This window comes from Streptomyces sp. NBC_00988, from assembly GCF_045162645.1.
Classification (GTDB): Bacteria; Actinomycetota; Actinomycetes; order Streptomycetales; family Streptomycetaceae; genus Streptomyces.
Map to the genome: position 1 here is coordinate 4,585,560 of NZ_CP108730.1, position 112,807 is coordinate 4,698,366.

Below are 112,807 nucleotides of genomic sequence, written 5' to 3' on the forward strand. Positions count from 1 at the left end.
CGAGTTCAAGACCGGCCTCGCGAACACCAAGACCAAGGTGTTCATCACCACGCACGCCGCCTTCGGCTACCTCGCCGAGCGCTACGGCCTCACCGAGGAGGCCATCAACGGTCTCGACCCCGAGTCGGAGCCGAGTGCCGAGCGCGTGAAGGACCTTGAGAAGATGGCGAAGGCCGACGGCGTCACCACGGTGTTCTACGAGACGCTCGTCAGCGACAAGACCGCGAAGACCATCGCCGCGGACGCGAACCTGAAGACCGACGTCCTCGACCCGATCGAGGGCATCACCAAGAAGTCCCGCGGCAAGGACTACTTCTCGGTCCAGCAGGCCAACCTCAAGGCCCTGCAGACGGCCCTGGGAAGTAAATGACCAGCACGGAGGACGAGTTGATGAGCGACTTGATGAGCGAGCCCGTCATATCGCTGCGCGGAGTCCGCGCCGAGCTGGGCTCGCGCCCCGTCCTGCGCGGCATCGACCTCACCGTGCGCCGCGGTGAGGTGGTCGCGCTGCTCGGCGCCAACGGCTCCGGCAAGTCGACCGCGATCCGCACGATCATCGGCCAAGTCCCTCTGTCCGCAGGTGAGATCGAGCTGTTCGGCACCCCGCGCCGCGCGTTCCGTGACTGGCGGCGCGTGGGCTACGTACCGCAGCGCACGACGGCCGGGGGCGGGGTGCCCGCCACCGTCACCGAGATCGTCGCGTCCGGCCGCCTCTCCCGCACCCGCTTCGGCCTGCTGCGCAAGGCGGACCACGAGGCCGTACGGCACGCCCTGGAACTGGTCGGGATGGCGGACCGCGCCAAGGACTCCGTCGACGCGCTCTCCGGCGGCCAGCACCAGCGCGTGCTGATCGCCCGCGCACTCGCCGCCGAACCCGAACTCCTCATCATGGACGAGCCGATGGCGGGCGTGGACCTGGCCAGCCAGAAGGTGCTGGCGGACACCCTGACCCGTCAAGTCGCCGAAGGCACAACGGTGTTGCTCGTCCTGCACGAACTCGGCCCGCTGGAACCGCTGATCGACCGCGCGGTCGTCCTGCGCGACGGCTGCGTCCAGCACGACGGCCCGCCGCCGCGCGCCCTGGGCCAGCACGCACTGCCCGGCCACGACCACGTACACCCGCACTCGGCGGACGCCGAACCGATCCGCACGGGACTGCTGAGCTGATGGACCTCCTCGACTACGCCTTCATGCAGCGGGCGCTCATCGCCGCCGTCCTGGTCGGCATCACCGCCCCCGCGATCGGCATCTACCTCGTCCAGCGCCGCCAGCCCCTCATGGGCGACGGCATCGGCCACGTCGCGATGACCGGCGTGGGCCTCGGCTTCCTGCTGAACGCCTCCCCGGTCTGGATGGCCACCGCCGTCTCCGTGCTCGGCTCGGTCCTCATGGAACTGATCCGCTGGTACGGCAAGACCCGCGGCGACATCGCCCTCGCGATGCTCTTCTACGGCGGTATGGCGGGCGGCGTGATGTTCGTCAACCTCGCGCCGGGCGGCTCGAACGCCAACCTGAGCTCGTACCTCTTCGGCTCCCTCTCGACGGTCTCGCAGTCCGACGTGACGGCGATCGGCATCCTCGCCGCCTTCGTGATCGTGGTCACGCTGGGGCTGCGGCGGCAGCTGTTCGCCGTGAACCACGACGAGGAGTTCGCGCGGGTCACCGGCCTGCCCGTGCGGGCCCTGAACCTGCTGACGGCGGTCACCGCGGCCGTCACGGTCACCGTCGCGATGCGGGTCGTGGGCCTGATCCTGGTGTCCGCGCTGATGGTGGTGCCGGTCGCCGCCGCGCAGCAGCTCACCCGCAGTTTCGGGGCGACGCTGACGATCGCGGGCGTGATCGGCGTGACCGTGTCGGTCAGCGGCACCGTCACCTCGTACTACCAGGACGTGCCGCCCGGCGCGACGATCGTGCTCCTGACGATCGCCGCGTTCATCGCGCTGACCGCGCTGGCGACCCCGCTGGCAAGGCGCCGGGCCCGGGCCGCGGCCGCCGCGCGACCCGCCGGGGACCCGGTGGAGTGCGCGATTCCAGCCACCCGGGGGGCCGCCGACGAGGTCGGCGTCTGACCATGCACAGCCCGGGCTGGCACAATGGCTCGGCAAAGTGCAGACGTGAGGAGGCAACGGTGACGACGGCCGGCCCGCCCGTAAAGGGACGATCCACCCGCCAGCGTGCCGCGGTGTCGGCGGCGCTCAACGAGGTCGACGAGTTCCGCAGCGCCCAGGAACTCCACGACATGCTCAAGCACAAGGGTGACTCGGTGGGCCTGACCACGGTCTACCGCACCCTCCAGAACCTCGCCGACGCCGGCGAGGTCGACGTCCTGCGCACGGACGAGGGCGAGTCCGTCTACCGCCGCTGCTCCACCGGCGACCATCACCACCACCTCGTGTGCCGCGTCTGCGGCAAGGCGGTTGAGGTGGAGGGCCCGGCTGTGGAGAAGTGGGCGGAGGCGATCGCGGCGGAGCACGGGTACGTGAACGTGGCGCACACGGTGGAGATCTTCGGCACGTGCGCGGAGTGCGCGGCGGCGGCCGGCTGAGGCCCTAGACCCGGCTCAGGTGGGCGTCGAGGATCGCCCGCAGCCGGTCCACGTCGGCGGGGTCCCGCAGGCCTCGCTTGGGCAGCAGCGTGAAGTTGAGGGCGTTCTTCTCGGGGCTGAACATGTAGAAGCCGTCCGCCGTCTCCCGGTAGCGGGGCTGCACGGTCCAGTTGAGCGAGGTGAACGAGTCGTCGGTGGCCACAGTCACCCCGGCGTCCGTCACGGTCACCCGGATCACCCCCCGCCGCTCCGCGAGGCGCTGGAACTGGCGCGCCTGGATCCGCGGCAGGAACACCAGGGACACCACCACGGCGCACACACCGATGATCAGCGGGATCGGTACCGACCTGCCCTTGGCCAGCGAGCTCGCGATCGCCATCACGGCGAAGAAGGCCCCGATCCCCAGCAGCCAGAGTTGTCTTCGCGTCGAGGGGATGAGGCCCCTGCGCGCTCTCAGCGCCGCCGCGAAGTCCTCGACGACCGGCCGGTACTCCAGCTCGACCACTCGCCCCGTCACATCATCCCGCCCCATGTCCATGAGGCGGGATGCTAGCCGTCAGTGGTCAGCCCTCCTCGGGCCGCCCCCGCATCGCCTGCTCCATCGCGAGCAGCTTCTCGTTCGGCACCGCGCCGCCGAACCGCCGGTCCCGCTGGGCGAATTCGACGCACGCGCGCCACAGGTCACGCCGGTCGAAGTCCGGCCACAGCACGTCCTGGAAGACCATCTCGGCGTAAGCGCTCTGCCAGATCAGGTAGTTGGAGGTGCGCTGTTCGCCGCTGGGGCGCAGGAAGAGGTCGACCTCGGGCATGTCCGGGTAGTACATGTACTTGGCGAGGGTCTTCTCGTCGACCTTGGCCGGGTCGAGCCGGCCCGCCTGGACGTCCTCGGCCAACGCCCTTGCCGCGTCGGCGATTTCGGCCCGCCCGCCGTAGTTCATGCAGAAGTACAGCGTGAGCGCGTCGTTGTCCTTGGTCTGCTCCTGCGCGATCTGGAGCTCCTTGGCGACCGACCGCCACAGCTTGGGCATACGGCCCACCCACCGCACCCGGATGCCGAGTTCGTCGAGGGTGTCGCGGGACTTGCGGATGAAGTCGCGGTTGAAGTTCATGAGGAAGCGCACCTCGTCGGGCGACCGCTTCCAGTTCTCGGTGGAGAAGGCGTACAGCGAGATCGCGCCGACACCCATCTCGACGCCGCCCTGCAGCACGTCCAGCACCCGCTCGGCGCCGACCTTGTGGCCCTCGGTGCGCGGCAGCCCGCGCTGCTTCGCCCACCGCCCGTTCCCGTCCATGACGATCGCCACGTGCTTCGGGATCAGCTCACCGGGCAGCTTCGGTGCGGTGGCCCCCGACGGGTGCGGCTCCGGCGTCTTGTACTCGCGCCGCTGGCGCCCCAGGATCCCGCGTACGGCCATGTGCTTCTCGTCTCCTCTGTCTACGACCTACGACCTACGACAACTTGCCACGGCCTGCTACGACTTCTCCACGTACCGCAGTGAACGGAGCCCGCGCTCAAGGTGCCAGTGCAGATAGGCGGACACCAGCCCGCTGCCCTCCCGCACATGCCGCGCCTCGCACGCGTCCGCCGTCTCCCAGTCCCCTGTGAGCAGCGCACCGAGGAGTTCCAGGGCCTGCGGTGAGGGTACGACGCTCCCGGCCACCCGGCAGTCGGCGCAGACGACCCCGCCGGACGCCACGGAGAAGAACCGGTTCGGTCCCGGCATCCCGCACCTCGCGCAGTCACCGAAGCTTGGCGCATAGCCGTTGACGGCGAGGGAACGCAGCAGGAACGCGTCGAGGATGAGATGCGGAGCATGCTCCCCGCCGGCCAGCGTCCGCAGCCCGCCCACCAGCAGCAGATACTGCTGCACGGCGGGCTCGCCCTCGTGATCGGCGAACCGCTCGGCCGTCTCCAGCATCGCCGTACCGGCGGTGTACCGCGCGTAGTCGGCGACGATCCCGCCACCGTACGGAGCGATGGTCTCACTCTGGGTGCACAACGGCAGCCCGCGGCCGATCAGTTCACTGCCCCGCGCGAAGAACTGCACGTCCACATGGGAGAAGGGTTCCAGCCGGGCACCGAACTTCGACTTGGTCCGCCGCACCCCGCGCGCCACCGCGCGTACCCGCCCGTGACTCCGGGTGAGCAGCGTGATGATCCGGTCCGCCTCACCCAGCTTCTGGGTGCGCAGCACGATGCCGTCGTCGCGGAACAGACTCATGCCGCCCATTGTCCCCTACGGCCCTGTGGCGCCACGACGCATCGAGGCATCCAGGCATCGACGCTTCAGGGCACCTCACCGCGGCTGCGGGCGTTCGCGTACGCGGTCGCCGCGCTCAGCCGCTCGGCCGGGGTCGCGTCCCGCACGGCGGCCGGCTCGACGTCCCACTCCCGCCCGCCGCCGTACGGGCGCAGCTGAACATAAGGCCCCTCATGCCCCATGACGATGCCCACTCTCCCGTTACGGGTATCCACGGCGACCGATCCGACAGGCGGCTTCATCGCTCTCCTCGCACCCGAATCCGGAATTCCATCAAGGTGTCCTTCGCCTCCCAGCAGTGTGCCCACACCTGGTTCCCCTCCCTTTTCGACTTTCACGCTTCCCATCTCCAGAGTGGCCCTCCTCCCCCTACACTCGGCAGGAGTCTGTCGACAACAACTGCGGTGCAGACCAAGGGGGTTGGCTATGGCCAACGGTTCACGGCTGGCGGCCTGGGAGTTTTTCGGAGCCGAGCTGAGACGGCGCCGGGAGGATATGGGGCTCTCGCAGGCGCAGCTGGGGGCGCTCGTTTTCGTCTCCGGAACTTACATCGGCCAATTCGAACAGGCGATTCGCAAACCGCAGATGGATCTGGCCATCCGGTTTGACGAGATCCTGAAAACCGACGGCATTTTCAAGCGCCTGTGCATGGGCCTGATCAATGACAGGCGGTACGCCGAATACTTCGCCAAGGCGGCGGAGTTGGAGGCGCTGGCGACGAAGATCTGCGACTTCGCGCATGCGCTGATCCCAGGCCTGCTCCAGACCGAGGAGTACGCGCGCGCTATCACCGTCGCGACGAACCCGCTCGCGACGGAGGAGTACATCGCGGACAAGGTGGACGGCCGAATGGAGCGGTCGAGCATCCTCAAGGACGCAACAAGGCCGGTGTACTGGGCGATCCTGCACGAGAACGTGCTGCGGATTCCGGTCGGCGGGCATGCGGGCATGGCCAGGCAGCTGGATCACATCGCTGCACTCGCACGCGGGCGAACGGTGCTGGTCCAGGTACTGCCGTACTCGGCCGGGGCGTACTCCATCATGACGGGGTCACTGAAGCTCATGGAGTTCGACGACGCCCCGCCAACTGCCTATACAGAGGCGGTGTATTCGGGGAACCTGCTGGACGATCCAGCTGTGGTGAAGCACGCATACGCGGCATACGATCTGCTCAGGGCTGCCGCGCTGTCGCCGGAGGCGTCCCTGACTCTGATCGAATCGGCGGCGGAGGACCACAGACGATGCGCAAGTACGACCTGAGCAAGGCCAGTTGGCGCAAAAGCAGCTTCAGCGACGGCAACGGCGGGGACTGTGTCGAGGTAGCCGACGGAGTCCCCGGCATCGTCCCCGTCCGCGACAGCAAGGTGTCTGCTGCCGGGCCGGTGATCATGGTGGGAGCCGGTGCCTGGACGGAGTTCGTCGGCTCGCTGCTCTCCTAGGTCCCCGTGTCAGAGCGGGTTGATGCAGGCCTTGAGCAGGCAGAACTCATTGCCTTCGGGGTCTTCCAGGACATGCCACTGCTCCTCGCCCGTCTGACCGATGTCGGCCGGGCGTGCGCCGAGTTTCAGCAGGCGTTCGAGTTCGGCGGCCTGGTCGCGGTCGGTGGCGTTGATGTCGATGTGCAGCCGGGACTTCCCGGGTTCCGGCTCGTCCCTGCGGCTGAAGAAGAGCGTGGGATGCGGGCCGCCGAACCCTTCGGGCGTCCCGATCTCCACCCATTGGCCTTCCTCACGTTCGAGCACGACGAAGTCCAGGACCTCGCACCAGAACCGCGCCAGCAGCTCGGGGTCACGACAACCGAGCACCAGCTCACCGATACGACTCGCCACAACGGCCTCCCAGCAGTGAAAACAACCTCGCGACCGTACCCGACGGGACGAGCACGGGCGAAGCGATTTCAGGGCCCGGCCGCTATCCCACCGAGACCAGCCCCGCCTCGTAGGCGAGGATCACCAGCTGGACCCGGTCCCTCGCGTCCAGCTTGGTGAAGAGGCGGGTCAGGTAGGTCTTCGCCGTGGCCACGCTGATGTGCAGCTCGGCCGCGATCTCCGTGTTGGACAGCCCCGAACCGACCAGCGTCAGCACTTCGCGTTCCCGCTCGGTGATGCCCGTCAACTCCCGTCGCACGCGGGCCGGTTCGGGGCGGGACGACGCGAAGTCGTGGATCAGGCGCCGGGTCACGCTCGGGGCGATCAGGGCGTCCCCGGCGGCCACGATCCGTACCGCGCCGATGATGTCGTCCAGGGCCATGTCCTTGACCAGGAACCCGGACGCGCCCGCGCGCAGCGCACCGTAGACGTAATCGTCGTCGTCGAAGGTGGTGAGGACGACGACCCGGGCCGACGCCGAACTCGCTGACGGATCCTCCGTGATCCTGCGCGTGGCCTCGATGCCGTCCATCCCGGGCATGCGGATGTCCATCACCACGACGTCCGGAGCGAGTTGGGCCGTCATCCGCACTGCCTCCGCCCCGGTGCTCGCCTCCCCGACGACCTCCAGGTCATCGATGTCGGCCATCACCATCCGCAGCGCGGTACGGATGAGTTGCTGGTCGTCGGCGAGGAGCACGCGAACGGGCCCGCTCATCGAGCCACCACCGTCGCCGGTACCGGCAACCGCGCCGCGACCCGGAAGCCGCCCTCGGGACGTGGTGCGGCCGTGAACTCCCCGTGCAGCAGGGCGACTCGCTCTCTCATGCCCGCCAGCCCGAACCCGGTGTCGGTCACCGTGCCGTGACCACGCCCGTCGTCGGTGACCTCCAGGGCGAGTTCGTCCTCGCGGTAGTCGAGGGTGACCCGGCAGGTCCGCGTGCCCGCGTGCCGTACGACGTTGGTGACGGACTCCTGGACGATGCGGAACGCCGACAGGTCGATGTCGGGCGGGAGTTGACGGGGCTCGCCGAGCCGCCGCACGTCGACCCGTACCCCGGCGGCCGTGGTCGTGGCGGCGAGCCGCTCGACGTCACCCAGGCCGACGGGCAGGACGGGTGCCGCGTCGGCCGCCCGCAGCGCGACCAGCATGCGGCGCAGCCCCGCCAGCGTCTCCCGGCCCTCGTGCTCCACCGCCCGCATCGCCTCCCGCGCGGCCTCCGGCTGGGTCGTCGTGACCCGGGCCGCCGCGCCCGCCTGGAGGGCGATGATGCCGATGCTGTGGGCCACGGTGTCGTGCATCTCCCGTGCGATACGCAGGCGTTCGGCGGTGACGGCCTGCGTCGCGGCCTGTGTGGTGAGCCGCTCGGCGTAATCGCGGTTCTGCCTGACGGAGTTGCCGATCAGCCAGGCGACTACGGCCGAGAGGGCCAGCGCCGACCAGCTCTGCCAGTCGCCGCGGCCGGTGTTGTAGAGGGCGACGAGGGGGCGGCCGAGGCCGGTCCGGGTGAGTTCGTAGAAGGGCAGGACGGCGATGGCCAGGGCGAGGGCGGTGAGGCTTCGACGACGAGTGAGGGTCGCGGCGATCCAGCCCAAGGCGATGTCGATCGCCACGTAGTGGATCAGGCCCAGGGTCAGCGCGTTCAGCCCCAACGTCACGGCGTATGTCCCCGCCAACAGCAGCCCGAACCCCGGCAGCGAACGAGGACGCAGCACCACGCAACCGAACAGGGCGAGGACACTGCCCGACGCGATCAGCACCCAGCCGTCGAACGCGGGCGGGAAGGGATCGGTCGGCATGTACGGGAGGTGGAAGAAGGCGCGGATCGCGAGCAGCGTGCCATAGGTCCAGGGCACGCCCGTCCAGGCGCCCGGCGGCACGCGCTTGAGCAGGGGCAGCGGCGGGGTGGCGGGCATACAGCGATCGTAGGAGCGCGGGGCGGGTGCGGTCATCGGCCCGGAGACGTACAACCAGGGTCGACATCGACGCCGGACGAATGTCAGCGCCCGGCCGATGCCGGGGACCGGCCGGCCGCGAAACCGTGGTCCCGTGATTGAAGTCGACGAACTCACGAAGCGGTACGGCCCCACCACCGCCGTACGCGAACTGTCCTTCACGGTCCGGCCCGGACACGTCACCGGTTTCCTCGGTCCGAACGGCGCCGGCAAGACGACAACTCTGCGGATGCTGCTGGGACTTGTGGCGCCGACCGGCGGGAGCGCCACGATCAGCGGGCACACCTTCCGCCGTCATGCGCGCGGGCTGCGCCACGTCGGTGCGCTGCTGGACGCGAACGACGTGCACGGCGGGCGGTCCGCGCGGGCGCACCTGCGGACGCTGGCCCGCAGCAACCGCATCCCGGCGAGCCGGGTGGAGGAGGTACTCGCCGAAGTCGGGCTCACCGGGGCGGCGGCCCGGCGCCGGGTCGGCGGCTACTCCCTCGGCATGAAACAGCGGCTCGGCATCGCGACCGCCCTGCTCGGCGACCCGCCCGTCCTCCTCTTCGACGAGCCGCTCAACGGCCTTGATCCGGAAGGGGTGTTGTGGGTGCGGGGCCTGTTCCGGAAGCTGGCGGCGGAGGGCCGTACGGTCTTCGTCTCCAGCCATCTGATGTCCGAGATGGAGAACACGGCCGACCAGCTCATCGTCATCGGCAGGGGCAAACTGATCGCCGCCGAGAGCCTCGAAGACTTCGCCGCACGCGGTACCGCGCCGACGGTGACCGTACGGACACCGGACGCGGGCGCGCTGGCTGCCGTACTGGCATCGGAGGGGGCGGTGGTGACGCCGTACGACGAGGAGACGCTGAAGGTCACCGGGGTCCGCGCCGGCCGCATCGGCGAACTCGCCCACGAACATCACTTCCTCCTGAGGGAGTTGACGACCGAGCACGCCTCTCTGGAGGCGGCCTTCATGGAACTGACCGCCGACAGCGTCGAATACCTGGCCGGAGACTCCCGATGACGACCGTTCCCCTGCCCATGCCCGTCTCGCGCTTCACCGATCTCCTGGCCACCGAGTGGCTCAAACTCCGTTCCCTGCGCTCCACTTACTGGGCGCTCGGCGTCAGCACCCTCGTCGTGATCGCCGTCAACGCGAACGCGGCGCGCGCCGACTATGTCAACTATCCGCACTACAACCATGTGATGCGCAACCAGTTCGCCAACACCGCGCTGTTCGACGCCTTCACCAACGGCGCCGCGATGATCCTGGTCCTGACGGCGGCGAGCGTCGGCGCGGTCACGGTCGTCGGCGAGTACTCGACGGGGCTTGTCCGCACGACCTTCGCGGCCGTGCCGGATCGCCGGGCCCTGATGTCGGCGAAGGCGGCCGTGGTGACCACGGTCATGACGGTGTACGGCGCGGTCGTCGCGTCCGCCTCCTTCGCGGTGAGCCAGGCGATCTTGTCCGGCCGCGGCGTGGGCCTGTCGATCAGCTACCCCGGCGCCCTGCGGGTGGTCGTCGCGTCGGCGCTGCTCGCCCCGGTGTCCGCGCTGGTCGGCATGGCGATGGGCGCGCTGATCCGGCACAGCGCCACGACGATGGTCCTCGCGACCGGCCTCCTGCTCCTCCTGCCCATCTTCGTCACCGAGCGCTACCACTGGACGGCCTGCGTCCGCAACGCCCTGCCCTTCAACGCCTGGGACCGACTCGTCCAGGTCAACTACGGCCGCATGCCCTACACGTTGGCCGAGCGGTATCCCACGTCCGTCGGGGGTGCCTGGACCGTGTTCGCGGTGTGGGGGGTGGTCGCCATGCTGGTCACGGTTGTTGCCGTTGACCGGCGGGATGTGTGACCGCCCTTCCCTCGTCCGGCTCCGGGGCGGGTTCCGGGGCCGGTTCCGTTCTCGTCGCCTCCCACAGGACGTTGAAGCGGTTGACGCGCTCCTCCACGTGCTCGCGCGTCATCTTCAGCGTCGTCTTGGCCGGCATGACCCGGATGTCGGGCTCGGTCTCGTAGGAGAGTTCTCCGTCGAAGACGATGAAGTCGTTCAACGAGTTCATCTGGGCCGTCGGTTCCAGCTGGGCGCGGACCGCGATACGCGCGTCGATCCCGGACCTGCAGTGTCTTGTGCAGAGCAGGCGGAGGCCGGGGGTGATCTCTTCCTCCTTGTCGACGAGGAACACGCGCCGGATCTTCACGCCCCGCGTCTTGATCGCCGTCTCCTGAGCGGCGAGATACCGTCCCGCCGGCTCGCTCGACCAGAAGTCGCGGTCGACGGACGTGCTGGTGGCGTAGAGCGTCCGCTTGACGCACTTGGTGAGGTCGATCAGCCACTCGTGGTTCTCGCCTGGGCAGTCCGCCGTGCCGTTGCCGAGGTTCTCCATCAGGAGCGCGAGGCGGCCCAACTCCTCCTCGGCGAAGGCCTTGACGATGTCCGCGCCCTGCTCGCCGACTTTCGTGTAGCCCAGCACCAGCCGGGTCACCTCGTCGGAGCGCAGCACCGAGCCGTCGACCTTGCTGTACAGCTCGGTCGCGGCGTTGATCTTCGCGAAGCTCTCGTCGACCGCCGCGCGCATCTCGGTGTGGTGGCTGGACAGGCTGTCCTTCATGTCCCGGATGCGCCGCTTCTGGCTGTCCTGGACGGCCTCCAGCCGCTCGCCGAAGTCCACGAGCAGTTGCACGATCAGGGTCGCGCTGCCGAGGACGATGGACATCGTCCACTGCCACAGGTCGCCGTCGTTCTCGTTGAGGACGTTGGTCACGAAGAAGGCGGCGCCTCCCGCTAAGATCGCGAAGAGCGTCTTGAGGAACAGCTTTGATCTGCGCTGCGCCTGGTCCTGCGGCGGTACGGACCGTAGGCCGCCTGCCCCTGTTGTCGTCACTCCGTTCATGTGAGCCTCTCCCCCGTCGGACATTCGGTTCGTGCCGCCCCGTCAGCGCGTGCTCAGCGCCTGGTGCAGCAACGGGATGGCCTGTATGGCCAGTTGGTCCCGGATACGCTGGCGAAGGTTCTCCCATTGGCGGCTGAAGCCCGGTTCCCGCTCCAGTACGTCCCACAGGTGTCCCAGCGCGCGGTCCACGTGCGCGCGCGGCATCCACAGATGCAGCAGGTGATCCACGGCCGGACGCAGCGCCAGGACCGCCGCGGGCCCGTCCGCCGCACCGAGCCGGCTGTTCTCCAGCATGTGCACCACCGTCGTCAAAAGCCAGTCGTGCAACGCGAGGTCTTCGCAGAGCCCCGCGACCGCGGCCGCCTCAGTGCCGTCCGGCACCCTCAACTCCACTGTCCGCAGGCCGTCTTCGGCCAGCGTGAAGCGGTCCAGTGACGGCCCTTCGCCCTCCGGTGCCTGCCGTGCGGCCCAACGCAGGTGGGTGCGGCGGGACTTGAAGGGGGCCTTGTGGTCGAGGAGGGGGTGGCGCACCAGCTGCGCCAGCAGTCCCTCGGCGATCATCCCCAGGTCCAGTTCGCCGCGCCCGCCACCGCGCAACACGCCCTCCGCGGTGGCCTGTTCGGGCAGTTTCCCGAACGGCTCGACGACCCCTGGGCGGACCAGGTAGTGCCCCCAGGGCCGGCGTACGTCGGGTCCGGCGGCCGGGGCGCTGAAGTAGGCGGTGGACTGGAGGACGCGGCCCTCGGTGAGTGCCGCGCGGGCGGCCACCGTACCGACGGCCCTGACCTTGGCGCCGTTCGAGGTGGGCAGCCGGCAGTCCACACCCGTGAGGACCTCGGGCGAGAGGGCGTAGAGATTGGGCCGCTCGGAGACCCGGACGTGTTCGTCGGCGCGCAGCCGCAGGAGTTGGGCGGCGGTGCGGCCGTCCAGTGCCTGGAAGGAGGGCAGCAGACCGGTGCGCACCTCGCCGCAGGCGAGGACCGAGCGCGTCTGCTGTCCGGGCGTCGTCATGTCAAGTCCCGTCGGTTGACACCGAGTTGGCGGGCTCCTCGTAGAACACATAGGTGGCGCGCTGGGCCACCGCCTCCGGTACCGCGACGCCTTCGCCCGCGGACCGTTTGGCGACCTGTTCGAGTGCGACGGAGTCCACGTCCACCTGGTCGAGGATGAGCCGTACGGCGTCCTCCACGGCAACGAAGCGGTTCGCCATCAGCGTGCAGGTGCGGTACGCGCTGAACGGGACCCGGGTGTCGCTGAGTTGGAGCAGCGGCGGCAGCCGGTCCCAGTCGCGCGGGAAGTCCCCGCCGGTCCAGGGCTGCGGGACCAGAACCGGCTCGCCCAGGTGCCGTAGCAGACCGAGGCGGGCCAACTGCCATACGGCGGCCAGGAACGGGCAGGACCACAGGCGGCCCTTGTCCGTCTCCGACCACAGCTCGATGTCCATGAAGACCGAGTGGTTGCGGGCCGCGGTCTCGTGCGGCGGCTGCCAGGTGACGATCTCCGCAAGCGCGCTGCGAGTTGGGGTGGTGCGCTCGCCGTTCGCGAGCCAGCCCGTCTGGCTGACCGGTGGGCGGGAGCCGTGGCTGCCGGGCGGCGGCGACTCGACGAGGCGGTGCATGACGGACTCGGCCAGTTCGATCCGGTCGGCGACCGCACAGCCCGACTCACGGGCGAGGTAGTCGATGACGAGCCCGGCCTTCTCGGCCTCTTCGAGGACCAGCGGGACGAGTTCGGCCGGGGTGGAGAAGCGGGTGAAGTAGTCGTCGATCAGGAAGCACGTGCTGATGCGGGGGCGTTTGCCGCCGGTGCGGCGGGCGGCGGAGGCGCGGGCCGCGTCCACCCAGATCCGGACCTCGGCGAAGTGCTCGCGCAACCGCTCGGGGCCCGCCTCGAAGTCCTCCATGTAGAGGTGGCCCAGCTCCAGCGAGAGATGGGCCAGCGGCACGGACTGGGTGCGCGGGTCCGCGGTGGTCTCCCGGAAGACGGCCTCCGTCATGCCTCCTCCCAGTACTTGTCGTCGGTCAGCCGCGCCGCCAGGTCGCTCAGCGCCTGCCAGGTCTCCATGGTGGCGATCTGGCTGTCCAACACGTCCTCGTCGGTGATGAGTTGCTCCCGCCACTGCAGCACCGGCTCCAGCGGCACCGAGCCCAGCACCTGGCTGTAGCCGATGCCGTGGTGCGAGGCCAGATGCTTCAGCTCGGTGTCGCACTGCTCCATCCACGCCGACTGGGTGGGCGTCGCCTGCGACCACAGCGCCGAGTCGGGATCGGGTACGGCGGCCCGTACGAAACGGATCGCGCCGCGCAGCGCGTCCTCGTCGTGGCCGCGGGCGACGCCGCCGGCGATGATGCCGCGCTTGCCGTAGACCAGGCTGGCCGCGGCCTCCACGTGCTGGCGGGTCCAGCGGTGGAAGACCAGCCAGCGGGCCAGGACGCCGCTCATCGCGCGCTGCGAGGTGGCCGCGAGGACCATGTCGACGGCGTAGCTGCGGCCGGCGCTGAGGTCGACGACGATCAGGTCGAACTCGCCGTTGAGGCGCAGGAGCAGGTCCACGCAGCGGCGCAGGTTGTCGCCGGAGGTGGCGAACTCGCCGCCGCTGAGGTCACCCGGCATGAGGATCAACCGGCCTGCTCCGGGTGGCTGGTTGCGCAGGACGCGGTGTTCGGTGTCCGCCCAGACGTCGATGCGGACCGGTTCGCTGATCTCGCCTATCAGGTACGAGTGCAGTCCGCGGTCCTCGGCGGCCTGGCGGGCGTCGGGCACGTCGAAGACGGCCGAGGCGGTGGGCGAGCCGAAGTCGAAGTCCAGGTAGCAGACGTCGTCCCCCGTCAGTGCGCGCTGGTAGGCGAGGTTGGCGCTGGTGACGGAGCGGCCCGTGCCTCCCTTGTCGGAGGCCGCGAAGATCAGCACGGGTCACACTCCCTGGACCGCGGCGGCTTCGCGGGCCCGGGCGAGTGCGTCGAGCTGGCCCAGCACGTCGAGGGTCAACGAGTAGGCGGTGCCCGGCTGTTCGTCGACGAGCGCGCGGGCGCGGCGCAACTTGACCTCGATTCCCCTGAGTTGCATGCCACGTTTTCCGTCGGCGTTGGGCGCGGGCGCCATCTGCTCGTTGCCCAGGAGGTGGGTGGACTCGCTGAGCAACGCCCGTGCCAGCTCGGTGAGTTCGAGGCTGCGGATCGGGGGCTGCGCGTACATGTTGTGGACCTGGACCATCACCTCGGTGACCCGCTCGGTGATGCTCCAGGACACCGGCCCCTCGGTGAGGGCGGTCTCCGGGTAGATGGCGTGCACGTTGTCCCACAGGCCGACGCCCTCGCCGTCGCCCATCCGGCGCCGCCACACATGGCCGAAGATGTCCTCGGCCAGCCTGAGCAGCCGGTCGTGCGCGGAGAGGTTGCGGGAGAGCGTGCACAACTGGACGGTGCGTTTGAGGAGTTGGGCGGAGAAGTCGCTCATCGTCCAGTCCATCGGCGGGCCGATGGTGCCGCCGCCCTGGAGGGGCAGGGTGACGCCGGGGTTGTGCAGCTGGATCATCGGGTCGTCGCGCGTCATCCGGCTGGTGATACGGCCGCGTTCGGCCAGCCGCTCCATGACGCGGACGGTGCGGGTCAGGTCGTCGTCGGTGGCCCGGCGGCGCATCAGGTCGTGCACGAGGATCGCGGCGACCGAGAGCGAGAAGTACTCGGACTCCAGCCGCTGTCCCGTCGTACGCCAGGGGATGTCCTCCAGGGGCCAGCGGTCGCCGTCGAAGCGGGCGATGCGCGACCAGTACTGCTGCGTGATCTCCCAGCGCAGTCGTAACGCCTCGGCGAGCTTCTGCTGTTCGGCGTTGAGCAGGCCCAGGGTCAGGGTGCGGTCCGAGAACAGGTCCTGGATGCCGTCGAGCGCGACCACCGTGAAGTAGAGGTACGGCACCGGGTTGGCGACGCCGACGGGCTGCACCCCGATGGACTCCTCGGTCTCCACCTCGGGCGCGTCCCGCACAAGGCTCCAGGCCCAGCCGCACTCGAAGAGCTGACTCTCGTCCTTGAGGGCCTCCTGGACGTCGAGGCCGAGGATGAAGCTCTCGATGATGGCGGCGCGCAGCGGCCGGAACCGGCGCTGGAACTGCTCCAGCACCTGACGCTGCGACAACTGCCCCTGGCCGAGGAGTTCGCAGAGCGTCTGGCCCTGGGAGGAGTCGGTGTCGTAGACGTTGACCGTGAACGACCGCAGCAGACTCACCATGGCGGCGGTGAGCCGGTTGCTGGTCGCGACCTTCAGTTCTTTGATCGTCTCCTGCATGTCGCCGCGGCGGGTCTTGGACTCGTAGACCTTGAGGAAGCCGAGCAGGGCGAGACAGAGGGTGATCGACATGGAGAACGAGTCGGTGACGCCGAGTTGGCGCTGCTCCTCGGTGAGGTCCTGCTCCTTGTCCCGCGACTGGAAGTAGTAACCGCCCGCGAACGTGGGCCTCTTGTCGTCGGTGTGGGTGCGCATGAACTCGACCGCGGCCGTGACGAGGTTGGCCGGGATCTCCAGCCGTCCGCCGGCCCGCTTCAGCGTCTGCTGTACGTCGGTCAGCGTGGTGTCGGGGTCGTCCAGCCGGAACGACGGCAGCTCGGTCGCCGGATACAGCAGGCAGAGCAGCCGCTCGGCGTCGGCGACGCTGCTCTCACCGCCCCATTTTCCCCATGCCCACTCCCCTCCGTCGAAGGAGTGGCGGGCGATCGCCTGCCAGATGTCCAGCAGGTGCTGCCGCGGCTTGATCTCCATTCCATGCCCCTCACACAGACCGCACTGCCCTCAGCCGAGGAATATCCCTCTTCTGTTGTTCACCGATCACCCCGGTCAGCGAATCGGAACAGCTACGTCCGAATTCCCGCGCCAGCCACAGGAGAGGATCATTCCGGAATATCCGGAGCGCAGCTTGGGCTCGGTTTTCAGCCGGTACACGTCGAGATCGCTCGCGAATGGCTCAAGACTCGCACGCACCTCGGATTCTCCCACGTCGCACGCCGGAAAGAACTTCTTTCCTGTGTAATAACCCTTTGAATGTTCCATGAAAGCCGCCGCGAAGGGGGCCCCCGGGGCCAGGGCCCGCATGAACCGCTTCACACCCAGGGTGAACTCCCGGTAGGAGGAGGTCATCGACTCGGCGACGAAGAACATCGTCCCCACCGACCACCGGCCGCCGAACTGATCAAGATCGAAGATATTGCCCTGCTGGACGTCCGCGACCTTGCGGAACCGCTGACGCGGGTCGACGGCGAAGGAGCCGTACGCCTCGTTCTCCCGCAGGACGTCCCAGAACTGGTCCCAGTTGTCGTCGTAGGAGTCGAGTTGACCTTTGAGGTACTCCACGTTCGTGGGCGAGCGCTCGAAGAGCGTGACCTCGTCACACCACGGCATCATGGAGAGTGCGGGGTAGAGGTTGGCACCCGCACCTACGTCGATACCCGAAACCGGGCCGTCGTCCTGCTTCCGGAAATGATCGCCGAAATGATCCCGGAGGATAGGAAGGATCTCCGCGTCCTCCGGCTGTAAGTCGCGATAATTGTGATCAACGTAGGCGATCGGGTCGAATGCACCCCAGGCGACGTCTGCATTCTTCACCTGGTTGCCCCCCGGAGATCTCACGGTCATTTCCTCACGATACCAACATCGCAGGCAAGGAGGATACCCTTCCGTCAATGAGCCGAAACCATTGGGCCACGGCGGATCCGGGTCCGTGATGCACGGGGGGCGCATCGTCGCGAATACATTCATGCGACCTGATTCGGCCTTGAACTGCCGGATTGCCCCACCCAAGATGTTCGGAACCCTGTCGAACAAACCAAAAAGGAAGATCGTTCGCGTCTCACCCGTACCACCCGTACGAGTGGCAACACGCACTTGGCCCTCTTCCAGCAGGAGGCAGTATGACGGTTTTTCCGGAGGAACGTTTCCCCTCTAACGGCCGCCGCAATGACCAGGCATTCTTGGCCGACCGCACCGACCGGCACCTGACCCTGAGGGGCATCACCGAGGCCGACCTGCCCGAGCTCCTGCGCGTGGACAGGGAGGCCTTCCCCGAGGAGCCGTACCCCGCCTTCGTGCTCCGGCAGTTCTGCGACATCCACGGCGACCGCATCCTCGTCCTCGACGACGGCGAGGGCCTTCTCGGCTACATCCTCTTCGTCAACACCTCGGACGGCTACGTGAGTTGGATCATGAGCCTGGCCGTCACACCCCACCAGCAGGGCCACGGGCTGGGCCGACGCCTGATGGTCGAGGCCCTGCGCCGGCTGCGCACGGAGAGCGTCCACCAGGTCCGCCTGACCGTGGAACCGACGAACGCCGCCGCGATCATGCTGTACCGCTCACTGGGGTTCTCGTCCGAGCAGGGAGTGCTCAAGGACTACTTCGGGCCGGGCGAGCACCGCCTCCTCATGACACTCGCCCTCTGACGGTACTGCCGCGCCAGCGCGTGGAACGCCTCCTTCGGTTCCCAGTGCCAGGGTGAACTCGGGTCGTACGGGCGGTCCTTGATGGTCTTGGTGATGGAGTAGCTCGCCATGTCGAGGTCGTGTCGGGGGTCGTGGACGCGGTGCGGGGCGTCCGGGGTGACGAACTCGAAGGCCATCGCGCCGTAGAGGTTCATCGACTCGAAGACCTCCAACAGGTCGACCACGTACGCCGCTTGGGTGTGCTCGCTGCGGACGAGGTGGCCCTTGATCTCCTCCGGATCCTTGCCGTAGTCGACGACGTTCCAGCCCATGCCTGCGGTCTTCTCGGCACCCTTGTACGCGCAGGTGCCGAACTCGGTGATGGTCACGGGCTTGCCCCAGCGTTGGTACTGGCTCAACTCCCGTACATAGTCGGCTGGTTGGCGGAAGTAGGAGTAGTAGTCGATGCCCACGATGTCGAAGAGGTCCCAGTCGACCTCGTCGTCCTGGGCGGCGGCGTAGCTGAGGTTGCCGTGGAAGACGGAACGGCCCGTCGCCGCAGCCCTCTTGGTGAACGCGTTCAGCCTGCGCTGCATCTTCGCCGGGTCGAACGTGCCGTTCAGGATGTTCTGGACGCGGTCCAGGACGGTGGCCCCCGGCACGATCCCGGGTACGAAGAGCCAGAACTCGCAGCCGACACTGAGGTCGACGCTCGCACCCTGCCGCCGGAGGCGTTCCGCGAACCGGCCGGTCTCCGCGAGGTGTTCGAGGATGTCCCGCTCCGGGACGTCGGCGAGGGTGGGCTGGAGCCAGATGTGCAGGCCGAGTTCGGCGGCCTCGGCGGCCGTCGCGGTGAGGCGGTCGACGCCGTCGCCGGTGACGTCGACCGTGTCGGCGTGCAACTCGTCGCGGATCGCGCGGAGGTCGGCGCGCATCCGGCGCGGGTTCCAGGCGGTGGCGGGGGTCTCGCCCTCGCCGACCGTGTAGACGACCCCGTGGTGGCGCAGGCCGGGGCGGCGGCCACGTGTCGCGTGCGGTTGCGGCTGTGCCGTCGCCTGTCCTGACGGCAGCAACGCGCCCGCCGCTCCGAGGGCCAGCGCCCCCGTCAGGAAGTGGCCCCGAGTGATCCCCTGTGAGTTCGCCATGCGCCCACTGTGCCGAGCGCGGGCCCGTCGCGGTGTCCGCCGATGGTCTAAGACGGCGCAACCAAGGAATGACACCCTGCGTCGGTCACTGGAGAGATCGTTGACGGAGATCGACCGTTCGTCGACGGAGACCGAACAAAGGAGAGCACGATCTCAGGCTCCGAACAGTCCCCTACGACCCCTACGACCACCCGTACGACCCCTGCGACCACCCGCCGCACGCTCCTCACCGCCAGTGCCGCCACCGCCGCGACCCTCCTCGCCGCCAGTGCCGCCACCGCCGCGACCCTCCTCGCCGGTGCCTCCCCGGCCCAGGCATCAGTCAGCACCGGCACCAACACCGACGTCACGGCGGGCCTGCGCGCCCTTGAGGATCAACACACCGCCCGTGTGGGCGTGTTCGCGCATCACCTCGGTACGAAGAAGACCGTCGTGCACCGTGCCGACGAACTCTTCCCGATGTGCTCGGTGTTCAAGACACTCGCCGCCGCGGCCGTCCTGCGGGACCTGGACCGGCACGGCGAAGTTCTCTACAAGGTCGTGCACTACACGGAGGCCGATCTGGTCGACGGTTCCGACCAGACCCGGGCGCATCTGGCCGACGGCATGACGGTCGAGCAGCTCGCCGACGTGGCGATCCGCTACAGCGACAACGGCGCGGGCAACCTGATCCTGCGTGAACTCGGCGGCCCCACCGCCGTCACCCGCTTCGCCCGTTCCCTCGGCGACCGGGTCACCCGGCTCGACCGCTGGGAGACCGAGCTGAACTCGGCCGAGCCGGACCGGATCACCGACACCACCAGCCCGCGCGCGATCGCCGGCCTGTACCGCAAGCTCGTCCTCGGCGACGCCCTGCGCCGCCCCGACCGCGACCGGCTCACCGCCTGGCTGCTCAACAACACGACGAGCGCCACCCGTTTCCGCGCCGGACTCCCCGCGACCTGGACGATCGCCGACAAGACGGGCAGCGGCGACTACGGCACCGCCAACGACGTCGGCATCGCCTGGACGGAGGCCGGTGACCCGGTCGTCCTCGCGGTCCTGACGACGAAGCCGACCCTGCCCGACGCCCCGTACGACAACCAACTGGTCGCGGACACGGCCAAGTTGGTGGCGGAAGCGATCAGCTAGTACGGCACATACCGCCGCCAACGCGGCAAGTACCGTCTCTAACGCAGGAAGTACTGCCTCGGCGTCACCCCGACCACCCGGTGGAACGCCGCCGTGAAGGAGCTCGCCGAGGCGTACCCCACCCGCCGCGCCACGGACTCCACCGGCAACCCCTCGGCGAGGAACGGCAACGCGGCCTGCATCCGCAGCCGTTCCCGCCACTGGCCGAAGCCGAGGCCCGTCTCCGCGACGAAGAGTCGGGCCAACGTCCTTGCGCTGGCGCCGACTTGACCGCCGTACTCCGCGAGGGTCCGCCCGTCCGCCGGGTGGGCCCGGAGTACCTCGGCCACCGCCCGCGCCCGGGGATCGCGTAGTTCGGGCACGGACACGCTGGTCACCGGCACCGGCCGCAGCTCGTCGAGGAGCACCAGCTCGGCACGCGCGCGGGCATCCGGTGTCAGGTCCGTGCGGTCCAAGTGCTCGACGAGCGCGTGCAGAAGAGGGGTGACCGCGACAACCGTGGGGTCCCGCCAGCCGATGTGCGGGCAGCTCACCGGGGCGACGAACGCGCGCGCATGACGGCGTCACCCTCGGACTCCGTGGCGTGCGGGACGTACGCGGGGATCCACAGGGCCAGCGACGGCGGCAGCAACCACGTCCCGTGCTCGCTGCGGATTCGGAGCAACCCCCGTTCAGCACAAAGGAGTTGGTGGTCGGGATGCCGGTGCGTGGCGAAGGCGGTGCCGCGCGGCATGAGGAACTGGCCGACGAGGATGGCCGTGTCGGACCGGCGCCCCCGCTCCTGTCCGTTCCGCGACATGACACGGCAGCCTAGCCCGTGGCGGACAACCGCCCGCCCCGCCTAGCGTCGACGTATGCCGATGAACCGAGCCCACCGCAAGCTGTGCAGCTCCGAGGGATGGGCGCAGACGACGAAGGACCGCATCCTGCCCTGGGCCCTGGAGCACGTCGAACTCGGCGCGGACGTACTGGAGATCGGCCCCGGCTACGGCGCCAACCTCCGCGTCCTCGTCGAGCAGGTCGACCACCTCACCGCCGCCGAGATCGACGCCGACACCGCACGGCTGTTGCAGTCCCAGTGGGGCGACCGGGCGGACGTCCGCCACGCGGACGGCGCCGAACTGCCGCTCCCCGACGCGTCGTTCGACTCCGTCGTCTGCTTCACGATGCTGCACCACGTGCCCACCGCCGCCCACCAGGACCGCATCTTCGCCGAGGCGTTCCGCGTGCTGCGTCCCGGCGGCACGTTCGCGGGCAGTGACAGCCAACCCAGCTTCCGTTTCCGGGTGTTGCACTTCCGGGACACGATGAACACCCTCGATCCGGCGACCCTCCCGACCCGACTGGAGCGGGCCGGTTTCACGGACGTGACGGTCGACCTGGACCCGGAGAGCAGCCGCCTACGCTTCCGGGCCCGCCGCGCCTGACGGCGCCCCGAACCGTCGTACGTACCGCCGCTGCCACGGCGTCTCCACCGCGTGCCGGTCGTAGTGGGCGCGGACGTAGGAGACCGCCTCCCCCGGCGGCACCCCGTCGAGGACCGCGAGGCAGGCGAGCGCCGTACCGGTGCGGCCCCGGCCGCCGCCGCAGGCGAACTCGACGCGCTCGGTACGGGCCCGCTGCCAGGCCTCGCCGAGCACCGTGCGGGCCTCGGCGCGGTCGGTGGGCAGCCGGAAGTCGGGCCAGCGCAACCACCGGGCCGGCCAAGGGACTTGGGGCGGCGGGCTGCCCAGCAGATACACGCCGTACGCCGGTGCCGGGCCGTCGGCCGGGGGCGGTCGGCGCAGGCCACGGCCCCGGACCAGGCGGCCGGAAGGCAGTCGTAGGACACCGGTGGCGGTCGGGTTCCAGGTCTCTGGCCAGGTCTCGGTCACACGGCCAGCGTAGAGACGGTGGGTGCCCGCTACCCGAAAGGGCCGGTCAGCCCACTCCCCGTGACTCCTGCGCAGCCCGTGCCTCGATCCCGCGGAAGTGGTCCGCCATCGCGCGCTGCGCGCCCTCCACGTCGCGGGCGCGCAGCGCGGTGACGATGTCGCGGTGGCGGCGGACGGTGAGTTCGGGGGCCGGGTCGTCGGTCCAGCCGCGAGCGCCGGCGACGCGGCGGAACACCGTCCAGAAGGCGCCGAGGAGTTGGGGGACGAGTTCGTTGCCGAGCGAGGCGTAGAGCAACTCGTGGAATTCGCGGTCGAGTTCGGGGAAGGGACGGCCGGCGCGGCCCGCTTCCTCCATGCGGGTCACCACCGCTTCCAGTCTGTCCAGTTCCGGTTCGGTGACGGTGGCAACGACCCGATGAATCAGGCCTTCCTCCAGCACCTCGCGCACCTGGAGGACCTCGGCCAGCGCGTCCGCGTCGTCCTCGTGGCGGGTGAGGGTGCGGAAGGTGAGGCCGTCGACGAGCGGGGTCAGCGAGGCGCGGCCGACGTAGGTGCCGTAGCCGTGTCTGATCTCGACGATGTCGAGTGCCTGGAGCGCCTTGAGGGCCTCGCGGACGGAGTTTCTGCTGATGCCGAGGTCGTCCATCAGCTCGGCCTCGGTGGGCAGCGGCGCACCGGGCTGGAGCTTGCGGTCGAGGATCAGCTGGACGATCTCGCGCTGTATCCGACTGTTCCTTGGCTCCCCGGACATGCGCCGCATCGTAGCCGCATCAGACGTCCCACGTCCCATGTCTGACCTCGGCCGGACCTGATGAGGCGTCAATTGTCGCCATTCCCGCGCCTTTTCAAACCGCCATTGGTCCGACCTCTGACGGCTACGCCATTCGTGTGCGATGCCTTGACCGCCCCCACGGCCGCTCTTATGGTCGCGCTGACCGCAGGACGTAGGACGTCGTACCTCCTGGAGTAACCATGCGCGAAGACGTGACCCAGAACGTGCCCGCGCTGCACCGCCGGGCGTTCCTGAAGTACTCCGGCGCGCTGGGCGCGGCGGCCGCGATCTCCTCGTCCCTGACGGCCTGTTCGTCGGGGCCGCAGTCGACGAACGACACCGGCGGCGGGGGCACCGGCAAGAACCGGACACTGACCGCGGTGATCGGCTACGGCAACGACGGCAGCTGGGATCCGACGCAGACGGCGTCGGCGTTCGCCATGGCCGGCAACAACCACATCTACGAGGGGCTGATCGACACCGACCCGATCACCCGCGCGCCCTACCCGGCGCTGGCGACCGCCGTGCCGAAGGACACCGGCGGCACCTCGTGGAAGTTCACGCTGCGGGCGGGCGCCAGGTTCCACGACGGACAGCCGGTCACCGCCGACGACGTCGTCTTCGTCTTCGACCGCATCCTCGACCCGAAGACGACGACGCTCGCGCAGGGCTTCTTCGCCAGCTGGCTGAAGGAGGTCAGGAAGATCGACGCGCAGAACGTCGAGCTGGTCCTCAAGTTCCCCTTCCCGGAGGGGGTTTCGCGGCTCACCCTCGCGAAGATCATGCCGAAGCACATCTTCTCGAAGCCGGGCGCCTGGGACGACGCGATCCAGGGGAAGGCGGTCGGCTCGGGGCCGTACAAGCAGACCGCGCACCACCCCAAGTCCAACACGACCTTCGCCGCGTTCGCCGACTACAACGGCCCGCGCCCGCCCGCCTTCAAGACGATGAACTGGCTGACCATAGTGGACGCGGCGCCCCGGGTCGCCAAGATCTCCGGGTCGAGCGCGGGCGCGCAGATCGCCGACAACATCCCCTACGCCAACATCCAGCGGCTCCGGAGCGGCGGGATGACGGTCGCGGGCGGGGCCGGGATGAACAACCTGTTCCTGATGTTCAACACGCAGCACAAGCCCTTCGACGACGTACGGGTACGCCAGGCGCTCCACTACGCCATCGACACCGGCAAGATGGTCCAGGTCGCCCTGCGCGGGCACGGGAAGCCGTCCTCGTCGTTCCTCAACGAGGGCAACCCGACCTACCGGCGCGCGAAGACGGTCTACGACTACGACCCCGACAAGGCGAAGGCGCTGCTGAAGGCGGCCGGAGTCAGTGGGCTGAAGGTCAACATCATCTCGGTGAACGTGAGTTGGATCGTCGACTGCCTGCCGACCATCAAGGCGTCCTGGGACGCGATCGGCGTGAAGACGACCCTCTCCCCGCAGGAGACCACGGCCGTCTTCACCAAGATGGACCAGAAGCAGGACTACCAGGTGGTCGCCGCCGCCTCCAACCCCAACCAGTTCGGCCTCGACGCGGACCTGATCATGCACTACAACTACGGCCCCCAGAACCTCTGGATGGGCTACGCCCGTTGGGCCGGGAACTCCGTCGCCAAACAGCTCTTCAGGGACATGGACCAGGCCACCCAGGAACCGGACGCGGCGAAGAAGAAGACGATGATCCAGGACTACGTCGACACCGTCGCCGAACAGGCCGTGCTCTACCCGGTCGTCCACAACGAGCTGGTGACCGCCTGGGATCCGAAGAAGCTGACGGGGATAAGGGCGCAGCCCTATCCCGGCATCAATGTCCTCCAGGCCAAGTGGGTCTAGCAGCACGGGAGTTGGACCATGGTCACCGTCCTCCGGATTCTGGCCCGCCGTATCGTCCTGCTCGTTCCGCTGATGCTCGGCATCGTGCTGTTCGTGTTCCTGGTGATGCGCTTCTCGGACGTCGACCCGGCGTCCGCGTTCTTCCAGGGCGCGAACCCGACACCGCAGCAACTGCACGACTTCCGCGAGCGGAACGGCCTGCTCGATCCGCTGCCTCTGCGCTACGTCCATTTCGTGGGCGCACTCCTGCACGGCGACATGGGCACCAGCGCGCTGACCCGGGCACCGGTCGTCCAGCAGGTCACCACCGCACTGCCGCTCACCCTCCAACTCACCTTCCTGGGGCTGGTGATCGCGGTCGTGCTGTCGCTGCTCGGCGGGGTGACGGCGGCCATCTACCGTGACCGGCTGCCCGACCAGATCATCCGGGTCGTGTCGCTGACCGGGGTCGCGGCGCCCGGCTTCTGGCTGGCGCTGCTGATGATCCAGTATCTGGCCGTGGACCAGGGCTGGTTCCCGACCGGCGGCTACATCAACCCGGCGGACTCCCTCACCGGCTGGCTCAAGACGATGGCCCTCCCGGCGCTGGCCCTCTCGCTCCCGGTGGCGGCCCAACTCACGCGCATCGTAAGGACATCCGTCGTCGAGGAGCTGGACAAGGACTACGTCCGGACGGCGATCGGCAGCGGGCTGCCACCGCGGGTCGTGGTCGGCCGGAACGTGCTCCGCAACGCGCTCATGAACCCACTCACCGTCCTGGGCCTGCGCGTCGGATACCTGCTCGGCGGTGCGGTCGTCATCGAGACCATCTTCTCCCTCCCCGGGATGGGCAAGCTGATGATCGACGCCGTGCAGAACGGCGACCCGGCCGTCGTCCAGGGCGTGGTGCTCACGACGGCGACCGGGTTCGTCGTGGTGAACCTGGTCATCGACATCCTCTATCTGCTGGTCAACCCCCGCCTGAGGGATGCCTCCTGATGTTCACTCAGTTCTCCCGCAAGGGCCTCGCCGAGACACTGTCCCGGCCCGGCATCCGGCTGCGTGGCTGGCGCCGGCTGCCGCTGCTGTCGAAGGTCGCGGTGTGCTTCCTGGCGGTCGTCGTCCTCGTCGCGCTGTTCGCCCCGCTCCTCGCACCAGACGACCCGCTCGACCAGCAGCTCCCCGTCGACGGCACCGGACACCCGTCCGCCGCTCACTGGATGGGCCAGGACAGCCTGGGCCGGGACATCGTCAGCAGGCTGATGTACGGCGCCCGTTGGTCCCTCGCGATCGGGCTCGGGGCGACCGCGCTGGCCCTGGTAGCCGGCGCGCTGATCGGCGCGGTCGCCGCGACCTCCCGCAAGGGCGTCGACGAGACGCTGATGCGCTGCCTGGACGTGGTGATGGCGTTCCCCGGCATCGCGCTGGCGGCCGTGCTGGTCGCGGTGTTCGGCGGCGGGATCACCGTACTGATCTGCGCGATCGCGTTCCTGTTCACCCCGCCGGTCGCAAGGGTCGTACGGGCCAACGTACTTGACCAGTACGGCGAGGATTACGTGACGGCCGAGCGGGTGATCGGCGCCCGCACCCCGCACATCGTCATCAAGCACGTGGCCGTCAACTGCGCAGCTCCGATCCTGGTGTTCTGCACGGTGCAGGTCGCCGAGGCGATCGTCTTCGAGGCGTCGCTGTCGTTCATCGGGGCGGGCGTACGACCCCCGGACCCGTCCTGGGGCAGCGTCATCGCGGACGGCAAGAACATGGTGCTGACCGGGGGTTGGTGGGCGACGGTCTTCCCCGGCCTGCTGATGCTGGTCACGGTCCTCTCGCTGAACATACTGTCCGAGGGAGTCTCCGACGCATGGGCCGCACCTGCGCCCCGCGAGGTGGACGTACGGCACGACGAGGACCCGCTCGACGCACCCGAGCCCGGCAGCGGCGAGGTGCTTCAGCTCCCCGGCCTGACGGAGGCGGCGCTACGACTCCGGTCCCGGGCACGGCCGTTGCCCGACCAGGACGGCCAACCGGTCCTCGCGGTCGAGAACTTGGCGATCGGCTTCGAGGGCCGGCACCACGGCGTGAACATCGTCGACGGCATCAGCTTCGAGGTACAGGCGGGTGAAGTCCTGGGCCTGGTGGGCGAGTCGGGCTGCGGGAAGTCGCTGACGGCGCTCGCGGTGATGGGCCTGGAACCGAAGGGCGCCCGGGTGCGCGGCCATGTCCGGTTCAACCAGCGGCAGTTGGTGGGCGAACCGATGCGCGTCCGCCGCAAGCTGCTGGGCCACGAGATGGCGATGGTCTACCAGGACGCCCTCTCGTCCCTGAACCCGGCGATGACGATCCGCGCCCAGCTCAAGCAGGTGATACGGCGCGGAGGGCGCCGTGGGGCGGGCGAGTTGCTGACGATGGTCGGCCTCGACCCGGACCGCACCCTGCGCAGCTACCCGCACGAACTCTCCGGCGGCCAGCGCCAACGCGTCCTGATCGCCATGGCGTTGTCCCGCGACCCCAAACTGATCGTCGCCGACGAACCCACCACCGCCCTCGACGTCACCGTGCAGGCGCAGGTCATAGAGCTACTGCTGCGCCTGCGCGAGGAGTTGGGCTTCGCGCTGATCCTCGTCTCGCACGACCTCGCGCTGATCGCCGACGTCACCGACCGAGTGGTCGTGATGTACGGCGGCCAGATCGTGGAGACGGGCGTGACCGCCGACCTGGTCGAGTCACCGGCCCACCACTACACACGCGGCCTGCTCGGCAGCGTGCTGTCCCTGGAGTCTGCGGCCGAGCGGATGACCCAGATCAAGGGCGTCGTCCCCTCCCCCGCCGACTTCCCGGCCGGCTGCCGCTTCGCGGACCGCTGCCCGCTGGCGAGCGACATCTGCCGTACGACCGCGCCGGACCTGGTCGGCCCGCGCACGCACACGGCGGCCTGCCACCACCCGGCGATCGACCTGGTCACGACGGAGAGCGAGACGGTGTCATGAACGCCATGAGCCCGCTGGTCGAGCTGTCCGACGCCCATGTCGTACACAAGGCGCGCAGCGGTGGTCTGTTCAGCCGCGACCGGGTCTACGCCCTGACCGGCGCCGACCTCACCATCGCGCCCGGCGAGACGGTCGGCGTGGTCGGCGAGTCCGGCTGCGGAAAGTCCACGCTGGCGAAGGTGCTGGTGGGCGTACAACGGCCGACGTCCGGCACGGTGTCGTTCCGGGGCCGCGACCTGTGGTCGATGCCGGACGGCGAACGCCGGGCCGCGGTGGGCACCGGCATCGGCATGATCTTCCAGGACCCGTCGACCGCGCTGAACCGGCGTCTGACGATCCGGCAGATACTGCGGGATCCGCTGGACGTGCACGGCCGCGGCACCCGGGCCGAACGGGGGGACCGGGTAAGGGAGTTGATGTCGCTGGTCGGCCTCCCGCGCGCGCTCGCGGACGGCCTCCCCGGGCAGCTCTCGGGCGGCCAACGCCAACGCGTCGCGATCGCAAGGGCGTTGGCGCTGGAGCCCGACCTGGTGGTGGCCGACGAACCGACCAGCGCGCTGGACGTGTCGGTCCGGGCCCAGATCCTCAACCTCCTCCTCGACCTGAAGGAACGGCTGGGCCTGGCGCTGGTGTTCGTGTCCCACGACATCCAGACGGTACGGCGGATGAGCGACCGGGTGATCACCATGTACCTGGGCCGGATCGTCGAGGAGACCCCGGCCGACCAGGTCACCGACCGGGCGCGGCACCCGTACACCCGCGCCCTGTTCTCGGCGACCCCCGGTCTCCTCCACCCCATCGACCCGATCCCGCTGATCGGGCCGGTGCCGTCGGCCACGCGTCCGCCGAGCGGGTGCCCGTTCCGTACCCGGTGCTGGAAGGCGGACGGCGTGTGCGCTTCCGGCATGCCGGACTTCTCGGCCGCGTCGGCACCGGGACATTTCTACCGTTGCCACCATCCTGTAGAGGAGGACCTGTCCACCCGCGACCTCGTTCGCCAAAGCCGCCCCATGGAGCCTTCATGACCCTCCCCGCCCCGCTCACCGGTGTCGTACCGCCCGTCTGCACGCCCCTGACACCGGACCGCGAGGTGGACGTCCGTTCCCTCCTCAGGCTTGTCGACCACCTGGTCGAGGCGGGGGTGCACGGGCTGTTTCTGCTCGGGTCGACGTCGGAGGCGGCGTATCTGACGGACCGGCAGCGGAGGTATGTGGTGGAGGCGGTGGTGGCTCATGTCGGGGGTCAACTCCCCGTACTGGCAGGGGCGATCGACATGACGACGCCTCGGGTGCTGGACCATGTGGCCGCCGTGACGGACGCGGGTGCGGACGCGGTCGTAGTGACCGCGCCCTTCTACACGCGCACCCATCCCGCCGAGATCGCCCGCCACTATCGGCTGGTCGCCGCCGCGTCGTCGGTCCCCGTGGTGGCCTACGACCTTCCCGCCTCCGTCCATACGAAGCTGCCGTCCGACCTCGTCCTCGAACTCGCCGCCGAGGGGGTTCTGGCCGGGCTCAAGGACTCCAGCGGGGACCTCGGGGGGTTTCGTACGGTCGTCACCGGCGCGCGTGTCCATCCGGACATCACCGGGTTCAGCGTGCTCACCGGGTCCGAACTGGTCGTCGACTCGGCGTTGGCGCTGGGGGCGGACGGGGCGGTGCCGGGTCTCGCCAACGTCGATCCTCACGGGTATGTCCGGCTGGACGCGTTGTGCCGGGCCGGGGACTGGGAGCGGGCCCGTGCCGAACAGGAGCGGTTGTGTGCGTTGTTCGGGCTGGTTGGTGTCGGTGACCCGGCGCGGATGGGAGGTAGTTCGTCTGCGCTGGGGGCGTTCAAGGCCGCGCTGCATTTGCGGGGGGTGATCGAGTGTGCGGCGACTGCGGAGCCTCAGGTGGGGTTGTCCGCGGATGAGGTGGAGCGGGTGGGGAAGTTCCTGGCGGGGGCGGGGTTGCTGTAACGGGTTTCCCACCCACCCACCCGTTCACGGTGGGTTGAAGGGTGAACCCCTGGGGGCTCCGCCCCCAGACCCCCGTTTCCCACCCACCCACCCGTCTCGGGGGTTTTAGAGGTTCACCTTTAAATGCCAGTAAACGGGTGGTGGGTGGGCACAGGCCGGGGGTCTGGGGGCGGAGCCCCCAGGGCATCAGCCCCCGCCCAGCTCAGCCACTCCCACCCGCCGGAACTCGATCGTGTCGTACGCACTCACCGCCCCCGTCTCATAAAGCACCCCGACCGTCCCCCCACCCACACTCACCAGATCCGAATACCCCGCCCACTCCCCCGACAACGTGACCGCCTTCACGAAACTCCCCCCGCCATCCGCACTCCGCCAGATCGCCATCCCCTCCCGCGCATGGGGAACGGACGGCGCGGAGAACAACAACGGAGCCCCCTCCCCCGGCAGTTGAAGCACACTCCCCTCCACCACAGGCACGTCGTCCAACGTGTGCTGGACCGCGTAGGGCCGATCCAGACTCACACCCCCGTCACTGGAGTACGTGTCGAGCCGATTCCCCGCACTCGTCCCCAGCTGATCGCGCGAGCTGAAATACAGCCGCCCGTCAGGGAGTTCAGCCACCGCCGACTCATTCGCGTTGTCGACCCCGTCGTACGTCGAGTCGACGAACCCCAGCCGCCACGTCTCACCCCCGTCGTCGCTGTACAGGTCGTGCCCGCCGTAGTACTTCGCCTCCTGCCCGGTGTCGCTCGACCCGGCGGGCGGCGCGGCGGAGTGGTTGGCCGGGATGACCAGCCGCCCCGCGTGCACGCCCCGCGTAAGGGCGACCGCGTGCCCGGGCCCCGTCGCGTACCAGCGCCAGGTCGGCAGCTTCACCTCCCCCGTGATGTCCCGAGGGGGTGTGAAGTTGCGGCCGTCGTCCCAGCTGCGCTGCACGAACACCCGGCGACTCTGCTCTGCCGTGACCTCGCCCCGCATGATCTGGCCCTCGGTCACGGCGCCGCTGTTGTAGGAGGTGACGAGGACGACCGCACCGGTGCGCGGGTCGACGACGGGAGCCGGGTTGCCCCGGGTGTCCCCGTCCCCCGCGGCCACCACCGCCACCGGACCCCACGTGCAGCCCCCGTCGCTGGAGCGCCGGAGGACGACGTCGATGTGGCCGGTGTCGCCCGCGCTGTTGTGGCGTCCCTCGGCGAAGGCCAGGACGGTTCCCTGGCCGGTGACGACGGTCGCCGGGATGCGGTAGGTGTCGTAGCCGCCGCTTCCCGAGACGTACGGCACGGACGACGTGCAGCCGGAGCGCGCGGAGGCGTTCCCGGCGAAGGTGATCGGAGCAACCAGTACGGCTGCCACGAGAAGCGTGCGGCTCAGGATGGTCATCGCTCTCCCTCACGGAGGTCGCCCCTCGCGGAACGACGCCGACCTGTCTGTCCGTCACAGCCTCCCCGGTGTCACCATCCCGGACTCGTACGCCACGATCACCAACTGTGCCCGGTCGCGCGCCCCCAGCTGGCCCATGATGCGGCTGACGTGCGTCTTCGCGGTGAGCGGACTCAGGCCCAACGCTTCGGCCACCTCGGTGTCGTTGAGGCCGCGCGCGACCAGGGCGAGCACTCCGCGTTCGCGTTCGGAGAGGCATGCGGGGCCGCCGGTGGCGGGCGCGACGGGGCCGCGCAGGAAACGGGCGATCAGCCGGGACGTGGGGCCCGGCGACAGAAGCGCCTCTCCGGCCGCCACCGTACGGATCACGTCGAGGAGTTCGGCCGGACGGGTGTCCTTGACCAGGAATGTCGACCCTCGCCCCCGCCGCCCGGGCCGTGGCGGCGAGGTCGGCCAGGCCGTCGAGGCCGGGCAGCGGGCCGCGCTGGTCGAGTGGACCGTGGTCGTCGTCGAGGGGGCCGTGGTCGCGGAGCACCTCCAGCGTGGTGCGCAGTTCGCCGCGTGCGCTGTGGCAGGTGTCGGCGATGTCGTCCAGGGCCTTGGCCACGGCGGCCCGGTCGAGGCGGCCGTAGTCCTCGGCCGGCACATGCGCGGCCACCGAGGTCCGCACGCCGATGAGGGTGATGCTGTGCGCGAGCAGGTCGTGCAGGTCGCGGGCGATGCGCAGGCCTTCCTCGGCGACCTGTACGCCAAGGCCAAAGCGCTGGCCGCCGCAGACGACCGCTCCCTCAACTCATGGCTGGTATCCCTCGTACGACGCGCGGCCGAGGACAACGAACGCCGCTCCACCCCCGGGACGTAACAGCCACTCCCGCCCTGCCCTCAGGGGCTCGCGCCCACCCCCGGCGCGGATGTCTGCTTGCGCTCTCCGGACTTCCGACGTGGGAGGGGCAATTCGTCGCGCGGGAGGGCGAGTTCGGGACTACTGCCAGGGGTGTCCGCGCGGCCGTATTACTCCCTGGGGAGTACTGGCCGGGGCTATGAGGGTGTGCGGGCCGCCGCCAGCAGTCGGGTCACGTCGTCCGAGCAGATGGTGAGGGCGGCGCCCACCGTGGCGAGGGCGTCGCGTTCCGCGGGGGTGTAGGGGCCGTCGGCGAGGGCGATGCGGGCGCCCTGGAGCAGGATCGATTCGCGGCCGGCCGGGGCGAGATGGGGGGCCAGCGGGTCGAGGGCCTCGTGCAGCTCTATGGCGAGGCCCGCGCCGCTGGGTTCGCCGAAGACGCGGCCGGTGTCGGCGGCCAGGGCCTCGACGAGCGCGCCGAGCTGTTCCTCCGTGCACTCCTGGAAGCCGGCGGCCCGCACGGTGCCCGCGGCGGCCTCCAGGGACGTACGGGCGCAGCTGCCGCCCGCCGCGAGGACCGCGAGGGCGACCGTGTGGACGGCGTCGCGGAGCATCGCGGAGAAGCGGCTCGTGGTGGGGTGGTCGAGGACGTCGGTGCCGTAGTGGCCCTGGCAGGCCGCGCACTCGACGACCGGCCCGGTGTCGCCGCGCGGCAGCACCGGCATGCCGAGCAGGGTGAAGCGGCGGCGCCCGGTGAGCCGCTGGTAGTTGCGGTCGCCCCCGCAGCCGGGGCAGAAGAACTCGCCGTCTCCGACGCTGGTCCACGCGGTACGGATACCCAGCACGCGCGCCGCTCGTCCCTCATGGACAGCTCGGCCGTCTCGTCCCCGTTCAGGCAGCACGTCGCACCTCCGTAACGCCGCGGCAACATCGCCGCGCTGGCGTGATGTTAGCCACATTGTCGAGCCGGAGTCAGTACCCCGGACGAGACCTCTCCGTGACCTGCACACGGAATGGCCGGGAAACGACGGGGCCCCGCCCGCCGGAGACCGGCGTACGGGGCCCTTCGACGACGAGTAAACCGCCGGTCAGGATGGTTCAGCGGGTAGCGCGGTTGACGGCCGAGACGACCGCCTTCAGGGACGCACGTGTCGTATTCGCGTCAATGCCGATTCCCCACAGGATCTTGTCGTCGATCGCGCACTCGATGTACGACGCGGCCTGCGAGGAGGCTCCCTCGCTCATCGTGTGCTCCTGGTAGTCCAGGAGCCGTACGTCGATGCCGACGGACCCCAGGGCGTCGAAGAACGCGGAGATCGGGCCGTTGCCGGAGCCGGTCAGGACGGTGTCGACGCCGTCGACGCTCGCCTCCACCTTGAGCGTGTCCACGCCGTCGGTGTCGGTGGTCGACTGGCCGGTCTTCACCTGGATACGGCCCCAGGGGTTGTCCGGGTTCGGCAGGTACTCGTCCTCGAAGGTCGCCCAGATCTCCTTCGGGGTGACCTCGCCGCCCTCGGCGTCCGTCTTGGCCTGAATGAGCTTGGAGAACTCGATCTGCATCCGGCGCGGCAGGTCCAGCTTGTGGTCGTTCTTCAGGACGTACGCGATACCGCCCTTGCCCGACTGCGAGTTGACCCGGATGACGGCCTCGTAGGACCGGCCCACGTCCTTCGGGTCGATCGGCAGATACGGGACCGCCCACTCGATGTCGTCGACGGTGACGCCCTTGGCGGCGGCGTCGGCCTCCATGGCGTCGAAGCCCTTCTTGATGGCGTCCTGGTGGGAGCCGGAGAAGGACGTGTAGACCAGGTCGCCCACGTACGGGTGGCGCGGGTGGACCTCCATCTGGTTGCAGTACTCCCACGTACGACGGATCTCGTCGATGTTCGAGAAGTCGATCTGCGGGTCGACGCCCTGCGAGAACAGGTTCATGCCCAGGGTGACCAGGTCGACGTTGCCGGTGCGCTCGCCCTGTCCGAACAGGCAGCCCTCGACGCGGTCGGCGCCGGCCATCAGCGCGAGCTCGGCGGCGGCGACGGCCGTACCGCGGTCGTTGTGCGGGTGGATCGACAGCACCACGTGCTCGCGGCGGGACAGGTGGCGGCCCATCCACTCGAAGCGGTCGGCGTGCGTGGAGGGGGTCGAACGCTCAACCGTGGCAGGCAGGTTGAGGATGATCTCGCGGTCCGGGCCGGGCTGCCAGACGTCCATGACCGCCTCGCAGACCTCCAGCGCGAAGTCCAGCTCGGTGTCGGTGAAGATCTCCGGCGAGTACTGGTACCCGAACACGGTCTCGGGGCCCAGCAGCTTCTCGGCGTACTCCATCACCAGGCGCGTACCGTCGACGGCGATCTGCCTGATGTCGTCCTTGGAGCCGCGGAAGACCACGCGGCGGAAGACGGGCGCGGTCGCGTTGTAGAGGTGCAGCGTGGCGCGCTTGGCGCCCTTCAGGGACTCCACGGTCCGCTCGATCAGGTCCTCGCGGGCCTGCGTCAGCACGGAGATCGTGACGTCGTCCGGGATCGCGCCCTCTTCTTCGACGATCGAGCGCACGAAGTCGAAGTCGGTCTGGCCCGAGGCCGGGAAGCCGACCTCGATCTCCTTGTAGCCCATCTTGACCAGCAGGTCGAACATCGCGCGCTTGCGCGCCGGTGACATGGGGTCGATCAGGGCCTGGTTGCCGTCGCGCAGGTCCGTGGAGAGCCAGCGGGGGGCTACGGTGATCCGCTGCGAGGGCCAGGTGCGGTCGGGGATGTCGACCTGCTCGTACTGGCCGTACTTGTGGATCGGCATGGAACTGGGCTGCTGGCGATTGGCACGGCTGTGGCTGGTTGCCATGATGCGGGGGCTCCTCGTGGTGTCCTGAAGGACGGCCGACGGCGCAACGCCAGACTCCGCGGGGAGGGGGTCGGCCTACGACTACAGGCCCTCGCCGCGGCAGCTAAGGAGAAGCAGCCCGATACGCATGATGTCCAGCAGACTAGCCGAGTCGTGCGCGGTGCGGGGGGCCGTATCACTATGCGGGACATTCACCGTCGTATACCACTCTCCGCTACGAGACTGTGATGAATGTCCGCGTTTTTCACCAATCACGGTTGCCGGTAGTGACATCCACATCACTCGGTGCCAGGGTGCCGGGCATGACGACTCACGGGGGCTTCGAGCCCGTCTTCTGCACCATCGTGCCACCGCATGTCCTCGACAAGCTCGCACAGCACGAGGACCCCGCGCTCTCCGGTCCCGCCCGCGAGACCCTGGAGCGCGACGCCTATGAGCGCACCCACCGCCGGCTGACCACGGTCATCGGCGCCCCGACCCTCGCCGCGCCGACCGTGTCCGACAAGCCGCAGCGGACGATCTACGACGCGAAGCACAAGCAGGACCTGCCGGGGAAGAAGGTGCGCGCCGAGGGCTCCGACCCGGGCAAGGACGCCACCGTCAACCGCGCCTTCGCCGGGCTCGGCGCCACCTTCGAGCTGTACCTCAACGCCTTCAACCGGCACTCCATCGACGGCCAGGGCCTGCCGCTCAACGCGTCCGTCCACTACGACGTGAAGTACGACAACGCGTTCTGGAACGGCGAGCAGATGGTGTTCGGCGACGGCGACGGCGAGCTGTTCCTCGACTTCACCATCCCGGTCGACGTCATCGGCCACGAACTCACCCACGGCGTCACGCAGTACACCGCGAACCTGACCTACTTCGGCCAGTCCGGCGCCCTGAACGAGTCGATCTCCGACGTCTTCGGCTCGCTCATCAAGCAGTACACGCTCGGCCAGACCGCCGCCGACGCCGACTGGCTGATCGGCGCGGGCCTCCTCGCCCCGCGCGTCTCCGGCGTCGCCCTGCGCTCCATGAAGGCCCCGGGCACGGCCTACGACGACGACGCCCTCGGCAAGGACCCGCAGCCCGCGACGATGGACGACTTCGTCAACACCGGCAGCGACAACGGCGGCGTCCACATCAACTCCGGCATCCCCAACCACGCCTTCTACCTGCTCGCCGACGCCCTCGGCGGCCACGCCTGGGAGAAGGCGGGACAGATCTGGTACGACGTCCTGACCGGCGGCGAGCTGAAGAAGGACGCCCTGTTCACCGACTTCGCGACACTCACGGTGGCCGCCGCGAGGACGCGGTTCGGGGACGGCGGCGAGGAGTTGCAGGCCGTGGAGAAGGCGTGGGAACAGGTCGGGGTACCGACGACCTCGTAGTCGCGGCAGTCGCGGTGACGGCGGCGGTCGCGCCGGACCCGTATCCGTACTAGACAGGGGCCATGCGTATTCAGGTACGGCGCACGGGCGGTTTCGGCGGTATCCAGCGCCGCGGCGAGGTCGACACCTCGACGCGGCCCGACGCCCATGAGTGGCACGCGCTGGCCGAACGGGCGGTCGCCGCCGGCCAGAGCGCTCCCTCGACGGGGGTCCCGGACGGCTTCCACTACGAGATCACGGTGGACGGGAAGACGGTGCACACGGCCGACCCCCGGCTCACCGACGATCAACGGGAGCTGATCTCAAGGGTGTTGAAGGAAGGCGCGTAGCGTCGCGCTGAGACGTGTGTCGACGGGTGGGGCGTAACTGCTTGTTCACGCCCGCCCGTTGACACCCGTTACCGCCGGTACCGATGATCCGGCGCATGGCGATTGATGCAGGCAACCCGATACCTCGGTTCCCGGCCGGATTCCTCTGGGGCGTCTCGACTTCGGCCCACCAGATCGAGGGCGCGGCGGACGCACGCGAACCGTCCGTATGGGACACGTTCGAGGCCGAGCCGGGCCGGATCAAGGACGGCTCGACGGCGGCGGTGGCCTGCGACCACTACCACCGCCACCGCGAGGACGTCGCCCTCCTGGCCGACCTGGGCGTGGACGCGTACCGCTTCTCGATCTCCTGGCCGCGGGTGAACTCCCCCGGCGGCCTCGACTTCTACGACCGCCTCGTCGACGACCTGTGCGCGGCGGGCGTACGCCCGGTCCCGACCCTGTTCCACTGGGATCTCCCGGTGACGCAGGACTGGTTGCGGAGGGACACGGCGTCACACTTCGCGGAGTACGTGTCGGTGGTAGCCGACCGCCTCGGCGACCGCGTGAAGAAGTGGATCACCCTCAACGAGCCTGCGGAACACACCCTGTTGGGCCACGCGCTGGGCGCCCACGCACCCGGCAAGACGCTCCTCTTCGACGCGCTCCCGGTGGCCCACCACCAACTCCTGGCCCACGGCCTGGCGGTACGGGCGCTGCGCGCGGCCGGCGCCACCGACATCGGGATCGCCAACTCCCACGGCCCGACCTGGCCGGCGTCGCAGGAACCGGAGGACGTAGAGGCGGCCAACTTCTACGACCTGCTCCTGAACCGCCTGTTCGCCGACCCTCTCCTGCTCGGCGAATACCCGTCCGGGCTTGGCGAGTTGATGCCGGGCGACGTCGAGTCCGACCTGAAGGTGATCTCCGAGCCGATCGACTGGTACGGCATCAACTACTACGCGCCGAGCAGGGTCGGGGCACCCCAGGGAGCGGAGATCGAGTTCGGCGGCCTCACGCTCCCCGCAGAACTCCCCTTCTCGGTAAGGGAGATCGAGAACGTCCCGGTCACGGACTTCGGCTGGCCGGTGGTCCCCGAGGGCCTCACTGAACTCCTCACCACCTTCCGCGACCGCTACGGCGACCGCCTCCCCCCCGTCGTCATCACCGAGAACGGCTGCTCCTACGACGGCATCGACGACCAGGACCGGATCACCTACCTGGATGGCCATGTCCGGGCGCTGCACGGGGCGTTGGAGGCGGGCGTGGACGTCCGCGGGTACTTCGTGTGGTCGCTGCTGGACAACTTCGAGTGGGCGGAGGGCTACGAGCGCCGCTTCGGCCTCGTACACGTGGACTACGAGACACAGGCGCGCACTCCGAAGGCGTCGTACGGCTGGTTCCAGGGCATGCTGCGGGCGCAGAGATGACGACGACGGGGAGTTCAGTGGACGACGGCAACCCGGCTCCCGCTACGGCCACTTCGGCTCTCGCCCTGGCCGAACCCGTCGAACGCGTGGGCCGGGGCTGGACGTCCGCGCTGTCGCTCGCCAACGGGGCGATCTGGGTGGGCTGGTACGGCCCGCTGCAGATCCTGCTGGCGTCGCAGGCCAAGGACTTCGCGCCGGGCACCGGCATGTCCAAGGAGACGATGCTGGCGTGGGTGACGGGCGCGGGCGCGCTGGTGTCACTGGTCGCCAATCCGCTCTTCGGCGCGCTGTCCGACCGTACGACGGCGCGGTGGGGCCGCCGTACGCCGTGGATCGTGGGCGGGGCCGCGGGCGGGGCGCTGTCGTTGCTGCTGCTCGCGGGTGCGGGCGGGGTGTGGACGATGGCGGCCGGCTGGTGCCTGGTCCAGCTCACCCTGAACGCGGCCTTCGCGGCGGTCACGGCGGCCGTGCCGGACCGGGTGCCGCGGCTCCAACGGGGTTCTGTGGGCGGCTGGTTGGGCGCCGCGCAGATCCTGGGCGTGGTCGGCGGTACGGGTCTGGCGACGGCGGCCGGGGGCATCGGGGCGGGCTATGTGGCGTGCGCGGTGTTCACGGCGGTGGGCGTGCTGCCGTACGTACTCCGCTACAAGGACCTCCAACTCCCGCCCGAGACCCGCCCACCGTGGTCCTGGCAGGGCTTCTTCAAGGGTTTCTGGCTGAGCCCGCGCCGCTATCCCGACCTGGGCTGGGCGTGGCTGACCCGCTTCCTGATCAACCTGAGCAACGCGCTGGTGCTGCTGTATCTGTTGTATTACCTGCGGGACCGCCTCCACTACCACGACCCCGACCAGGGCGTCCTGATCCTCACGGCGGTGAACGGCCTGACGCTGCTGGCCACGGTGGTGGTGGGCGGGGTGTGGTCGGACCGGGTCGGCCGCCGCAAGCCGTTCGTGCTCTGGTCCGGCGTCCTGATGGCGGTCGCGACGGCGGTCCTGGCGGGCTGGCAGACCTGGCCGGGCGCGGTCGTAGCGGCGGCGGTCCTGGGCATCGGCTTCGGCGTCTTCACGTCGGTCGACTTCGCCCTGATGACGGACGTACTCCCCAAGGCCCTGGACCGCGGCAAGGACCTCGGCGTCATCAACGTGGCGAACGCGCTGCCCCAGGTCGCGGCCCCCGCCCTCGCCGCACCGATCGTGACGTATCTGGGCGGGTACCGGGTGCTGTATCTGGTGTCCGCGGTGATCGGGATGGCGGGGGCGTTGCTGGTTCGGCGGATTCGGGGGGTGGACTGAACAGGTGTGGGGGCGGGGTCAGAGCACGCCCGCGTCCCGTGCCGACCACGCCGTCGGGAACAGCGGGCGGTAGCCCAGCTCCCGGCGGATGCGCTCGGTGGACATGATGCCCAACCACGGGTCGGGGTCGGTGCGTTCGTGGAGTTCGGCGGGGATCTCGACACCGTTGAGCAGATGGAGTTCGACCGCGGTGACCGGGGCGTCGTCGGCGATGTTGTAGATCCGGCCGGCGATTCCCGGGGCGTGGAGGACGCGGAGGAGGCCCTGGGCGACGTCCGCGTGGTGGCCCATGTGGAGGCGTTGGTTCGATGCCCAATGGGCGGCCCAGCGCAGGGAGTTGGCGAGGTGGGGGTCGCCCTCGCCGTAGACGAAGGGGAGTCGGGCGACGCGGACGTCCATGCCGTCCAGGGCGAGCAACTCCCGTTCCGCCGTGGCCTTCGCGTCGGGGTAGGCGCCCCACATCTCGCCGCCGGGGCGGCTCTCGTCCTCCTCGGTCATGGGGCGGCCCCGCCCGGTGCCGTACACGAGCCCCGTGCTGACCTGGACGAAGCGCCGTACGCCGGAGGCCAGCGCCGCCTGTCCCAGGGCGACCGCGGCCGCGTGGTTGACGGCCCACGCCTCCTCGTCCGGTACGCCGCGGAAGGACGCGGCGACGTTCACGACCGCGTCCACGCCGGCGACCGCCTTGCCGAGGGCGTCCTCGTCCCGCAGATCGCCGAGTACGACCTCCGCGCCCAGGTCGGCGAATCGCTCGCCGCGGGCCGCGTCCCGTACCAGCACGCGCACCCGCTCCCCCGGCCTGGACTGCGCCAGCAGCCTCGGTACGAAGCGGCGTCCGACCTGGCCCGTCGAGCCTGTCACCAGTGTCAACATGTTGTGCTCCTCTCGTCTCCGACCAGCTTTGGGCAGGCGGGCCGGTGCCGGGAGAGACCTTCCGGTCGGGGGATCGGCAGTCCCTGGATAAGCCGGGCGGACTGCCGCACCCTGGAAGCGTGAACCGAGCCGAACTCGCCGACTTCCTGCGCCGCGGCCGGGCCCGCCTGGACCCCGCCGACGTGGGCCTCACGGCCGGCCCCCGCCGCCGTACGCCGGGCCTGCGCCGCGAGGAGGTGGCCCAGCTGACCGGCATGTCCGTGGACTACTACACGCGCCTGGAGCAGGCCCGCGGCCCGCACCCGTCCCGCCAGATGCTGACGGCGCTGGCCCGCGCGCTACGGCTCACGGACGACGAACGGGACCACCTGTTCCACCTGACGGGCGAGGAGCCGCCGCGGCGGGGAGGGGGTTCCTCGCACCTGCGGCCGGGCCTGCTCCTGGTCCTGGACCGGCTGCACGACACCCCGGCGCACGTGTCGAGCGACTGCGGCGAGATGATCGCCCAGAACGCGATGTCGCGGGCGCTGACGGGCGACGTGTTCGCCCGCCCGCCCCAGGACCGCAACCTGCTCCGCCGTTTCTTCCTGAACCCCACGGCACGGGAGTTGTTCCCCCCGGAGGACGTCCCGGACCACGCGCGCTCCCACGTGGCGAACCTGCGCGCGGTGGCCGCGGCCCGCCCCGACGACCCCGAGCCGGCCGCGCTGGTGGCCGAACTCCGGTCGTCCAGCGAGGAGTTCGCGCGCCTGTGGAAGGAACACGAGGTGGCGGTACGCCGTCAGTCCACGAAGCGCTTCCGCCACCCCCTGGTAGGCCTCATGGAGCTGGACTGCGAAATCCTCCTGAACCAGGACGCCCACCACCTCCTGATCATCCACACGGCCCGCCCCGGCACGGAGTCGCACGAACGGCTCCAACTGCTCCGGGTGATAGGCGTGCAGGACATGACCCCAGCCCCCCATCTGCCCTGAAGGGAAACGCCGGACGGGCTGAAAGATCAAGCCCCGGCCGGCGACAATTCAGCCCCTCCGGCGTTTGAGGAGCGGGGTCTGGGGCGGAGCCCCAGAAGGATGGGACGGGTAGGGGCGGCGGGGGCGAGAAAAAGCCTCGGAACCCCCAACTCCCCCTCTAGAACCCCAACTTCCGCAACTGCCGAGGATCCCGCTGCCAGTCCTTCGCGACCTTCACGTGGAGGTCCAGGAACACCGGCGTCCCCAGCAACGCCTCGATCTGCTTACGCGACTTGATACCGACCTGCTTCAGCCGCGCACCCTTCGGCCCGATGATGATGCCCTTCTGACTGGGCCGCTCGATGTACACGAACGCATGGATGTCGAGGAGCGGCTTGTCGGCAGGCCGGTCCTCGCGGGGCAGCATCTCCTCCACCACGACGGCGATGGAGTGCGGCAGCTCATCCCGAACCCCCTCCAGCGCGGCCTCCCGGATCAACTCCGCGATCATGACCTGCTCGGGCTCGTCGGTGAGGTCGCCCTCGGGGTAAAGGGCCGGCCCCTCCGGCAGCAGCGGAATCAGCAGATCGGCAAGCAGATCCACCTGCTGGTCCGCGACCGCGGACACCGGCACGATCTCCGCCCACTCGAACCCCAGCTCCTTGCCCAGCTGATCGATGGCGATCAACTGCTCGGCCAGGGTCTTCGAGTCCACCAGGTCGGTCTTCGTGACGATCGCGATCTTCGGCGTCTTCTTGATGGACGCCAGTTCCTTCGCGATGAAACGGTCACCCGGGCCGAGCTTCTCGTTCGCGGGCAGGCAGAAACCGATGACGTCGACCTCGGCCCACGTCGTACGCACGATGTCGTTCAGCCGCTGCCCGAGCAACGTGCGCGGCTTGTGCAGCCCAGGCGTGTCCACCAGGATCAGCTGCGCGTCCGGCCGGTGGACGATGCCGCGCACCGTGTGCCGCGTGGTCTGCGGCTGGTTGGCGGTGATCGCCACCTTCTGGCCGACCAGAGCATTCGTAAGGGTGGACTTGCCCGCGTTGGGGCGGCCCACGAAGCAGGCGAAGCCGGCGCGGTGGGGAGCCCCCGACGACGCAGGCGGCTTGGATGACGGGGTACGAACGCTCATGGCGCCCATTGTCCCTGATCCACAAGCTCCCGCCGCACAACAGTCCACCCGGGCCCGGCACGGTGAGCTTTCGGAAACCCCACCGCAATGAAACGTCACGGAAACACCCCTGTGCACAACCGGAAACCAGCGCCGGTGACCCTCTGACGAGCCCCCACACCGTTGGAGACGACCGTGCCCCTCTCCGTCACCGAAGCCGCCGAAGCCGCCGCACACGTAGACACCGGCGACACCGCCTGGCTGCTCGCCGCCACCGCCCTCGTCCTGCTGATGACCCCGGGCCTGGCCCTCTTCTACGGCGGCATGGTCCGCACGAAGAGCGTCCTCAACATGCTGATGATGAGCTTCGTGTCGATCGCCCTGGTCACGGTGGTGTGGCTGGCGGCGGGATACTCGCTGGCCTTCGGCGACGACATCGGCGGCGGCCTGATCGGCGGTGTGAAACACCTCGGCATGGCGGGCCTCGGCCCGAACGCCGTCCACGGCACCGTCCCCACCCTCCTCTTCGCCACCTTCCAGCTCACCTTCGCGATCATCACGGCCGCCCTGATCAGCGGCGCGGTCGCGGACCGGGTCCGGTTCGGCGCGTGGCTGGTCTTCGTACCCGTCTGGGCGCTCCTCGTATACGTTCCCGTCGCGCACTGGGTCTGGGGCCCCGGCGGCTGGATCGCGGCGCACCTCGGCGCCCTCGACTTCGCGGGCGGACTCCCGGTCGAGATCACCTCGGGCGCCTCGGGTCTGGCCCTCTGCCTGGTGGTCGGCCCCCGCCTCGGCTTCAAGAAAGACGCCATGCGGCCGCACAACCTCCCCATGGTGATGCTGGGCGCGGGCCTCCTCTGGTTCGGCTGGTTCGGCTTCAACGCCGGTTCCGCGCTCGGCGCGAACGGCCTCGCCGCCGCGGCCTTCCTCAACACCCTCACCGCCGGCTGCACCGGCCTCCTCGGCTGGCTCTTCGTCGAGCAGAAGCGCGACGGCCACCCCACCACCCTGGGCGCCGCCTCGGGCGCGGTCGCCGGCCTGGTCGCGATCACCCCGTCCTGCGGCTCGGTCTCGCTCCTCGGCGCGCTGGTCGTCGGCCTCGCCGCCGGTGCCGTCTGCTCGTACGCGGTCGGCTGGAAGTTCAAGCTGAACTACGACGACTCACTCGACGTCGTCGGCGTCCACCTGGTCGGCGGCATCATCGGCACCCTCCTGATCGGCGTCTTCGCCACCACGGAACTGACCGGGAAGACCGACGGCCTCCTCTACGGCGGCGGGCTCGCCCAGCTCGGCAGGCAGCTGGTGGCCGTGGTCGCCGTAGGGGCGTACGCGTTCCTCGTGACGTACGGCATCGGGAAGCTGCTCGACAAGGCGGTGGGCCTACGTGCGAGCGAGGAGCAGGAGCAGACGGGTCTTGACCTTACGGTGCACGCCGAGAGCGCATACGATCACGGCGTCCTGGGCCACGGAGCCCCGGTCGGCACGTCCCTCACCTCCGCCTCCTCCGCTCAGAAGGTCAGCACCCAGGCATGAAGCTCATCACCGCGATCGTCAAGCCGTACCGCCTCGACGAGGTCAAGACGGCGCTCCAGGAGCTCGGCGTGCACGGCCTGACCGTCACCGAGGCCAGCGGCTACGGCCGGCAGCGCGGCCACACCGAGGTGTACCGCGGCGCCGAGTACCGCGTCGACCTCGTCCCCAAGGTGCGGATCGAGGTCGTCGTCGACGACGCGGACTCGGACGCCGTGATCGACGCGATCGTCAAGGCCGCACAGACGGGGAAGATCGGGGACGGGAAGGTGTGGTCGATCCCGGTCGAGACGGTCGTACGGGTTCGGACGGGCGAACGCGGCCCCGACGCGCTCTGACCGCCAGCACTCCCCCGACGAACCCGACCGCGAGCAGCAGCGCCGCCGCGAGCCACGGCAGCGCGAAGAACGACGCGCTCGCCGACTGCTTCGTGCCCGGCGCGCTCGCGGTCAACGTGATGTCCCCCCAGTCGAGTTGGGGCGACCCCTTCCACGGCTCGCTCAGCTTCACGCTCTGCCCGGGCAGCAACTCGGCGGGGATCCTGGTCAGTCCGCGCGACAGCAGCGTACGGCCGAACAACCCCTGCGCCTTCAACGTCACCTTCGGATCGAGGGTGACGTTCCCGGTGTTGTGCAGCGTGTAGGAGACCGTCGCGTCGCTGTCCCCCAACCCCGGTACCAGCGGCTGGTGATGGGACACCCGCACGTGTTCCACGGCGAGTGCGGGCAGCGTCGGTCCGCTGACCCGGAGGTAGACGCGGGCGCCGACGGCCCGCTGCACGCCGAGCGCGAGCGATCCGTCGCCCTTGTCGACGCGTTCGTCGAGGGCGACCAACGCGCCCGGGTGGTCGCCCGGTTCGGCCCCTTCGGGCACGTGCAGGGTGAACGGCACGGTAACTGTCTTGTGGGCGGGCACAGTTACCCGGGACTTGGCGGGCTTGGCCCACGCGCCCACGCCCCGCATCGTCTCCGTCACGGTCCGCACGGCGAACCCGCCGTCACGCGCGGTGTTGTAGGCATCGGCCGCGTACAGCCGGAAAGTCAGCGGCTTCGCCGTCTTGTTGGCGACGACCACCTTGTCCTGGATGGTCTGGCCGGGGTCGGCGGAGAGATAGAAGTACGGCCGCGCGGCGACCTGCGAGGCGGCCGGGTAGACGGACCAACTGCCGTTGTCCGCCGCGTGGGCGGAGGGCGCGAGGAGCACCCCGGAACAGAGGCCGAGGCAGAGGCTCAGGAGGAGGACGTACAGCTTGCGCATGGGTGCGGACCCCCACGGACGTGGTGTGTGGCGGTCGGGCGGGTGCGGGCGCCCGGCCACCGGAGGTGAGGCGGACGGTCAGGTGAGCGTCAGCGTGAGCACGCCGGAGTACGAGCCCGGAGGCGTGAACGCCGGTACGTTCAGGGAGAGTCCGGCGTCGACGGTGAACTGGCCGCCGGTGAGCGTGCCGTCGGGCGTGGACGCGAGCGTCGCTCCCGAACTGCCCACCGTGCCCGCCGAACCGGCGACACACGTGCTCGGGCTGCCCGCCTTGGTGGCGCAGGCGGGTGTCCAACTCAGCGCCCCGGCATCGATCTTGGCGCCGGGACCGGTGAAGTCGGTGACCTTGCCGGTCAGGGACCAGCCCGCGGGTCCGCCGCGGAAGTCCTGGACCGTCACCGTGTTCAGGGCGCCCGTGGAGGCACCGCCCTTGCCGAAGTCGACCGCGGAGAGACCCACGGCGTCCCCGGCCTGCGCCATCGACAGACTGCCCGCCTTGACGGTGGTCGTCAGCTTCTGACTCCCCGGCGGAACGGGCGTGGTGTCGTTGACGACGTAGGCGGCAGGCCCGGCACCCAGATCGGTGCTCCACGCACTGCCCTCGTACGCCACGACCCCGGTGGTCGTCTTGTCATTGACGACGAGAGAACCGCTGATGGCACCACTGGAACTGGCCGTGACGGTCGCCGTGTCCGCGGTCTGGGCGGTCCCGGACCGTCCGGCCAGGGTCACGGTGGCACCCGGGGTGAAGTTGCTGCCGGTCACGGTGACGCTGTCACCGGCGTTCCCGGAGGCCGAACCCAGGCTGATCGCACGGGTGTTGACCGGAACGGTGGCGGTCGCGGTGACGGTCTCGGAGACCGGCGCCGGCGGGTTCGTCACCGTGCAGGGGGTGTCCAGCTCCAGGATGTAGCTGGTGTGGATGTTGTAGTCGCCGGGCGAGAGGGTGATCGCGCCCGGGGTGGTGACCGTGAAGGTGCCGGTCATGGAGAACGACGGGAAGGCGCCGTTGCCCGGCACCGGGTCGTTCTTCTTGGGCCCGGCCACCGTGAGGCTGCCGGTCTGGGCACCGCCGAGGGTGACCTTCCCGGTGGGCGTCATGATGTCGGCCGGCAGGGCGATCGCGGTCGGGTTGCTGGCGGCCGGTGTGACCACCGTGTACGTCACGGTGACGGTGTCGCCGACCTTCGGCGCGGTGTTGTCGACCGTGATCGCGGCGGTCGTGGTGCCGTCGATCGGCGGGATGCCCGCGATCGCCGGCGGGATGCAGTGCGTGGCGAAGTCCACGTTCGTGGACGCACCGGCCGGACAGGCCAGCGCACCGCCCGTGGCGACCGCGAGCGCGGTCACCCCGAGCAACGACGCCCAACGGCGTCTTCGGAATGTCGTAGCCATGGCTGTGCCCCCTCCTGAGGACGATGGGCGCAGCGGCTCATCTGCGCTCACAGGGGGCATTGATGTGGGGATCGCGTGAGAAGTCAATGCACACATCAAAATAAACTGATGGGCCGTCAGCTCCCGCAACAGCGGTAGCTGACGGCCCAGTTGAGCCCGTGGGGGGAATTCTCGGGCGCCTACCCGGTCGACTTCCCGGGCGACTCCTCAGCCGGCTTCTCAGTCGAACACGAACGGACCCGGTGACTGCGGTCCGGTGGCCGTGCACGTGACGGCGATCCCGAAGATCGTCATCTGCAGCGAGCCGCCGTACGCCTCCAGGCTGTCGCCTGAGGCCACGGTCCCGTCGAGCGGACCGACGGTGACGGCGTCGCCGGTCGCCATGGCCGGGTTCTTCGTGCCGCTGAAGACGGTGGTGCCACCGCTCGCGTTCTCGAACGTGAAGGTGGAAGAGATGGAGTCTGCCGACAGGGCGAGTGGCGCCGTGATGGAGGAGGTGATGGTGACCGTGGCCGCGGTGCCGTCCTGCGTGGCGGTGAGCGTTGCCGCGCCTCCGCCGAAGATGCCGCAGTCCGCTGTGATCGTCGCCGTCTGGGGAGTGACGGCGAGCGCGCTGGGCGCGAACGCCAGCGAGGCGGCCGCGAGGACCCCCGTCACCAGTGCCGCACCGGTACCGATCCGCTTGCTTCTCAGCTTGCCTTTCATGGGGCTGGTTCCCTTCCCGTGTCGGGGAATGCCATGTGGGGACGGACGGGACAACCACCTCAGAAACCCCTCACGAACGCGGTGCGGTGCGCCACGCGAGCGAGAATCTGACGGTCCGTCGGAACTTACGGTTCCATTGATGCGCGGGAGACGGGGCAAGAGCAAGGGCGAAATCCGGACGGGTCACTTCCGGACACGGGGACATTTCCGGCGCGGGGGGTCTGTCGGCATCTCGGTGCCACTTCTCAGCGCAGGCCCGCATATTTCAGCCCGTTGGGGGTCCCCCCTCTGGGGGAGTTTGAGGACGAGGCCCCTTCAGGGCCGATGGGGGTCTGGGGGCGCAGCCCCCAGCACCACCTCAGCCAGCAGCCACCGTCAGACGAACAACCCCGTCCGGCGAAGCCACGTGCACCGGCGTCTCCGCCCCACCCAGATCCCGTACCGCCGCCAGATCCTCCGCAGCCACGGACTCCGCCTCCGACACCACCGCCGCCGCCTCCAACGACTTCGCCCCGGAAGCCACCGCCATGGCCACAGCCGTCCGCAACGCGCTCAGCTCCAGCGAGGGAAGGGCAACCGTCCCGGCGACATACGTCCGCCCCGTCTCGTCCCGCACGGCCGCGCCCTCCGGCACACCGTTACGGGCCCGAGCCGAACGGGCCAGGGTGACGATCTTGCGGTCCTCGGGATCAAGCGCGCTGCTGTCGGTCATGCCCCGAGCATACGGACGCTCGGAGCAGCTACCCGGCCACGGGGTACATCGCCCCCCGCCGCCCCTCGGGCGACGCCAGCCACTCCAGTTTCTCCGCCGTGTCCGCCTCGTCCAACGGCGTGTGCAGCACGATCGTGAGATCCGGCCGGGCCGGCACCTTCATCGCCGTGGATTCCACGACCAGCAGCCCCGCCAACGGATGATCGAGCTCCTTACGGATCTGCCCGGCATCCTCGATGTCCCGCTCCGCCCACAGCACGGCGAACTCGGCGCACTCCGCGAGCTGTTCGAACACCGCCCGATACCCCTCGTCGTCCGGCCGGGCCGAGGACGCGGCCCGGAACTGCGCGACGACGGTCCGGGCGTTCCGCTCCCAGCTCTTCGACCGCGACCGGTACAGCGGATCGACGAAGAAGTCGACGAGACAGTTCTGCGTGTTCCCCGGGCGCATCCCGAGGACGATCGCCGCCGCGTCGTTGTACATCACGCAGTTGTAGTACATGTCCATGATGTGCGCCGGATACGGCATCCACGTGTCGATCAGCCGCCGCAGCCCGTCACACATGTCCCGCTTCTCCGGCGCCACCTCCGGCGCGGGCGGATTCGACCCCGCCAGCAGATACAGATGGCGCCGCTCGGCATTGCTCAGCCGCAGCACCCGGGCGACGGCGTCGAGCACCTGCGGCGACACCGAGATGTCCCGCCCCTGCTCCAGCCACTGGTACCAGGACGCCCCCACCCCGGCCAGCACCGCGACCTCCTCGCGCCGCAACCCCGGCGTCCGCCGCCGCGCCCCGCCGTCCGGCAGCCCCGCCTCGGCCGGCGACACCCGCGCCCGGCGGCTCATCAGGAACTCCCGCAGCTCACGCAGCCGTTCACTCTTCAGCGCGTCCTCGGACACGTACAGATCCCCCTCGTACAAGGCTGGTGGTGCCACCACCAGCACAACTTCCGGCTCCCCACCACTATTCCGGCCGCCGCAAGCTCCTGCCATGGCGATCGACACCACCACCCCGCCCCAGGAACCGCTCGACACCCTCCGGCTGTCGACCCGCGACAAACTCGTCCTCTTCGTCCTCTGCGCGGCCCAGTTCATGGTCGCCCTGGACTTCTCCGTCCTGAACGTGGCGCTGCCCACCCTCGGCGCCGACCTCGGCATGAGCCGGTCCGGTCTCCAGTGGGCGGTCACCGCGTTCGCGCTGCCGTCCGGCGGCTTCCTGCTCCTGTTCGGCCGCATCGGCGACCTCTACGGCCGCCGCCGGCTGTTCCTCACCGGCCTGGCCCTGTTCGGCGCGGCCTCCCTGCTGGCGACCTTCGCCTGGGACCCGGCATCGTTCCTGACGGGCCGGGCGCTGCAAGGTCTGGGTGCGGCAGCGATCGTCCCCACCGGCATGAGCCTGCTCACCACCACGTTCCCGGAGGGCCCGGCCCGCGACCGCGCGCTCGGCATCTCCGGCACCCTGCTCTCGCTCGGCTTCACGGTCGGCATGGTGGCCGGCGGTGTCCTGACCGACGCGTTCGGCTGGCGCTCGACGATGGCCCTGCTGACCCTGTTCGCGGTCCTGGTCCTCCCCCTGGCCCCCGCCCTGCTCCCGGAGTCCCGCACCCCGGACCGCCCGCGCCTGGACGTCCCCGGCGCGATCACGGTCACCACCGGCCTACTGGCCCTGATCTACGCCCTGTCGACAGCGGCAGACCACGGCTTCGCCCACACGGACGTCATCGCCACCCTGATCGCGGGCGTCCTGCTCCTCACGACCTTCGCGTACATCGAGTCCCGCACGCCCCGACCCCTGGTCTCGCTCCCGATGCTGCGCCGCCGCACGGTGGCGTGGGGCAACCTGGGCGGTCTGGTCACCTTCTCGATGATGTCGACGGTGGTCTTCGTCCTGACCCTGTACCTCCAGGAGATCCTGCACCTGTCGTCCTTCGAGACGGGCCTGGTCTTCGGCGTCCAGGGCATCCTCTCGGCGGTGGCCGGCGTCTACGCCCCGAAGGTCATCGGCCGCATCGGCGCCCGCCGCACCCTGATCGCCTCGCTCACCGGCCAGGCGGCTCTGACAGCCTGCCTCCTGACCCTGAACACCCACACCTGGTCGGTCTGGGTGGCGACGGCCGCCGTCTCCCTGGCGAGCATGTGCCACCTGGGCGCGATCATCTCCTACGGCCTGACGGTCACCTCGGGCGTCCCCGACGAGGAACAGGGCCTGGCCACCGGCCTGGTCACCTCCACCCAGCAGATCGGCATCACCGTCGGCATCCCGCTCCTGGGCGTCCTAGCCACCACTTCGGGCGACCTCATGTCGGGGGTCCACACAGTCGTCGGCATCGACGCGGCGATCGCGCTGGGGGCGGCGGTGCTGGTGGCCGTAGGCCTCGGCAGGAACCGGAAGGCCCACCCGGCCGCCGTATGAGATGTCAGTCCAGGGTCTGGACGAGTTCGGAGCGCGTGGCCGTGTGGACGACCCGGCCGCGCGCTCCGTTCACGAGCGGCAGATACGGCGGGACATGACCGCACTCGACATCGGCGACCACCGGCACGCCCAAGGGTCCGAGCGCGTCCATGACGGCCTCGTGCTGGGTGAGTGTGGGGCTGTCGGGCGCGTGGGTCCGGCCGACGAGCACGGCGTTCGCCGCGTCGAAGAACCCGGCCAGCCGCATGCCGTGCAGGTTCCGGCAGATGGTGAACGCGTTGTCCTCGCAGGCCTCGACATACACGAGCAGCCCCTCGGGGGCCGCGCTCCGCGCGAAGGCGGCGACGTCCAGGTACGGCGTCCCGGCGAGATTGGCCAGCGTCTCGACGCAGCCGCCGATCAGCCGACCCTCGATGTCGAGGTCGCCTTCGCCGTCGAGGCGGGTCCAGCGCCCCGGGGTGTCGAGGGTGAGGTCCCGGACCTCTGGATGACCCACGAAGTCGTCCCGGCCCGGGCTGCGATGGCGGTTCGGCGGGGTCTGCGTGAACGGTTCGCCCTGCGGCGAGGCCGCGATGTCCAGCCAGGACAGCAGCCCTTCGGGGGCCCGATAGGGCGTCTCCATAAGGGAGTTGCCGTGCACGGTCGCGGTCCCGGTGAGCAGGCTCAGCGGCGCGAGCAGGGTCGAGATGTCCGAGTAGCCGACCACCCAGGTCGGTTCGGCCCGCCCGATCCGCTCGAAGTCGAGCAACGGCACCAGGTCGATCGCGGTCTCCCCGCCCCACGGCGGCACCACGGCCCGGATGCCGGGATCGGTGAGCATGTCCATCAGCTCGGCGGCCCGCTCACCGGCCGGGGCGCTGACATGGCCCGTCCCGTCCATGCACCGGCCGACGACGACCTCGTACCCGCGCGCCTCGACCTCACGGATCGCGACATCGAGGCGCTTGCGCAGCGCGTCCGGGACCCCGCTGGACGGAGACGTGACACCGACACGGTCGCCGGGGCGCAGAGGACGCGGATATCGCACAGCAGCAGCCATACGCCGGATTCTGACACGCCTTCACCAACCGCTCACCGGGATTTACGGCCGGTCGAGCCGCAGCCGCTCCGCCCTCGGCAACCCGGCCACGACCAGGTCGTACGAGTCCTCGATCAGTTCCTTGAGGAGCCGGTCCGGGAGGCCCCCGTCCACCGTCACCGTGTTCCAGTGCCGCTTGTTCATGTGGTAGCCGGGGATGATCAGCCCCTCGTGCTCCTCCCGGAGGCGGATCGCGTCCTCCGGGTCGCACTTGAGGTTGACCGTGAGGGGGCGGCCGTCCAGCCGGGTCAGGGCGAAGAGCTTGCCCAGCACCTTGAAGACGGACGTGTCCGGGTTGAACGGGAAGTCCTCCACCGTCGCGTTGAACGACAGGCAGAACGCGCGCAGTTCCTCGGGGCTCACTCCGGCTTCGTCTCCTCCGCGGCCGGGCCGGCCGGATCCACCGGCTCGACCAGCACCGTCACGATCTTGTTCCGCCGCCCGGCCGAGGCCTCCGCGGTCAGCCGCAGCTCACGCCCGTCGGGCAGTTCCACGACGGAGGAGGCACCGGCGATGGGAACGCGCCCCAGCGCCTTCGCGAGCAGCCCCCCGACCGTCTCCACGTCCTCGTCGTCGTAGGCCTCGAAGCCGTACAACTCCCCCAGGTCGCCGATGTCGAGGCGGGCGGTGACGCGGTAGCGGTCGTCGCCCAGCTCCTCCACCGGCGGCAGCTCCCGGTCGTACTCGTCGGTGATCTCGCCGACGATCTCCTCCAGGATGTCCTCGATGGTGACGATGCCGGCCGTGCCGCCGTACTCGTCGATGACGACGGCGACGTGGTTACGCTCCTGCTGCATCTCGCGCAGCAGGTCACCGGCGTTCTTGGTGTCCGGCACGAAGCTCGCCGGACGCATGGCCGTAGAGACCAGCTCCGACTCGGCGTCGCGGCTGATGTGCGTCTTGCGGACCAGGTCCTTCAGGTACACGATCCCGACGATGTCGTCCTCGCTCTCCCCGGTCACCGGGATCCGCGAGAAGCCGGAGCGGAGCGCGAGGGTGAGGGCCTGACGGATCGTCTTGTACCGCTCGATGACGACCAAGTCCGTGCGGGGGACCATGACTTCACGCACAAGGGTGTCGCCGAGTTCGAAGACCGAGTGCACCATCCGGCGCTCCTCGTCCTCGATCAGCGACTCCTTCTCGGCGAGGTCCACCAGCGCGCGCAGCTCGGCCTCGGACGCGAACGGGCCGCGCCGGAAGCCCTTTCCGGGGGTGAGCGCGTTGCCGATGAGGATCAGCAGATACGGGATCGGGCCCATGATCCGCGCGAGCGGCAGCAGCACGTACGCCGCCGCCGTGGCCGTGTTCAGCGGATGCTGGCGCCCGATCGTGCGCGGGGAGACCCCCACCGCGACGTACGACACGAGGACCATGACGCCGATCGCGGCGAGCAGCGCGGGCGCGGTGCCGTGGATCACGTGCAGACACTCGTAGGTGACGAGCGCGGCGGCGGCCATCTCGCAGGCCACCCTGACCAGCAGCGCGACATTGAGATAGCGGGTCGGGTCGGCGGCGACCTGCGCGAGCTTGGCACTGCCGCGCCGGCCGGACCGTACGGCCTCCTCGGCGCGGAAGCTGGAGACGCGCGCGAGGCCCGCCTCCGCGCAGGCGGCGAGCCAGGCGACAACGACAAGGGCGATGGCCCCGACGACGATCTGAGGACTCATGAGAGATGGTGCCCCGGTGCCTTAGGAGACCGTCGGAGCCGGGGAGGGGCCGGTGTGGCCCTTCTCCGCGCGCCAGCCGTCCACGATGGCAGCCTGGAGACCGAACATCTCGGCCTTCTCGTCCGGCTCCTCGTGGTCGTAGCCGAGGAGGTGCAACACACCGTGGACGGTGAGGAGTTGGAGCTCCTCGTCCATGGTGTGCTGCGTCTCGGCCTCGGCCCCCTGCTTCGCGGCGACCTCCGGGCACAGCACGATGTCACCGAGCAGCCCCTGCGGAGTCTCCTCGTCGTCCTTGCTCGGCGGACGCAGCTCGTCCATCGGGAAGGACATGACATCGGTCGGCCCGGGCAGGTCCATCCACTGGATGTGGAGCTGCTCCATGGCGTCCTCGTCCACGACGATCACCGAGAGCTCGGAGAGCGGGTGGATGCGCATCCGCGCGAGGGCGTAGCGGGCGATGTCGAGGATCGCCTGCTCGTCGACCTCGGTTCCGGACTCGTTGTTGACGTCGATCGACATGGTCGTGCTGATCTACTTCCGCTTGTCACGGGCACCCTTGTGGGTGCCGTTCTCCGTACCGTTCTCGCTGTCGTACTGCTCGTACGCGTCGACGATACGGCCGACCAGCTTGTGCCGGACGACGTCCGCCGACGACAGGCGGGAGAAGTGCACGTCGTCGAGCCCCTCCAGGATGTCCTGCACCTGCCGCAGACCCGACTTCGTGCCGCTCGGCAGGTCGACCTGCGTCACGTCACCGGTGATCACGATCTTCGACTCGAAGCCGAGCCGGGTGAGGAACATCTTCATCTGCTCGGGGCTCGTGTTCTGGGCCTCGTCCAGGATGATGAAGGCGTCGTTGAGCGTCCTACCACGCATGTATGCCAGCGGCGCGACCTCGATCGTGCCCGCCGCCATCAGCTTCGGGATCGACTCCGGGTCCAGCATGTCGTGCAGGGCGTCGTACAGGGGGCGCAGGTACGGGTCGATCTTCTCGTAGAGGGTGCCCGGGAGGAAGCCGAGGCGCTCGCCCGCCTCGACCGCCGGGCGGGTCAGGATGATCCTGCTGACCTGCTTGGCCTGCAGGGCCTGGACCGCCTTGGCCATGGCGAGGTAGGTCTTGCCGGTGCCGGCGGGGCCGATGCCGAAGACGATCGTGTTCTTGTCGATCGCGTCGACGTACCGCTTCTGGTTGAGGGTCTTGGGGCGGATCGTGCGGCCTCGCGAGGACAGGATGTTCTGGGTGAGCACCTCGGCCGGTGTCTCCTCGGGACCATCCCCGTTCTCACTCGCCCGCAGCATGGCGATCGAGCGTTCCACTGCGTCCTCCGTCATCGGCTGCCCGGTGCGCAGCACCAGCATCATCTCGTCGAACAGGCGCTGGACGAGGGCGACTTGGCGGGCGTCGCCGACCGCGCTGATCTCATTGCCCCGGACGTGGATGTCGGCCGCCGGGAATGCCTTCTCGATCACGCGCAGGAGGGCGTCTCCGGACCCCAGGACGGTGACCATCGGATGCTGGGCGGGGACGGTGAACCGTGCCTTCGCCTGCTCCTGCGCGGGGGTGTGAGCTGTGGGTGTCTGAGTCATGGGCCGGCTCTGTAGGCCTTGCTCGTCCTCCTCGAAAAGACTCGCCCGCCACAAGGGCGGCCTGGTGGTTTCCAGGGTACGCCGGGCCACTGACAACGCCGTAGGGCTTTTCGGTGACCGTCGGGCCACGAAATCCGAGCCTGTCCTGCCTTGGTCCAGGAGCGGGTCCGGCGCAGAGGAGGCGCGTGGGGTGACGCCGTGAGCCCTGTTCGCGCCCCCTCGCTTGTACGGACAATGTGCTGCGTCAGCCAAGTGTCAGCAGGAGATCCGGCCGGTGGGCCGTGGCTCCCACCGCCGGGCCGTACAGGGAAAGCAGGTCGGCCGCTGTGTTCGTGCGTCTGCCCACGTCCGTGTCCGAAGCACAGGAGTGCCTGGCCGAGGGGGCGGTGCCCGTCGGCGGGGCGACGCTTGTGTGGGCCTCCTGGCAACGGGACGGGTTCCCCGAGCAGGCGGTGTCCCTGCGGGAGCTGCCCGAGGCGAAGGTGATGGGGGACGGGACGCTGGGCGCGGCCGTACTGCTGCACGAGATGGACGAGCGGGTGCCCGAGGTGCTGCGACGGGCCGCGGCGGGCGTCGGAACCGGGGCCGTGCGCCGGACCGCGACCGTCGGCGGCAACATCGTCGGCAGCGCGCTGCGCTGCCTGCTCCCCGCCGCGCTGGTGCTGGACGCCCGCGCGGTGGTCCTGGAGCCGGACGGTCCCGTCGAGACCGACCTCGCCGAGCTGCTCGCGAAGCGGCCGGTGCTGCTCAGCCTGCGCTGGCCGGAGCCGGTCGCCAGCGGCTACCGCAAGCTGACCGGTGTGCTGCGGGGCGAGGTCCCGTTCGTGGTCGCGGTGGCGGTGGGCGCGGCGGAGGACACGGAGGCGCGCGTCCTGCGGGTCGCGGTCCGTGACGGCTACGACGTGCTCAGCGAGACCGTTCCCTACGACACGGACGCCGCCCGGGTCCTCGGCACCCTGGCGCTCACCCCGCTCGGCACCTTGCCTGAGGCGGTCTTCGAGGCGGTACGGGAAGAGGTCACCGGTGTCCTGGAGCGTGCGGCGGCCTGCTGAGCGGGAACGGTTCGCCTCCGGGACTCCGGGACTCCGGGGCGGGCGGCGGGTGTCCGGCCGCTCATGCCCCTCGTTGCCCCTCATCGCCGCTCCTAGGTCGACCGGCCGAACCCGATCGTCGGCACCGCCCGCCGCAACGGCCACGGGCTGCCGCTGCCCTGCTCCTCCGGTACGAGTCCCGCCAGGAACGCGTACCGGTTCAGGGCCGTCGGGTCCTGGCCGTCGACCGACTGCACCTTGCGCCACCAGGCGCCGATCTCGGACCAGCCCGGTGCGGAGAGGGAGCCGCCGAACTCCTGGACGGAGAGGGCGGCGGTGAGTCCGGCGAAGGCGAGCCGGTCGGCGAGCGGCCAGCCGGCCAGGGTGCCGGTGACGAAACCGGCCACGAAGACGTCGCCCGCGCCGGTGGGGTCGAGGGCCTCGACGGCGATCGCCGGGACCTCGGCGGACTCTCCGGTACGCCGGTCGACGGCGTAGGCGCCGTCCGCGCCGAGGGTGACGACGGCGAGCGGTACGTGTTCGGTGAGCGCGTGAGCGGCGGCGCGGGGGCAGTCGGCGCCGGTGTAGCGCATGGCTTCCTCGGCGTTCGGCAGGAACGCCTCGCAGTGCGCGAGGTCGGTGAGTCCGGCGAGGTCCCAGGCGCCGGTGTCGTCCCAGCCGACGTCGGCGAAGATCCGGGTGCCCTCGCTCGCGGCCTGGGCGACCCAGGGGGCCTGCTTGCCGGGGGTGAGCGAGGCGACGGCGGCACGCGCGCGTGGCGGGCAGTCGGGTGCGCCCCCTTGCCCGAACACGACCTCCGGGGGCGGCTCGTGGCCGTGCGACACCATCGTGCGTTCGCCCTCGTACGCCATCGACACGGTGACCGGTGAGTGCCAGCCGGGCGCCGTGCGGGAGGCGGAGAGGTCGATGCCCTCGCCCTGCTGCAACGCGTCCCAGCAGTACTCGCCGTAGTGGTCGTCGCCAAAGGCCGCGGCGAGCGAGGTCCGCAGCCCGAGGCGGGCCAGCGCGGTCGCCATGTTGGCGACTCCACCGGGGCTCGACCCCATCCCGCGCGCCCAGGACTCGGTGCCGCGCACCGGCGCGGATTCGAGCCCGGTGAAGATGATGTCGAGGAAGACGGTGCCGGTGAGATACACGTCCCAGGGCGGATCGTCCGCCGCGCGCAGCCCGGCCAGCGGATCGACCCCGCAGGACGGCCCTTCGCTGCGGGACGACGGTCCCTTTCCGGTGGACGCGTTGGACGCGGTCACGGTGCGCTCCCTGACGTGATACGGATCAGGCCAGTGTGCACCACCACGCACGCGTGGGGGCGGCTCCCGCTCCGGACCCGCCCGTCGCACTGCTGTCAGCCAGCCGCAGGTCCCGGCCCTACGGTGCGTGCCGCAGCCGGTGCCGCCCCGCCCACGGACACCGCACCGCACGCGTCCGGATCCGGTCACCCGGTTCCTACCAGCGCGGCATCGAGGGCGTCACCCACTCCGGGTCGGTGATCCGCATCGCGGCCGCGTCGTCGCGTTCGCGCAGCGCACCGTCGTCGTCGAGCCACCGCTGGTGCAGGAACTCCAGCTTGGCGCGGTCGAGTTCGACGCCCAGGCCGGGCGCGTCGGAGACGGTGACCTTGGCGTCGGTGAAGGTGAGGCGTTCGGTGAGGACGTCCTCCGACTGCCAGGGGTAGTGGGAGTCGCAGGCGTGGTGCAGGTTCGGGACGGTCGACGCGACGTGGGTCATCGCGGCGAGGCTGATCCCGAGGTGGGTGTTGGAGTGCATGGAGATGCCGACGCCGAACGTGCGGCAGATGGCGGCCAGTTGCTGGGTGTTGCGCAGCCCGCCCCAGTAGTGGTGGTCGGAGAGCACCACCTGTACGGCGTCCTTCGTGAAGGCTTCCTTGATCTCGGCGAACGTCGTCACGCACATGTTCGTGGCGAGCGGCACGTCGGTCCCGGCGGACACCTCGGCCATCGCGGGGGTGCCCAGCGCCGGGTCCTCCAGGTATTCGAGGACGTCCCCGAGTTCCTTCGCCACCTTCAGCGAAGTCTCCACGGACCAGGCCCCGTTGGGGTCGAGGCGGAGCGGGTGGTCGGGGAAGGCCGCCGCCAACGCCCGTACGGCGGCGATCTCTTCGTCGGGCGGGAAGACACCGCCCTTGAGCTTGAAGGAGGTGAAGCCGTACCGCTCCTTGAACTTCCGTGCCTGCTCGACGACTCCGGCCGGGTCGATCGCGGCGCCCCAGTCGTCCTTCTCGCCCGCGACACCCTCGGGGTGGTCGGCCCACTTGTAGAACAGGTACGCGCTGTACTCGACCGCGTCCCTCAACTTGCCGCCGAGCAGGGCGTGCACGGGCAGCCCGAGCGTCTTGCCGAGCGCGTCGAGGCAGGCGACCTCGAAGGCGGAGACGACGGACAGCCGCAGCTTGTCGGCGGTCTGGACACCGCGCAGCCCGCCGACGTCGACCTGCCCGGAGACCCGCGAACTGTCGACGGCCAGCTCGTCGGCGACCGTGAACAGACCGTTCAGGTCGCTGACTTGACGGCCGGTCAGCTTCTCGGCGAAGGGGCGGGCCAGTTCCAGGTACTTGGTGTCGCCGTAGGTCTCGCCGAGGCCGGTGATCCCGTCGGCCGTCTCGATCTCGACGATCAGGCGCGGGGTGTAGGGCTGGTGGACGCCCTGGGTGTTCAGGAGGGGCGGGTCCGCCACCAGGATCGGAGTCAGGCGGACGTCGGCGATGGTGAGGTTCACAGCGCGGCTCCTACGAGGTCGAGTCCGGTGGTGAGCAGGATCGTGAGCTCGGCCAGGTCGGCGGCCGAGGGGTCGGTGAGCGGGGCGCGCACGGGTCCCACCGGCTGGCCGCGCAGCCGGGCCGCCGCCTTGACCAGCGACACGGCGTATCCCGGTACGCGGTCGCGGAGTTCGACGAGCGGGACGTAGAAGTCGCGCAGCAGCCGCTCGACGGTCTTGTCGTCGCCGTCCGTCAACGCGGTGAAGAAGGCGTTCGCGATCTCGGGGGCGAAGGCGTGGACGGCGGAGGAGTAGGCGGGGACGCCGACGGTGGCGTAGGCGCGGGCCTGGATCTCGGCGGTCGAGGCGCCGTTGAAGAACAGGAAGCCCTCGGGGGCGGCGAGCGTGAGGCGTTGCAGGCGGTCGAGGTCGCTGTGACCGTCCTTGAGGCCGATGACGCCGGGGATCGCCGCGATCCGCTTCAACGAGCTTGCGGTGAAGGCGACTTGGCCGCGCTGGTAGGCGATGAGCGGGAGCCGGGTGCGGGCGGCGAGCTGCTCCAGCTGGGCCACCAGGCCGTCCTGCGGGGCGGCGACGAGGTAGTGCGGGAGGACGAGGAGCGCGTCGACGCCGGCCTCCTCCGCGATGCGTGCGAAGCGGGCGGCCTGCGCCCAGCCGTAGCCGACACCGGCGACGACGGGGACGCGGCCGGCCGCCTCCTCGACGGCGACGGTGACGACCGTGCGGTACTCGTCCTCGTCGAGCGAGAAGAACTCGCCGGTGCCGCAGGCGGGGAACACGGCGCCGGGGGCGGTGGCGATCCGGGCCGCGACATGGGTGCGGAAGCCGGCGGGGTCGAGGGAGCCGTCGTCGTGGAAGGAGGTGAGCGGGAAGGAGAGCACGCCGTCCGTCATCCCGTCCCGGAGCCTGCGCACCACGGTCTCCGTGGTCTCCGTTTCGCCGTTCACTTGGGCCATCTCCCTATGTAGACGTCATCCACGTATGAAGACAAAGGTTAGATACGCGAACCCCGACCGTCAATGGGGCCGTCACGCCTCGGCCGCCCCTCGCTACCATCGGCGCATGTCAGAGCCCGGTGGCGTCCGCGAGGTGAAGTCCGCCGCCCGTACGGTCGAGCTGCTCGAACTGCTCGCCGCGCGCGGCGACCGTCCCGCACGCCTCCAGGAACTCGCCGACGAGCTGGGCGTCCCGCGCAGCTCCATGTACGCCCTCCTCCAGACCCTGATCGCCCACGGCTGGGTCCGCACCGACATCACCGGTTCCCTCTACGGCATCGGCATCCACGCCCTGCTCACCGGCACGACCTATCTGGACTCCGACCCGCGCGTGCGGGTCGTACGGCCGTATCTCGACGAGGCGTCCCAGGCGCTCGGCGAGACGATCCACCTGGGGCGGCTGGACGGGCGGGACGTGGCGTATCTGGCGACGCGGGAGTCGCACGAGTACCTGCGGACCATCAGCAGGGTCGGGCGGCGGCTCCCGGCCCACGTCGGCGCCCTGGGCAAGGCGCTGCTCGCCGAACGCCCGGACGCCGAGCTGCCGCCCGGGCCGTACGAGGCCGCCACCCCCAACACCCACACGTCCCGGGACGCGTTGGCCGCCGACCTCGCTTCGATCCGCGCCCGGGGTTACTCGATCGACCGCGAGGAGGGCGTCCTGGGGATCGTCGGGTTCGGCTTCGCCCTGCGCTACGACAACCCGCCCCTGGACGCGATCAGTTGCTCGGTGCCGGTCGCTCGGCTGACGCCGGAGCACGAGGGGCAGATCGTTGCCGTGATGCGGGAGATCCGGGCGAAGATCGAGGGTTCGTCGGCTGCGGCGGGTGGAGCTGTGCACTGGCGTTAGCGCCGGTTGAGTTGGCGCCCTGTGTTGGTGTGGGCGTCTTCTGGGGGCTGCGCCCCCAGACCCCGCATCGGCCCTGAAGGGGCCTCGTCCTCAAACGCCGGACGGGCTGAATAATGCTGGCCTACGCCGAAAGGCACCGGCCGAGCCGAGGCTGCCGACCTGCACCGAGACCTGCCAGCCGAACCGAGGGTCCCTGCCTGCGCCGAGACCTTCCGGCCGAACTGAGCCCGCTGGCCCGCTGGCCCGCTGGCCTGCACCGACGCGCACCACGCAGACCGAATGACGCCCCCGGCACCGCGAATTGGGCGGTCGTATACCCGGTCCCCCCGACCCCAAACTGAACGTGCCCCAGATCACACCCCCCGCCCTTCTTTCGTGAACCGCGTGCTTGATACAAATTGGCCGCGCGTTCCTGTCCGTCGACGGTCGTCGCCCAATCCCCCTTTTTTGAGCCGCTTCTTTCGCATGCCCTGGGAACGCCCGTGTTCGCCCGCAGCACCACCACGCCCTGGCCCCTCGTCGCCCTTTTCACGGCCGGGTATCTAGCCCCCTACCTCCTCCCCACCACCGTCGGCAGACTCGACGCGGGGCTGCCGCTCTCCGCCACGCAGGCCGGTGCCGTCGGCAGTGCGCTGCTGCTGAGTTCGGCCGCGGCGGGGTTTCTGCTCGCCTCGCGCGTCGACCGGGTCGGCCCGCGCACGCTCGCGCGGATCGGTCTCGCGCTGGCCGTTCTCGGCTACGGCTCGGCCGCCCTCACCCACGCCGTCCCCGCGGTCATCGCGGGCGCGGTGGTCGGCGGCTTCGGATCGGGTACGGCCACCACGGTCGCCGCGTCCGGGATCGCCGCCGAACGGGACCCCCACCGCGCTTCCACGCTCGGCCTGTTGTGCGTGTCGGCGCTCGCGGGCGCCGTCTATCTGACGGTCCCGCATCTCGGCTCGGGCCACGGCCAGCCGCTCGCCGCGATCGCGCTCACCGCACTCGCCGTATGGCCACTGACCGGACGCCTCCCCGTCCGTACGGCGACGACGGCGCACACACGCGTGGAGACCGCCGGACTCCCCCACCGCCGCGCCGGCCTGGTCCTCGCCGGCACCTTGCTCTGCTGGTCCCTCGCCCAGAACTCCCTCTGGGGCGTCAGCGGCCGCATCGGCATCGACCAGGCCCACCTCTCCGAGGTCACCGTCGGCGCGGTCTTCGCGATCGCGCTCGGCACCGGTCTGGTGGGCGTGATCGGCGCGGGCGCGCTCGGCTCCCGGCTGGGACGCGCGGTGCCGATCGGGGCGGGTACGGCGCTCATCGCGGGCTGCATCGTGCTCAGCGCGTCCGCGCACGACCTGAGGACGTTCGCGACCGGCGAGATCGCCTGGAACACCCTCTACCCGATCGTCCTGTCCTACGTCCTCGGCCTCGCCGCCTCCCTTGACCCGCGCGGCCGTTGGGCCGTCCTCGTCGGCTCGGCCTCGTCCCTCGGCACGGCGGCGGGCCCCCTGGTGGGCAGCGTGCTGTCGGCGCGGGCCGGGTTCCCGGCGATGGGCGCGATCCTCGCGGTGGGGCTGGCCGTGATCGCCGTCCCGATGACCCGGGTCGCACTGAACGTGCGCCAACTCCCCAGCGTGCTGTTCCTCGCAGCCCGTCCGACACCTCTCGACGCGGGCCAGCACACTCAGCCGACTCCAGCCCTTCTCGATGCAGGCCAGCACACTCAGCCGACTCCGGCCCCTCTCAACGCGGGCCCGCGTCATTCAGCCCGTCCGGCACCACTCAACGCAGGCCAGCACACTCAGCCAGCTCCGGCCCCTCTCAACGCGGGCCTGCATTACTCAGCCCGTCCGGCGCCTCCCAACACAGGCCCGCACTACTCAGCCCGTCCGGCACCTTTCAACGCAGGCCGCGAAAATCCAGCCCGTCCGGCGTTTGAGGACGAGGCCCCTTCAGGGCCGAAGGGGGGTCTGGGGGCACAGCCCCCAGCAACGCCCGCACCAACCCCGGCCGCGCTATGACCAACGGCGCTCAGAACTCGTACGCCTCCACCTCCGCGAGATACCCCGCCCGCCGCTCCTCGTCGTCCTCCAGGAAGGACGCGACGAAGGAGTTCTGGGCCAGCTCGCGCAGCCGCTCCTCGGTCAGGCCCAGTGCCTCACGTACCGCGTCGAAGTTGTCGCCCGCGTACCCGCCGAAGTAGGCCGGATCGTCGGAGTTGACCGTGCAGAGCAGGCCCGCGTCCAGCATGGCGGGGAGGGGGTGCTCGGCGAGGACGTCCACCGCGCGCAGCCGGACGTTCGACAGGGGGCAGAGGGTGAGTGGGATGCGGTCGCGCACCAACCGCGCCACCAGCTCCTCGTCCTCCATGCACCGCAGCCCGTGGTCGATCCGCTCGACGCCGAGGACGTCCAGCGCCTCGGTGATGTAGGCCGGCGGGCCCTCCTCACCGGCGTGCGCGACGCGTCGTAGGCCCAGCGCGGCGGCGGCTTCGTAGACCTCGCGGAACTTCACCGGCGGGTGGCCGACCTCGGCCGAGTCGAGGCCGATGCCGGTGATGCGGTCGAGGTACGGCTTGGCCGCGTCCAGGGTCTGCAGGGCCGAGTCGGCGGACTCGTCGCGCAGGAAGCAGAGGATCAGGCGGGTCGAGATGCCGTGGTTGGTCTCGCTGCTGCCCAGCGCCCGCCACAGGCCCTCCACCACCGTGCCCATGTCCACGCCCCGCGCGATGTGCGCCTGCGGGTCGAAGAAGATCTCCGCGTGCCGTACGCCCTGCGCGGCGGCGCGGGCGAGATAGGCGTTGGCGAGGTCCTCGAAGTCCCGCTCGGTGCGCAGGACGGCCATCAGCTCGTAGTAGAGGTTCAGGAAGGTCTGGAGGTCCTCGAAGAGGTACGCCTTCCGGAGTTCCTCGGTGTCCGTGTACGGCAGCTCGACGCCGTTGCGGTCCGCGAGCGTGAAGGCCAGCTCGGGTTCCAGGGTGCCTTCGATGTGCAGGTGCAGTTCGGCTTTGGGAATGGGCATCGAAGTATCGTACGGGTGTTTTACCGCCGTTTCGGAACCGGCACCCTCATTAGATCGTGCGCCACGGTCAGCTCCCCCTCGTAGCCCGCCGCCCGCGCCTGCCGCTCGAACTCCTCCGGCTCCGAGTAGCGCTGGCTGAAGTGGGTCAGGACCAGGTGCCGTACGCCTGCCTCCTGCGCCACCCTCGCCGCCTGTCCGGCGGTCAAGTGCCCGTGGTCCACGGCCAGTTGCTCGTCCTCGTCCAGGAACGTCGACTCGATCGCCAGCAGGTCGCAGCCGTCCGCGAGGGCGCGCACTCCGTCACAGAGGCGGGTGTCCATGACGAACGCGAACCGCTGCCCGTGCCGTACCTCGCTGACGTCGTCGAGCGTGACATCGCCGATCGCGCCCTCGCGCTGGATGCGGCCCACGTCCGGGCCCTTGATGCCGTGCGCGGCGAGGCGGTCGGGGAGCATGCGGCGGCCGTCGGGTTCGGTGAGGCGGTAGCCGTAGGACTCGACGGGGTGGGAGAGCTTGTGGGTCTCCAGGGTGTACGCGGGAGTGGTGGCGAGTACGCCGTCCTCGGACACCGGGGACTCCGTGATGCCCACCGTCTCGCGGTACGCCGTGGCGTAGCGCAGGCGGTCGAAGAAGCGCTGGCCGGACTTCGGGTAGTGGGCGGTGACCGGGTGCGGGACGCGGTCCAGGTTGATGCGCTGGATGACGCCCGCGAGGCCGAGGGAGTGGTCGCCGTGGAAGTGGGTGACGCAGATCCGGTTCAGGTCGTGCGCGGCCACCCCGGCGCGCAGCATCTGGCGCTGGGTGCCCTCGCCCGGGTCGAAGAGGATGCCCTCGCCGTCCCAGCGCAGCAGGTAGCCGTTGTGGTTGCGGTGTCGGGTGGGGACCTGGCTTGCCGTGCCCAGGATCACCAATTCGCGTACGGACATGGCGAGTTACCCGGGCGGCCACTGCATGCCGCGGCCGCCCATGACGTGGGCGTGGGCGTGGAACACGGTCTGGCCCACGCCGCTGCCGGTGTTGAAGATGACGCGGTAGCTGTCCAGCTTCTCGTCGGTCGCCACCTCGCCGGCCTCGCGCAGTACGTCGGCGGCGATCGCCGGTTCGGCGGCGGCGAGGGAGGCGGCGTCGGGGTAGTGGACCCTTGGGATCACCAGGACGTGGGTCGGGGCCTGGGGGTTGATGTCCCGGAACGCGACGGTGGTGGCCGTCTCTCGGATGATCGTCGCCGGGATGTGGCCTGCGACGATCTTGCAGAACAGGCAGTCGTCCTGCGGGTCCCCTGCCATGTGGCTTCCCTCCGAGGCTGGGCGGTGCTTTACGCGGGGCATCGTATCGTCGTTGGGCGCGGCGCCGTCGTGGCTGGTCGCGCCCACACGGCGGAGCCGCGGATCGACACAGCCCCGCGCCCCTTCAGGAGGGCAGAGTGGGCGGGGTCTTTGCCGGACTGGTCTCCAGTGACTCCAATGCGATCCGGATCGCCTCGTCCAACTGTGCGTCCCTCCCCGCCGCGTAGTCCTGAGGCCTCTGCACCACCTCCACGTCCGGATCGACGCCGTGGTTCTCCACCCCCCACCCGTAACCCTCAAGCCAGAACGCGTACTTGGGCTGGGTGATCAACGTCCCGTCCACCAACCGGTACCTGCTGTCGATGCCGATCACGCCGCCCCATGTGCGCGTGCCGACCACCGGACCGATCCCCAGCGCCTTGATCGCCGCGTTGACGATGTCGCCGTCGGAGCCGGAGAACTCGTTGGCCACGGCGACCACGGGGCCGCGGGGTGCGTCCTCGGGGTAGCTGTAGGGACGCATGCCGCGCGGGAGGTCCCAGCCGACGATGCGGCGGGCCAGCTTCTCGACGACCAGCTGCGAGGTGTGGCCGCCGCGGTTCTCGCGGACGTCGACCACCAGGCCCTCGCGGGCCACCTCCACGCGCAGGTCGCGGTGGATCTGGGCCCAGCCGGGGGCCTGCATGTCGGGGACGTGGAGATAGCCGAGGCGGCCGCCGGACTTCTCGTGGACGTAGGCGCGGCGGTCGGCGACCCAGGCGTGGTAGTAGAGGGGTTCCTCGTCCGCCAGGGGGATGACGACCGCGTGGCGGGGGTCGCCGCCGCCTGCCGGGGAGATCGTCAGCTCGATCGGTTTGCCCGCCGTGCCGACGAGGAGAGGGGCCGGTCCCGTCACCGGGTCCACGGGCCGGCCGGCCACCGCGAGGATCGCGTCTCCCGCGCGGACCGCTACGCCGGGGGCGGCCAGCGGGGCGCGGGCGTTCGGGTCGGAGGTCTCCGAGGGGAGGATGCGGTCGATGCGCCAACTGCCGTCCTCGTGACGGGAGATGTCGGCGCCGAGCAGGCCCTGGCGTTCGCCGTGGCCGTAGCCGCCGCGCGGGGTGACGTAGGCGTGCGAGGTGCCGAGTTCGCCGTGCACCTCCCAGAGGAGGTCGACCAGGTCGTCGTGGGTGGCCACGCGGTCGAGAATCGGGCGGTAGCGGTCGAGGACGCCGGTCCAGTCGACGCCGCTCATGTCCTCGCGCCAGAAGTTGTCGCGCATGATGCGGCCGGTCTCGTCGAACATCTGGCGCCACTCGGCGGCCGGGTCGACGGTCTGGCGGATGCGGGACAGGTCGACGTTGATGTTCGTGTCGTTGTCGTCGTCCTCGGAGGAGGCTCGGCGGTCGCTCGGTACGACACGGAGCTTGTGGTCGGTCCAGAGCAGGACGCGTTTGCCGTCGCCGCTCACCTCGAAGTGGTCGGCGTCCCCGGCGAGGTGCTCGATGCGCTGCTGGGCGAGGTCGTAGCGCTCCAACTCCGTTTTGGGGTCCGGGTCTTCGGGGGTCGCGCGGGTGGCGCCGAGGACTCCCTGGACCGGGTGGCGCAGCCAGAGCACTCCGTCCTTGGCCGCTCGCAGGTTCGTGTAGCGGCCTGCCTCCACCGGGAACGCGACGATGCGGTCGGCCAGGCCTTCGAGGTCGACGCGGGTGGTCGGGCGGCCCTCGCTGTCGGGGGTCTCGTCCTTGTCCGGGGTCTCGAAGGGGCGGCCGTGCCGCTGCGGTCCGAACGGGGACGGGGTCGTCGCGGCGAGGGTGATCAGGTGCGGGCGGTCGCCGACCACGAAGGCGAGGTCGAAGACGTGCTCGTCGTAGACCGGGTCGAAGGAGCGGGTGGAGAGGAACACCAGGTGCTTGCCGTCGAGGGTGAAGGCGGGGGCGTAGTCCTGGAAGCGGAGCGGGGTCGCCTCGGTGACCGACAGGTCGGTGGTGTTGGCGAGCTTGAGCTGGCGGAGCGGGCGCGGGCCCGGGTGCGACCAGGCGAGCCAGGCCGAGTCCGGGGAGAAGGCCAGGCCCGACGCGTCGCCGTCCTCGCTGCGGTCGACCTCGCGGACCTCGCCGGTCTCGCGCTCGACGAGGAGGACGCGGCCGTCGTGCGACGCTACGGCGACCCGGCTGCCGTCGGGGGCCACGGTGAGGGCGAGGACGCGGCCGAGCTGTCCGGCGGCGAGTCTGCGCGGGGTGGCGCCGGGGGCAAGGCCGGTGGCGGGGGCGAACTCCAGGGCGTCGTCGCCCTCGGCGTCCGTCACCCACACCACCCACTCCTCGCCGTCGGCGCGGAAGGTGCGGGGCAGCCGGGCGCGGACGCCGGGGGTGGCGGCGAGCGCGCGGGCCGGGCCGGAGCGGTGGGTGACCCAGTGGACAGCGCCGCGCACGGCGACCGCGCTGCCGCGTGCGGTGTGGTCGGGGGACGCGGACCCGAACCAGCGGGCCGCGGGCACCGGGAACGGCTGCTGGTCGATGCGCTGGCCGCCGAGCCGGATGTCGAGGCGGCGCGGCTCGGCGCCGTCCAGGTCGTCGAGGAGCCAGAGTTCACCGGCGGAGGAGTAGACGATCCGGGTGCCGTCACCGGACGCGTGCCGGGCGTAGAAGCCGTCGAGCGGGGTGTGGCGGCGGAGGTCGGAGCCGTCGGCGAGGGAGGAGTACAGAGCGCCGGTGCCCTCGTGGTCGGAGAGGAACGCGATCCGCTCCCCCGCCCACACCGGGTACTCGATGTTGCCGTCCAACTCCTCGTGCAGGCGCGTGAATTCGCCGTCGCCGTCGCGGTCGATCCACAACTTGCCCGCCGTGCCGCCCCGGTAGCGCTTCCACCAGGCCGCCTCGCGGCCCATGGGGGCGGACAGGAGGACCGTCGCCGACTCGCCGTGGGCGACGTCGCCGACCCAGCCGTACGGGAGGATCGTCGCCGGTCCGCCGTCGAGCGGGACCGAACGGGCCCAGTTGCGGCGGAGGTTGGCCTGGCCGTGGGTGCTGAGCGCGAGGACCTGGCCGTCCTCCGTCCAGCCGCGCACCTGGGTGCGGGAACTGCCCCAGTACGTCAGGCGCCTGGCGGGTCCGCCGTCGACCGGCGCGATGTGCACCTCGGGGGCACCGTCGCGGGTGGAGGTCCAGGCGACGGTGGTGCCGTCGGGCGAGATGCGGGGGTGGGTCACCGGCACGTTCTCCGCGCTGACCCGCCAGGCCCGGCCGCCGCTGTCGAGGGACGCCAGCCACACGTCGTCCTCGGCGGTGAAGGCGACCAACTCGCCGTGCAGGTGCGGGAAGCGGAGATAGGCCTGGGCTGCGGACGCTGAGGGCTGAGTCACCTGATCAGGTTATGCACCGGTGCCATCCGCCGACAGCCCTTTGGATCACTTGCCCTCGACAGGCCAGCAGGTCGGGTCACCCTTGCACCAGATCGTCTTGGTGACCGTGACGGTCGGTCCCGGGCCGTAGGTCAGCGTCGGATTCGGGTTGTTCACGGACGACGGCGTCGCCGCGTTGCAGTCGCCGAGCCCCGTCACGTGGAAGACCTGCTTGCCTGCGACCTTGCCGACCAGGTCGCCGCGCACACACGCGCCGTCGACGGCCCGGGTGACCTTGCCGGTGACGGTGATGTCCCGGTTGTCGCTCGTCTGCCCCTGGCAGTCGACGCTGACGACCGTGGTCTCGGTCGGCGAGGGCGTCTTCCCGGGCGTGTAGGCCTTGTTGTTGCTGCCGTAGTTGCCCGTGCAGGTCAGCCAGCGCACGCTGACATGGTCCCGCTTGAGCTCCGCGGTCGCCGTCTTGTCGGTGGTGTACGCGACGGTCGCCGAGCTGAGATCGCCGGGCTGGCACGCGACGGCCCCGCCCACGGTCACCACCGCGAGCCCCGCCACAGCGGCCACCCGCCGCCCGCGCGGCCGAAGCAGGTTCCGTCTCAACGCCCTCATGGGCGGCAGCCTGTCACCGTCGGAGCGCACACGGAAGAGCGCATACGGCCACCCGCGCGCCGGGGGCGCAATTCCCCGGCGGACGGCCTCAGCCGCGCAGCAGCAGCCACTCCTGAAGCTCCACCACATTGCCCTCGGGGTCCTTGAGATGGGCGACCCGCATCCGGTCCGTCATCGGCGCGGGCCCGTGCAGCAGCTCCGCGCCCCGGGCGGTGATCTGCCCGCAGTACCCGTCCAGGTCGTCGACCCGCAGCACCACCAGCGACCGGTGCCCGGTCGCCAAGTCCCCCAGCTCGCCGAGGACTTGGGCCATCATCGCCCGGTCCTGCAGCGCGATCCCGGCGGACCCGATCGCGGGGCTGAACTTCTCGTACGGTCCCTCGGCCGCCCCCGACTGGGGCTTCAGGCCGAGGACTTCGGCGTAGAAGCGGTAGCAGGCGGCGAAGTCGGTGACGAGCAGCCGCACTTGGGCGAGTTCCACGGCGATCCCCCCTGGTTCAGGACCAGCGTCCGGTACGGCCCAGGAGCAGGGCGGTCGCCGCGGTCCCGGCCGTCGATGTACGCAGCACGCTACGCCCGAGCCGGCAGGCCTTCGCACCCGCGTCCTCGAAGAGTCTCAACTCCTCGGGGGAGACGCCTCCTTCGGGGCCCACGACCAGCACGATCTCGCCCTCGGCGGGGAGTTCGGCGGTGGCCAGGGGCTCGCCGCCGTACTCGCGGTCCTCGTGGAGGACGGCGGCGAAGTCGGCTTTGGCCAGAAGTGCCGCAACCTGTTTGCTCGTTGCCGCGTCCGCGACCTCCGGGAAGCGCAGCCGGCGGGACTGCTTGCCGGCCTCGCGTGCGGTGGAGCGCCACTTCGCGAGGGCCTTGAGACCCCGCTCGCCCTTCCACTGCGTGATGCAACGGGAGGCCGCCCAGGGGACGATCGCGTCGACACCGGTCTCGGTCATCGTCTCCACGGCCAGCTCGCCGCGGTCGCCCTTGGGGAGGGCCTGGACGACGGTGATGCGGGGCTGCGGCGCGGGCTCCTCGCTGACGGACCCCAGATCCATGACGACCAGACGGTCCTTGCCCTCGGCCGCCTTGACGACACCCTCCATCCACCGGCCGCGTCCGTCGGTGAGGACGACGTCCTCACCGGCCCGCATCCGCCGTACGGAGACCGCGTGCCGCCCCTCGGGGCCGTCGAGGACGATCTCACCGCCGCTGAAATCCGGGATCTTCAGGGGGTCGAGGATGAACACCGGCGCGGTCATCGGAGGTCGCCCCCGGACGACAACGCTGTCCGGGCGGAGGCCAGTTCGGCGACCAGGACCTCGACCAGCTGGCCGGCGGGCAGCTCGCGGGCCATGCGGTGGCCCTGTCCCGCCCACAGGGCCATGCCCTGGGCGTCACCGGCCGCGGCGGCCTGCTTGCGGAGCGGGGAGGTCAGGTGGTGGATCTCCGGGTACGCGGCGGGGGCGTAGGGACCGTGTTCGCGCATGAAGCGGTTGACCAGGCCGCGGGCCGGGCGGCCGGAGAAGGCGCGGGTCAACTCGGTACGCGTGAACAGGGGGTTGGTGAGCGCCTGCTTGTGCAGCGCGTGGGCGCCGGACTCCGAGGTGGTGAGGAACGCCGTGCCGAGCTGGGCCGCGCTCGCGCCAGCGGCGAGGGCCGCGGCGATCTGGCTGCCGCGCATCAGACCGCCGGCGGCGACGATCGGGAGGTTCACGGTCTCGCGGATCTGGGCGACGAGGGAGAGCAGGCCGAGGCTCGCGCCGTCGTTCTCCGGGAGGTCGCGGTGAGTGCCCTGGTGGCCGCCGGCCTCGACGCCCTGGGCGATCACCGCGTCGGCACCGGCCCGCTCCACGGCGAGGGCCTCCTCGACGGTGGTGGCGGTGACGAGGGTGAAGGTGCCGGCCCGGCGCAGCGCGTCCAGCACCTCGGGGGTCGGGACCCCGAAGTGGAAGGAGGCCACCGGCACCGGGTTGTCGAGCAGGACGGACAGCTTGGCGTCGTAACCGTCCTCACGGCCGCTGTCCGGGTCGCCGAGCTCCGTGTCGTACCACTGGGCCTCGCCGGCCAGTTGGTGGGCGTAGACGTCGACCGCGGCCTTGTCCGCGTACTCCGGCTGCGGCATGAAGAGGTTCACGCCGAAGGGGCGGCCCGTCAGGCTCCGCAGCTGCTTGATCTCCTGGTACATGCCGTCGGCCGTTTTGTACCCGGCGGCGAGGAACCCCAGCCCGCCGGCCTCGGCCACGGCGGCCGCGAGGCGCGGGACGGAGACACCGCCCGCCATCGGGGCCTGCACGATCGGATGAGGGAAGAGATCGGTCAGTGCGGAGGACATGACGGCATGTTGTCACGTCCTCCGAACAAGTCCGAATCCGGCCTTGGCCCTGGCACATGCCACTACTTTCAGCCGGTCCGGCCATGGCGGACGAGGCTGTTCGGAATGAAGAGAGGGTCCGGGGGCTTCCGCCCCCGGACCCTCTCAGCGACCGTTGAAAGCGTCCTTGAGGCGCGAGAACAGCCCCTGCTGACCCGGCTGGAACGTCCCCATGGGCCGCTCCTCGCCGCGCAGCTTCGCCAGTTCGCGGAGCAGACGTTCCTGCTCCACGTCCAGCTTGGTCGGGGTGGTGACCTCGACGTGGACGATGAGGTCGCCCCGGCCGCCGCCGCGCAGATGTGTGATGCCGCGGGTGTGCAGCGGGATCGACTGGCCGGACTGGGTGCCCGGTCGGATGTCGACCTCCTCCATGCCGTCCAGCGTCTCCAACGGCACCTTCGTACCGAGGGACGCCGCCGTCATCGGGAGCGTGACCGTGCAGTGCAGGTCGTCGCCGCGGCGCTGGAACATCGCGTGCGGCAGCTCGTGGATCTCGACGTACAGGTCACCGGCGGGGCCGCCGCCGGGGCCGACCTCGCCCTCGCCCGCGAGCTGGATCCGCGTGCCGTTGTCCACACCCGCCGGGATCTTGACCGTGAGCGTGCGCCGCGAGCGGACGCGGCCGTCGCCGGCGCACTCCGGGCACGGCGTCGGCACGACCGTGCCGAAGCCCTGGCACTGGGGGCAGGGGCGGGACGTCATGACCTGGCCCAGGAAGGACCGGGTCACCTGCGAGACCTCACCGCGACCGCGACACATGTCACAGGTCTGCGCGGAGGTGCCGGGGGCCGCGCCCTCGCCGTTGCAGGTGTTGCAGACGACGGCCGTGTCGACCTGGATGTCCTTCGTGGTGCCGAAGGCCGCCTCGTCGAGCTCGATCTCCAGCCGGATCATCGCGTCCTGGCCCCGGCGGGTGCGCGAGCGCGGTCCGCGCTGCGACGCCGTACCGAAGAACGCGTCCATGATGTCCGAGAAGTTCCCGAAGCCACCGGCTCCGAAGCCCGCGCCCGCGCCGCCCGCCTGTGAGAGGGGGTCGCCGCCGAGGTCGTAGACCTGCTTCTTCTGCGGGTCCGAGAGCACCTCGTAAGCGGCGTTGATCTCCTTGAAGCGCTCCTGGGTCTTCGGATCCGGATTCACGTCCGGGTGCAGCTCGCGCGCGAGCCTACGGAAGGCCTTCTTGATCTCATCCTGCGACGCGTCGCGACGCACGCCGAGAACGGCGTAGTAGTCCGTGGCCACTTAGGACTCCGCCAGGATCTGTCCGACGTACCGTGCCACTGCGCGTACCGCTCCCATCGTTCCCGGGTAATCCATGCGGGTCGGTCCGACCACGCCTAGCTTGGCGACTGCCTCGCCGCCCGAACCGTAGCCGACCGACACCACCGACGTGGAGTTGAGTCCCTCGTAGGCGTTCTCATGACCGATCCGTACGGTCATGCCCGAATCCCCCGCCTCACCAAGCAACTTGAGGAGGACGACCTGCTCCTCAAGGGCTTCCAGGATGGGGCGGATGGTGAGGGGAAAGTCATGTCCGAAGCGGGTGAGATTGGCGGTGCCGCCGATCATCAATCGCTCCTCGGTCTCCTCGACGAGGGTCTCCAGGAGGGTGGAGAGCACCGTCGCGACCGTGCCGCGGTCCTCGGCCTCGAAGGCCTCCGGCAGGTCCTGCACGAGCAGCGGTACGTCCGCGAAGCGGCGGGCCGCGATCCGGCTGTTGAGCCGCGCGCGCAGATCCGCGAGCGAGCTCTCCCCGAAGGGCGCCGGGCAGTCGACCATGCGCTGCTCGACCCGCCCGGTGTCGGTGATCAGCACGAGCATCACGCGCGCGGGGGCCAGCGACAGCAGCTCCACGTGGCGGACGGTCGAGCGGGTCAACGAGGGGTACTGCACGACGGCGACCTGCCGGGTGAGCTGCGCGAGCAGCCGTACCGTACGGCCGACGACGTCGTCGAGGTCCACGGCACCGTCCAGGAAGTTCTGGATCGCCTTGCGCTCGGGGCCGGTCATCGGCTTGACGCCGGCGAGCTTGTCGACGAAGAGCCGGTAGCCCTTGTCCGTCGGAATCCGCCCGGCGCTGGTGTGCGGCTGGGCGATGTAGCCCTCGTCCTCCAGGGCCGCCATGTCGTTGCGCACGGTCGCCGGGGAGACGCCGAGGCTGTGCCGCTCGGTGAGCGCCTTGGACCCGACCGGCTCCTCGGTGCCGACATAGTCCTGGACGATGGCGCGCAGCACCTGAAGCCTGCGTTCGCTGAGCATCGCGCACACCTCCAGTTCTGGTCGCCGTTTTGTTGCCGGGCTGCCCTTTCCTGGCACTCTGTGCGCGCGAGTGCCAGCGTTCCCCGGCCCAGTGTACGGCCGTGAGGTACACCCCGGGCAAGGCCGGTCCTGCGATGTCAATCCCTGGTGCCCTCACCGTTAGCGTCGCCGTATGACGGTGACTTGGGAAGAGGCGGGGTGGGAGCGGCTGGCCGCCGGGGTGGGCCGGTGCCGGCTGCCTGGCTGGGACTGCACGGTCGGGCTGGTGATCGGCGGGGACTCGGCACTGCTGATCGACGCGGGGTCGAGCCTGGCGGAGGGCGCACGGTTGCGCAGGCAGGCGCAGGCACTCGCCGGGCGCCGTGTGCCGCTTCTCGCGCTCACCCACCTCCATTTCGACCATGTCTTCGGGGCGGCGGTGTTCGCGGGGGCGACGGTTTTCGTGGGCGGGGGCGCGAGCGAGGTGTTCGAGCGCGGGGGCGAGGAGCTGCTGGCCGACGCGGTGCGCAACGGGCTGGACCCGCGGGCGGCGGAGAACGCGGCGGACGTCTTCGTGCACCCTCGCGAATGCGTGTACGTGTGGGGTCAGGGTCAGATGCGGCTGGAACTGGACGGCGGCCCGGAGGTCCTGCTGGTGCACGGCCGGGGACACACCGACCACGATCTCGCGGTCGTGGTGCCGGGCGACCCGCCGGTCGTGTTCTGCGGCGACCTGGTCGAGGAGTCCGGCGAACCCCAGGCCGGCCCGGACGCGGTTCCGGGTCTCTGGCCTGCGGCGCTCGACCGGCTCCTCTCCCTGGGCGGGGAGGACGCGCTGTACGTGCCTGGTCACGGAGCGGTGGTGGACGCGGGGTTCGTGCGAGCCCAACGGGACGCGTTGGCAACGCGTTTCGGCGTGTCGTGACGACGGTCGCCCCGGTTCTCCTATCGTCATCCGAATGCGCCAGTACTCCGCCGACCTGACCCCGCCGTGGAAGAAGCCCAAGCCGGCCCCCGAGGTCCCCGCGGAGGCGGGCCTGGTGGTCGAGGAGCCGGGCACCGGTTTCTGCGGCGCGGTGATCCGCTGCGAGGCCGGCACGGTCACCCTGGAGGACCGCTTCGGCAAACACCGGGTGTTCCCGCTGGAACCGAGGGGCTTCCTCCTGGAGGGCAGGGTCGTCACCCTGGTCAGGCCCGTATCAAGTCCCCTCCGGCCCACTCGTACGGCTTCCGGTTCGGTGGCCGTCCCGGGTGCACGCGCGCGTGTGGCCCGCGCCGGGCGGATCTACGTGGAGGGCCGGCACGACGCCGAGCTCGTCGAGCGGGTGTGGGGCGACGACCTGCGCATCGAGGGCGTGGTGGTCGAGTACCTGGAGGGCGTCGACGACCTCCCGTCGATCGTCGCGGAATTCGATCCCGGCCCGGACGCGCGGTTGGGCATCCTGGTCGACCACCTGCTCCCCGGCACCAAGGAGTGGCGCATCGCCCAGTCGGTCACCAGCGAACACGCGCTGGTCGTGGGCCACCCGTACATCGACATCTGGGAGGCCGTGAAACCGTCCTCCGTCGGCATCGCCGCCTGGCCCCGCGTCCCACGCGGTCAGGACTGGAAGACGGGCGTGTGCCGGTCCCTGGGTTGGCCGGAAAACACCGGTGCGGTGTGGCAGGCGATTCTGGCCAAGGTCGGGTCGTACCGGGATCTGGAGCCGGAACTGCTGGGCAGGGTCGAGGAGTTGATCGACTTCGTCACGGCACCCGGCGAGTCGTGACGCCGAGCCCTGACACTGAGTGCTGACGCCGAGTCGTGACGGCAAGTCCTGACGCCGGGGCGGAGTCCGGCGATCAGGGCGCCATCCCCGCCAGCATCTCGGCCCGGGTCCGCTCCTCTCGTCCGAACCACAGCTCGGCCGGGGCCCAGCGCCGCAGCGCCTTCTCGTGCACGGGGAAGGAGTCGCTGATGTCGAAGCGGTAGCGGTGCCTCGGCAGCCCGGAGCGCAGCGGCTCCGCCTCCCGCACCAGCGGCCCGAGCAGCGGGTCGTCGCCGTGCGTCTCCCCCAGCGGGCACAACTCCAGGCTGTAGTAGATGGTCTTGTTGGCGCGCGCCCAGTAGATGCCCACCCCGGCCAGTGAGTCCCAGGGGATCAGCGCGGCCTGCTTGCCCGACAGCAGCCAGAATCCGTTCCCGTCGAGGGCGGTGACCTCGTGGCGCAGCCGCCACGGTTTGCGCAGCAGCAAGGGCACGAAGAGTCCGAGGGGCACAAGCAACCAGCCGCCGGCCTTCCCCGTCACGAGGACGTTGACCAGCCCGCCCACACACACGACGACAATGATCACGACGACCGCCAGGACCCACAGGAACCGCCGCAGTCCGTGGCGTATGAAGGTCGCGTCCGGATCCGGCCGGCTGTCGGAGATCATGGCCGCGAACTTGTCCGGTACGACGGTCAGTCGACCAGGTCCCTGACAACGGCGTCGGCCAGCAGCCGCCCCCGCAGGGTGAGTACGGCCCGTCCCTCGTCGTAGGGCCGCTGTTGCAGGAGTCCGTCCGCGAGGGCGCGGCGGGAGGCCTTGAGGCCGTCCTCGTGGAGCAGGTCCAGCGGCACCCCCTCCCGGAGCCGTAGCTCCAGCAGGATCCGCTCCACCCGGCGGTCCTCCGCGGAGAGGATCTCCCGGCCCGCGCCCGGGGAGCGGCCCGCCGCCAGCGCCCCCGCGTACGCGCCCGGGTGCTTCACGTTCCACCAGCGGACGCCGCCCACGTGCGAGTGCGCTCCGGGGCCCGCGCCCCACCAGTCGGCGCCGCGCCAGTACAGCTCGTTGTGGAGACAACGGCCGGAATTCGACGTTGCCCAGTTGGACACCTCGTACCAGTCGAAGCCCGCCGCCGACATCACCTCGTCGGCGATCAGATAGCGGTCGGCGTGGACGTCGTCGTCCGTCATGGGGACCTCGCCGCGGCGGATGCGGCGGGCGAGCTGGGTGCCCTCCTCGACGATCAGGGCGTACGCGCTGATGTGGTCGGGGCCCGCGCCGAGGGCGGAGTCGAGGGACGCGCGCCAGTCGTCGTCGCTCTCGCCGGGGGTGCCGTAGATCAGGTCGAGGTTGACGTGGTCGAAGCCGGCCGCGCGGGCCTCGGCGACGCAGGCCTCGGGGCGGCCGGGGGTGTGGGTGCGGTCCAGCACCTTCAGTACGTGCTGTTTCGCGCTCTGCATGCCGAAGGAGACGCGGTTGAAGCCGCCGTCGCGGAGGGCCGCGAGATAGGCGGGGTCCACCGACTCCGGGTTCGCCTCCGTCGTGATCTCGGCGTCCGGTGCCAGGCCGAACTCGTCCCGGATCGCGCCGAGCATCCGTACGAGGTCGCCCGCCGCGAGCAGCGTGGGCGTGCCGCCGCCGACGAAGACCGTGCGGACCGGGCGCGGGTCGTCGCCGAGGACCTTGCGGGCCAGGCGGACCTCGTCGATGAGGGTGTCCGCGTAGTTGTCGCGGGAGGCCAGCACTCCGCCCGTGCCGCGCAGCTCGGTCGCCGTGTAGGTGTTGAAGTCGCAGTAGCCGCAGCGGGTCGCGCAGTACGGGACGTGCAGATAGAACCCGAGGGGGCGGTCGGCGGCCCCGGCGAGCGCCTGTGCGGGCAGTGCGCCGTCGTCGGGGACGGGATCACCGTCGGGGAGTGCGGAAGGCATGCCCTCCATTGTCCAGCACCGGCGAGGATCACTCGGCCTGGAGCACCAGCAGTGCCATGTCGTCCTCCGGGGGACGACCGCCGAACTCGTGCACCAGGCGTTTGATCCGCTCCGCGATCAGCTCGGCGCTCAGACCCGCGCACCCGGCGAGCGCGGTCGCGAGGCCGTCGCCGTCGTCGAACTGGACCGACCCGGAGCGCCGCTCGGTCACCCCGTCCGTGACGCACAACAGGCTGTCGCCGGGCCGCAGTTCGAAGGTCTCGCTGGTGTACGTCGCGTCCTCGATGACCCCGAGGAGGGTCTGCGGGCGGGCTGCCGTACCGACGCTGCCGTCCGGGCCGAGGAGCAGCGGCAGCGGGTGTCCGGCGGAGGCGAGGGTGCAGCGGACGCCGCCGTCGAAGGGGACCAGCTCGCCGTAGAGGAGGGAGAGGAAGCGGGGGCCGTCGCCGACCGGGCCCGGCATGCCGCCCGCCGCCACCATCGCGTGGGCGGCCGCGTCGGCGGCCTCGGTGGCGTCGTCGAGGAGGAGCTGGTTGAGGCGGTCGAGGACGTCGGCGACGCGGTAGCCCTCGCGGGCGAGGAGCCGTAGCCAGGGGCGGGCCAGTCCGATGACCACGGCGGCCTCGGGGCCCTTGCCCTGGACGTCGCCGAGGGCGAAGCACCAGCGGCCGTCGCCGGCGGGGAAGAGGTCGTAGAAGTCGCCGCTGGGGCCGCCCTTGTCGCAGGGTTCGTAGACGAGGGCGCTGTGCAGGCCGGGGATCTCGGCGACGGCGCCGGGCAGCAGGCCGCGCTGGAGGACGCGGCTGATGGTGGCCTGGCGGGCGTACTGGCGGGCCGCGCCGATCGCGAGCGCGACGCGGCGGCTGAGGTCCTCGACCAGGCCGGTGACCTCGTCGGGGAAGCGGGGCAGCCCGGACCGTCCGATGACGAGCGTGCCGAGCGGACGGCCGCCCGCGATCAGGCGGTACGCCAGTGCCGCTCCGTGCGTGCCGTGCGGGCCCAGCGCGTCGGCGGGCCAGGGGTAGGACACGGGCCGCAGGGTGTCCGGCGGGCGGGGCGGGTCCTTCTCCAGAGCGCCGCGCAGCTCCTCGATGCGGTTCTCGCTGCCGTGCCAGACGCGGGCGAGGCGCGGCCCGGCGCTGGTGCCCTCGCCCCAGCCGCCGCCGCGTCCCATCGCCTCGTCCTCCAGCCATACGGCACACCAGTCGGCCAGCCTCGGCACGATCAGCTGTCCGGCGAGCGCGGCGACGAGGTCCTCGTCGAGCTGTCCGGCGAGAAGGTCGGAGGCCTCGGCGAGGAAGGAGAGGGCGCCGCGGCCGAGCCAGTCCCGGTCGTGCTGGGCGCGATGGGGGTCGCCCCGCCTGGGCGTGTTCGAGGACGGGGGAGGTTCGGGGGCGAGGATCTCGGCGACGCGGAGGCCGCGTTCACCGGCGTAGGTCTCCAACTCCTCGGCGGCCGGGGTGCCTTCGGCGGGCAGGCGGGCCCATACCGTCTTGACGCCGGTGCGGTAGGTGACGCCCCAGGCCTCGGCGAGCCTGGAGACGAGGCGCAGGCCGCGGCCGAACTCCGGTGTCTCGTACGCCGGTTCGGCGCTGTTGTCGCGCGGGGCGCGGGAGGGGTGGTGGTCGGCGACCTCGACGACGATCGAGTCGGTGTCCTCAAGCCGGCACAGCAACTCGACGTCCGTGCCCGCGTGGACGACGGCGTTGGTGACGAGTTCGCTGACGACGACCATCGCGTCGTCGGCCAGCCGGTCGGTGAGCTTCTCGGTGCCGGGCAGGCCGAGTTCGGCCCACTCACGGAGTGCGGCGCGCACCAGGCCGCGGGCGGAACCGGGCGCGAGGGGGCTGCCGGAGAGCGTGGCGCGCACCGTCGTACGCCGGTCCGCGCCGTGGTGCGCGGGCGCACCGGGAGCACGCGAAGTGGTCTCCCGTTGCGTCGGTATGGCCCCCATGCGCAGCTCCCCGAGCAGTTCGGACGAATACGCCTCGATCGATGCGGACAGAGTGACAGACTGACCGCGGCCATAAGCGCCGAGTTACCGAAGTGGGCCGCCATGAGTGAGAACAGTGCTACGCGTGTGCTCGAAGACGGTCACAATGACGACTGGATTCGAGCATCCGACCTCCGACCACTGCTCGCCGTGATGACGGCCGCCCGCGACGGTGACTTCACGAAGGCGCCGGAGACGGGCCACGGCATGGTGGCCGAACTGACCGCCGCCTTCAACCAGATCATGGACCGCAACACCCACTTCAACTCCGAGACGCAGCGCGTCAAACGGGAGCTGATCCGCCACGGCCGCCTCGACGAACGCCTCTCGGCCAGCCCCGGCCAGGGCGGCTGGACCTCCCGCGTCAACGACGTCAACCAGCTCCTCGACGCCCTGGTCGCCCCGGCCGCCAACGCGACCCGCGTCCTGGACGCGGTGGCGGGCGGCGATCTGACCCAGCGGGTCGATCTGCACGACGGCAGCAGGCAGTTGCGCGGTGATCTACGACGGCTCGGCCGCGCGGTGAACAAGATGGTCGACCAGCTCTCCCTGTTCACCGGGGAGGTGACCCGCGTCGCCCGCGAGGTCGGCACCGAGGGCAGACTCGGCGGCCGCGCCAAGGTGACCGGTCTGTCCGGCAGTTGGCGTGATGTGACCGAGGCGGTCAACACGATGGCGTCCCGGCTGACCGCTCAGGTGCGGGACATCGCCCTCGTGACGACGGCGGTGGCGCGCGGCGACCTCACGCGTACGGTCACCGTCGAGGCGACCGGCGAGCTGCTCGAACTCAAGCTCACCGTGAACACGATGGTCGACCAGCTGTCGGCCTTCGCGGACGAGGTGACGCGCGTCGCCCGCGAGGTGGGCACCGAGGGCCAGTTGGGCGGGCGCGCGCAGGTGCGGGGCGTCTCCGGGGTCTGGAAGGACCTGACGGACAACGTCAACTTCATGGCCTCGAACCTGACTTCGCAGGTACGGAACATCGCCCAGGTGACGACCGCCGTGGCCAACGGCGACCTGAGTCAGAAAATCACCGTCGACGCTCAGGGCGAGATCCTCGAACTGAAGTCGACCATCAACACGATGGTGGACCAGCTCTCCGCCTTCGCCGACGAAGTGACGCGCGTCGCCCGCGAGGTCGGCACCGAGGGCAACCTCGGCGGGCGCGCCCAGGTACGGGGTGTCTCAGGGGTCTGGAAAGACCTGACCGACAACGTCAACTTCATGGCGGACAACCTGACTTCACAGGTCAGGAACATCGCACTGGTGTCCACCGCCGTCGCACAGGGCGACCTCGGCAAGAAGATCACGGTGGAGGCCAAGGGCGAGATCCTGGAGCTGAAGTCCACGATCAACACGATGGTCGACCAGCTCTCCGCCTTCGCCGACGAAGTGACGCGCGTGGCCCGAGAGGTCGGCACGGAGGGCAACCTCGGCGGTCAGGCGCAGGTGCGGGGCGTCAGCGGGGTCTGGAAGGACCTCACGGACAACGTCAACTTCATGGCCCTGAACCTGACTTCGCAGGTACGGAACATCGCCCAGGTGACGACGGCCGTGGCCAACGGCGACCTGTCGAAGAAGATCACCGTCGACGCGCGCGGCGAGATCCTCGAACTCAAGGACACCGTCAACACGATGGTGGAGCAGCTGCGCGCCTTCGCCGACGAGGTGACCCGGGTCGCCCGCGAGGTCGGCACCGACGGCCGACTCGGCGGCCGGGCCCAGGTGTTGGGCGTCTCGGGTGTCTGGCGCGATCTGACCGACAACGTCAACTACATGGCCGACAACCTGACTTCACAGGTGCGGAACATCGCCCAGGTCGCGACGGCTGTGGCGCAGGGCGACCTGTCGAAGAAGATCGACGTGGACGCGCGCGGCGAGATCCTGGAGTTGAAGACCACCATCAACACGATGGTCGACACCCTCTCCTCCTTCTCCTCCGAGGTCACCCGGGTGGCCCGCGAGGTCGGCTCCGAGGGCCAACTCGGCGGCCAGGCACGGGTGGAGGGCGTCTACGGCACCTGGAAACGCCTGACGACCAACGTGAACGAACTCGCGCTGAACCTGACCACGCAGGTCCGCGCGATCGCCGAGGTGGCGTCGGCGGTGGCACAGGGCGACATGTCCCGCTCGATCACGGTGGAGACCCAGGGCGAGGTCACCGAGCTCAAGGACAACATCAACCTGATGGTGGCCAACCTCCGCGAGACGACCCGCGCGAAGGACTGGCTGGAGTCCAACCTGGCCCGCCTCGCCGCCCTGATGCAGGGACACCGGGACCTGATGGAGGTCGCCGACCTGATCCTGCGCGAGCTGACACCGCTGGTGAACGCGCAGTACGGGGCGTTCTTCCTGGCCGATCCCGACGAGGACAGCCTGCGAACGGCCATCCCCGCCAAGGGACTTGCGTTCATCGCCGGGTACGGGTCGGCGCAGGCCGCGACCGTGGACACGGGCGCCATGCCGGTGCACGGTCTGGTGCGGCAGGCGGCGCGGGAGAAGAAGCGGATCCTGGTGGAGGAGGCCCCGCCGGACTACATCAAGATCAACAGCGGGCTCGGGGAAGCCGCCCCGGCGAGCGTGGTCATCATCCCGATCATCTTCGAGGACAAACTCCTCGGCGTGATCGAACTGGCCTCGTTCTCCCGCTTCTCCGACGTCCACCTGGCCTTCTTCGACCAGTTCGTGAACACCATCGGCGTCGCGATCAACACCATCATCGCCAACTCCCGCACGGAGTCCCTGCTCGGCCAGTCCCAGCGGCTGGCGACGCAGTTGCAGGAACGTTCGGACGAACTCCAGAAGCAACAGGCCGAGTTGCAGCGGTCCAACGCCGAACTGGAGGAGAAGGCCGCCCTGTTGGCGACCTCCTCGCAGTACAAGTCGGAGTTCCTGGCGAACATGTCGCACGAACTCCGCACGCCGCTCAACTCGTTGCTGATCCTCGCCCGGCTGCTCTCCGACAACCCGGACGGCCGACTCTCCGAGCAGGAGGTGCAGTTCGCGACCACGATCCACCGCTCCGGCTCGGACCTCCTCCAGCTCATCAACGACATCCTCGACCTGTCGAAGATCGAGGCCGGCCGCATGGACGTACGCCCGAAGCGGCTCCCGCTCATCAAGCTCCTCGACTACGTCCACGCCACGTTCCGCCCGCTCACCCTGGACCGGGGGCTCTCCTTCGAGGTGTCGGTCGGCGAGGACGTACCGCGCGAGCTGTGGTCGGACGAGCAGCGGCTCCAGCAGATCCTGCGCAACCTGCTGTCCAACGCCATCAAGTTCACCGCGACGGGCCGCGTCGAACTCCGCGTCAACCGCGTCAAGGACCCCGAGCACCGCTACTCCGACGACAGCGACGAGGTCATCGTCTTCGCCGTCTCCGACACCGGGATCGGGATCGCCGCCGAGAAACTCCCGGTGATCTTCGAGGCGTTCCAGCAGGCCGACGGCACGACCAACCGCAAGTACGGCGGCACGGGGCTGGGGTTGTCCATCAGCCGTGAGATCGCGGGCCTGTTGGGCGGCCGTATCGTCGCCGAGAGCGAGCCGGGACGGGGGTCCACCTTCACTCTCTACGTCCCCGTCGTCAGCCCCGGACACGCGGCGGGCGGCGCGCCGCTCACCGAGGACCGTGAACTGCCGCTGCTGCCCGAGCAGTTCTCCAGCGAGCCGTTCACCTCGACCGAGGTGGACGACTCGTGGCCGACGCCCACCAAGCTGGAGGCGTGGAAGGCCGGGCGGGCGGGTCAAGTGCTGCCGGGGCGGCGGGTGTTGATCGTGGACGACGACATCCGCAACGTCTTCGCGCTCACCCACGTCCTGGGCCGGGTCGGCATGCCGGTGCTCTACGCGGAGAACGGCCGCGAGGGCATCGAGACCCTGGAGCGCAATCCCGACGTCGAACTCGTGCTGATGGACATCATGATGCCGGAGATGGACGGGTACGAGACCATCGCCGCCATCCGCCGCGCCCCGCGCTGGACCGGGCTGCCCATCGTCGCGCTCACCGCGAAGGCGATGCCGGGCGACCGGGAGAAGTCCATCGCGCGGGGCGCCAACGACTACGTACCGAAGCCGGTGGACGTCGATCAGCTGCTGACCGTCGTCTGTGCGCTGCTGGATCCCGAGGCCGAAACCGGGGCCGAGGCTGGGGCTGCGTCCGAGGACATCACGGTGGCGGATCCGGGTACTTCAGGGGAGACGGCGGCACCGCCGACGACTGAGTGAGGCACAGTCATCATGAGCGCTGAGGCAACGACCGACGAGAGTGCCGGCATCCTCCTGGTCGACGACATGGAGGACAACCTGGTCGCGCTGGAGGCCGTCCTGGGGTCCCTCAACGAGCCGCTGGTACAGGCTCGTTCGGGCGAGGAGGCGATGAAGGCGCTGCTGCGGCAGCGGTTCGCGGTGGTTCTGCTGGACATCCGGATGCCGGGCATGGACGGGTTCGAGACCGCGGCCAACATCAAACGGCTCGACCAGACCAAGGACGTCCCGATCATCTTCCTGACCGGCACGGACTCCGACGCGGGGTATGCGTTCCGCGGTTACGCCACGGGCGCCGCCGACTACCTGACCAAGCCGTTCGACCCCTGGGTGCTGCGGGCCAAGGTGAGCGTCTTTCTCGAACTGCACCGTAAGAACCAGCTGTTGGAGCGGATGCTGGCGCGGGAGCAGGGGCAGTTCGATGAACTGGCGTTGCGGCTCAAGGAGGTCGAGGCGCGGATGGCTGCGAGCACCGTGGATGAGGTGCTCGAACTCCGGCACCGGGTAAGGGAGATGGGGCAGCTGGTGCGGGACATGCGCCGGGGGCAGGGACGTTAGGACCACACCCCCGGCGTTACCTGGTCACGCTTCGCGCGAACCCGCGTACATCTCGTCGATCAGGTGCTTGTACTCCCGTTCCACCACCGGGCGCTTGAGCTTGAGGCTCGGGGTGATCTCGCCGTGTTCCACGTCGAGGTCGCGCGGGAGGAGGCGGAACTTCTTGATGGTCTGCCAGCGCTGGAGGCCCTCGTTGAGTTCCTTGACGTAGGCCTCGACCATGGCGACCGTCGCGGGGGCCGCGACGACCTCGGCGTAGGACTTGCCCGCGAGGTCGTTGTCCTTGGCCCACTCCAGGATGGACGGTTCGTCGAGGGAGATGAGGGCGGTGCAGAAGTTCCGGTCGGCGCCGTGCACCAGGATGTTGGAGACGTACGGGCAGACGGCCTTGAACTGGCCCTCGACCTCGGCCGGCGCGATGTACTTGCCGCCGGAGGTCTTGATCAGGTCCTTCTTGCGGTCCGTGATGCGGAGGTAGCCGTCGGGGGACAGCTCGCCGATGTCGCCGGTGTGGAACCAGCCGTCCGACTCCAGGACTTCGGCGGTCTTCTCGGGCAGGCCGTGGTAGCCCTCCATGATGCCGGGGCCGCGCAGCAGGATCTCGCCGTCGTCCGCGATGCGCACCTCCGTGCCGGGCAGCGGCTTGCCGACCGTGCCGGTGCGGTAGGCCTCGCCGGGGTTCACGAAGGAGGCCGCGGAGGACTCGGTCAGGCCGTAGCCCTCAAGGATGTGGATGCCGGCGCCGGCGAAGAAGTAGCCGATGTCGGGCGCGAGCGCGGCGCTGCCCGAGACGCAGGCGCGCAGCTTGCCGCCGAAGGCCTCGCGGATCTTCGCGTAGACCAGCGCGTCGGCGACCCTGTGCTTGGCGGCGAGGCCGAAGGGCGCGGTGGCCGTGCCGGTGCGGCGGAAGTTGTCCTGGGTGACCTTGGCGTACTCGCGGGCGACCTCGGCGGCCCACTGGAAGATCTTGTACTTGGCGCCGCCGCCGGCACGTGCCTTGGCCGCGACCCCGTTGTAGACCTTCTCGAAGATGCGCGGGACGGCCGCCATGTACGTCGGCTGCACGACCGGCAGATTCTCGATGATCTTGTCGACCCGGCCGTCGACGGCGGTGACGTGCCCGATCTCGATGTGCCCGGACGTGAGCACCTTGCCGAAGACGTGCGCGAGCGGCAGCCACAGGTACTGCACGTCCTCGGGGCCGAGCAGTCCGGTCGCGGCGATGGCCTTCGCCAGGTACGACCAGTTGTCGTGCGGGAGACGGACGCCCTTGGGGCGACCGGTCGTACCCGAGGTGTAGATGATCGTCGCGAGCTGGTCCTTGGTGATGGCCCCGACCCGCTCCTTGATCAGGTCCGGGTTCTTCTCCAGGTACGCGGCGCCCCGCTGCTCCAGCTCGGCGAGGGTGAGCACCCAGTCGCCGGTCTCGACGCCGGTCGGGTCGATGACCACGACGTGCGTCAGCTCGGGCAGTTCGGCGCGCTTCTCCCGTGCCTTGGCGAGCTGGGCCGCATCCTCCGCGATGAGGACCTTGCTGCCGGAGTCCGCGAGGATGAACGTCGACTCGTCGGCGTTGGTCTGCGGGTACACCGTGGTCGTGGCGGCGCCCGCGCACAGGATGCCCAGGTCGGCGAGGATCCACTCGACGCGGGTCGCGGAGGCGAGCGCGACGCGCTCCTCGGGCTGTACGCCCAGTTCGATCAGACCGGCCGCGATCGCGAAGACCTGCTCGGCGGCCTGCGCCCAGGTCAGCGACTTCCAGTCGTCGGGGCCCTCACCGGAGGCCGCCGGCACCGGGTAGCGGTAGGCCTCGGCGTCGGGCGTGGCCGCCACGCGCTCCAGGAAGAGGCCCGCCACGGACGGCGGACGGTTCTCGATCAGGGTCTGTGTGTCGCTCACGACATCCTCCGGGGCCCGCGACAGTGCGGTAACTGGCTCATTGCTGCGGCGGTTGACTCACTGCGGCTGGTGGCTCATGTGGCTGTTGTTTAACTCACGAGTAACTATCGAGCAGTGATCAGAGTAAGCCGCGACCGGCCGGTGCGTAAGGGGCGGTGGACGGTCACTTCGAACAGAGCCATGACCACTTCGTACCGAGCCAAGACACAGGGCCCGCCGCACGAAAGCGCAACGGGCCCTGCGAATCGCCTGACTGTCGTCCGAAATTTCGGTGTACGGGGTCGCTACGTCCCGCCCTCGGCGCCGCCTACTTCTTGCCCTTGGCGCCGGGACCGCTGTCGTCGCTGGACAGCACCGCGATGAAGGCCTCCTGGGGAACCTCCACGGAACCCACCATCTTCATCCGCTTCTTGCCCTCCTTCTGCTTCTCCAGCAGCTTCCGCTTACGGGAGATGTCACCGCCGTAGCACTTGGCGAGGACGTCCTTGCGGATGGCGCGGATGGTCTCGCGGGCGATGACCCGGGAGCCGATCGCGGCCTGGATGGGCACCTCGAAGGCCTGCCGCGGGATGAGTTCCCGCAGCTTGGCGACCAGCCGCACGCCGTACGCGTACGCCGCGTCCTTGTGCGTGATCGCCGAGAAGGCGTCCACCTTGTCGCCGTGCAGCAGGATGTCCACCTTGACCAGGCTGGAGTCCACCTCGCCGGTGGGCTCGTAGTCGAGCGAGGCGTAGCCGCGGGTCTTGGACTTCAGCTGGTCGAAGAAGTCGAAGACGATCTCCGCGAGGGGGAGCGTGTAGCGGATCTCGACGCGGTCCTCGGAGAGGTAGTCCATGCCGAGCAGGGTGCCGCGCCGGGTCTGGCACAGCTCCATGATCGAGCCGATGAACTCCGACGGCGCGAGGATCGTCGCGCGTACGACGGGCTCGTAGACCTTGTCGATCTTCCCTTCGGGGAACTCGCTCGGGTTGGTGACGACGTGCTCGCTGCCGTCCTCCATCTCGACCCGGTACACCACGTTCGGCGCGGTCGCGATGAGGTCGAGCCCGAACTCGCGCTCCAGCCGCTCCCGGATCACGTCCAGGTGCAGCAGCCCGAGGAAGCCGACGCGGAAACCGAAGCCCAGCGCCGCCGAGGTCTCCGGCTCGTAGACGAGCGCGGCGTCGTTGAGCTGGAGCTTGTCGAGGGCCTCGCGCAGCTCCGGGTAGTCGGACCCGTCCAGCGGATACAGACCCGAGAAGACCATCGGCTTGGGGTCCTTGTACCCGCCGAGCGCCTCGGTCGCGCCCTTGTGCAGGGTGGTGATCGTGTCACCGACCTTGGACTGGCGGACGTCCTTCACCCCGGTGATCAGATAGCCGACCTCGCCGACGCCGAGCCCGTCCGCGCCGAGCATCTCCGGCGAGTTCGTCCCGATCTCCAGCAGCTCGTGCGTGGCGTTCGTGGACATCATCCGGATCTTCTCGCGCTTGGTGAGCTGTCCGTCGATGACCCTGATGTACGTCACGACACCGCGGTAGGAGTCGTAGACGGAGTCGAAGATCATCGCCCGGGCGGGCGCGTCCGCGATCCCGACCGGCGCCGGGACCTCCTTGACGACCTTGTTCAGCAGTACGTCGACACCGATACCGGTCTTGGCTGACACCCGCAGCACGTCATCGGGGTCGCACCCGACGAGGTTGGCCAGCTCCTCGGCGAACTTCTCGGGCTGCGCGGCCGGCAGGTCGATCTTGTTCAGTACGGGGATGATCGTGAGGTCGTTCTCCATCGCCAGGTAGAGGTTGGCGAGGGTCTGGGCCTCGATGCCCTGGGCGGCGTCCACGAGCAGCACGGTGCCCTCGCAGGCGGCGAGCGACCGCGAGACCTCGTACGTGAAGTCGACGTGTCCCGGGGTGTCGATCATGTTGAGGATGTGCGTACTGCCCTTGTCGGCCCCCTCGGTGGGGGCCCACGGCAGACGCACCGCCTGGGACTTGATCGTGATGCCACGCTCGCGCTCGATGTCCATGCGGTCGAGGTACTGAGCACGCATCTGCCGGCTGTCGACCACTCCGGTCAGCTGGAGCATCCGGTCGGCGAGCGTGGACTTGCCGTGGTCGATGTGCGCGATGATGCAGAAATTGCGGATCAGCGCCGGGTCGGTACGGCTCGGCTCGGGCACATGGCTGGGGATCGCGGGCACGCAGGGTCCTGATTCTTGAGGCGTCCGCAGTGTCTGCGGTCTCGGGTCGGATCGATACGTAGCTTCCATCGTCCCACGCGTGGGAGGTGCGGTCCGGTTTGGGCCGGTGCGGGTGGGTAACCACGGGGGTTTTCGCGGGTCGGTTCGGGGGCGGGTTCGGAGGTTCAGGGGCTTCTCGGGGAGTGGGCGGAGTGGTCGGGGTATGTCTGGGGCCGCTCGGGGACTCGGGGAGTGGTTCGGGTAGGCCTGGGACTGCTCGGGAGCCGGGTCAGGGGCCTGGCCTGGGCCGACAGACGAAGGGCGCGGTCCGGTTCGGGGCGGTGCGAGAGGTTCGCCGGAGGCCCCTCGAAGTCCGGCCGGATGCCTCGCGGGGACCGGTTTGGGTGGGCCGGTGGGCGGCTGGTAGCCTGGGTGGCTGTGCCTCATCCCTGACCGGTATCTCCGCTCGGTGCGAGACACACCCCAAGAAAAATCATCGGCCCGGGACCCGTGCGGCCCCGTGCCAGAACCTGCAAAGGCTCATTCGTGGCGAACATCAAGTCCCAGATCAAGCGGATCAAGACCAACGAGAAGGCTCGGCTGCGCAACAAGGCCGTCAAGTCCTCCCTGAAGACCGCGATCCGCAAGGCCCGCGAAGCCGCTACCGCGGGTGACGTCGAGAAGGCCACCGAGTACCAGCGCGCTGCCGCGCGTCAGCTCGACAAGGCCGTCGCGAAGGGCGTCATCCACAAGAACCAGGCCGCCAACAAGAAGTCGGCGCTTGCTTCCAAGGTCACCGCGCTCAAGGGCTGATCCTCCGCACTTGCCTCGGCCCGCGCTCGCGCGGACCGGACCAGTAGCAATCCACCGTGAGGACAACGTCGAGCCCTCTACCTCGATTCACGGACAGACATCGTGGTCGCCACGCCACGTACAGTGCCCCCGGACCCACTTCGGGGGCATTGCTGTTTCTCCGGCCACTTGCATTCCCCTCTGGGTGAGGGTCTTACGTTCCCCGCAGGGTGGGGCTGAGCTACGGCTGGGTCGGTCAGGCCTGTCCATGGGACCAGGCCGCTCCGGGCGGGGCTGAGATGGGACGGGTCGGGTCGGGTCGGGTCGGGTCGGTCAAGCCTGACCCCGGGACCGGGCCGCCCGGGCGATCGTGACGACCGCCTTCTCCAACGCGTACTCCGGATCGTCCCCACCGCCCTTCACTCCCGCGTCCGCCTCGGCCACCGCCCGCAGCGCGACGGAGACCGCGTCCGGTGTCCACCCCCGCATCTGCTGCCGTACCCGGTCGATCTTCCACGGCGGCATCCCCAGCTCACGCGCCAGATCCGCCGGCCGTCCCCCGCGCGCGGACGACAGCTTCCCGATCGCCCGCACCCCCTGCGCCAACGCGCTGGTGATCAGCACCGGCGCCACCCCGGTGGACAACGACCACCGCAGCGCCTCCAGCGCCTCCGCCGCCCGCCCTTCCACGGCCCGGTCCGCGACCGTGAAGCTCGACGCCTCGGCCCGCCCCGTGTAGTACCGCCCGACGACCGCCTCGTCGATGGTCCCCTCGATATCGGCGACCAACTGGGAGACGGCGGACGCCAGTTCCCGCAGATCACTGCCGAGGGAGTCGACGAGCGCCTGGCAGGCCTCCGGCGTGGCCGATCTCCCGGTCGCCCGGAACTCACCCCGCACGAACGCCAACCGGTCCGCCGGCTTCGTCATCTTCGGGCAGGCCACCTCCCGCGCCCCGGCCTTGCGCGCGGCATCGAGCAGCCCTTTGCCCTTGACCCCGCCGGCGTGCAACAGCACCAGCGTGATCTCCTCGGCAGGCGCACCGAGATACGCCTTCACGTCCTTGACCGTGTCCGCGGACAGATCCTGCGCATTGCGTACGACCACGACCTTGCGCTCCGCGAAGAGCGACGGGCTGGTCAACTCGGCGAGTGTGCCGGGCTGCAACTGGTCCGAAGTCAGGTCACGTACGTCCGTGTCGGCGTCGGAGGCCCGAGCAGCGGCCACCACCTCCCGCACGGCACGGTCGAGCAGGAGGTCCTCCTGGCCCACGGCAAGCGTCACCGGGGCGAGAGGGTCGTCATTCGCAGTCTTCCTGGCCATCCCGTAAAGCATCGCACGCGCCACTGACAACGCGTCCCGCGTGCCGCGGCACCGGGGGCGGACGAGGGTGCGATTGCGGGTCCGGGGGCGGGTCCTGGTTCGAGGGCGGGTCCGGGCGGCGGGTTCGGGTTCGGGCGGCGGGTTCGGGTTCGGGTTCGGGTGCGAGTTCGACCGTAGAATCCGCCGCCGCTACGGCTCCTCGCGCCAGCCGTCCCACTCCCCCGCGAACGCGTCCAGCTCCGCGGGGTCGAGCCGCCCGTCCTCGTCCCGCAGGACGAGCAGCCACTGCGCGTCCTCGGCGTCGTCCTCACCGGCCAGCGCGTCCCGCACCAGCCGCGGCTCCTCGTCGAGCGCGAACCGCTCCCCGAGCACCTCCGCCGCCTCCTGAGCCGCGTCACGGTCGGGCAGTACCAGCACATGTCTCACATCGCTCACGGGGACATTTTCCGGTACGGCGGCAGGCTCACGCGAACTCACCCCGGGCCCCTCCGGGTTCGTGCGGGTCTACGCGGGCTCACGCACCGTCGGCACCACCCCCAGCTCGATCCCGAACCGCTCCCGGTACGCCGCCAACACCTCCTCGTCCGTGGTCAGTTCACGTACGTCCCGCGTCCCGTCCACCCCCGTCACCGTCAGACCTCGACCACTGAGTGTGACCCGCCCGCCGTCGTCCGTGAGCCGTGAGCAGACCAGTGACTGAGTGAAGTGCGACGCGGGCGAGGTGCTGTGCCACCACGCTCCGGCCACGAAGTCACCGAGCACCCGGGGCCGCACCTCCAGGCGGTACTCGGGCCGTCCGTTCCGCACCACATCCAGGTCGGTCGCCTCCCCCGCACCCGCTCCGGACGCCTCGGCCGCATCCGGTCCCGACGCGACCACCCTGAACGTGCCGCCGGGATCCTTCTGTTCACCCCGCTCCTCGAAGGCCAGCGGATAGTGGCTGTGCGTCCCGAACCCCACATCGGCCAGCCACGTGCCCCCGTCCACCGTCCGCACCCGGAGTGCGAGATGGTCGTACGGAATCCCCGTCCGCCCCTCGTCCCCGTACACCCGCGCCGCGAGCAGCGCGACGTCGAAGCCCAGCGCGGTGAGCAACGCGCCGAACAGTCCGTTCAGTTCGTAGCAGAACCCGCCCCTGCCCGCGCCCACCACCTTGTCCAGCAGCCGGTTCTCCTCCAGCACGATCTCCTCTCCCAGAGGGATCGACAGATTCTCGAACGGCACGGTCCGCAGATGGCGCAGATGCAACTCGCGGAGGACATCGTCGGTGGGCGACGCCGGGTGCTGGACTCCCAGCCGGCGGAGATAGGCATCAATCTGTGCGGGATTCATGCCCTCAGTCTCGCGCCACCCGCAGCCCGTCTCCTTCCCCGCTCACCGCCAACGCCCCGTCCACATCCGTCCGCAGGACCACCGCGCCCATGGCCCGCAGCGCCGCGACCGTGCTGGGGGCGGGGTGCCCATAGGTGTTGTTCTCGCCACAGGAGATCAACGCCAGCCGCGGGGCCACCCTGCGTATCAGGTCCGGATCTTGGTAGGCCGACCCGTGATGGGCGACTTTGAGAACGTCCACGCCTCCCAGCAACGCGGCCGCCGGTGATCTCGACAGCTCCTGCTGGGCCGGGGGTTCGAGGTCCCCGAGCAGCAGCAGTCGCAGGCCGGCCGTCCGTACCAGCAGGGCGACGCTCGCGTCGTTCGGCCCGTCCGGGTCCCGCGCCGGGCGCGGTGGGGGCCACAGCACCTGCCAGGACAGCGGACCGGTGCGTCGCTGCTCCCCGGCTACCGCCCGGGTGATCGGGATGTGCCCCTCCGCCGCCGCCCTCCGTACGAACTCGACCTGGTCCGCGGGCTCTTCGAAGGACGTCGTCTCGATCGCGCCCACCGAGCGGCCCCGCAGCACCCCGGGCAGCCCCGCGACGTGGTCGGCGTGGAAGTGGGTGAGTACGACGAGCGGAATCCTGGTGATGCCGAGCGTGCGCAGGCACTGGTCGACCAGCTTCGGATCGGGCCCGGCGTCCACGACCACACCGGTGCCCTTGCCCGCCGCGAGCACCGTCGCGTCACCCTGACCGACATCGCACATGGCGAATCTCCAACCCGGCGGCGGCCACCCCGTGATCACCCGGGTCAGCGGCGCCGGCGCCACCACGATCAGCAGCAGCGACAACCCGCAGACACCGCACAGCCAGGGATGCTTCAACAGCCGCCGCCCGACCAGCACAAGGACCGCGACAGCGAGCGCGAGCAACAGCGCCCCGGTCCAACTGCCCGGCCAGTCCACTCCCCCACCGGGCAGCGCCGCGCCGGTCCGGGCGACGTCCGCGATCCACCCGGCGGGCCAACTCGCGCCCCAGGCAAGGACCTTGGCCACCGGCATCGCCACCGGTGCCGCCGCGAGCGCCGCGAAGCCCAGCACCGTGGCCGGCGCGACGGCGATCTCCGCGAGCAGATTGCACGGCACCGCCACCAGACTGACCCGCGCCGACAGCACGGCCACGACCGGCGCGCACAACGCCTGAGCGGCGGCAGCGGCGGCCAGCGCCTCGGCCAGCCGCGGCGGAACCCGGTGCCGACGCAGCGTCTCGCACCAGCGTGGCGCGAGCGTGAGCAGGGCACCGGTGGCCAGCACGGAGAGCAGAAAGCCGTAACTCCGGGCCAGCCACGGGTCGTAGAGCACCAGCAGCAGTACGGCCGTCGCCAGGGCCGGGATCAGTGATCTGCGGCGCCCGGTCGCCAGGGCGAGCAGCGCGACGGCACCGCAGGCCGCGGCCCGCAGCACGCTCGGGTCGGGGCGGCACACGACGACGAACCCGAGCGTGAGCACCCCGCCGAGCAGTGCGGTCGCCCGGAGGGAGATACCCAACCGCGGTGCCAGACCCCGGCGTTCGATGTGCTGGGCGAGACCGGGTGGTCCGATGAGGAGGGCGAGCAGGATGGTGAGGTTGCTTCCGGAGACAGCCAGGGTGTGCGCGAGGTCCGTCTCCTTGAAGGCCTCGTCCAACTCGGGTGTGATCCGCGCGGTGTCCCCGACGACCAGCCCCGGCAGCAACGCCCGCGCGTCCGCCGGCAACCCGTCGGTGGCCTCGCGCAGCCCGGCCCGCAGCCGCCCCGCGAACCGCTGCGCTCCGGACGGCTCACCCGCCACTTCCGGCACCGGCTGGTTCCGCACCCGCAGCACGGCCGCGACCCGGTCCCCGCCCGTCAGCGAGGGCGCCAGCCGCGCGGTCACCTTCACCCGCGTCGACGGAAGCAGCCCGAGCCAGGGCGAACGCTCCGGCCCGCCACGGGAACCCCCTGCCCTGCCCTCGCCCTTGGAGGACGAGCCCGGGTCGACGATCAACAGCACCGGCGCCCGCGTCTCCACGACCATCCCGTCCATCTCCTCGACCCGCCGTACCTCGGCGTCGATCAGCACGGAGACCGGAGCCGCGTGATCCCCGCTGATCCGGGGCCGGGTCAACCGTGGATCGGAGCCGACCTCCACCTCCGCGGTCACGGTCGCGTACTCCTTCGCCAACTCGGGCACCGGCCCGCGCCGCAGATCCGCCCCGTGCAGCCCGGCGGAGGCGGCGGCCGCGGCGATGGAGAGGAGCAGGGCGGCGATCGAGACCCGGGGCCATGCGGCCTGCCGCCACGAGGGTGCGGGGCGAACGCCTTCCCGCAAGAGGCCTGTGTCCAACTGTGACGAGGTACGGCTGCCGCCTGCCCCTGCTCTGTCCCGCCGCCGCGTCATCAGCAGCAGCACGAGCGCCACGGTCAGCGAGGCGACGGCGACTCCCGTGACCCAGCCCGGTGACGCGTCCAGCGCCAGTGCCGCCGTCGCCCAGGCCGCGAGCGCGGGCGGTACGAGTCGTAGGTCCGTCGGTCCTTCCTGTCGGGGGTGTGCGGCACCCCGCCGACTTCCGGAGTCGGCGTGCACGGTTCGGCGGGCCGGCGAGGAGACGTCGTCCTGTGCCGTGCGGCGAGGAGTCGTGGGCTCGGGCAGATCGTCGTGGACGCGGGTCATGGCTGGACCAGATCCCGCAGATCGGCGAAGCGGCGGTCGCCGATGCCGTTGACCTGGCGCAGTTCGTCCACCGAGCGGAAACCGCCGTGCTGGGTGCGGTAGTCGATGATGTGCTGGGCCAGCACCGGGCCTACACCGGGCAGGGTGTTGAGCTGGTCGGCGGTGGCCGTGTTGAGGGAGACCGGAGCAGTCGGAGCGGCTCCCGCGGCAGAGCCCGCCACCCCCGTGCTGTTCGCACCGCCCGCACCAGGCGCCGCCGCGGGGGCCGGACCGCCGACGACGATCTGCTCCCCGTCCACGAGGAACCGAGCCCGGTTGAGCCCGTCGGTGTTCGTGCCCGGACGCACCCCACCCGCCACCCGCAACGCATCGGTCACCCGCGAACCGGCCGGAAGCCGATGTACCCCGGGCTCCCGGACCTTGCCACTGACGTCCACGACGATCTCGGTACCGGCCGCACCCGCAGCACCCCGCGCTCCGGCCGATGAGACACGCGGTCCAGCCGCCTTCCCCGCAGCCACACCCCCGCTGCCGTCCCTGCCTCCACCCCCTTCTCCGTAGGGAGTCGCCGCCCCCACCACCTCCGGGGCACGCACGGGCTGGGTCCGGCCCACCCAGAAGTGCTGCACGGCGAAGACCGCGGCCACGACGAGCACTACAGCGAGCGCGACCACGTTCCGCCGCTCCAGCCCACACCGCGTCTGCACCCACACCGGCATCCGCTCCCGCAGAGCCGCCCCGGTGCGCTCCCGCCAAGCCCCCGCCGTGCGATCCCGCCTGATGCCGACCTCGCCGGTGCCGCTGAACTCCCCAGCGTCTCCAGCCACTTCGGCCCCTCCGGCGTACGAGAAGCCATCAGGCTCCAGGGCAACACGCACAGGCGAACCCACCCGGACCACCCGCTGCCCCGACCCCAACTCCGCCCCTGCCATCGGCTCCGGCTCCGGCTCCCGAACAGCCCACGGCCCGGCATCAACGGGCGCCGGAAAACAAAGCCCTGCCGCCCTGACCACAGGCGGCACAGGCAGCACAGGCGACACGGGCCGAGCAGCCTGCCCCCTCGCCTCAGCCACCGGCAGAGCAGGAGGCTCTACAGCCTCACCCCCACCCCCACCGCCACCGCCACCCGGCGGCCCATTCCCCAACTCCCCCCGCCCCCCGTCACGTTCACCACCTTCACCACGTTCGCCAAAGACACGTTCGCCAAAGAGCAGTTCCGCCCGTCGCCGGAGTTCCTCCGCCGAAGCCTGACGATGCGCCCGGCCCCGTGCAGGCGCGCGGCGATGCCGAGTTCGGCCGTCGGAGGACGGGGCGCGGCCCGGGCCGCTGGTCGCAGTCGCTGTGTGTGAGCGTGATCGAAGTGCCATGCGCCGAGGATCGGACATTCCGCGACTTCGCGATGATCTTGGTCAATTCCCGGGGATTACCACCCAGTTGTGGATAACTCCGTCACCCGCACGAGCGTCACCCGCCCAAGGCACCGGCCCGAGGCGCACAAAGCACGTACCCGCAGATCTCACCCCGGCGAACCCCACCCCCGACAACCCCCGTCACCGAGGCGAAACCACAGCCCCCAACAACCCAGGCCCGGTATGCGCCCCGATCACCGCCCCGACCTCGCTCACATGCAGATCGGCCAACCCCGGCACCCGCGCCCGCAGCCGATCCGCAAGAGCCGACGCCCGCTCGGGCGCGGAAAGATGATGGACCGCGATGTCGACCTGCGCACTGCCCGCCCGGTCCGCCGCGAGCTCCTCAAGGCGGGCAATCGCCTTCGACGCCGTCCGTACCTTCTCCAGGAGTTCGATGCGCCCGCCCTCCAGCTGGAGCAGCGGCTTCACCGCGAGGGCGGAGCCCAACAGGGCCTGTGCCGCGCCGATACGGCCGCCCCGGCGCAGATAGTCGAGGGTGTCGACGTAGAAGTAGGCGGAGGTGCCGGCGGCCCGCTTCTCCGCGGCCGTGACCGCCTCGTCCACCGTGCCGCCCGCCTCCGCCGTCTCGGCCGCGGCGAGTGCGCAGAAGCCGAGCGCCATCGCGACCATCCCGGTGTCCACGACCCGCACCGGCACCGGTGCCTCACGCGCGGCGACGACCGCCGCGTCGTAGGTGCCCGAGAGTTCGGCGGAGAGGTGGAGGGAGACGATGCCGGTGGCGCCGGATTCGGCGACCTTGCGGTAGGTCTCCGCGAAGAGCTGGGGGCTGGGGCGCGAGGTGGTGACCGGGCGGCGCTTCTGCAGGGCCTGGGCCAGGGAGCGGGTCGAGATCTCGGTGCCTTCTTCGAGCGCCCGGTCGCCGAGGACCACGGTCAATGGCACCGCTGTGATGCCGTGGCGCTCCATCGTCAGCGGCGGCAGGTAGGCCGTTGAATCGGTGACGATCGCGACATGGCGGGACATGAGCTGGAGGTTACCTGCCGTAGCGGCCGGGCGGCAGCCCGACCCCTTTCACCTGGGCCGGAACCGGCCGGATCACACCATGCCGCACGCTCACGCGACGCCGCATCCTCACACCGTGCCGCCCGATCAAGTCGTGCTCTCGGGGCGGGCTTTCTTCTGCCAGGGGTAGGCGGGACGCCGTCCTGGCGGGGTGATGGCGGACGGAGCCGGTTCCTCGGCGGCGGGGCGGGAGCGCGGGGGCTCCGGCCAGGTCTGCCGGCCCGTCGTGGCGTCGGCGGGTGGGGCGTCCGGCCACGGGGACGATGCGGGATCGGCCTTCGTCCAGTGACGGAGGGCACCGGCCTCCATGTCTATCTGGGCGCTCAGCGTGTCCAGGTCGTCCTCCGCGAAGCGGCCGGCGCGGTCGCGGGCCGCCCAGCGCAGTGAGTCCGCCGACTTCGTGATGCGCTCGGTGCGCTCGCGCAGGGCGGGCAGCCGCTCGGCGAGTGTCCTGCGGTCCGGCTCGGACTCCAGGCGCCTGAGCTCGCCGTCGAGTTCACGGCCGTGCGCGCTGAGCCGCTGGAAGAGGCCCAGGGACTCCTTGAGCGACTCGTCCTCGGGCACGCCCGCGTGCAGCGCGTCCTGGGTCGCGCGCATCGATGTGCGCAGCGCGAGCCGGAGTTGGGCCACCTGCCCCTGCGGGCCGGGCTGGGCGAAGGACTTGGCGCGCAGGGTGTGGTCCTCGACCGAGCGCCGGGCCTGCGCGACCGTGCGGTCGACGCCGCGCTTGGCCGCGCCGATCGCCTTGACCGCCGCGTAGCCACCTACGACCACGAACAGCAGGAAGAGAAGGGCGAAGACTGTGATCACGGCTTCCAACGCTCCTCCACCGGCTCCGGGCGGCACACGCCGCGCCGCTCTTCAACGGTAAACGCAACGGGCAGGTCCGGAGTTCCACAGGAACCCTGGACCTGCCCGTAGGGGACTACCCCGAGGCAGCCGCCCCGACCCCGCGAAGAACTGCGCCGAGACCCTCGCCCCGACCTCGGCGAAGGACTACACAGAACTACGCCACTACGCCGGAACGATGTTGACCAGCTTCGGCGCCCGCACGATGACCTTGCGGATGCCCGCGCCCTCCAGCGCGGCGACGACCTTCTCGTCGGCCAGCGCGACCTTCTCCAGCTCGGCGTCGGAGATCGTCGGCGAGACCTCCAGACGCGCCTTGACCTTGCCCTTGATCTGCACGACGCAGGTCACGCTCTCGTCCACGACGTACGCCGGGTCGGCGACCGGGAAGTCCTGGTGGACGACCGTGTCGGTGCGGCCCAGCTTGCGCCACAGCTCCTCGGCGACGTGCGGGGCCAGCGGCGCGATCAGCAGCACCAGCGACTCGGCGACGGACCGCGGCACCGCGCCGCCCGCCTTGGTCAGCTGGTTGTTCAGCTCGGTGATCTTGGCGATGGCCGTGTTGAAGCGCAGTCCCTGCAGGTCCTGGCGGACGCCGTCGATCGCCTTGTGCAGGGCACGCAGTGTGTCCTCGTCGGGCTCGGTGTCGACGACCGTGACCTCACCGGTCGTCTCGTCGACGACGTTGCGCCACAGCCGCTGCAGCAGCCGGTACTGGCCCACCACCGCGCGCGTGTCCCACGGCCGGGACACGTCCAGCGGGCCCATGGCCATCTCGTACAGGCGCAGCGTGTCGGCGCCGTACTCGTCGCAGATCTCGTCCGGAGTGACCGCGTTCTTCAGGGACTTACCCATCTTGCCCAGCAGCCGGGAGACCTTCTCGCCCTGGTAGAAGTAGGCGCCGTCGCGCTCCTCCACCTCGACGGCCGGCACCGGGAAGCCGCGGCCGTCCCGGTAGACGTAGGCCTGGATCATGCCCTGGTTGAACAGCTTGTGGAACGGCTCCGGGGACGAGATGTGCCCCAGGTCGAACAGCACCTTGGACCAGAAGCGCGCGTACAGCAGGTGCAGTACGGCGTGCTCGGCGCCGCCGACGTACAGGTCGACGCCGCCGTGCGGCATGCCCGCGCGGGGGCCCATCCAGTACTGCTCGATGGCCGGGTCGACCAGCTTCTGGTCGTTGTGCGGGTCCAGGTAGCGCAGTTCGTACCAGCAGGAACCGGCCCAGTTCGGCATGGTGTTGGTCTCGCGGCGGTACTTCTGGGGGCCGCGGCCGTCGCCCAGGTCCAGGGTGACGGCGACCCAGTCCTCGTTGCGGGACAGGGGCGTCTCCGGGGACGTGTCCGCGTCGTCCGGGTCGAAGGTGCGCGGCGAGTAGTCCTCGACCTCCGGCAGCTCCAGGGGCAGCATCGACTCGGGCAGCGAGTGCGCGATGCCGTCCTCGTCGTAGACGATCGGGAAGGGCTCGCCCCAGTAGCGCTGGCGGCTGAACAGCCAGTCGCGCAGGCGGAAGTTGACGGTGCCCTCGCCGATGCCCTTGCGGGCCAGCCACTCCGTGATGCGGGCCTTGGCCTCGGCGACGGGCAGGCCGTCCAGGGAGATGTCGCCGTTCGAGGAGTTGATGATCTTCGCGTCGTACGACCCGAAGGCGTCCTCCCACGTGGACGTGTCCGTCCCGCGGCCGTCGGTCGGCTCGACGATGCAGGTGATCGGCAGCTCGAAGGCGCGCGCGAAGTCGAAGTCGCGCTGGTCGCCCGCCGGGACGGCCATGATCGCGCCGGTGCCGTAGCCCATCAGTACGTAGTCGGCGATGAAGACGGGCAGCCGCTCGCCGTTGACCGGGTTGGTCGCGAACGCGCCGGTGAAGACGCCGGTCTTCTCCTTGGCCTCGGTCTGCCGCTCCACGTCGGACTTGGTGCCGGCCTGCGCGCGGTACGCGGCGACGGCCTCCGCCGGGGTGGCGTGCCCCCCGGTCCACACGTCGTGCGTGCCCTCGGGCCAGGCACCGGGCGTGAACTTGTCGACCAGCGGGTGCTCGGGCGCCAGCACCATGTAGGTCGCGCCGAACAGGGTGTCGGGGCGGGTGGTGAAGACGGTGATGTTCTCGCCGTCGACGGGGAAGTCGACGCGGGCGCCCTCGGAGCGGCCGATCCAGTTGCGCTGCTGCAGCTTGATGGCCTCGGGCCAGTCCAGCTCCTCCAGGTCCGCCAGCAGCCGGTCGGCGTAGGCGGTGATGCGCATGTTCCACTGGCGCAGCTTGGCCTTGAAGACGGGGAAGTTGCCGCGCTCGGAGCGGCCGTCGGCGGTGACCTCCTCGTTGGCCAGCACGGTGCCCAGGCCGGGGCACCAGTTGACGGGCGCGTCGGAGGCGTAGGCCAGGCGGAACTCGCCCAGGACGTCGGCACGTTCGGTGGCGCTCAGCTCGGGCCACGCGCGCGTGTGCCCCGGTACGGCACGCTCACCGGTCTCGAACTGGGCGATCAGCTCGGCGATCGGGCGGGCCTTGCCGGCCTCGTCGTCGTACCAGGAGTTGAAGATCTGCAGGAAGATCCACTGGGTCCACTTGTAGTACCCGGGGTCGATCGTGGCGAACGACCGGCGCTTGTCGTGGCCCAGGCCCAGCGCGCGCAGCTGGGACTTCATGTTGGTGATGGCGGCCAGGGTGGTGATCCTGGGGTGCTCGCCCGTCTGGACGGCGTGCTGCTCGGCCGGCAGGCCGAAGGCGTCGAAGCCCAGGGTGTGCAGCACGTTGTGGCCGGTCATCCGCTGGAACCGGGCGAACACGTCGGTGGCGATGTAGCCCAGGGGGTGGCCGACGTGCAGGCCCGCACCGGAGGGGTACGGGAACATGTCCATGATGAACTTCTTGGGGCGGGCGGCCAGTTCGGGGTCGCCGGCCAGGTCACCGGTCGGGTTCGGCGCCTCGTAGGTGCCCTCGGCATCCCAGAAGTCCTGCCAGCGTGCTTCGATGTCCGCGGCCATCGCGGCCGTGTAGCGGTGCGGGGCGACCACCTCGGCGGCGGCAGCGGGGTTCGTCTCGCTCATGATCCTCAAAGCTCCATCGATCGTCTCTGCCAGCGGCTGCGACATTTCAGGCTGTGACATCCACCATGTGACGTCCAGCAAATGAAAAATCCCCTCGCACAGGAGGGGACGCCGCGCTGATTCCGACCTCACCGTTCACCGGTGGTCGGGACTGATCAGCGCGGCTCGCTAAGCAGAAGGCGTACGGCACGCATGGCGTCAGAGTACCGCAGCCCTTGAGCACAACGCGACGCGCTTCCGTATCACCCTTGGCACCCTGTCCACACCGGCGTGGACTGACCCCGGTTCAAGGATTACCTTCGCGTACCACCCACTACGGGACATCACAGCAAGCGCATTGTCGTTTGATAACAACGCAATAACTCAAACCTCGTACCCACCGGTATGGAGCCACTTAGAGTTCGGCAGCGGGACCGCTTTCCCGATACTGCTCGGAGTTGCCCCCATGAACGCTCGTCGTAGTACCAGTTCGCTCCCCAAGCCTGGCCGCTCGGCCTATGGCGTGGTGAGCCTCGTCGTCCTGATCTTCATACCCGTGTTCGTGCTGGCCGGAGGCAGCCAGGTACAGGACTTCCTCAACTTCGGTGCGGGCGTTCTCTCGCTCGTCTCCCTCTCCTGCTCGGTGATCTGGGGGCTCGTCGCCCAGGACCGGGTCATCCTCAACATCCGGCAGCGGATCGTGGCGCAGGGCATCCACCGGGTGACCGCCGTCGGCTCGATCGCGTTCCTCGTGGTGCACATCACGGTCAAACTGGCGCTCGACCACACCGTCCTGATCGCCGCGCTGATCCCCTTCAGCCTCGGCGTGAAGGGCAGCGCCGGGCTCATCGGCCTCGGCTCGCTGGGCGGCCTGCTCATGATCTTCGTGGGCATCACCGGCGCCCTGCGCAACCAGTTCGCGTCCCCCGCGCCGGTCGCCGCCCGCTGGCGCGCGATGCACATGCTGGCCTACCCGGCCTGGTGCGCGGCGCTGATCCACGGCCTGTTCGCGGGCCGCGCGGCGAAGCCCTTCTTCATGATCTCGTACGAGCTGTGCCTGGTCGGGGTCGCAGCGGCCCTCGCCCTGCGCTCGGCGCCGCGCCCGTTCAAGCGGAAGTTCGCCAACAAGGTCGCCATGCTCCTGGGCAACGAGGAGCGGCCGGGTCTCGACGAACTCGACGCGAGCCGCGGCCGTGCGTCCGAGTCCGGGCTGCCGGGCTACGAGAAGCGCGAGAGCCGCCGCCCCGCGCAGCCCTCGTTCACCGAGACCGGGTCGATGCCGCGCGTGGACCCCAACGCCATGTACGAGACGCGGTCGATGACCCCGGAGACGGCCCAGAACGATTTCGCCGCCGCCTACCGCACGGCCACGCCGGAGTCCACCGGTCAGATGCCGTTCGTCACCGACCAGACCTCGCGCATGAACGTGCCGATGGACATGCAGAACACGCAGGCGGTCCCGCGCGCGGACAGCGGCGGCAGCACCTCCGGAACCTGGCCGGTCCCGTCACCGCCTCCGGTCGGCGAGGCGCCCCCGTCCGCCTACGACCCGCTCCAGGACACCGGGTACAACATCCCTACGTACAACAACAATTCGGGCGCAGGCGGCTACGGGGAGGGATACGTGTACCCCACCGGTGAGTCGAACGGCACCTCCGGTACGTACAACCCCAATGACACGTACAACAGCGGTCCCGCCACTGATCAAACACCCAACGCTTCGTACGACTTCGACGCGCAGGGTGGCTCGGGCGAACCTTGGAACACGCCTTCCGGAGGCTATAGGTGAACGAGGCCCTGCCCGACGTCCCAGAAGTCCGCGTCGTCGGGCTTCCGCAGCTCACGTCAGGCTTCGACCTTGTCGAGAGACTCGACCTGCCCATGCACCTGAAGGTGCACGGGCCGCTCGAACCGATGGGCGGGGAGCAGCTCGCGAAGCTCTCCGAGGCCATCAACCTGAAGGGCCGCGGCGGCGCGGGCTTCCCCTTCCACAAGAAGCTGCGCTCGGTCGCCGAAGCGGCGATCAAACGCGGTGTACGACCGGTCGTCGTCGTCAACGGCAGTGAGGACGAGCCGGCCTGCCGCAAGGACACGGTGCTCATCAACCGTGCCCCGCACCTCATCCTGGACGGCGCCCTGCTGGTCGCCGAGGCCCTGGGTGCCCGCACGCTCGTGGTGGGGGTCACCCGTGAGTCGACGCAGCGCTCCATGGAGGCCGCGCTCTCGGAACGCGGCCTGAGCAACACCCGCCGTTCGGCGCTGAAGGCGTTCGTCCAGCGCAACCCGGTCCGCATGGTCACCGGCGCCGCCGCGTCGCTGATCCGCTCGATCGACGGCGGCCCGGCGGTCCCGCCCGGCCGCAAGGTCAGCGCCTCCCAGAACGGCGTCGGCGGCGCCCCGACCCTGCTGTCGAACGCCGAGACGTTCGCCCAACTCGCCATCGCCGCCCGCATCGGCCCCGAGCGCTACGGCAACACCGGCCTCTACGACGAGCCCGGCACCGTCATGCTCACGGTCTCCGGGGCGGTCGCCCGCCCCATGGTGATCGAGGTCCCCACCGGCGTACCACTGCGCTACGTCCTGCAGCTGGCCGGTGCCCCGCCGGTCCCCCAGGGTGTGCTGACGGGCGGTTACCACGGCAAGTGGATCGACGCGGCGACGGTCAACGAGGCGATCGTCTCCCGCAACTCCCTGGACGCGGTGGGCGGCGCGCTCGGCGCGGGCGCCATCATGCCGATCACCCAGGAGACCTGCCCGCTGGGCGAGTCGCTGCGCGTGGCCCAGTGGCTGGCCGACGAGAGCGCGGGACAGTGCGGTCCCTGCTACCTCGGTCTGCCCGCCGCCGCGCGCGGCATGGAGGACATCCTCAACGGCGGCGGCCCGGCCGCCCTGGAGGCACTGAAGCAGGTCGCCAAGGCCGTGAAGCGGCGCGGCGCGTGCTCGCACCCGGACGGCTCCGCGATGTTCCTGGAGTCGACCATCAAGGCGTTCACGGACGACCTCGCCGCCCACGTCCTCGGAAACGGCTGCGGAAGGCCCGTGGAGGGCGTTCTGCCGCTCTTCGAGGGCGGCCAGCTCCCGGCGGGCATCACGAGCGGCGCGGAGGCCGAGGAGAGCGGTCCCAGCCGTCAGAAGATCTACGTCGACTGGACGCTGTGCCGGGGCCACGGTCTGTGCGCGGACATCCTCCCGGAGGTCTTCGAACTCGGCGCGGACGGCTTCCCCACCGTCGCGCAGGCCCAGGTGCCGCGGTACGCGGAGGCGAAGGCGCTCCGCGCGGTGCGCCGTTGCCCGGCGCTCGCCCTGCGCCTGGAGGAGGAGACCGCGCGGGACAAGGGCCCGTCCCGCAACCTGCCGGTCCTCTCCCAGGGCCGCGGCCGGCGGGCCCTGGGCCGCTGAGCACACGAACAGCGGGCCGCCTTCTTAAGAAGAGGGCGGCCCGCTGTTCCGTGAACGGCGCCAACTCCCCCTGAACACACCGAAGGCGGGCCATCCCATCGGATGACCCGCCTTCGACTTCTGTGGAGCTAAGGAGAATTGAACTCCTGACCTCCTGCATGCCATGCAGGCGCTCTACCAACTGAGCTATAGCCCCGCGCAGTGTGCTACCGGGTCTCCCCGGCTGCGACGCAAACATTACCGGTGGACCCTCTGGACCACCAAATCGTTTCCGTCCCCGTCACCGTGACCGTGATCGCCGGGACCTCCTCGCGGGGTCCCGGCCGAGGTCAAGCGGTGACGAAGGAATAGAACCGTTTCAACGTGCAGTGCTCTTCCAGGAGTCGACCGTAGATCGGCTCGCCCTCAAGTTCGCGGTACGTCTCGATCGGATCGCCTTTTATGATCAGCGCCCGCGCGCACTCCTCGCACCAGTACTGGTAGTCGGGATTCACCGGTTCCATGTCACGGACGATCGGCGTCCCACTGCCGCACCAGTCGCACTTTCGCCTGTGTGCACCCATCGATCAGCTCCAGCTGTGGCCGCAGGCCGTGCACACGTAGGAAACTCCGCCGTTGTCACCAAGGACTTGGGCCACGTGGGCGGAACCGCAGGAAGGGCAGCTCAGGCGGGTGATCGTATCCCGTATCAACGCCGCATCGAAGAGGTGGTCGACCTCCTCGATGATGCTCGCAGGCATCGCTACTCCCTCCCGTCGGGCCGCGCCCCCTTCCGGCCGTTTGATTCTGCCACGGCCGGACCAATACGGTCAGCGACGCCTCAGTACCAGTCCGGACACGGCACCCACCGCGGCCGTCCCCGCCAGCGCGAACATGCACGCCAAAAGCGCCTCCGCAGAGGTATACGCCCCCGGGGCCCCAAGTGACTCAAGCCGGTTCAAGAACAGTGTGCCGAAAACCGCGACCCCGATCAGCTGACCCAGCTGCGCGACCGTGGAGAGCAGACCGCTGGCGTCCGCCGCGTCCTCGGGCCGCACCGTCGCGAGGGCCCGGGTCAGCGTCGGACTGAAGGCGAGCGCGAGCCCGGCCCCCACGCCGACGTACGCCACGTACAGTACGGCCCCGCCGCGGTCGCCGCCTTCGAACGCCAGCCCGACTCCCGCTACGGCCGGGATCGTGATCACGAAACCGAGCGGGGTCAGCGCCCGCTGCCAGGCCGCCGGCCACCTGCGCCAGGTCAGGCCGACCGCCCCGAAGACGACCGCGGTCGGCGCGAAGGTGAGACCGGCGCGCAGCGCGCTGAAGCCGAGGCCGCCCTGGACGTGCAGGGTGAGCGCGAACAGGAAACCGGCGTTGATGGCCATCACGGCCAGGATCCGGAAGACGGCGAGACCCATGCCCGGGTGACGCAACACACGTGGTGCGATCAGCGGGGCTCCCCCGCGCCGGGCGAGCCGGGACTCGTACACGCAGAACGACGCGAAGAGGACGGCCGCCGCGATCAGTGACAGCCACGACGACAGCGGCCAGCCCTCCTCCTGCCCCAGCACCAGCGGCACCGTCAGCAGCGAGACCGCCGAGGCGAGCAGCACCAGCCCCGGCACGTCGAACGCCCGCGCGCGCTCCGGCTCCGCCCCGGCGCCTCGCGGCAGCACGCGCCTCCCGAGGAACAGGAGTACGACGCCCACGGGAACGTTGACGAGGAACACCGGCCGCCAGCTCGTGCCGAACAGGTCGGCGCTGACGAGGACACCGCCCAGAATCTGCCCGGCCGCGGCGCCGACGGCGATGACCGCCGAGTAGACGCCGAGCGCCCGCATCCGGGCCTCGCCGACGAAGTGCCGCTGGATCAGGCTGAGCACCTGAGGGATCATCAGCGCCGAGCCGGAACCCTGGACCAGACGGAACACGATCAGCTCGGTCGAGCCCTGAGCCAGGCCGCAGGCGAGCGAGGCGGCGGTGAAGAGGGCGAGCCCGGCGAGATGGACCCGGGCGTGGCCGAGCCGGTCGCCGAGCCGGGCGCCGGTGATCAGCAGCACCGAGTACGTGATGGTGTAACCGGCGATCACCAGCTGCAAGTCGGCGCCGGACGCGTGGAGTTCGGTGCCAATGGTGGGGGCGGCGACGTTCACGATGAACACGTCGAGCAGCGCCATGAACAGGGCCGCGAGCAGCACCGCGAGCATCGGCCCACGGCGATTGTCAGTGCCGGGGTCTTTACTGGTGGCAGGAGTTGGAACGGGTGCGGAATCCGGTTCCGTACGGGGTGGTGTTGTCATGCGGTCGAGCGTGGGGGCGCTCCGGTACGGGTGCCGAGAGCCCGCTGATGCTGGTACCGGCAGCACCTGGCACGGGCCAGGCCGGGCGTCGAACATGGGGGATGTGACGATGGGGATGGGGACGACACAGCGCCGCCGGCCCGAGCTGGCCGCGTTTCTGCGCAGCAGGCGCGCCAGGGTGACACCGCACGACGTCGGCATGCCGCCGGGCTTCCGACGACGTACGCCGGGACTGCGCCGCGAGGAGGTCGCCCAGCTCTCCGGCGTGGGCGTCACCTGGTACACGTGGCTCGAACAGGGGCGACCGATCAACGCCTCCGCACAGGTGCTGGACGCCGTGGCGCGCACGCTCCGGCTCGACGCGCCGGAGCGGGAGCACCTGTACCACCTGGCCGAGGTGCCGTACGCGCATCCGCCGGAAGCGACCGTGCGGTCGGTGGGGCCGGAGATCCAGGGCATCCTCGACGCCCTCGACCCGCGCCCGGCGGTGGTCTACAACTCGCGGTACGACATCCTCGCCACCAACTCCCCTTACCGGACGGTGTTCTGGCTGGAGCCGCTGGCGCCGGGCCCGATGCCGAACGCGCTGTGGAAGCTGTTCACGGTGCCGGAGGAGGAGTGCCCGCTGCTGTACCGGGAGACGGAGCTGCCGGTGATGGTGGCGACGCTGCGCTCGGCCTACGGGGTGCATACCGGCGAGCCCGTCTGGGAGGAGTTCATACGCGGGCTGTCGGCGGCGAGCCCGCTCTTCGCGCGGCTGTGGAGGAGCGGGGACGTGGCGGAGCCGGGGCGGCGGGTGAAGACGTTCCGGCACGAGGAGGTGGGCGAGATGCGGATGACGTCGGTGTCGTTGTCGGTCAACGGCATGCCGGAGTGCCGGATCGTGGTCTACACCCCGGCCGACGAGGAGACTCGGCTCCGCACGGAGGCGCTGACAGCGACGAAAAAATCCCGCCCCTGAAAGGGACGGGATCTCATCGATTCGATCGTGGACGACTCTCGGTCCTTGACAACTCAAGAGTGTCGATCTGTGGAGCTAAGGAGAATTGAACTCCTGACCTCCTGCATGCCATGCAGGCGCTCTACCAACTGAGCTATAGCCCCGTGTGTTCTTCCCGCTCGGCGGGCGAACAAGAAGAACTTTAGCCTGCGACCTGCCGGAAAGTGAAATCCGGGGTCGGGGCCCTGGAGGGCCGCTCAGTCGTCGTCGCCGAGCACCGGTTCCGGGAGCGTGCCGGCGTTGTGTTCCAGCAGGCGCCAGCCGCGGGCGCCCTCGCCGAGCACGGACCAGCAGCAGTTGGAGAGGCCGCCGAGACTCTCCCAGTGCTGGGACTCCAGACCGAGGAGACGCCCGATGGTGGTGCGGATCGTGCCGCCGTGGCTGACCACCACGAGGGTGCCGTCCTCGGGCAGCTTCTCGGCGTGCCGCAGCACGACGGGGGCGGCCCGGTCGGCGACCTCGGTCTCCAGCTCGCCGCCGCCGCGACGCACCGGCTCCCCGCGCTTCCACGCGGCGTACTCCTCGCCGTGGCGGGCGATGATCTCCTCGTGCGTCAGCCCCTGCCAGACGCCCGCGTAGGTCTCCCGCAGGCCCTCGTCGTGGGTGACGTCGAGGTCGGTGAGGGCGGCCAGCTCCGCGGCCGTGTTCGCCGCCCGCTTCAGGTCGGAGGCGACGATCGCGTCCGGCTTGAGGGAGGCCAGCAGCCGGGCGGCGCGGTGGGCCTGGCCGATGCCCGTCCCGGTGAGCTCGACGTCCGTGGTGCCCTGGAAGCGGCGCTCCACGTTCCACGCGGTCTGGCCGTGCCGCCACAGGATGACGCGTCGGCCCCGGCCCGCCTTGCGGCCGTCGGCCCCGGCGGTCACCGCACCTCCCCGAACTCGGAGGCGTCCTCCTCGACCTGCAGCTTGGCGTGCTCGGCAGCCTTGCCGCGGGTGGCCTTGGCCTCGGCGGGGAGGTCCAGCTCGGGGCAGTCCTTCCACAGCCGCTCCAGGGCGTAGAAGACACGCTCCTCGCTGTGCTGGACGTGGACGACGATGTCGACGTAGTCGAGCAGGATCCAGCGGGCGTCGCGGTCGCCCTCGCGGCGGACCGGCTTGGCGCCGAGTTCCTTGTTGAGCCTCTCCTCGATCTCGTCGACGATCGACTTGACCTGACGGTCGTTGGGAGCGGAGGCCAGCAGGAAGGCGTCCGTGATCGACAGCACATCGCTGACGTCGTAGGCGATGATGTCGTGCGCGAGCTTGTCGGCGGCCGCCTGGGCGGCGGCGGAGATGAGCTCGATGGAGCGGTCAGTGGCGGTCACTACGCGGCTTTCGGTCGGCGGTCAACAGACCTCAAGGGTCTCACGGACCGCGGACGGCACCCCACGTGAATAACGGATCATGCCCCGGACGCCGGTCGGGACACCGGCTCCGGCCTCCGGGGCATGCTCTCCGTCACACAGCCACTAGGTCGTCGTCATGATGACGACGACGGCTTGTAGTCCTCTCCGAGGACCACCGAGACATCCGCGTTCGCGGAGACTGTGCCCTTGGTCACGGTGCTGGTGGGCAGGCCCAGGGTCTTGGCGACCTCGGTGGCGTTCTCCTTGTCGGCCGCGTCGGAGTACGTGATCTTGGACGTGGCCGAGGTCCCGGACGCCGTGCCGGCCTCCAGGAAGGTGAAGCCGCCGTTGAGGAGGACGACGCGGGCCTTCTCGGTGTCGTCCTTGACGCCGGTGGCGTTCTGGACGGCGACCCGGACCGCCGACCCCTCGTCGGGGCTCTTCGCGGTGCCGCCCAGGATGTCCTTGACGACGCTGGCCGAGGCCTGCGCGGTCAGGGTCCCGTCGTTCTGGACGGGCAGCAGGGCCGTCTTGTAGTCGCCGCTCTTGGCGAGGTCGGCGAGCTTGGCGAGGAAGGTGCCGAGGTCCTTGTCGGTGAGGGGCGGGTCCAGGATCTGGGCCAGGGTCTGCACGGTGGTGGTCGCCGCCGTCGGGTCGGAGGTCAGCTGGCGCAGCACGCCCTGCATGACCTGGCCGAACCGCTCCAGCTGGGCGTTCTGCGCCTCGCCGGAGGCCCGGTAGGTGGCGTAGGCGACGGCCATCTTGCCGCTGAGGGTCTGGTCCTTGCCCTTGTGGACGAGGGGCGCGGCGTTCTTCTTCGTCGCGTCCGGGTCGGGCACGTCGGCGTTGGTGTCGAGGTCGATGTTGCCGACGAGGTCGACCAGGTTCTGCAAGTAGGGGGTGTCCAGCCGCCAGGTGCCCTCGATGTCCGTGCCGAGGACCGTGTTGAGCTGGTCGACGGTCCCGGAGGTGCCGTCGTCGTCGACCGACTTGGCCAGCGTCGTCGTGTTGCCGTCGTCGTCCGTGAGGGCGAGGGAGTTGGGCAGCAGCACGGTGGTGCCCTGCTTCAGGGTGGTGTTGTCGACGAGCAGCACCGAAGAGGTGCCGCCCTTCGAGGTGTTGTGCAGGTGGACGACGATCACGTCGCGGTTCTGGGCGCCGGCGGCCGTCGTGGTGCCCGTCTTCGAGGCGGACGAGGACACTCCGGGGAGCTTCCCGGCGTACCAGAGGTAGCCGACACCGCCGGACGCGACCAGCGCGAGGACCACGACGAGGGCGACCATGCGGCCGCGGGCACGGCGCTTGGCCTCCTCGCGGCGCTCGGTGCGGTTCTCGGTGAAGTTCAGCCAGTCGATGACGTCCTCGGAGTCGTCGGTCGGCTCCTCCACGAAGGCGAACTGCTCGGTGCGGTAGTCCCGTTCACCCGCCTCCGGGGCCTTCGGGGCTTCCGTGTCCTCGGCCGGGCCGCCCTGCTGCGGGATGTAGGCGGTCTGCTCGGCGACCCGGGGCTGCTGTCCGCCAGCCGCGGTCTGCCCGTAGGGGTCGTAGGCCGTCGTCGTCCCGGTGGCGTACGGGTCGTAGCCGGACTGGGGTGCCTGCCGGCCCGTGTCGTAAGGGGCGATGGGCTGTTGAGAACCGGTGTCGTAGGACGACGGGGCCTGCGGCTGGGTGCCCGTGTCGTACGGGGGCGGCTGCTGCTGGGTGCCGGTCGCGTACGGGTCGTAGGCGTAGCCCTGTTGTTGCTGCTGCCCGTACGGGTCGTACGGCTGCTGCTGCGGGGGCTGTTGGGTCTGCTGGGCCGGGACCTGACGGTAGACAGGCTGGTTGTACTCGTCGTAGCCGACGAGTTCGTACTGGTCGCCGCCGTACCCGGCGTCGTATCGGTCGTTCACCGGTGCCCCTCTCGGCTCACTCGCCGCGGTACAGCTCGCGCTTGTCGATATACCGCACGACTCCGTCGGGCACCAGGTACCAGACGGGATCACCCTTCGCGACTCTCGCACGGCAGTCCGTTGAGGAGATGGCCAGCGCGGGAACCTCGATCAGCGAGACGCCGCCCTCCGGGAGGCCCGGGTCGGTCAGCGTGTGGCCGGGGCGGGTGACCCCGATGAAGTGCGCGAGGGAGAACAGCTCCTCCGCGTCCCGCCAGGTCAGGATCGCGCCGAGGGCGTCGGCGCCGGTGATGAAGAAGAGGTCCGCGTCGGGGTTGAGCGCGCGCAGGTCGCGCAGGGTGTCCGTGGTGTAGGTGGGGCCGCCGCGGTCGATGTCGATACGGCTCACCGAGAACTGGGGGTTCTCGGCGGTCGCGATGACCGTCATCAGGTAGCGGTCCTCGGCCAGGGCGACCTTGCGGTCGGTCTTCTGCCACGGCTGACCGGTCGGGACGAAGATCACCTCGTCCAGGTGGAACTGCGCGGCGACCTCGCTGGCCGCCACGAGGTGCCCGTGGTGGATCGGGTCGAACGTTCCGCCCATGACGCCGAGACGGCGCTTGCCGGGGTTCGACGGGCCGTTGTTGCGCGGGCCGTTCGCCATTCGGATCTCCGTGCCGCGCGTCGTGTCGTTCGCCGGACCGGTAGGCATGTCCTGCTCTCCCATGCGTGCAGACCCTACCGGCCCGGTGTGAAGGCCCCGAGACCCGTCCGGCGGACAGAAAGGGACAGACCCTAGCGGTCGCGGTTGAAGCGGGTGGTGATCCACAGCAGGAGCATCAGAAGCAGGAAAGCGCCGCCACCGGTGATGATCGGCTGGAGGCTTTCGTGGTTGCCCCCGCCCTCCCCCTCGGCGGCAAGAGTGACCAACTGGGCAGCAGTGCCGTGGATGCTCATCTTCAGCAGAACCTATCCGGTGTGGGCGGGATAAAGATGTCGGCTCATGGTAAGCGGGCGCCCCGGGGACGATCACGCCGACTCCGCCATTGGAAGCCGACGGGCAGCCGACCTGGACGTGACAGGGAACTCGACGGGCGCCTCAGTCGTCCTTCTGTTTGTACCCGCGCAGCAGGAACCACGCGGTCAGGATGCAGCCGAAGAACATGACGATCAGTACGACCTTGAGCAGGTCCCCCGATCCTTGCCGGGGGGCGGCGTTCGCGGCCTCTGCGAGCCAGGCGGCTGCGGAATGGGGCTCCATGCGTTGACTCCTTCGCTGTACTGCCCGTCCACGGTATCTCCGCCTAGGCTGGGCTCTGCTTCGGGGGCACTCAGGGCACACACACGCACATGGGGGACCACATGTCCGAAGACGGCCACGAGCAGAACGGGCACGAGAACGTACCGAGCAGGCAGCGCAGGCGCTTCGAGGGGATCTCCTCGCGTGCGTACGAGCACCCGGCCGACCGCTCCGCCCTGGTGGCGCTGCGCAAGCTGACCGGGTTCGACACGGTGTTCAAGGCGCTCAGCGGGCTGCTGCCCGAGCGCAGTCTGCGGCTGCTGTTCCTGTCCGACTCGGTGCGCGTGTCGGACCAGCAGTTCGCGCACCTCAACGACATGCTGCGGGACGCCTGTTACATCCTGGACCTGGAGAAGGTCCCGCCGATGTACGTCACCCAGGACCCGCAGCCCAACGCGATGTGCATCGGGCTGGACGAGCCGATCATCGTCGTCACCACCGGCCTCGTCGAGCTGCTCGACGAGGAGGAGATGCGGGCGGTCGTCGGCCACGAGGTGGGTCACGCGCTGTCCGGCCACTCCGTGTACCGCACGATCCTGCTGTTCCTGACCAACCTGGCCCTGAAGGTCGCCTGGATCCCGCTGGGCAACCTCGCGATCCTGGCGATCGTGACGGCGCTGCGCGAGTGGTTCCGCAAGTCGGAGCTGTCCGCCGACCGCGCGGGTCTGCTGGTCGGCCAGGACCTGCGGGCCTCGATGCGCGGCCTGATGAAGATCGCCGGCGGCAACCACCTGCACGAGATGAACGTGGACGCGTTCCTCAAGCAGGCCGAGGAGTTCGAGTCGGGCGGTGACCTGCGCGACTCGGTGCTGAAGATCCTGAACGTGCTGCCCCGCTCCCACCCGTTCACCACCGTGCGGGCGGCCGAGCTGAAGAAGTGGGCCGAGTCCCGCGACTACCAGCGGATCATGGACGGCCACTACCCGCGGCGCAGCGAGGACAAGGACACCTCGGTCACGGACTCGTTCCGCGAGTCGGCGGCGAGCTACGCGAGCAACGTCAAGAACTCCAAGGACCCGCTGATGAAGCTGGTCAGCGACTTCGCCGGCGGCGCGGGCGACCTCGGCGGCCGGGTGCGGCGCGGCTTCGGCGGCTTCGCGAGCTCCACCCCGCAGGACGAGCCGCCGTCGGGCTCGGCCAACGGCACGGAGCAGCCGCCGACGGACGACACCCCGCCGCGCGACGAGGGCTGACCTCGCTCACGTACATACGACGGCCGTGCACGGCTCCTTCCGGGCACGGCCCAGGCGGCTGCGAAAACTCAGGAAACTCACATCTTCGGCTGTGCGCTCGTCGCCAGTGACCCGCAGAGCGCCGTCGCGCTGCCCGTCGCGTACGGGTCCGTGCCGGCCGGGCCGCCCGCCTTGGCGGTCTGGCCGGCGAGCAGGGGCCGCAGATGGGTCACGGAGTCCTCAGCGCAGGACAGGGGTCCGGCCTGGACGTAGGAGACGACGAGCTGGGCCTGGTGCATGCGCAGGTCGTCGCGGTCGAAGCGGAAGTGCAGTTCGCGGCGGACGGTGAACAGGGACACCCGGGCCTGGTCGCCGGAGCCGGCCGAGGCCGTCGTGCCGGTGGGCCGCAGCGCGTAGACGAAGGTTCCGTCGGCGGTGACTTCGAGGGTGGACGAGTCGATCTCGGTGGCCGCCAGGGTGCCCTGGACACGGATCTTGCGGTCGGCCAGCTGGACGCGTGACGGGTCGAAGCGAACCAGCCATCCGGTGGGTTCGTGCCGGCCGTCGGCGGTCGGGTGCTCGAAACTCTGGTCGAACTGGTCGAGTTGGTCCGGGTCGACGAGGACGCGCGCGGGTCGGATCTGTCCGCCGGTGAGG

The 112,807-nt window shown here is 70.1% G+C and carries 106 protein-coding genes, 2 tRNA genes and 2 pseudogenes (2 of these 110 only partly in view); 37 read left to right on the plus strand and 73 right to left on the minus strand.

Annotated features, from left to right (window positions below; translation table 11 throughout):
- The 4 genes in view from OG496_RS20845 to OG496_RS20860 are tightly spaced (at most 59 nt apart) and all read left to right on the plus strand, a layout consistent with a single transcriptional unit that may run on beyond the window.
- On the plus strand, positions 1-370 hold the 3' end of the coding sequence (locus OG496_RS20845; RefSeq protein WP_366490966.1) for a metal ABC transporter substrate-binding protein. It extends 587 nt beyond the left edge of the window; 370 of the gene's 957 nt are visible here — the last part of the coding sequence; the start codon falls outside the window, past its left edge; the stop codon is at positions 368-370.
- Positions 367-1,167: a metal ABC transporter ATP-binding protein gene (locus OG496_RS20850; protein WP_405971953.1), complete on the plus strand. Its 801-nt coding sequence runs from the start codon at positions 367-369 to the stop codon at positions 1,165-1,167. Before OG496_RS20845 ends, OG496_RS20850 begins: the two co-directional genes overlap by 4 nt.
- On the plus strand, positions 1,167-2,069 hold the full coding sequence (locus tag OG496_RS20855; protein ID WP_405971954.1) for a metal ABC transporter permease: 903 nt from the start codon (positions 1,167-1,169) through the stop codon (positions 2,067-2,069). The genes OG496_RS20850 and OG496_RS20855 overlap by 1 nt, the downstream gene beginning before the upstream one ends.
- A 59-nt stretch (positions 2,070-2,128) precedes the next feature.
- The gene (locus OG496_RS20860; RefSeq protein WP_328683467.1) at positions 2,129-2,545 is read left to right on the plus strand and encodes a transcriptional repressor; all 417 of its coding nucleotides are present in this window, start codon (positions 2,129-2,131) and stop codon (positions 2,543-2,545) included.
- A 4-nt stretch (positions 2,546-2,549) separates the two neighbouring features.
- Here OG496_RS20860 and OG496_RS20865 read toward each other — a convergent pair whose 3' ends face one another.
- The 4 genes from OG496_RS20865 to OG496_RS20880 all read right to left on the minus strand — a co-directional run bounded on the left by OG496_RS20865 (position 2,550) and on the right by OG496_RS20880 (position 5,048).
- Positions 2,550-3,083: a YcxB family protein gene (locus tag OG496_RS20865; RefSeq protein ID WP_399394856.1), complete on the minus strand. Its 534-nt coding sequence runs from the start codon at positions 3,081-3,083 to the stop codon at positions 2,550-2,552.
- Positions 3,084-3,108: 25 nt separating this feature from the next.
- Positions 3,109-3,960, minus strand: a complete 852-nt coding sequence (locus OG496_RS20870; protein WP_366490963.1) for an isoprenyl transferase — start codon at positions 3,958-3,960, stop codon at positions 3,109-3,111.
- 57 nt (positions 3,961-4,017) lie between these two features.
- Positions 4,018-4,767 carry a DNA repair protein RecO gene (gene recO / locus OG496_RS20875; RefSeq protein ID WP_405971955.1) on the minus strand — a complete coding sequence of 250 codons (750 nt, stop codon included), beginning with the start codon at positions 4,765-4,767 and terminating at the stop codon, positions 4,018-4,020.
- Between the two features lie 65 nt (positions 4,768-4,832).
- Positions 4,833-5,048 (minus strand): hypothetical protein, encoded by a 216-nt coding sequence (locus tag OG496_RS20880; RefSeq protein WP_327404223.1) that lies wholly within the window; start codon positions 5,046-5,048, stop codon positions 4,833-4,835.
- A 184-nt stretch (positions 5,049-5,232) separates the two neighbouring features.
- On the opposite strand from OG496_RS20880, the gene OG496_RS20885 reads away from it, so the two are divergent.
- A complete protein-coding gene (locus tag OG496_RS20885) occupies positions 5,233-6,066 on the plus strand; it encodes a Scr1 family TA system antitoxin-like transcriptional regulator (protein ID WP_405971956.1) in 834 nt (277 codons plus the stop codon).
- Positions 6,048-6,245, plus strand: a complete 198-nt coding sequence (locus OG496_RS20890) for a DUF397 domain-containing protein (RefSeq protein WP_405859340.1) — start codon at positions 6,048-6,050, stop codon at positions 6,243-6,245. Before OG496_RS20885 ends, OG496_RS20890 begins: the two co-directional genes overlap by 19 nt.
- 9 nt (positions 6,246-6,254) lie before the next feature.
- On the opposite strand, the gene OG496_RS20895 is transcribed toward OG496_RS20890, so the two are convergent.
- The 3 genes from OG496_RS20895 to OG496_RS20905 all read right to left on the minus strand — a co-directional run bounded on the left by OG496_RS20895 (position 6,255) and on the right by OG496_RS20905 (position 8,591).
- Positions 6,255-6,635, minus strand: a complete 381-nt coding sequence (locus tag OG496_RS20895; RefSeq protein ID WP_405971957.1) for a VOC family protein — start codon at positions 6,633-6,635, stop codon at positions 6,255-6,257.
- Positions 6,636-6,717: 82 nt separating this feature from the next.
- The gene (locus OG496_RS20900; protein WP_405971958.1) at positions 6,718-7,392 is read right to left on the minus strand and encodes a response regulator; all 675 of its coding nucleotides are present in this window, start codon (positions 7,390-7,392) and stop codon (positions 6,718-6,720) included.
- Positions 7,389-8,591 (minus strand): sensor histidine kinase, encoded by a 1,203-nt coding sequence (locus tag OG496_RS20905; protein WP_405971959.1) that lies wholly within the window; start codon positions 8,589-8,591, stop codon positions 7,389-7,391. Before OG496_RS20905 ends, OG496_RS20900 begins: the two co-directional genes overlap by 4 nt.
- 133 nt (positions 8,592-8,724) lie before the next feature.
- On the opposite strand from OG496_RS20905, the gene OG496_RS20910 reads away from it, so the two are divergent.
- Entirely contained in the window at positions 8,725-9,639 is a 915-nt protein-coding gene (locus OG496_RS20910) for an ABC transporter ATP-binding protein (protein ID WP_405971960.1), read from the plus strand.
- Positions 9,636-10,472 carry an ABC transporter permease gene (locus tag OG496_RS20915; RefSeq protein WP_405971961.1) on the plus strand — a complete coding sequence of 279 codons (837 nt, stop codon included), beginning with the start codon at positions 9,636-9,638 and terminating at the stop codon, positions 10,470-10,472. Before OG496_RS20910 ends, OG496_RS20915 begins: the two co-directional genes overlap by 4 nt.
- Here OG496_RS20915 and OG496_RS20920 read toward each other — a convergent pair.
- The 6 genes from OG496_RS20920 to OG496_RS20945 form a co-directional block, all read right to left on the minus strand.
- Positions 10,438-11,511: a hypothetical protein gene (locus tag OG496_RS20920; RefSeq protein ID WP_405971962.1), complete on the minus strand. Its 1,074-nt coding sequence runs from the start codon at positions 11,509-11,511 to the stop codon at positions 10,438-10,440. The genes OG496_RS20915 and OG496_RS20920 overlap by 35 nt on opposite strands.
- A 42-nt stretch (positions 11,512-11,553) precedes the next feature.
- On the minus strand, positions 11,554-12,522 hold the full coding sequence (locus OG496_RS20925; RefSeq protein WP_405971963.1) for an SCO2521 family protein: 969 nt from the start codon (positions 12,520-12,522) through the stop codon (positions 11,554-11,556).
- 1 nt (position 12,523) lies between these two features.
- Positions 12,524-13,507, minus strand: a complete 984-nt coding sequence (locus tag OG496_RS20930) for an SCO2522 family protein (protein ID WP_405971964.1) — start codon at positions 13,505-13,507, stop codon at positions 12,524-12,526.
- Positions 13,504-14,421 (minus strand): SCO2523 family variant P-loop protein, encoded by a 918-nt coding sequence (locus tag OG496_RS20935; RefSeq protein ID WP_366490951.1) that lies wholly within the window; start codon positions 14,419-14,421, stop codon positions 13,504-13,506. Before OG496_RS20935 ends, OG496_RS20930 begins: the two co-directional genes overlap by 4 nt.
- 3 nt (positions 14,422-14,424) lie before the next feature.
- Positions 14,425-16,266: an SCO2524 family protein gene (locus OG496_RS20940; RefSeq protein WP_405971965.1), complete on the minus strand. Its 1,842-nt coding sequence runs from the start codon at positions 16,264-16,266 to the stop codon at positions 14,425-14,427.
- A 75-nt stretch (positions 16,267-16,341) separates the two neighbouring features.
- Positions 16,342-17,136 (minus strand): SCO2525 family SAM-dependent methyltransferase, encoded by a 795-nt coding sequence (locus tag OG496_RS20945; RefSeq protein WP_405971966.1) that lies wholly within the window; start codon positions 17,134-17,136, stop codon positions 16,342-16,344.
- A 275-nt stretch (positions 17,137-17,411) separates the two neighbouring features.
- Between OG496_RS20945 and OG496_RS20950 the strand changes: the two genes are divergently transcribed.
- The gene (locus tag OG496_RS20950) at positions 17,412-17,939 is read left to right on the plus strand and encodes a GNAT family N-acetyltransferase (RefSeq protein ID WP_366490948.1); all 528 of its coding nucleotides are present in this window, start codon (positions 17,412-17,414) and stop codon (positions 17,937-17,939) included.
- Here OG496_RS20950 and OG496_RS20955 read toward each other — a convergent pair.
- Complete coding sequence (locus OG496_RS20955) at positions 17,891-19,063, minus strand: abortive phage infection protein (RefSeq protein ID WP_405971967.1); 1,173 nt, start codon at positions 19,061-19,063, stop codon at positions 17,891-17,893. The genes OG496_RS20950 and OG496_RS20955 overlap by 49 nt on opposite strands.
- A gap of 150 nt (positions 19,064-19,213) precedes the next feature.
- Between OG496_RS20955 and bla the strand changes: the two genes are divergently transcribed.
- Entirely contained in the window at positions 19,214-20,194 is a 981-nt protein-coding gene (gene bla, locus OG496_RS20960; protein WP_405976665.1) for a class A beta-lactamase, read from the plus strand.
- Between the two features lie 38 nt (positions 20,195-20,232).
- Here the strand turns inward: bla and OG496_RS20965 are convergent, their stop codons facing one another.
- Positions 20,233-20,727 (minus strand): helix-turn-helix transcriptional regulator, encoded by a 495-nt coding sequence (locus OG496_RS20965; RefSeq protein ID WP_405971968.1) that lies wholly within the window; start codon positions 20,725-20,727, stop codon positions 20,233-20,235.
- Positions 20,724-20,993: an AraC family ligand binding domain-containing protein gene (locus OG496_RS20970; protein ID WP_405971969.1), complete on the minus strand. Its 270-nt coding sequence runs from the start codon at positions 20,991-20,993 to the stop codon at positions 20,724-20,726. Before OG496_RS20970 ends, OG496_RS20965 begins: the two co-directional genes overlap by 4 nt.
- 55 nt (positions 20,994-21,048) lie before the next feature.
- On the opposite strand from OG496_RS20970, the gene OG496_RS20975 reads away from it, so the two are divergent.
- On the plus strand, positions 21,049-21,621 hold the full coding sequence (locus tag OG496_RS20975) for a methyltransferase domain-containing protein (RefSeq protein WP_366490944.1): 573 nt from the start codon (positions 21,049-21,051) through the stop codon (positions 21,619-21,621).
- On the opposite strand, the gene OG496_RS20980 is transcribed toward OG496_RS20975, so the two are convergent.
- Complete coding sequence (locus OG496_RS20980) at positions 21,595-22,068, minus strand: protein phosphatase (protein WP_405971970.1); 474 nt, start codon at positions 22,066-22,068, stop codon at positions 21,595-21,597. The genes OG496_RS20975 and OG496_RS20980 overlap by 27 nt on opposite strands.
- Positions 22,069-22,114: 46 nt before the next feature.
- Complete coding sequence (locus OG496_RS20985; RefSeq protein ID WP_366490942.1) at positions 22,115-22,828, minus strand: FadR/GntR family transcriptional regulator; 714 nt, start codon at positions 22,826-22,828, stop codon at positions 22,115-22,117.
- A gap of 212 nt (positions 22,829-23,040) precedes the next feature.
- Between OG496_RS20985 and OG496_RS20990 the strand changes: the two genes are divergently transcribed.
- Genes OG496_RS20990 through OG496_RS21010 form a run of 5 tightly spaced genes read left to right on the plus strand, consistent with a single transcriptional unit; the run spans position 23,041 to position 29,598 of the window.
- Positions 23,041-24,675 carry an ABC transporter substrate-binding protein gene (locus OG496_RS20990; protein WP_405971971.1) on the plus strand — a complete coding sequence of 545 codons (1,635 nt, stop codon included), beginning with the start codon at positions 23,041-23,043 and terminating at the stop codon, positions 24,673-24,675.
- Between the two features lie 18 nt (positions 24,676-24,693).
- Positions 24,694-25,653, plus strand: coding sequence for an ABC transporter permease (locus OG496_RS20995; protein ID WP_405971972.1), 960 nt, complete (start codon positions 24,694-24,696; stop codon positions 25,651-25,653).
- The gene (locus tag OG496_RS21000) at positions 25,653-27,641 is read left to right on the plus strand and encodes a dipeptide/oligopeptide/nickel ABC transporter permease/ATP-binding protein (RefSeq protein WP_405971973.1); all 1,989 of its coding nucleotides are present in this window, start codon (positions 25,653-25,655) and stop codon (positions 27,639-27,641) included. Before OG496_RS20995 ends, OG496_RS21000 begins: the two co-directional genes overlap by 1 nt.
- A gap of 5 nt (positions 27,642-27,646) precedes the next feature.
- A complete protein-coding gene (locus OG496_RS21005) occupies positions 27,647-28,666 on the plus strand; it encodes an oligopeptide/dipeptide ABC transporter ATP-binding protein (RefSeq protein WP_405976666.1) in 1,020 nt (339 codons plus the stop codon).
- The gene (locus OG496_RS21010; RefSeq protein WP_405971974.1) at positions 28,663-29,598 is read left to right on the plus strand and encodes a dihydrodipicolinate synthase family protein; all 936 of its coding nucleotides are present in this window, start codon (positions 28,663-28,665) and stop codon (positions 29,596-29,598) included. Before OG496_RS21005 ends, OG496_RS21010 begins: the two co-directional genes overlap by 4 nt.
- Positions 29,599-29,784: 186 nt before the next feature.
- Here the strand turns inward: OG496_RS21010 and OG496_RS21015 are convergent, their stop codons facing one another.
- The 3 genes and pseudogenes from OG496_RS21015 to OG496_RS21025 all read right to left on the minus strand — a co-directional run.
- A complete protein-coding gene (locus OG496_RS21015) occupies positions 29,785-30,978 on the minus strand; it encodes an exo-alpha-sialidase (RefSeq protein ID WP_405971975.1) in 1,194 nt (397 codons plus the stop codon).
- A gap of 54 nt (positions 30,979-31,032) precedes the next feature.
- Positions 31,033-31,404: pseudogene (locus OG496_RS21020) on the minus strand (response regulator transcription factor); the annotation flags it as partial.
- Positions 31,388-31,723, minus strand: a pseudogene (locus OG496_RS21025) (histidine kinase); the annotation flags it as partial. The pseudogenes OG496_RS21020 and OG496_RS21025, both read right to left, overlap by 17 nt.
- Here OG496_RS21025 and OG496_RS21030 point away from each other — a divergent pair.
- On the plus strand, positions 31,667-31,840 hold the full coding sequence (locus tag OG496_RS21030) for a toxin-antitoxin system HicB family antitoxin (protein WP_405971976.1): 174 nt from the start codon (positions 31,667-31,669) through the stop codon (positions 31,838-31,840). The pseudogene OG496_RS21025 and the gene OG496_RS21030 sit on opposite strands and share 57 nt — an antisense overlap.
- A gap of 176 nt (positions 31,841-32,016) precedes the next feature.
- Here OG496_RS21030 and OG496_RS21035 read toward each other — a convergent pair whose 3' ends face one another.
- Both OG496_RS21035 and leuA read right to left on the minus strand, forming a co-directional pair.
- Positions 32,017-32,721, minus strand: a complete 705-nt coding sequence (locus OG496_RS21035) for a TerB family tellurite resistance protein (protein ID WP_405971977.1) — start codon at positions 32,719-32,721, stop codon at positions 32,017-32,019.
- A 196-nt stretch (positions 32,722-32,917) separates the two neighbouring features.
- A complete protein-coding gene (gene leuA / locus OG496_RS21040) occupies positions 32,918-34,657 on the minus strand; it encodes a 2-isopropylmalate synthase (protein WP_405971978.1) in 1,740 nt (579 codons plus the stop codon).
- A 302-nt stretch (positions 34,658-34,959) separates the two neighbouring features.
- Between leuA and OG496_RS21045 the strand changes: the two genes are divergently transcribed.
- The 4 genes from OG496_RS21045 (at position 34,960) to OG496_RS21060 (ending at position 39,060) form a co-directional block, all read left to right on the plus strand.
- Positions 34,960-36,030, plus strand: a complete 1,071-nt coding sequence (locus tag OG496_RS21045) for a M4 family metallopeptidase (RefSeq protein ID WP_405971979.1) — start codon at positions 34,960-34,962, stop codon at positions 36,028-36,030.
- Positions 36,031-36,092: 62 nt separating this feature from the next.
- Complete coding sequence (locus OG496_RS21050) at positions 36,093-36,359, plus strand: protealysin inhibitor emfourin (RefSeq protein WP_366490931.1); 267 nt, start codon at positions 36,093-36,095, stop codon at positions 36,357-36,359.
- A gap of 83 nt (positions 36,360-36,442) precedes the next feature.
- Positions 36,443-37,768, plus strand: a complete 1,326-nt coding sequence (locus tag OG496_RS21055; RefSeq protein WP_405971980.1) for a GH1 family beta-glucosidase — start codon at positions 36,443-36,445, stop codon at positions 37,766-37,768.
- Positions 37,765-39,060: an MFS transporter gene (locus OG496_RS21060; RefSeq protein WP_405971981.1), complete on the plus strand. Its 1,296-nt coding sequence runs from the start codon at positions 37,765-37,767 to the stop codon at positions 39,058-39,060. Before OG496_RS21055 ends, OG496_RS21060 begins: the two co-directional genes overlap by 4 nt.
- 18 nt (positions 39,061-39,078) lie before the next feature.
- On the opposite strand, the gene OG496_RS21065 is transcribed toward OG496_RS21060, so the two are convergent.
- Positions 39,079-39,933, minus strand: coding sequence for an NAD-dependent epimerase/dehydratase family protein (locus tag OG496_RS21065; RefSeq protein WP_405971982.1), 855 nt, complete (start codon positions 39,931-39,933; stop codon positions 39,079-39,081).
- A gap of 119 nt (positions 39,934-40,052) precedes the next feature.
- Here OG496_RS21065 and OG496_RS21070 point away from each other — a divergent pair, with 119 nt between their 5' ends.
- Positions 40,053-40,907, plus strand: coding sequence for a helix-turn-helix transcriptional regulator (locus OG496_RS21070; RefSeq protein WP_405971983.1), 855 nt, complete (start codon positions 40,053-40,055; stop codon positions 40,905-40,907).
- A 157-nt stretch (positions 40,908-41,064) separates the two neighbouring features.
- Here the strand turns inward: OG496_RS21070 and era are convergent, their stop codons facing one another.
- The gene (gene era, locus OG496_RS21075; RefSeq protein ID WP_366490926.1) at positions 41,065-42,024 is read right to left on the minus strand and encodes a GTPase Era; all 960 of its coding nucleotides are present in this window, start codon (positions 42,022-42,024) and stop codon (positions 41,065-41,067) included.
- A gap of 174 nt (positions 42,025-42,198) precedes the next feature.
- Between era and OG496_RS21080 the strand changes: the two genes are divergently transcribed.
- Both OG496_RS21080 and OG496_RS21085 read left to right on the plus strand, forming a co-directional pair.
- Positions 42,199-43,536, plus strand: coding sequence for an ammonium transporter (locus OG496_RS21080; protein WP_405971984.1), 1,338 nt, complete (start codon positions 42,199-42,201; stop codon positions 43,534-43,536).
- Positions 43,533-43,871: a P-II family nitrogen regulator gene (locus OG496_RS21085; protein WP_200682139.1), complete on the plus strand. Its 339-nt coding sequence runs from the start codon at positions 43,533-43,535 to the stop codon at positions 43,869-43,871. The genes OG496_RS21080 and OG496_RS21085 overlap by 4 nt, the downstream gene beginning before the upstream one ends.
- Here OG496_RS21085 and OG496_RS21090 read toward each other — a convergent pair.
- The 5 genes from OG496_RS21090 to OG496_RS21110 all read right to left on the minus strand — a co-directional run bounded on the left by OG496_RS21090 (position 43,765) and on the right by OG496_RS21110 (position 48,503).
- A complete protein-coding gene (locus OG496_RS21090) occupies positions 43,765-44,790 on the minus strand; it encodes a WxL protein peptidoglycan domain-containing protein (RefSeq protein WP_405971985.1) in 1,026 nt (341 codons plus the stop codon). The two genes, OG496_RS21085 and OG496_RS21090, sit on opposite strands and share 107 nt — an antisense overlap.
- A 78-nt stretch (positions 44,791-44,868) precedes the next feature.
- On the minus strand, positions 44,869-46,185 hold the full coding sequence (locus OG496_RS21095) for a beta-xylosidase (RefSeq protein WP_405971986.1): 1,317 nt from the start codon (positions 46,183-46,185) through the stop codon (positions 44,869-44,871).
- Positions 46,186-46,404: 219 nt separating this feature from the next.
- Entirely contained in the window at positions 46,405-46,890 is a 486-nt protein-coding gene (locus OG496_RS21100; RefSeq protein WP_366434822.1) for a hypothetical protein, read from the minus strand.
- A 358-nt stretch (positions 46,891-47,248) separates the two neighbouring features.
- Positions 47,249-47,602, minus strand: coding sequence for a cytidine deaminase (locus OG496_RS21105; RefSeq protein ID WP_405971987.1), 354 nt, complete (start codon positions 47,600-47,602; stop codon positions 47,249-47,251).
- Between the two features lie 28 nt (positions 47,603-47,630).
- Positions 47,631-48,503, minus strand: a complete 873-nt coding sequence (locus OG496_RS21110; RefSeq protein WP_366490921.1) for a helix-turn-helix transcriptional regulator — start codon at positions 48,501-48,503, stop codon at positions 47,631-47,633.
- 91 nt (positions 48,504-48,594) lie between these two features.
- On the opposite strand from OG496_RS21110, the gene OG496_RS21115 reads away from it, so the two are divergent.
- Complete coding sequence (locus OG496_RS21115) at positions 48,595-50,016, plus strand: MFS transporter (protein WP_405971988.1); 1,422 nt, start codon at positions 48,595-48,597, stop codon at positions 50,014-50,016.
- A gap of 4 nt (positions 50,017-50,020) precedes the next feature.
- Here OG496_RS21115 and OG496_RS21120 read toward each other — a convergent pair whose 3' ends face one another.
- Genes OG496_RS21120 through OG496_RS21140 form a run of 5 tightly spaced genes read right to left on the minus strand, consistent with a single transcriptional unit; the run spans position 50,021 to position 54,348 of the window.
- On the minus strand, positions 50,021-51,055 hold the full coding sequence (locus OG496_RS21120) for a S66 peptidase family protein (protein WP_405971989.1): 1,035 nt from the start codon (positions 51,053-51,055) through the stop codon (positions 50,021-50,023).
- A gap of 42 nt (positions 51,056-51,097) precedes the next feature.
- Positions 51,098-51,457: an MmcQ/YjbR family DNA-binding protein gene (locus OG496_RS21125; protein ID WP_033285961.1), complete on the minus strand. Its 360-nt coding sequence runs from the start codon at positions 51,455-51,457 to the stop codon at positions 51,098-51,100.
- The gene (locus OG496_RS21130; RefSeq protein ID WP_366490918.1) at positions 51,454-52,761 is read right to left on the minus strand and encodes a hemolysin family protein; all 1,308 of its coding nucleotides are present in this window, start codon (positions 52,759-52,761) and stop codon (positions 51,454-51,456) included. The genes OG496_RS21125 and OG496_RS21130 overlap by 4 nt, the downstream gene beginning before the upstream one ends.
- A gap of 21 nt (positions 52,762-52,782) precedes the next feature.
- Entirely contained in the window at positions 52,783-53,280 is a 498-nt protein-coding gene (gene ybeY / locus OG496_RS21135; RefSeq protein WP_033285959.1) for an rRNA maturation RNase YbeY, read from the minus strand.
- A gap of 12 nt (positions 53,281-53,292) precedes the next feature.
- Complete coding sequence (locus OG496_RS21140; RefSeq protein ID WP_366490917.1) at positions 53,293-54,348, minus strand: PhoH family protein; 1,056 nt, start codon at positions 54,346-54,348, stop codon at positions 53,293-53,295.
- A gap of 326 nt (positions 54,349-54,674) precedes the next feature.
- Here OG496_RS21140 and OG496_RS21145 point away from each other — a divergent pair, with 326 nt between their 5' ends.
- Positions 54,675-55,400, plus strand: a complete 726-nt coding sequence (locus tag OG496_RS21145; protein WP_405971990.1) for an FAD binding domain-containing protein — start codon at positions 54,675-54,677, stop codon at positions 55,398-55,400.
- Between the two features lie 92 nt (positions 55,401-55,492).
- Here the strand turns inward: OG496_RS21145 and OG496_RS21150 are convergent, their stop codons facing one another.
- The 3 genes from OG496_RS21150 to OG496_RS21160 form a co-directional block, all read right to left on the minus strand.
- Positions 55,493-56,650, minus strand: a complete 1,158-nt coding sequence (locus OG496_RS21150; protein WP_405971991.1) for a carbohydrate kinase family protein — start codon at positions 56,648-56,650, stop codon at positions 55,493-55,495.
- A 196-nt stretch (positions 56,651-56,846) separates the two neighbouring features.
- The gene (locus OG496_RS21155; RefSeq protein ID WP_405971992.1) at positions 56,847-58,136 is read right to left on the minus strand and encodes a glucarate dehydratase family protein; all 1,290 of its coding nucleotides are present in this window, start codon (positions 58,134-58,136) and stop codon (positions 56,847-56,849) included.
- Positions 58,133-59,092, minus strand: coding sequence for a 5-dehydro-4-deoxyglucarate dehydratase (locus tag OG496_RS21160; RefSeq protein ID WP_405971993.1), 960 nt, complete (start codon positions 59,090-59,092; stop codon positions 58,133-58,135). Before OG496_RS21160 ends, OG496_RS21155 begins: the two co-directional genes overlap by 4 nt.
- Before the next feature lie 106 nt (positions 59,093-59,198).
- On the opposite strand from OG496_RS21160, the gene OG496_RS21165 reads away from it, so the two are divergent.
- Both OG496_RS21165 and OG496_RS21170 read left to right on the plus strand, forming a co-directional pair.
- A complete protein-coding gene (locus OG496_RS21165; RefSeq protein WP_366490912.1) occupies positions 59,199-59,981 on the plus strand; it encodes an IclR family transcriptional regulator in 783 nt (260 codons plus the stop codon).
- Positions 59,982-60,463: 482 nt separating this feature from the next.
- Complete coding sequence (locus OG496_RS21170; protein ID WP_405971994.1) at positions 60,464-61,984, plus strand: MFS transporter; 1,521 nt, start codon at positions 60,464-60,466, stop codon at positions 61,982-61,984.
- A gap of 10 nt (positions 61,985-61,994) precedes the next feature.
- Here OG496_RS21170 and OG496_RS21175 read toward each other — a convergent pair whose 3' ends face one another.
- From OG496_RS21175 to hrcA, 10 genes are all read right to left on the minus strand, one after another.
- Positions 61,995-62,984 (minus strand): adenosine deaminase, encoded by a 990-nt coding sequence (locus OG496_RS21175; RefSeq protein WP_405971995.1) that lies wholly within the window; start codon positions 62,982-62,984, stop codon positions 61,995-61,997.
- Positions 62,985-63,004: 20 nt separating this feature from the next.
- Entirely contained in the window at positions 63,005-63,910 is a 906-nt protein-coding gene (locus tag OG496_RS21180; RefSeq protein WP_405971996.1) for a ribonuclease Z, read from the minus strand.
- A gap of 6 nt (positions 63,911-63,916) precedes the next feature.
- Positions 63,917-64,270 (minus strand): histidine triad nucleotide-binding protein, encoded by a 354-nt coding sequence (locus OG496_RS21185; RefSeq protein ID WP_405971997.1) that lies wholly within the window; start codon positions 64,268-64,270, stop codon positions 63,917-63,919.
- Between the two features lie 124 nt (positions 64,271-64,394).
- The gene (locus tag OG496_RS21190) at positions 64,395-67,613 is read right to left on the minus strand and encodes a S41 family peptidase (protein WP_405971998.1); all 3,219 of its coding nucleotides are present in this window, start codon (positions 67,611-67,613) and stop codon (positions 64,395-64,397) included.
- Positions 67,614-67,658: 45 nt separating this feature from the next.
- Positions 67,659-68,219, minus strand: coding sequence for a hypothetical protein (locus OG496_RS21195; protein ID WP_366490907.1), 561 nt, complete (start codon positions 68,217-68,219; stop codon positions 67,659-67,661).
- 88 nt (positions 68,220-68,307) lie between these two features.
- Entirely contained in the window at positions 68,308-68,700 is a 393-nt protein-coding gene (locus tag OG496_RS21200; RefSeq protein ID WP_366490906.1) for a VOC family protein, read from the minus strand.
- Positions 68,701-68,716: 16 nt separating this feature from the next.
- Entirely contained in the window at positions 68,717-69,475 is a 759-nt protein-coding gene (locus OG496_RS21205) for a 16S rRNA (uracil(1498)-N(3))-methyltransferase (RefSeq protein WP_405971999.1), read from the minus strand.
- A complete protein-coding gene (locus OG496_RS21210) occupies positions 69,472-70,548 on the minus strand; it encodes a nitronate monooxygenase (RefSeq protein WP_405972000.1) in 1,077 nt (358 codons plus the stop codon). The genes OG496_RS21205 and OG496_RS21210 overlap by 4 nt, the downstream gene beginning before the upstream one ends.
- 144 nt (positions 70,549-70,692) lie before the next feature.
- Positions 70,693-71,826, minus strand: coding sequence for a molecular chaperone DnaJ (dnaJ, locus tag OG496_RS21215; RefSeq protein ID WP_328683406.1), 1,134 nt, complete (start codon positions 71,824-71,826; stop codon positions 70,693-70,695).
- Positions 71,827-72,843, minus strand: coding sequence for a heat-inducible transcriptional repressor HrcA (gene hrcA / locus OG496_RS21220; RefSeq protein WP_327404159.1), 1,017 nt, complete (start codon positions 72,841-72,843; stop codon positions 71,827-71,829).
- A gap of 172 nt (positions 72,844-73,015) precedes the next feature.
- Here hrcA and OG496_RS21225 point away from each other — a divergent pair, with 172 nt between their 5' ends.
- The gene (locus OG496_RS21225) at positions 73,016-73,747 is read left to right on the plus strand and encodes an MBL fold metallo-hydrolase (protein WP_405972001.1); all 732 of its coding nucleotides are present in this window, start codon (positions 73,016-73,018) and stop codon (positions 73,745-73,747) included.
- Between the two features lie 34 nt (positions 73,748-73,781).
- Positions 73,782-74,591: a DUF3097 domain-containing protein gene (locus OG496_RS21230; protein WP_405972002.1), complete on the plus strand. Its 810-nt coding sequence runs from the start codon at positions 73,782-73,784 to the stop codon at positions 74,589-74,591.
- Between the two features lie 73 nt (positions 74,592-74,664).
- On the opposite strand, the gene OG496_RS21235 is transcribed toward OG496_RS21230, so the two are convergent.
- Genes OG496_RS21235 through OG496_RS21245 form a run of 3 tightly spaced genes read right to left on the minus strand, consistent with a single transcriptional unit; the run spans position 74,665 to position 78,453 of the window.
- On the minus strand, positions 74,665-75,240 hold the full coding sequence (locus OG496_RS21235) for a hypothetical protein (RefSeq protein WP_405972003.1): 576 nt from the start codon (positions 75,238-75,240) through the stop codon (positions 74,665-74,667).
- Between the two features lie 26 nt (positions 75,241-75,266).
- Positions 75,267-76,499: a radical SAM family heme chaperone HemW gene (hemW, locus tag OG496_RS21240; RefSeq protein ID WP_405972004.1), complete on the minus strand. Its 1,233-nt coding sequence runs from the start codon at positions 76,497-76,499 to the stop codon at positions 75,267-75,269.
- Positions 76,500-76,527: 28 nt separating this feature from the next.
- Complete coding sequence (locus tag OG496_RS21245; protein WP_405972005.1) at positions 76,528-78,453, minus strand: SpoIIE family protein phosphatase; 1,926 nt, start codon at positions 78,451-78,453, stop codon at positions 76,528-76,530.
- A 192-nt stretch (positions 78,454-78,645) separates the two neighbouring features.
- Here OG496_RS21245 and OG496_RS21250 point away from each other — a divergent pair, with 192 nt between their 5' ends.
- Together OG496_RS21250 and OG496_RS21255 are read left to right on the plus strand one after the other, a co-directional pair.
- Positions 78,646-82,719: a HAMP domain-containing protein gene (locus OG496_RS21250; protein WP_405976667.1), complete on the plus strand. Its 4,074-nt coding sequence runs from the start codon at positions 78,646-78,648 to the stop codon at positions 82,717-82,719.
- A 12-nt stretch (positions 82,720-82,731) separates the two neighbouring features.
- The gene (locus OG496_RS21255) at positions 82,732-83,316 is read left to right on the plus strand and encodes a two-component system response regulator (protein ID WP_405972006.1); all 585 of its coding nucleotides are present in this window, start codon (positions 82,732-82,734) and stop codon (positions 83,314-83,316) included.
- Between the two features lie 24 nt (positions 83,317-83,340).
- On the opposite strand, the gene OG496_RS21260 is transcribed toward OG496_RS21255, so the two are convergent.
- Positions 83,341-85,215, minus strand: a complete 1,875-nt coding sequence (locus OG496_RS21260; protein ID WP_405972007.1) for an AMP-dependent synthetase/ligase — start codon at positions 85,213-85,215, stop codon at positions 83,341-83,343.
- Between the two features lie 307 nt (positions 85,216-85,522).
- Positions 85,523-87,397, minus strand: a complete 1,875-nt coding sequence (gene lepA / locus OG496_RS21265; RefSeq protein WP_399394770.1) for a translation elongation factor 4 — start codon at positions 87,395-87,397, stop codon at positions 85,523-85,525.
- A 525-nt stretch (positions 87,398-87,922) separates the two neighbouring features.
- On the opposite strand from lepA, the gene rpsT reads away from it, so the two are divergent.
- Positions 87,923-88,189: a 30S ribosomal protein S20 gene (gene rpsT, locus OG496_RS21270; RefSeq protein ID WP_329249620.1), complete on the plus strand. Its 267-nt coding sequence runs from the start codon at positions 87,923-87,925 to the stop codon at positions 88,187-88,189.
- A 312-nt stretch (positions 88,190-88,501) separates the two neighbouring features.
- Here the strand turns inward: rpsT and holA are convergent, their stop codons facing one another.
- The 8 genes from holA to leuS form a co-directional block, all read right to left on the minus strand.
- The gene (gene holA, locus OG496_RS21275) at positions 88,502-89,491 is read right to left on the minus strand and encodes a DNA polymerase III subunit delta (protein WP_366490893.1); all 990 of its coding nucleotides are present in this window, start codon (positions 89,489-89,491) and stop codon (positions 88,502-88,504) included.
- 189 nt (positions 89,492-89,680) lie between these two features.
- Entirely contained in the window at positions 89,681-89,926 is a 246-nt protein-coding gene (locus OG496_RS21280; protein WP_033285933.1) for a hypothetical protein, read from the minus strand.
- A 69-nt stretch (positions 89,927-89,995) separates the two neighbouring features.
- Positions 89,996-90,823 carry an arylamine N-acetyltransferase gene (locus tag OG496_RS21285; protein ID WP_405972008.1) on the minus strand — a complete coding sequence of 276 codons (828 nt, stop codon included), beginning with the start codon at positions 90,821-90,823 and terminating at the stop codon, positions 89,996-89,998.
- Positions 90,824-90,827: 4 nt separating this feature from the next.
- Positions 90,828-93,497, minus strand: coding sequence for a ComEC/Rec2 family competence protein (locus OG496_RS21290; protein ID WP_405972009.1), 2,670 nt, complete (start codon positions 93,495-93,497; stop codon positions 90,828-90,830).
- On the minus strand, positions 93,494-94,429 hold the full coding sequence (locus OG496_RS21295; protein ID WP_405972010.1) for a helix-hairpin-helix domain-containing protein: 936 nt from the start codon (positions 94,427-94,429) through the stop codon (positions 93,494-93,496). The genes OG496_RS21290 and OG496_RS21295 overlap by 4 nt, the downstream gene beginning before the upstream one ends.
- 618 nt (positions 94,430-95,047) lie before the next feature.
- The gene (locus tag OG496_RS21300) at positions 95,048-95,893 is read right to left on the minus strand and encodes a DegV family protein (RefSeq protein ID WP_266856636.1); all 846 of its coding nucleotides are present in this window, start codon (positions 95,891-95,893) and stop codon (positions 95,048-95,050) included.
- Positions 95,894-96,019: 126 nt separating this feature from the next.
- Positions 96,020-96,751: a hypothetical protein gene (locus tag OG496_RS21305; RefSeq protein WP_405972011.1), complete on the minus strand. Its 732-nt coding sequence runs from the start codon at positions 96,749-96,751 to the stop codon at positions 96,020-96,022.
- 195 nt (positions 96,752-96,946) lie between these two features.
- Positions 96,947-99,826: a leucine--tRNA ligase gene (leuS, locus tag OG496_RS21310; protein WP_405972012.1), complete on the minus strand. Its 2,880-nt coding sequence runs from the start codon at positions 99,824-99,826 to the stop codon at positions 96,947-96,949.
- Between the two features lie 445 nt (positions 99,827-100,271).
- Between leuS and OG496_RS21315 the strand changes: the two genes are divergently transcribed.
- Together OG496_RS21315 and OG496_RS21320 are read left to right on the plus strand one after the other, a co-directional pair.
- Positions 100,272-101,594, plus strand: a complete 1,323-nt coding sequence (locus OG496_RS21315; RefSeq protein ID WP_399391519.1) for a cytochrome b/b6 domain-containing protein — start codon at positions 100,272-100,274, stop codon at positions 101,592-101,594.
- The gene (locus OG496_RS21320) at positions 101,591-103,204 is read left to right on the plus strand and encodes an NADH-ubiquinone oxidoreductase-F iron-sulfur binding region domain-containing protein (RefSeq protein WP_405972013.1); all 1,614 of its coding nucleotides are present in this window, start codon (positions 101,591-101,593) and stop codon (positions 103,202-103,204) included. Before OG496_RS21315 ends, OG496_RS21320 begins: the two co-directional genes overlap by 4 nt.
- 123 nt (positions 103,205-103,327) lie before the next feature.
- On the opposite strand, the gene OG496_RS21325 is transcribed toward OG496_RS21320, so the two are convergent.
- The 4 genes from OG496_RS21325 to OG496_RS21340 all read right to left on the minus strand — a co-directional run bounded on the left by OG496_RS21325 (position 103,328) and on the right by OG496_RS21340 (position 105,390).
- Positions 103,328-103,400 (minus strand) — tRNA-Ala (locus tag OG496_RS21325).
- A gap of 133 nt (positions 103,401-103,533) precedes the next feature.
- Positions 103,534-103,767, minus strand: a complete 234-nt coding sequence (locus OG496_RS21330; RefSeq protein ID WP_003976229.1) for a hypothetical protein — start codon at positions 103,765-103,767, stop codon at positions 103,534-103,536.
- A gap of 3 nt (positions 103,768-103,770) precedes the next feature.
- A complete protein-coding gene (locus OG496_RS21335) occupies positions 103,771-103,944 on the minus strand; it encodes a hypothetical protein (RefSeq protein ID WP_019063265.1) in 174 nt (57 codons plus the stop codon).
- Positions 103,945-104,013: 69 nt separating this feature from the next.
- Positions 104,014-105,390, minus strand: a complete 1,377-nt coding sequence (locus tag OG496_RS21340) for an MFS transporter (RefSeq protein ID WP_405976668.1) — start codon at positions 105,388-105,390, stop codon at positions 104,014-104,016.
- A 208-nt stretch (positions 105,391-105,598) separates the two neighbouring features.
- Between OG496_RS21340 and OG496_RS21345 the strand changes: the two genes are divergently transcribed.
- Positions 105,599-106,444, plus strand: a complete 846-nt coding sequence (locus tag OG496_RS21345; protein ID WP_366490885.1) for a helix-turn-helix transcriptional regulator — start codon at positions 105,599-105,601, stop codon at positions 106,442-106,444.
- A 70-nt stretch (positions 106,445-106,514) separates the two neighbouring features.
- Here OG496_RS21345 and OG496_RS21350 read toward each other — a convergent pair.
- From OG496_RS21350 to OG496_RS21380, 7 genes are all read right to left on the minus strand, one after another.
- A tRNA-Ala gene (locus OG496_RS21350) sits at positions 106,515-106,587 on the minus strand.
- 93 nt (positions 106,588-106,680) lie between these two features.
- Positions 106,681-107,346, minus strand: a complete 666-nt coding sequence (locus OG496_RS21355) for a histidine phosphatase family protein (RefSeq protein ID WP_405972014.1) — start codon at positions 107,344-107,346, stop codon at positions 106,681-106,683.
- On the minus strand, positions 107,343-107,786 hold the full coding sequence (gene rsfS / locus OG496_RS21360) for a ribosome silencing factor (RefSeq protein WP_366490883.1): 444 nt from the start codon (positions 107,784-107,786) through the stop codon (positions 107,343-107,345). Before rsfS ends, OG496_RS21355 begins: the two co-directional genes overlap by 4 nt.
- 155 nt (positions 107,787-107,941) lie before the next feature.
- Positions 107,942-109,699, minus strand: coding sequence for an LCP family protein (locus OG496_RS21365; RefSeq protein ID WP_405972015.1), 1,758 nt, complete (start codon positions 109,697-109,699; stop codon positions 107,942-107,944).
- A 16-nt stretch (positions 109,700-109,715) separates the two neighbouring features.
- On the minus strand, positions 109,716-110,405 hold the full coding sequence (gene nadD / locus OG496_RS21370) for a nicotinate-nucleotide adenylyltransferase (RefSeq protein WP_026151393.1): 690 nt from the start codon (positions 110,403-110,405) through the stop codon (positions 109,716-109,718).
- A 68-nt stretch (positions 110,406-110,473) separates the two neighbouring features.
- Positions 110,474-110,635, minus strand: coding sequence for a hypothetical protein (locus tag OG496_RS21375; RefSeq protein WP_043676433.1), 162 nt, complete (start codon positions 110,633-110,635; stop codon positions 110,474-110,476).
- A 142-nt stretch (positions 110,636-110,777) separates the two neighbouring features.
- Complete coding sequence (locus OG496_RS21380) at positions 110,778-110,939, minus strand: hypothetical protein (RefSeq protein ID WP_327404136.1); 162 nt, start codon at positions 110,937-110,939, stop codon at positions 110,778-110,780.
- 101 nt (positions 110,940-111,040) lie between these two features.
- Here OG496_RS21380 and OG496_RS21385 point away from each other — a divergent pair, with 101 nt between their 5' ends.
- On the plus strand, positions 111,041-112,171 hold the full coding sequence (locus tag OG496_RS21385; RefSeq protein WP_366490881.1) for a M48 family metallopeptidase: 1,131 nt from the start codon (positions 111,041-111,043) through the stop codon (positions 112,169-112,171).
- A gap of 77 nt (positions 112,172-112,248) precedes the next feature.
- Here the strand turns inward: OG496_RS21385 and OG496_RS21390 are convergent, their stop codons facing one another.
- Positions 112,249-112,807 carry the 3' portion of a hypothetical protein gene (locus tag OG496_RS21390; protein WP_366490880.1) on the minus strand. Its footprint extends 530 nt past the window's final position, so the window shows 559 of its 1,089 coding nt (coding positions 531-1,089); its start codon lies beyond the right edge, outside the window; the stop codon is at positions 112,249-112,251.

Excerpts from the sequence above, each read along its gene's own strand:
- OG496_RS20850 (WP_405971953.1), top strand. The coding sequence starts at position 367 with ATGACCAGCACGGAGGACGAGTTGATGAGCGACTTGATGAGCGAGCCC.
- OG496_RS20855 (WP_405971954.1), top strand. The coding sequence starts at position 1,167 with ATGGACCTCCTCGACTACGCCTTCATGCAGCGGGCGCTCATCGCCGCC.
- OG496_RS20865 (WP_399394856.1), bottom strand. The coding sequence starts at position 3,083 with ATGGACATGGGGCGGGATGATGTGACGGGGCGAGTGGTCGAGCTGGAG.
- OG496_RS20870 (WP_366490963.1), bottom strand. The coding sequence starts at position 3,960 with ATGGCCGTACGCGGGATCCTGGGGCGCCAGCGGCGCGAGTACAAGACG.
- recO (WP_405971955.1), bottom strand. The coding sequence starts at position 4,767 with ATGAGTCTGTTCCGCGACGACGGCATCGTGCTGCGCACCCAGAAGCTG.
- OG496_RS20880 (WP_327404223.1), bottom strand. The coding sequence starts at position 5,048 with ATGAAGCCGCCTGTCGGATCGGTCGCCGTGGATACCCGTAACGGGAGA.
- OG496_RS20885 (WP_405971956.1), top strand. The coding sequence starts at position 5,233 with ATGGCCAACGGTTCACGGCTGGCGGCCTGGGAGTTTTTCGGAGCCGAG.
- OG496_RS20890 (WP_405859340.1), top strand. The coding sequence starts at position 6,048 with ATGCGCAAGTACGACCTGAGCAAGGCCAGTTGGCGCAAAAGCAGCTTC.
- OG496_RS20900 (WP_405971958.1), bottom strand. The coding sequence starts at position 7,392 with ATGAGCGGGCCCGTTCGCGTGCTCCTCGCCGACGACCAGCAACTCATC.
- OG496_RS20905 (WP_405971959.1), bottom strand. The coding sequence starts at position 8,591 with ATGCCCGCCACCCCGCCGCTGCCCCTGCTCAAGCGCGTGCCGCCGGGC.
- OG496_RS20915 (WP_405971961.1), top strand. The coding sequence starts at position 9,636 with ATGACGACCGTTCCCCTGCCCATGCCCGTCTCGCGCTTCACCGATCTC.
- OG496_RS20920 (WP_405971962.1), bottom strand. The coding sequence starts at position 11,511 with ATGAACGGAGTGACGACAACAGGGGCAGGCGGCCTACGGTCCGTACCG.
- OG496_RS20925 (WP_405971963.1), bottom strand. The coding sequence starts at position 12,522 with ATGACGACGCCCGGACAGCAGACGCGCTCGGTCCTCGCCTGCGGCGAG.
- OG496_RS20930 (WP_405971964.1), bottom strand. The coding sequence starts at position 13,507 with ATGACGGAGGCCGTCTTCCGGGAGACCACCGCGGACCCGCGCACCCAG.
- OG496_RS20940 (WP_405971965.1), bottom strand. The coding sequence starts at position 16,266 with ATGGAGATCAAGCCGCGGCAGCACCTGCTGGACATCTGGCAGGCGATC.
- OG496_RS20945 (WP_405971966.1), bottom strand. The coding sequence starts at position 17,136 with ATGACCGTGAGATCTCCGGGGGGCAACCAGGTGAAGAATGCAGACGTC.
- OG496_RS20950 (WP_366490948.1), top strand. The coding sequence starts at position 17,412 with ATGACGGTTTTTCCGGAGGAACGTTTCCCCTCTAACGGCCGCCGCAAT.
- OG496_RS20955 (WP_405971967.1), bottom strand. The coding sequence starts at position 19,063 with ATGGCGAACTCACAGGGGATCACTCGGGGCCACTTCCTGACGGGGGCG.
- OG496_RS20970 (WP_405971969.1), bottom strand. The coding sequence starts at position 20,993 with ATGTCGCGGAACGGACAGGAGCGGGGGCGCCGGTCCGACACGGCCATC.
- OG496_RS20975 (WP_366490944.1), top strand. The coding sequence starts at position 21,049 with ATGCCGATGAACCGAGCCCACCGCAAGCTGTGCAGCTCCGAGGGATGG.
- OG496_RS20985 (WP_366490942.1), bottom strand. The coding sequence starts at position 22,828 with ATGCGGCGCATGTCCGGGGAGCCAAGGAACAGTCGGATACAGCGCGAG.
- OG496_RS20990 (WP_405971971.1), top strand. The coding sequence starts at position 23,041 with ATGCGCGAAGACGTGACCCAGAACGTGCCCGCGCTGCACCGCCGGGCG.
- OG496_RS20995 (WP_405971972.1), top strand. The coding sequence starts at position 24,694 with ATGGTCACCGTCCTCCGGATTCTGGCCCGCCGTATCGTCCTGCTCGTT.
- OG496_RS21000 (WP_405971973.1), top strand. The coding sequence starts at position 25,653 with ATGTTCACTCAGTTCTCCCGCAAGGGCCTCGCCGAGACACTGTCCCGG.
- OG496_RS21005 (WP_405976666.1), top strand. The coding sequence starts at position 27,647 with ATGAGCCCGCTGGTCGAGCTGTCCGACGCCCATGTCGTACACAAGGCG.
- OG496_RS21010 (WP_405971974.1), top strand. The coding sequence starts at position 28,663 with ATGACCCTCCCCGCCCCGCTCACCGGTGTCGTACCGCCCGTCTGCACG.
- OG496_RS21015 (WP_405971975.1), bottom strand. The coding sequence starts at position 30,978 with ATGACCATCCTGAGCCGCACGCTTCTCGTGGCAGCCGTACTGGTTGCT.
- leuA (WP_405971978.1), bottom strand. The coding sequence starts at position 34,657 with ATGGCAACCAGCCACAGCCGTGCCAATCGCCAGCAGCCCAGTTCCATG.
- OG496_RS21045 (WP_405971979.1), top strand. The coding sequence starts at position 34,960 with ATGACGACTCACGGGGGCTTCGAGCCCGTCTTCTGCACCATCGTGCCA.
- OG496_RS21050 (WP_366490931.1), top strand. The coding sequence starts at position 36,093 with ATGCGTATTCAGGTACGGCGCACGGGCGGTTTCGGCGGTATCCAGCGC.
- OG496_RS21055 (WP_405971980.1), top strand. The coding sequence starts at position 36,443 with ATGATCCGGCGCATGGCGATTGATGCAGGCAACCCGATACCTCGGTTC.
- OG496_RS21060 (WP_405971981.1), top strand. The coding sequence starts at position 37,765 with ATGACGACGACGGGGAGTTCAGTGGACGACGGCAACCCGGCTCCCGCT.
- OG496_RS21065 (WP_405971982.1), bottom strand. The coding sequence starts at position 39,933 with ATGTTGACACTGGTGACAGGCTCGACGGGCCAGGTCGGACGCCGCTTC.
- era (WP_366490926.1), bottom strand. The coding sequence starts at position 42,024 with ATGAGCGTTCGTACCCCGTCATCCAAGCCGCCTGCGTCGTCGGGGGCT.
- OG496_RS21085 (WP_200682139.1), top strand. The coding sequence starts at position 43,533 with ATGAAGCTCATCACCGCGATCGTCAAGCCGTACCGCCTCGACGAGGTC.
- OG496_RS21090 (WP_405971985.1), bottom strand. The coding sequence starts at position 44,790 with ATGCGCAAGCTGTACGTCCTCCTCCTGAGCCTCTGCCTCGGCCTCTGT.
- OG496_RS21095 (WP_405971986.1), bottom strand. The coding sequence starts at position 46,185 with ATGGCTACGACATTCCGAAGACGCCGTTGGGCGTCGTTGCTCGGGGTG.
- OG496_RS21100 (WP_366434822.1), bottom strand. The coding sequence starts at position 46,890 with ATGAAAGGCAAGCTGAGAAGCAAGCGGATCGGTACCGGTGCGGCACTG.
- OG496_RS21105 (WP_405971987.1), bottom strand. The coding sequence starts at position 47,602 with ATGACCGACAGCAGCGCGCTTGATCCCGAGGACCGCAAGATCGTCACC.
- OG496_RS21115 (WP_405971988.1), top strand. The coding sequence starts at position 48,595 with ATGGCGATCGACACCACCACCCCGCCCCAGGAACCGCTCGACACCCTC.
- OG496_RS21120 (WP_405971989.1), bottom strand. The coding sequence starts at position 51,055 with ATGGCTGCTGCTGTGCGATATCCGCGTCCTCTGCGCCCCGGCGACCGT.
- OG496_RS21130 (WP_366490918.1), bottom strand. The coding sequence starts at position 52,761 with ATGAGTCCTCAGATCGTCGTCGGGGCCATCGCCCTTGTCGTTGTCGCC.
- ybeY (WP_033285959.1), bottom strand. The coding sequence starts at position 53,280 with ATGTCGATCGACGTCAACAACGAGTCCGGAACCGAGGTCGACGAGCAG.
- OG496_RS21140 (WP_366490917.1), bottom strand. The coding sequence starts at position 54,348 with ATGACTCAGACACCCACAGCTCACACCCCCGCGCAGGAGCAGGCGAAG.
- OG496_RS21160 (WP_405971993.1), bottom strand. The coding sequence starts at position 59,092 with ATGGCCCAAGTGAACGGCGAAACGGAGACCACGGAGACCGTGGTGCGC.
- OG496_RS21165 (WP_366490912.1), top strand. The coding sequence starts at position 59,199 with ATGTCAGAGCCCGGTGGCGTCCGCGAGGTGAAGTCCGCCGCCCGTACG.
- OG496_RS21175 (WP_405971995.1), bottom strand. The coding sequence starts at position 62,984 with ATGCCCATTCCCAAAGCCGAACTGCACCTGCACATCGAAGGCACCCTG.
- OG496_RS21180 (WP_405971996.1), bottom strand. The coding sequence starts at position 63,910 with ATGTCCGTACGCGAATTGGTGATCCTGGGCACGGCAAGCCAGGTCCCC.
- OG496_RS21185 (WP_405971997.1), bottom strand. The coding sequence starts at position 64,270 with ATGGCAGGGGACCCGCAGGACGACTGCCTGTTCTGCAAGATCGTCGCA.
- OG496_RS21195 (WP_366490907.1), bottom strand. The coding sequence starts at position 68,219 with ATGAGGGCGTTGAGACGGAACCTGCTTCGGCCGCGCGGGCGGCGGGTG.
- OG496_RS21205 (WP_405971999.1), bottom strand. The coding sequence starts at position 69,475 with ATGACCGCGCCGGTGTTCATCCTCGACCCCCTGAAGATCCCGGATTTC.
- OG496_RS21210 (WP_405972000.1), bottom strand. The coding sequence starts at position 70,548 with ATGTCCTCCGCACTGACCGATCTCTTCCCTCATCCGATCGTGCAGGCC.
- hrcA (WP_327404159.1), bottom strand. The coding sequence starts at position 72,843 with ATGCTCAGCGAACGCAGGCTTCAGGTGCTGCGCGCCATCGTCCAGGAC.
- OG496_RS21225 (WP_405972001.1), top strand. The coding sequence starts at position 73,016 with ATGACGGTGACTTGGGAAGAGGCGGGGTGGGAGCGGCTGGCCGCCGGG.
- OG496_RS21230 (WP_405972002.1), top strand. The coding sequence starts at position 73,782 with ATGCGCCAGTACTCCGCCGACCTGACCCCGCCGTGGAAGAAGCCCAAG.
- OG496_RS21235 (WP_405972003.1), bottom strand. The coding sequence starts at position 75,240 with ATGATCTCCGACAGCCGGCCGGATCCGGACGCGACCTTCATACGCCAC.
- hemW (WP_405972004.1), bottom strand. The coding sequence starts at position 76,499 with ATGCCTTCCGCACTCCCCGACGGTGATCCCGTCCCCGACGACGGCGCA.
- OG496_RS21245 (WP_405972005.1), bottom strand. The coding sequence starts at position 78,453 with ATGGGGGCCATACCGACGCAACGGGAGACCACTTCGCGTGCTCCCGGT.
- OG496_RS21250 (WP_405976667.1), top strand. The coding sequence starts at position 78,646 with ATGACGGCCGCCCGCGACGGTGACTTCACGAAGGCGCCGGAGACGGGC.
- OG496_RS21255 (WP_405972006.1), top strand. The coding sequence starts at position 82,732 with ATGAGCGCTGAGGCAACGACCGACGAGAGTGCCGGCATCCTCCTGGTC.
- holA (WP_366490893.1), bottom strand. The coding sequence starts at position 89,491 with ATGGCCAGGAAGACTGCGAATGACGACCCTCTCGCCCCGGTGACGCTT.
- OG496_RS21285 (WP_405972008.1), bottom strand. The coding sequence starts at position 90,823 with ATGAATCCCGCACAGATTGATGCCTATCTCCGCCGGCTGGGAGTCCAG.
- OG496_RS21290 (WP_405972009.1), bottom strand. The coding sequence starts at position 93,497 with ATGACCCGCGTCCACGACGATCTGCCCGAGCCCACGACTCCTCGCCGC.
- OG496_RS21295 (WP_405972010.1), bottom strand. The coding sequence starts at position 94,429 with ATGGCAGGGGCGGAGTTGGGGTCGGGGCAGCGGGTGGTCCGGGTGGGT.
- OG496_RS21300 (WP_266856636.1), bottom strand. The coding sequence starts at position 95,893 with ATGTCCCGCCATGTCGCGATCGTCACCGATTCAACGGCCTACCTGCCG.
- leuS (WP_405972012.1), bottom strand. The coding sequence starts at position 99,826 with ATGAGCGAGACGAACCCCGCTGCCGCCGCCGAGGTGGTCGCCCCGCAC.
- OG496_RS21315 (WP_399391519.1), top strand. The coding sequence starts at position 100,272 with ATGAACGCTCGTCGTAGTACCAGTTCGCTCCCCAAGCCTGGCCGCTCG.
- OG496_RS21330 (WP_003976229.1), bottom strand. The coding sequence starts at position 103,767 with ATGGGTGCACACAGGCGAAAGTGCGACTGGTGCGGCAGTGGGACGCCG.
- OG496_RS21335 (WP_019063265.1), bottom strand. The coding sequence starts at position 103,944 with ATGCCTGCGAGCATCATCGAGGAGGTCGACCACCTCTTCGATGCGGCG.
- OG496_RS21340 (WP_405976668.1), bottom strand. The coding sequence starts at position 105,390 with ATGCTCGCGGTGCTGCTCGCGGCCCTGTTCATGGCGCTGCTCGACGTG.
- OG496_RS21345 (WP_366490885.1), top strand. The coding sequence starts at position 105,599 with ATGGGGACGACACAGCGCCGCCGGCCCGAGCTGGCCGCGTTTCTGCGC.
- nadD (WP_026151393.1), bottom strand. The coding sequence starts at position 110,405 with ATGGGAGAGCAGGACATGCCTACCGGTCCGGCGAACGACACGACGCGC.
- OG496_RS21375 (WP_043676433.1), bottom strand. The coding sequence starts at position 110,635 with ATGAGCATCCACGGCACTGCTGCCCAGTTGGTCACTCTTGCCGCCGAG.
- OG496_RS21380 (WP_327404136.1), bottom strand. The coding sequence starts at position 110,939 with ATGGAGCCCCATTCCGCAGCCGCCTGGCTCGCAGAGGCCGCGAACGCC.
- OG496_RS21385 (WP_366490881.1), top strand. The coding sequence starts at position 111,041 with ATGTCCGAAGACGGCCACGAGCAGAACGGGCACGAGAACGTACCGAGC.